This is a genomic window from Agathobaculum sp. NTUH-O15-33, assembly GCF_033193315.1.
Taxonomy (GTDB): Bacteria; Bacillota; Clostridia; order Oscillospirales; family Butyricicoccaceae; genus Agathobaculum; species Agathobaculum faecihominis_A.
Genome location: NZ_CP136187.1, coordinates 1,419,121 through 1,534,463 on the forward strand (window position 1 = coordinate 1,419,121; position 115,343 = coordinate 1,534,463).

The window sequence follows — 115,343 nt, forward strand, 5'->3', positions numbered from 1 at the left end:
CTCCACCACGAGCAGCGTGTTGCCCCGGTCGCGCAGGCGCAGCAGCAGGCGGCCCAGCCGCTTCACATCCGCCGGGTGCAGACCGGCGGAGGGCTCGTCAAAAATATAGGTCAGCCCGGTCAGGCTGCTGCCCAAATGGCGCACCATTTTCAGCCGCTGCGCTTCGCCGCCGGACAGCGTGCGGCAGGGGCGGTTCAGGCTCAGGTAGCCAAGGCCCATATCGGTTATGCTGTGCAGCACGCGGACCAGCCGCCGCGTAAGGGAAGCGCCCACCGGGTTTTCCAGCCCTTCCAGCACGGCGGAAAGGTCGCCGATCTCCATTTCGCCCAGCTCGTGGATGTTATAGCCCAAAAGGCGGCTTTCGAGCGCCGCCGCGTTCAGGCGCGCGCCGTGGCAGGCGGGGCAGTCGCATTCGGTGGTGAAATCGCGCAGGATGCGCTGCGCGGCCTTGCTGCCCGCGTTTACGTCCCGCTTGAGATATAACCGCTCGATGCGGTCGAGAAAGCCCTCGTAGGTGAGCGTGTAATCGTTCCAGACCTTGCCGGTCGTGTTGCGGATGGGTACGATCACGCCCGAGCCGTGCAAAAAGTCCTGCCATTCCCGCTCGCTCCACTGGACAAGGGGCTTGTCAGGGTCCAAAAGGCCCGAATTGGCGTAAAGCTGCCACTGATAGGCGCCCACCTGATGGCCGGGGAACAGGATCGCGCCCTCGCTTAGCGATTTCTCCGTATCCAGCAGCTTGGCGAAATCAAAGCGCACGGTCTTGCCGAGGCCGCTGCACGCCGGGCACATGCCCGAGGGATCGTTGAAGGAATAGGCGGAGGACGGCCCGGCGCTCGGCGTGCCGCAGCGGGAAAAGAGCAGGCGCAGCAGGGGGGCCAGATCGGTCATGGTCGCCACGGTTGAGCGGATATCGCCATGAAACGGCTTTTGGTCGATCACGATCGAGGTGGTCAGCCCGTCGATCATGTCCACGGCGGGCATTTCGTAGTGGGGCAGGCGGCTGCGCAGATAGAGCGGGTAGGTGTCGTTCAGCTGTCTGGCCGCCTCCACCGCGATTGTGTCGAACACCAGCGAGGACTTGCCCGAACCGGATACGCCGGTAAAGACCACCAGCTTGCCCTTTGGAATGGAAAGGCTTATGTGCTTTAAATTGTTTTCATGCGCGCCCGAAAGGACGATCGCGTCGCGTGCGCGGGGCATACCGCATTCCTCCTTATCTGTCGGCGTTTCATTAAAAATATTATAGCACGGCTCGAATGGTGCGTAAAGCGCTTGCTAACTATAATTTTTCTAAATATAAAAAATATTATTTTAAGCATTGACAAATTGAGCGAAACGGCTTATCCTGATAGTGGAGGGCGTTCCTCAGGCGCCTTCGATCTCTTTCGTTTTCCTGCCTTGCCCGCCGGTGGGCGCGCCAATGTTATTTTGTTAAGGGAAACGCATAGGAAAAAAACAAGGGATTCACAGAGCTAGTAGGGCGCGAGAAGGTGAATTGGCCGAAGGCCAAGAGAAGCTGGTCTGGACCACGCCCTCGACGCGCCGTCTCGAAGGGACGTAACACTTTCTGAGAAACCATGTCCCTTCGCTCGGCCGTACCGGCCTGTTTGATGCTCTCACTTATCCCGGTGCTTCGCTCTCGGCGCGCCGAGGGCGTCGCGCCCTACTTTTTCTGTGTTTGCGTTATCTTTTTTGTCTTGCCTGACCTTATATGAATGACATTGGTGGGCGCGCCTCTCCCTACATACATGCGGCGTTTCAGATCCGGCTGTCCTCCGGGTCGTTCGCCGGCCGGGCAAGGGAAACGCAGAGCCAAGCGGCCGCAGACATTCGCTGTCTGCGGCCGCTTGGTTTTATATCGGGGGACTGTTAAACGATAAAGGGGAACAGGGTGGAATCAAGCGTCAGCCGGATTAGGCCGAGCGCGTAGTTTTCAAACGTGTGGCCGTCGGTACGGAGCTCGGGCAGGTGCTGCGGGCCGAGCACCTTGCCGCACAGCGCGAGGATCTCCTCCGCGTCCGCGTCGCCAAGGCTATTGCTCAGCAAAACAACGCTCGCCGGGTTGATGGTGCAGCAGATGGTTGTGAGAATCTGGGAGGCGAACCGCAAAAACGCGGGCCGGTCGTTCAGCAGGCGCGCCTGCTCGTCCGGCGAAACGCCGAAGGCCTCCGCCACGTGCCAGACCGAGCCGGACAGCATGGTGGAGCCGGTCAAGGAGTGGCCGTTTACGATAAAGCCGCTGCCGACATAGCCGCTGGTCTCCGGGAAGTAGATGGCGGCGAAATCGCCGCGTCGCTCGGCCTGTTCGTGGTAAAGGTAATAGGTGATGATGTGCATATCGTTCTTGACGATCACCTGCACGCCGAACCGCTCGCTCAGCGAGCGGACAAAGTCGGCCTTTTCCAGCCCCTTGATGTCGCAAAACTCGATCACGCCGTCGCTCACCACGCCGGGAATGCCGATGCCCACCGTGCGGATGAGCGGGTCCGCCGCGATCCGCTCGGCGACCAGCTCCTCGATGGTCTGCTGGGACAGCTCGCCGGGCGTGAGCTGCCGCTGTTCGATCACGCCGCCAAGCGCGTCCGCCACGGCGAGGTCCAGCGAACCGTGGTCCGCGTGCGTGTATACGCAAATACTCAGCACGTGCAGATAGTCCCGGTTGTAGGAGAACAGATCGGAAGGGCGGCCAATGCCCGCGCCGACCTGATCGACCTTGAGGATTTCCTTTGCCTCAAGCATTTCATTCAGGGCGGTCGAGCAGGTGGCCATGCTCAGATCGGTCTCCTTGACGATGTCGGCCTTGGTGCAGGTCTCGTGCTTCTGGATGGCCTCGCGGATGCGTTCCTTGTTGCGCTGGCGGATTTCGATTGCGCTGGTAATCATTTGTTCTAACCTCGATTCAGCGGACGGCGCGCAAGCCAAGTTCGCGCCGCCCGCATTTCAATTTATTGTGCAGCAATGGGTATTAAAATATATCATATTATAATAATATAATATCCTAAATCTCCCTTCTTGTAAAGCCTTTTGAAAAAATTGCCCGCCGGATGAAAATAGATATTGCTTTATTTTGGTTGATAATATAAACTAAATAAAATACAAGAAAAGAATTGCGTGAAGCAAGGCATGGACAGGGGGAGAGCGACGTGCGCGCAAAGGTAAGAGAAATGACGAAGGGCAGGCCGATCAGCCTGATCTTCTTTTTTTCGCTGCCGCTGATGGTGGGCAGCGTGTTCCAGCAGCTCTATATGATCGTCGATTCGATCATCGTGGGCCGGGGCGTGGGCGTGCAGGCGCTGGCCTCGCTCGGCGCGGCGGATTGGATCAACTGGATGCTGCTCTGGGCAATTCATGGGTTCACACACGGTTTTTCCGTCTTGGTGGCCGAGGTGTTCGGCGCGGGCGACCATAAGCGCCTGCAAAAGGTCATCGGCCAGATCGTGCTGCTCAGCCTTGCGGTCGGCGTGGTGCTCACCGTGGTGGGGCTGCTCGCGATCGATCCGCTGCTTCGCCTGCTCCAAACGGAGCAATCGATCATCGGCGGTTCCCGGCAGTACTTACAGGTGTTGTTCGCGGGCACGATCATCGTGTTGGGGTACAACATGTCCGCCGCGATCCTCCGCTGCATGGGCGATAGCCGCACGCCGCTGGCCGCGATGGTGGTGGCGGCGGTCGTCAACATCGGGCTGGACCTTTTGTTCGTCCTGCAATTCCATATGGGCATTTTCGGCGCGGCGGTCGCAACGGTCATCGCCCAGCTCTGCTCGCTGCTCTATTGTCTGGCCGCCATGCGGCAGCTTCCGGCCTGCTGCCTGTCGCGCGAGGAGCTGCGGCCCGACAAGCCCCTGCTGCGCCGCCTGTTCAGCCTTGGCGCGCCCACGGCGCTGCAAAACGCCGTGATCGCGGTGGGCGGCATGGTCGTGCAGTTTGTGCTAAACGGCTTCGGCATTGTGTTTGTCGCGGGCTTCACGGCCACCAATAAGCTGTACGGCGTGCTGGAAAGCGCGGCCATCGCGTTCGGCTACGCCATGACCGCGTATATGGGGCAGAACCGGGGCGCGGGCCGCACCGACCGGATCGACGCCGGCATACGGGCCGTTGTCACGCTTTCGGCGGTGATCTCGGTCGTGATTTCGTTTTTCACCATTGCATTTGGCAAGGGGCTGCTCAGCCTTTTCGTTTCAGCGGAAGAAAAAAACGCGGCCGAGGTGATCGAGATCGCCTATCATTATCTGTTCATCATGAGCTGCCTTCTCATCATCCTATTTCTGCTGCACGCCTACCGTTCCTCGCTGCAAGGGCTGGGCAACATGCGGGTGCCGATGGCGTCCGGCGTGGTCGAACTGTTCATGCGCATCGGCGTGGCGCTGCTGCTGCCGCCGCTGATCGGCAGGGAAGGCATCTTCTACGCGGAGGTAGCCGCGTGGACGGGCGCGGCCGTGTTTTTGGTGGCGTATTATTACACGCATATCCGGCGGATCAAGGCTGGGATCGATGCGGAGCGTAAAATTATAAAGGAATAAAAATAATATTTGAAAAAATATGCCGCAACGCCTTGACACTGCCGCGCGGCGGTGATATCATGCAGTTAGACGGAAGGAAAGGAGCGCGGGAGACTGCTCTTCCGCAACATGCATGATGGGCAAGAACATACTGATCCTGACCGCCAGCGCGCGGCAGGGAGGAAACAGCAACCTTATGGCGCGGGCGTTTCGGGAGGAGGCCGAGCGCGCGGGACATACCGTGGAGGTGTTTGACACGGCGGCGCATCGCATTTTGCCCTGCCGCGCCTGTGACCAGTGCTTTTCGGCCGGGCGCGCCTGCGTCTTTGCGGACGATTTCGCGCTGCTCTCGCCCCTGCTGGAACGGGCGGACACGCTGGTTTTGGCCATGCCGCTTTACTGGTATACCTTCCCGGCTTCGATCAAGGCGGCGCTCGACAAGCTCTACGCGTTCATCGTCGGCGGCAAAACGCTGCCGATCAAGGAGGCCGTGCTGCTCATCTGCGGCGAGATCGCGGAGGAGCGGGTGTTTGAAGGCGCGGTGCGCTCGTACGAGCTTATTTTGGAGGATCGCGGCTGGAAGGACAGCGGCCGTCTGGTCGTGCCCGGCGTGAACAAGGCGGGCGAGATCAAGGAAACGGACGCGCTGGACCGCGCGCGGGCGCTGGCCCGTTCGCTGTAAGGGGGCGGGACAATGAAAAAGAATGTTTTGGTGCTGACCGGCAGCCCGCGTCCGCACGGCAACAGCGACCTCATGGCCGATGCGTTCATACAGGGCGCGCGTGAAGCCGGGCACGAGGTGACGAAGTTCGACTGCGCGCATCATCGCATGGCGGGCTGCATCGCCTGCGACGTTTGCTGGAGCCATGGCTCCGCCTGCGCGGTTCAGGATGATTTTCAGCAGCTGATCCCGCTGCTGGAAGCGGCGGATGTACTGGTTTTTGCTTTTCCGCTTTATTGGTCGTCCATGCCGTCGCAGATGAAAGCGCCAATCGACCGGCTATACGCCTATTGCGCGCCGAACTGCCGCACGCCGCTGAAAGCAAGCGAAAGCGTTCTGCTCGTCTGCGGCGAGGCGGAGGACGAATCCTACTTCCGCGATGCGGTACACATGTACAGCGATATGGCGGACTATTTCAAGTGGCGGCAGCGGGGCAATATTCTGGTGCCCGGCGTCCGCGAAAAGGGCGAGATCGAGCACACGGACGCGCTTGCCCGCGCGCGTGCGCTTGGGGCGGCGCTGTAATTCAAAAAACTAAGGAGCGCTGTAGCGAAAGCTGCGGCGCTCCTTATTTGGGCTTCCCCCGACGAGGGGAAGCTGGCACGGCGAAGCCGTGACTGAAGGGGGGCGTAAGGGTGGGCGGCCATGATGTGCGTGCATTCTTGGTGGCTCGCTTTGCTCGCAATGAAATGCGCGGCGGTAGCCGCGAGGGAACGTCGCGCCGCCCGGCGCGGGGGCCAAGGGGAAGGGAACACCTTACGGTTTTCCCTTCCCCTTGGAACTCCATTCTTTTCCCTTCTCCTGCATGGGGGCGGCACGAGCCGCCCTTTTGTTATATAAACAATTTGTCGCGGTGCCGGATCGGGTGCCGGGGGATTCAGTGGACGGGTTGCTTCGCTCGGCCGGACCGGCCTAGTTTCGCGCGCCCACATTTGCTGGCGCTCCGTTTGATCGGTGGCTCGCTTTGCTCGCGATTTGATGCGCGGCGGTAGCCGCGGGGACGATTGCGCCGCCCGGCGCGGGGGCAAAGGGGAAGGAACAACCATACGGTTTTTCCTTCCCCCTTGACCTCCATTCTTTTCCCTTCTCCTGTATGGGGTGGGCGAGCCGCCCTTTTGTTATATAAACAATTTGTCGCGGTGCCGGATCGGGTGCAGGGGGATTCAGTGGACGGGTTGCTTCGCTCGGCCGGACCGGCCAAGTTTCGCGCGCCCACATTTGCCGGCGCTCCGTTTAGTTGGTGGCTCGCTTTGCTCGCGATTTGATGCGCGGCGGTAGCCGCGTGCGGCGGCGTGAGTCACGCCGCCCTACGACAGCCTTGTGCAACCCGCTTGTAGGGCGGAGTGACCCACTCCGCCGCTCGGTATGCTGAACTACATTTGCTCCAATGCGCTGCGCACCATAGCGGTCACAATTTGAATTTGAACAGGCGTTGCGCTCTGCCATAGATCCGAAAGTACGCCAAAATCGCTTAGTTCGTTTTCTATCAGCACATCGGTAAGCAAGTAGGTTGGCGATACCTTGAGTTCGTCGCATAAGCTGATAAATACCGGCAGGCTGGGCGTCTTTCGCTCTGCTTCGATTTGGCGAAGATAAGTTGCATTGATGTGACATAATTCCGCTAATTGTTCGCCGGTCAGTCCACGGCTGATTCGCGCTTTTTTCAAACGTTGCCCCATCAATAGCTTCATGTTTTGCCCTCTTTTTTTGCTTTATTGTAGCTTCATTATAACCCGTCTTGTATCATTCATGTTTCGTGATAAGGAAACATTGGGCTGTCATGAGAAACCGAATATAAAAAACGCGGCCGTAGGGCGGGCTGACCCAGCCCGCCGAAAGCGAAGCGCCAAGACAAGTGGGCGCGCGAAACTAGGCCGGTCCGGCCGAGCGGAGCAACCCGTCCACTGAATCCCCCGGCATCCGGTACAGCACCGTCAAAAATTGTTTACATGACTAAAGCGCGGCTCACACCGCCCCCAAGCAGGAGAAGGGAAAAGAATGGAGTTCAAAGGGGAAGGAAAAACCGTATGGTTGTTCCTTCCCCTTTGCCCCCGCGCCGGGCGGCGCGTTCGTCCTTCGCGGCTACCGCCGCGCATTTCATCGCGAGCGCAGCGAGCCTCCCAAAATAGCGAACCGGCGAGCCACGCACCTCATGAACGTAATCCCTTACGCCCCCCATTCGTCACGCGCCTACGGCGCGCGCCACCTTCCCCTCGTGGGGGGAAGGCCAGATCGCGCGCGTTGCTTAAGTTTACGCATATGCCTCGCCGGGGGAAGCCCAAATAAGGAACGCCGCTCAGGTGTTCGTCCCCGCGCCGGGCGGCGCGTTCGTCCTTCGCGGCTACCGCCGCGTATTTGATTGCGAGCAAAGCGAGCCACCAAAAAAGGGCACGCCGCAAAAACGCGGCGCGCCCTTTTTCATACAGGTGCTTACATATCCTTCATCTGCTGCGCGACCTGCGCGCGGAAGTTGGAAAGGAAATCGCCCATGCCGTCGGCATGCTCGTACAGGCGCTCCTTGGGGGAAACGTCGCAGAAGCCGTAGGTCTTTAGGCGTGTGAACTCAGCGCAGGAGTAGCCCGCGCCCTCGTTGCCGATGCCGGTGCCCTTGCAGCCGCCGAACGGCTGGTCGTTATGGCGCAGCGCGCTGGAACCGTTGACCCATACCGCCGAGGATTCCACGTGCTCGGTGTAGTAGAAGGACTTCTTCAGGTCCTTGGTGATCACGCAGGCGGACAGGCCGTACTGGCTCTGGTTGGCGATCGCGACGGCCTCTTCGTCGGTCTCAAAGGTGATGATCGGAACGACGGGGCCGAATACCTCCATATCGCACGCGATATCCATATCCTTGGTCACGTTGTCCAGAATGGTCACGTCCATTTCGGGGCCGTTGCGCTTGCCGCCGTAAAGGAGCTTCGCGCCCTGATCGATGGTGTGCTGAATCTGCTTCTCGACGCGCTCGGCCGCCTTGGTGGAGACCAGACGGGTCAGCTGCGCCTCGGGATCGGTCGCGTGGCCGCGCTTGAGGGTGGAAACAAAGTTCACAAGGCACTTGACGAACACATCGTGCGCCTTCTTATGTACGATGGTGCGCTTGGGGGAGGCGCAGACCTGCCCGTTGTTCTCGTTGATGCGGCCCCAGCACAGGCACTCGATCGCCTTGGCGATCAGTTCGGGATCGTTCGCGGCTTCCTCGGTGATGATGAGGGGATCGTTGCCGCCCAGTTCCAGAATGACCTTCTTGATGGTGGGCGCGGCGTCGTGCATCATCTCTGCGCCGGCCTCGGTGCTGCCGGTCATGGCGATGCAGGCGACCTTTTTGTTGGTCAGCAGGTTTTCGGTGCAGTCCTCGCGGCTGCCGGTGACGAATTGCAGCACGTCCTGCGGCACGCCGGCTTCGATCGCCAGATCGATCAGCTTCTTGACGCAGCAGGGGGCCGTGGTGGATGCCTTGACGATCATGGTGTTGCCCATCAGAAGCGCCGGAACGACCTTTTGCAGGGTCAGCTCGACCGGGTAGTTGAAGGGGATGACCGCCGCGACGACGCCCAGCGCTTCGTGACGGACCATGACCACGTGATCCTCGTAGCCCTCGGAGCTGTCGCACAGCACCTCGCCGTACATGTGCTTGCCCACTTCGATGTTGGCGCGGCCGATCTCGGCGGCGTAGGTGGTCTCCGCGCGGGACTGAAGGATGGGCTTGCCCATTTCGCAGGACATGTAGTTTGCGATCTCCTCGCGGTTCTGGTCGATCAGGTCGCAGAACTTGTAAAGAATTTGGCCGCGCTCGAACAGCGGCACCTTTTCCCAGCGGGGCTGCGCCGCGTAAGCGACGTCTACCATTTCCGCGATCTCCTTGCCGTCGTAGTGCGGGACGCTGCCCACTACCTTACCGGTCGATTCATCGATGATTTCCATCATGCGCATGATTTTGTTCCTCCTATTTTGACGATGTTGTATGGTGGAGCGACGTTTGACCGCTGCTTTTTATTAGCTTTAATTTAACACATAAAATAAAGCCTGTCAATGAAAATTTATAGGTTATTTTAAAAATCGAAGAAAATGTGTTTTTTGTTATTCAATTATTTAAAATAAATATTGACAAAAGCCGGCGCAAGTGCTATAAAGAGAATATACGGAAAGACAATGTTATTCAGTTAAGGCATTTTCGTAAGTTTGTCATCCTGAGCGAAGCGAAGAATCTCGCGCGAACGCGCGGAATCTACGTTCCTCAGGATGACAATGGGGTAGCTTAACTTCATGACATCGGACGGAAATATCCTTCTATTCTAGTTTCGACCTATTCTTCCTTTTTTCTTCTTCTCTCGGGAAAGCGTCGCAGGCAACACGTCCTGCGGCGCTTTTCTGTTATTCAAAAATCTTCACGGGGATCTGTAGCTTGACCAAAATGTTGTTGTTGCAGTAATCAAAGATCGACATCTTGGCGATGACCTCGCCAAGGTATGGGCCGACGATCTGGTAGCGCTTATCCCGGATGAATTGCAGCAGCTTATCCAGCCCGATACATTCCGAGCGGCCGTCCATGGCGATATAGTTGCGGTAGATACAGGCATAGGTTCCGGCCTGCACGATCGTATGGGGAATGCTTGCCTGCATGGGGCCGTCGATCAAAAGCAGCGCGCCGCCGCACAGATAGTCTTCCTCCAAAAGCGCTTGCTGCGTGATGGTGCAGCAGGCCTGATTGAGCAGGGAAGCGGATAGGTTGTTTTCCTGAAGCGCCTCCTTGATCTGCACCAGCACCTTGGACCAAGGCGAGCCGTCGCAATAGCTTTGCCGCAGATCATACGGTTCGATCTCAAACGCCAATGCCGCCCGCTTGGGGATGAACTCGATGAACGCGGAATCCAAAACCGGGGGATTGCGCATGTGGGCGCAGCTATTGAGCTGCTTGATCAACAGGTCGCGCAGCGTGGTATCCGCCGTGATCTTTTCATTGAGCGTGTCGATCCGCTCGCTGAGCAGCGCTTCAAACACCGAAAGGTTCCGCTCGTCCAGCATGGATTTGATCTGCCGGAGCGACAGGCCCACGGATTTCATTTGAATGATCTTTTCCAGCCGCGCAAATTGGTTGCGCGAGTAATAGCGGTAGCCGTTATAGTCATCCACGTTTTGCGGTACCAGCAGGCCCATATCATGATAAAGGCGCAGGGTGCGCCGTGAAATGTTGAAAATCTCCGACATATCCCCGATGCTGTACCGGTCGTTTTCTCTTGAAAAGTACTGATCCACGGAGATGCCCTCCTTCACAAGAATGACGGTCGGAACGATCCCGCCGTATAGAAGGGATCGTTTAAAATGTGGGCTAAATATAGCCTAGTAATAGATTAGCATTATTTCCCGTTTCAGTCAAGCGCCGGACGAATCGTAAAACCTTGACGTTGCGGTAGGCCATAGGGAACCTTTGCTTCGATGGAATATTGGATATACCGCTGGAAACAGCGGTTTTTTTATGCTCTTTTCACAAAAAAAGCAGGGCTATATTTAGCTATTGACCCTATCGCAGGGGGAGTAGGTACAATGGCACTATAAGCAAAGCAGGGAAACGCCGATAACGGCGGCACGCTTTCTGCAATGCCGGTCAACAAGGATAAGGAGGCATACAAAATGAGAAACACCAAATTTGACGGGGTCATGACCGCGCTGATCACGCCGTATAACAAGGATGGCTCTGTAAACGCGGAAATGCTGAGGGCGCACACGGACTTTGTGATCGAGGGCGGCGTGGACGTCGTGATCGCGTCGGCCGGCAGCGGCCAATACGTCAACATGAACGCGGAGCAGCGCGCGTTTACCGTAAAAACGGTCGTGCAAGCGGCGGCGGGCCGCGTGCCGGTGATCGGCGGCGTTTTGGAGCCCGGCTTTGCCGAGGCGGTCATAAACGGCAGAAACGCGCTCGACGCGGGCGCGGAAGCTCTGCTGGTCCTGCCGCCCTATTATGTAAGCGTTACGCAGCAGGGTATTTACGATTATTTTCAGGCGCTGTATCAGGCGCTGCAAGCGCCCATGATCGTATATAACTATCCCGGCCGCATCGGCACAAACGTCATGCCGGAAACGCTCGCGCGCATGATGCGGGAGATTCCGGGCGTGATCGGCTGCAAGGAGTGTTCGGATTATACGCAGTTTTTAAACGCGGTGCGTCTGGCGGGCGACGACGGATCGATCTACAGCGGTTCCGATCTGGCGTTTGCCGATCAGGTCCTAGCGGGGGCGCGCGGCGGCGTGATCGCGGCATCCTGCGTGCTGCCCCGCGAATATGCCGAGATATACAAGCTGGCTCGGAGCGGGGAATCGCAAAAGGCGCACGCGCTCATCTTCCGGTATTTCGGTCTGGTAAAGGCGCTGTTCGGCAACGGCATGCACCCTTCGCCCCTAAAATACGCCATGCAGCTGATGGGGCAGGAGACCGGCGCATGGACCGTGCCCGTGAACGAACCGGACGAGGAGACAAAGGCGCTTTTACGTGCCGAGCTGGAAAAGCACGGCATGCTCGCGTGAAGGAGGAAAAATAGCATGAATCAGTTGCCTACCCTTGGTTTTGTCGGCACCGGCGCGATCACAACCGCGATGGTCACCGGTTTTTGCAGCCGCGCGGCCGATGTTCCGTACCCCATCGTCGTTTCGCCGCACTATGAAAAAAACGCCGCCAAGCTAAAGGCGGATTACCCCGACCGCGTCACCGTGGCCGACAGCATTCAGGCCGTGGTGGACGCGGCGGATTGGGTCATTCTGGCCGTGCTGCCCGAAGCGGGCGAGGAGGTTTGCCGTTCCCTGCGTTTCCGCCCGGCGCATAAGATCATCAACGTCATGTTCGATAAAACGGTGGAGCAGATCGCCGCTTGGATCAACTGCAAGGTGGATACCATGCTGCATATGGTGCCGTTAACGTTTAACGCTTTTACCGACGGCCCGATCGTACAGTGTCCGCCAACACCCGAGGCGGCGGAGATTTTCGGCCACATCGGCAAGATCATCTCGGTCGAAAAGCGGTACCAAGCCGCCGTGTTCGGCGCGATTACCGGCTGCGTGACCTCCATGTTCGCCGTCATGGATCAGCTGATCGGTTGGGCGCAGTCCGAAGGGCTGAGCGCCGAGCAGGCGACGGGCTATGTGACCAATTTCTTTGCCGCCGTCTGTCAGGAGGCGATTCGGCAGGATCGCACGGGCGTGCGTACGATGGCCACCGTCTCAACGCCCGGCGGCATCAATCTGCAAAATCTGGAGCTGATCGACGCGGCGGGCGGCATCAAGGCGTGGGCCGATGCGATCCGGCCGGTTTTCGCCCGCACCGTCGGCGATATCCCTAAGAACTGAGTTGGAAAGGCGAGGGAACACATGATGCATACCATCGTACTGATCGAGCCCACCATCCATCCGGCGGGCGTTCAGCTGCTAAAAGAAAAGGCCCGCGTGGTCATGGCGCCGGACGGCGGGGAGCAAACGCTGATCCGCGCCATTCAGGAAAGCGGCGCGCAGGGGCTGCTGCCCCGCATCGAACCGATCACCCGCCATATCATCGAAAGCTGCCCGACGCTTCAGGTTATCGCGGAGCCCGGCGTCGGACTGGACAATATCGACGTTGCGGCGGCGACCGAGCGCGGGGTGCGGGTCCTCCATGTGCCCGACGGAAACTATACCACGGTGAGCGAACACGCCATGCTGTTTATTCTCGCCTCGGCGCAAAACCTAATTCGCGCGGATGCGAATGTGCGCCGCGGCAACTGGCGGTACCGCGACACCAACCTGCCAAGCGACATTGCCGGAAAGACCCTGCTGGTCGCCGGTTTTGGACGGATCGGCCGCGAGGTCGCCAAAAAAGCGCAGACGTTCGGCATGCGGGTGCTCGCGTATGACGCGTTCGTGCCCGCCGGCCAAATGCTGGAAACGGGCGCGGAAAAGGTGGAGGTGCTGGAGGACGGCCTTCGGCGGGCGGACTTTGTCAGCATCCATCTGCCGCTGACGCCTGAGACGCGCGGCCTGTTTTCCACCGCCCAATTTGAAGCCATGAAGCAAAGCGCCTATCTCTGCAATCTGGGACGCGGCCCGGTCGTCGATGAGGCGGCGCTTTACCGGGCGCTCGTCGGCGGGATCATCGCGGGCGCGGCGCTCGATGTATTCGACCCCGAGCCGCCGTTTGCGGAAAACCCGCTGTTCCAGCTCGACAATGTGATCCTGACCCCGCACAGCGGCGGCGATACAAGGGAATCGCGCGAGCGCCTCGCGGTCAGGGCGGCGGGCGCGCTGCTCGCCGCGCTGGACGGAGAAACGCCGCTGGTCAACTGGGCGAACCGCCGCGACATGGAAGCACGCTGGAAGCCTTTCTTCACGTGCGGCCGACAAGGTTTCAACAACCATCAGGAAAAGGAGTATTCGCATGAAAAGATTTCTCTCTTTGCTTGCAGCCGCCGCACTCGTTTTCACCACGCTGTCCGGCTGCGGTCCACAAACGGGCGTGCCGTCCGGCGCGGGCGGCGCGGACACAGACGCGGCCGCGGCCCCGCAAAGCGAAACCACCGGCCCCGCGCAGCCGCTTGCCGGCGCGAGCGTGGTGCTCAAGCTGAGCCACGGCGATAATGATACCAGCATGCTCAAAAACACATGGAACTGTTACGCCCGCGTGTTCAAAAAGTCCATAGAGCTGTATTCCGGCGGCGAAATGACGCTTGAGATTTACCCGAACGATTCGCTCGGCAGCACGACCTCGTGCTTGGAGCAGTGCTCGCAGGGGACGATCGATATCGCGCTGTCCGCCTCGGTCGGCGCGCTGGCCGGTTGGGTGCCGAACGTGAGCGTGTTCGACATGCCCTACCTGATCGAGGACATCGATGTGTGTAATCTGGTGTGCGAGGGCGAGATCAAGGACGAACTGAGCGCCCAGCTGCAAAGCGCCGCAAATATGCGCCTGCTCAGCCTGATCCAGACCGATTTCCGCAACCTCGACACGTGGAAGGCGCCCGTGCGTTCGCTGGCCGACATGGCCGGCATGAAAATGCGCGTGCAGGAGATCGATCCGCACATCGCCATGGTGGAAAGCTGGGGCGCGGTCCCATCCTCGGTCGCCTTTACGGAGCTGTATTCCGCGGCCTCGACCGGCGTGATCGATTGCTATGAAAACTGCAATTACACCCTGTTCATGAACAACCTGTACGAAACGGTCAAATACATCACCGAGACCAAGCACGCCGCGAACGTTTGCATTTGCGCCATGAACGAAGGCTCTTGGAACAAGCTGACCCCGGAGCAGCAGGATATCATTCTGCGCGCCGAGATGGACGCGCGCCGCGCCACCAGCGGCGTGGTGGCCGCGAACAATGTGGATAACCTAAACGTTTTGGAAAGCAGCGGCATCGAGATCGTTTCGCTTACCGATGAAGAGCGCGCGGCCTTCCGGGACGCCTGCTTTGAAGCCGGCAAGGCGGCTGTGATGAACAAGGTGGACCCCGCGTTCTACGACCGCTTTACCAAGGCCTATGACGCCGCCGCCATGCTGATGGGACGCGCGTGAGCGGCCGCCGCTTTGTGAGGATTACGCTATGGATAAAATCAAAAGGGTGCAAAGCGCGATCGCCCGCTTCTCGCTGGCGATCGCCGCGGCGGGACTTTCCACCATCGCGGTATCGGTTTTTCTTTCGGTGCTGTGCCGCTATGTGCTGAAGATCAGCGCGATGTGGGTGGAGCAATATACCCGGTACATGCTGATCTGGGTCGTGTTTCTGGCGGCCAATGTGCTCATCTACAAAAACACGCTCATGCGGGTGGACTTTGCGGACAAGATCTGGCCGAAGGCGTTTCTCCGGGTGCGCGAAGGGCTTTATACCGTGCTGTTCGTCGTCATCCTGTGCACGCTGACGTGGCAGGGCTGGCTGCAGGCGCAAAGCTACTGGGGCGTTCCCGTGACCGGGCTGCCGGTGGATAAGTTCTGGGTCTATCTGTCCGTGCCCGTCGGCTCGTTTCTGATGCTGGTGCAGTATTTGCTGAATTTGGCGGCGCTTTTTTGCGCACAAAAAAGCGGAGGTGCGAACGAATGAGTATGCAACTGATTCTGGTGCTGGTGATCCTGTTCGGCCTGCTCCTTGTCGGCTCGCCGGTGGTCATGGCGATCGGCACCGCCGCGATGAGCTACTTTGTGTTCAAGCCGGACATGCTGGGCAACCTGATGATGTACGCCCACCGGCTGTTCACCGGCATGGATAGCTTTATTTACATCTGCATTCCGCTGTTTATGCTCTCCGGCGAGCTGATGGGCCTGACCGGCCTGATGGACCGCGTGGTGGACTTTTGCCGCATCTTTGTCGGCCGCCTGCGCGGCGGCGTGGCGTATGTCAACGTGCTGGCCAGTATGCTGTTCGGCGGTATTTCGGGCTCCGCGCTGGCCGATATCGCCGCGCTTGGGCCGATCGAAATCTCCATGATGGAGGCGGACGGCTACGAGCGGGATTTTGCCGCCGCGCTGACCGCGACCTCCGCCATACAGGGGCCTGTGATCCCACCGTCGATCCCGGCGGTCATGTTCGCCAGCCTGACGGCGGTTTCCGTGGGCGGCATGTTCATCGGCGGCGTGGTGCCCGGCATTATGCTGGGTCTGGGCCAGATCCTCGTGATCTTCTTTCTGGCGCGTAAGCTGCATTTTCCCAAGAGCAATGTCCGTTACAGCGCGAAAGAGGCGCTGCTTATCACGCTCAAATCCTTTTCCGCCATTTTTATGATCGTGATCGTGCTGGGCGGCATCATTTCGGGCGTTTTCACCGCGACGGAAGCCTCGGCGATCTCGGTGGTCTACGTGCTGCTGCTCGATCTGCTGTTCTACCATAAGCTGGAAGCCGCGCGATTTGTGGTCTTCCCTCAAAAACGCGGCGACCGGCTCGGCCTCGATCTTTCTGATCATCGGCTTTACCTCCATTATCAGCTGGATCTTGACCATGGAAAGCGTGCCGCTGATGATCAACAACTGGGTGGCCGCCGCCAATATTTCGCCCTATCTGCTGCTGTTTCTGGTCAACCTGTTTTTCCTGTTCAACGGCATGTGGATCTCGGATTCCGCGCAGCTCGTGCTCTTTGCGCCGATCTTTGCCCCGATCTTTCAGCAAATGGGCATTCATCCGATCCACTTTGGCGTTGTGATGGTCGTAAACGTCATGATCGGCCTGATCACGCCGCCCTTTGGCGTGGGCCTGTACACCGCCGCCAGCGTCAGCGGCTGCGAGCTCAAGGATATCGTAAAGGCTTCGCTGCCGTTTACCGCGTCCTGCATCGTGGTGCTCCTGCTGATCACCTACATCCCGAATCTTGTTTTGATGCTGCCGTGGCTGGCCGGGTACATTTGATCCTTCTACAAACAAGGGCTGCGACGAAACGAAAGGGAAAAAAACAAGGGATTCACCGGATCGTAGGGCGGGCTGTCCCAGCCTGACGAAAGCGAAGCGCCAGCAAAGCTGGGTGCACTGGACAGGCCGGTCCGGCCGAGCGAAGCAACTTGTCCGCTGAATCCCTCGGCACCCGGTACGGCACCATAGAAAATTGTTTGTATCACAAAAGGGCGGCAAGCGCCGCCCTCGGATAGGCGTAAGGGAAAAGAATAGCGGTCAAGGGGGAAGGAAAAACCGGAAGGTTGTTCCTTCCCCTTTGCCCCTGCGGCGGGAGCCGCACCGTCCTCGCGTCTACCGCAAACACCGAGGGCTACGACGTTTGTCGTTTCGTCGCAGCCCCTTTTTGTATCTGCGATTATTAATATGAATATATAGACATATTCAAATGAATGGATCAAGTTTTTGGAAACGGACCGATCAATTAATGGACAATATGCATAAAATAAAAGCAAAAACAATGAGATAATATACGAAAATGCGAAGGATGGGTTGACATAATTCATATTATAAAATACTATATAGGCACAACGTAACATTAATAAAACTTGAACGGAGGAATGTTTATGAAACCGCTATTTCAGAATGTCCGGTTCGGCGCGCACCCGATCTGCTGGTGCAATGACGACATGCTCGACCTTGGTGACGAGTACTCCTTTGAAAATATCATCGACGAGGCGGCGGAAGCGGGCTATACCGGCATAGAGCTGGGCCGCAAATTTCCCAAGGAACCCAAGGCGCTCCGGCAGGCGCTGGACGCGCGCGGCCTGCGGCTGACCTCCGGCTGGTGCGATACCATGTTCGCCTGCGCCGAGCTGCGCGACAAGTATTTCGACATGTTCCGCGAAAAGGCGAAATTCTTGCGGGATTGCGGCTGCGACGTCGTCGTCGCGGCGGAGGGCACGGGCTCGCGCTGCTGGGACCCGCGCGAATACCGCGCCAAAAAGGGCGTGGAAAAGCTGGACGACGAACAGTGGAAACTGTTTTTGGACGGCCTGAATGAAGCCGGGGATTTTGTAAACAGCCTTGGCATGAAGCTCGTCTACCACGTGCACACCGGCACCTGCTGCGAGACTTATGAGGAGACCCAGCGCCTCTGCGCCGGCACCGACCCGGACAAGCTGCACCTGCTGGCCGATACCGGGCACCTGCACTACTGCGGGGTCGACCTTGCGCGGTTCTTCCATGATTTCGCGGACCGCATCGCCTATGTGCACTTGAAGAACATCCGCGAGATCGTGCTCGACGTGGTGGAGGACTACGATATGGATTTCAACTCCTCGGTCAAATGCGGCATCTTCACCGTGCCGGGGGACGGCGGCATCGATTTCCGGCCCATCATGCAGATCTTGGCGGACAAGGGGTATGAGGGCTGGATGATGGTGGAGGCGGAACAGTACCTGCCGAGCCCCAAGACCCTGCACTTTATGAAAATGGCGCGCGAATACCTGCGCGAGATCACCGGCGTTTGACGAAAACAGAACCGATAAAAGGGAGGCTGCAAAAATGAATGTACTGGCAATCGGCGCGCACCCGGACGATATCGACATCTATGCGGGCGGCACCATGCTGCGCTATGCGGCGCGCGGCGACACGGTAAAATTCTGCGTCGTGACGAGCGGCAACATCGGCCATTACGACTATGACCGCGCGGAGCTGGCCGCGAAGCGCAAGGAGGAACAGCTGCACGCTGCGGCGGTCGTTGGCGCGGAGACCCTGTTTCTCGGCATGGACGAGCGCATCGTGGACGACAACCCGACGCGCGACGCGATCGTGAACGCGATACGCTGGGCCGATCCCGATGTGATCTTCACGCATTGGCCCGACGATTCCAGCGTGGATCACCATGTCATCGGCACGATCGTGAAGCAGGCGCTGCTGTGCCTGAAATGGAAAAACCAGAAGACCGAATACCCGCCGATCAGCAAACTGCCCAAGGTGTTTTTCTGGGAACCGAACGGCGGCTTCCACTACCAGCCCGAGCAATATGTCGATATCACGGACCAGATGGAGCGCAAGCGCGCTATGCTGGCCTGTCACAAATCGCAGGTGGAGCTGGAACAGGACTATATGCACGCGATCGAAGCGATGGGCATGTACCGCGGTTTGCAGGCGGGCTATGCCTACGCGGAGGGGTTCAAGGCGCATCTCTCGTTTGAGAATCCGCCTGATTATAAGCTGCTGCCCTAGGGCGGCGCGCCGGACCAAAAGAGGAAGCATGCAAACCGCGTGATCGAAGGAGGGAACCCACATGAAAAAAAGACTATTGGCATTGGGACTGAGCTTGGGACTGATTCTGGCGTGCGCCGGCTGCGGAAGCGGCGACGGCGCGGGCGACGCGCCGCAGGGCGAACCGCAGGCCGACGCGCCTAAGGCTGCGGAAAAGCTGCTGCTCGGCGTATCGCTGCAAAACACGGGCGACGTGTTCGACCGTATCCTGTACGAAGGCATGATGGCGTACGGCGAGGAGCATAAGGACGAGATCGACCTACAGATTCTAAACGCCCAAGGCGACGTCAACACCCAGTTGACCAACGTCGATCAGCTGATTAACTCCAAGGTCAAGGCGCTGGTGCTGTGGCCGCGCGACGTGGACGCGCTCACGCCCGCGGTGGAGGCGGCGAACGCGGCCGGCATTCCGGTGGTCTGCGTCAACACCCGCACCAACGGCGGCGCGTATACCTATGTCGGCTCGAACGATGAGGAGGCCGGGCGCATTCAGGGCGAGTGGCTGGCCGAAAAGCTGCCGGAAAACGCGAAGTACTGCTATCTGATGGGGCCGATCGGCCATTCCGGACAGATCGGCCGGAAAAAGGGTATGCAGGCGGTTTTGGCGGAAAAACGCCCCGATATCGAGCTTTTGGCCGAACAGACCGCCGAGTGGGATCGCGCGAAAGCGATGAATATCACGGACGACTGGCTCAAGAGCTTTCCCGAGGTGACCGCGATCGTCAGCCAGAACGACAACATGGCGCTCGGTGCGATCGAAGCCGTGCGCACGGCGGACAAGCTCGATTCCATCCTCGTCACCGGCACCGACGCGACCGAGGAAGCGTGCGCCAGCATCAAGGCGGGCGATCTGGCCATGTCGGTCTACCAGAACGCGCACGATCAAGGCTATTTCAGCGCCGACGTTGCGTTGAAGCTCGCGCGGGACGAATGGACGAAGGGCGATATGGATATTCCCTTTGAAGCGGTGGACGCGGAAAACGTCGACCAGTACATTGCGCAGTATGAGGCCACCGAGTAACGGCAGGCCCGGCGGCGCGCCATGGAGACGGCCTCGAATGGAGGGAACGGCATGACCGATCAAGCTGATGTGATACTCGAGCTGAAAAATATCGAAAAATCCTTTCCGGGCGTTCGCGTGCTCAAGCAGGTGTGCTTTACGCTGCGCAGGGGCACGGTGCACGCGATCGTCGGGGAAAACGGCGCGGGCAAATCGACGCTGATGAAGATTCTGAGCGGCATGTACCAGCCCGACGCCGGAGAGATCTGGCTGGAGGGCGAGCGGGTGCGCATCGCCAATGAAAGTCAGGGCATCGCGCGCGGCATTTCGATGATCTATCAGGAGCTCAATTCGGTGCTCGATATGACCGTGATGGAAAACGTGTTTCTGGGGCGCGAGATCACGCGCTTGGGGCTGACCGACAAGGCCGAAATGCGCCGCCGGACGCGCGAGGCCCTCGCGGGGCTGGACATGGCCATCGACCCCGATACGATGATGCGCAGCCTTTCGGTGGCCAGCCGCCAGATGATCGAGATCGCCAAGGCGGTCTCGCGCGAAGCCAAGATCATCGTCATGGACGAGCCGACCTCCTCCATCTCGCAGCGCGAGGTGAGCGAGCTGTTCCGGCTGGTGCGAAAAATGAAAGCGCGCGGCATCTCCGTCATTTACATCTCGCACCGGTTGGAGGAACTGCCCGAGATCGCGGACGAGATCACGATCATCCGCGACGGCGCGTGCGTTTTTGAGGGCGCGGCGAACGCGGTGACGGAAGGCGAGATCATCCGCCACATGGTCGGGCGCGAGCTAAACGACCTGTTTCCTAAGACCGAGGTGCCGATCGGCGAGGAGCTGCTGCGCGCCGAGAATTTTTCCAGCGCGGGCGTGTTCCGCCAAATCAGCTTTTCCGTGCGCCGCGGCGAGATACTCGGCTTTTCCGGGCTGATCGGCGCGGGCCGCACCGAGGTGATGCGCGCGATCTGCGGGCTGGACCCGTGCGATTCGGGCAGTGTGTTTCTGGCGGGCCGCCAAAAACGGATCAAAAACCCGACGGACGCGATCAAAAGCGGCATCGCCATGATCTCGGAGGATCGCCGCCGGTACGGTCTGGTGGTCATCCGCAGCATCCGCGAAAACATGATGCTCGCGCATATGAAGGCGTTTGCCGGCAAGCTCGGCCTGCTGAACAAGCATAGGGAGACCGGCGTGATCGGGGAGCAGATCGAGCGGCTGCACATCAAAACGAGCGATATCGAGCTGCCCGCCTCGACCATGTCGGGCGGCAACCAGCAAAAGGTGGTGCTCGCCAAGTGGATGGTCCGGCCGCCGCAGGTGCTGATTATGGACGAACCGACCAAGGGCATCGACGTGGGCGCCAAGTATGAGATCTACAAGCTGATGTGCGAGCTGGCCGGGGCGGGCATGGCGATTATCATGATCTCCTCCGAGCTGCCGGAAATTCTGGGCATGAGCGACCGCATCATCGTCATGGCGGATGGAGAAAAGCGCGGCGAACTGATGCGGCACGAGGCCACACAGGAAAAAATCATGGCTTTATCAGCGGGAGGGAGCAGGAAATGAAAGCGAAACTCGGTGGATTGAATTTCGGGCAAATGTTCCGAAAATGCGGTATTTACGTGATTCTGGCGCTGTTTATCATCATCAGCACCATCCTGCGGCCCGATGTGTTCCTGACCAAAGCAAACCTGATCTCTATTTTGGTGCAGATATCCATGACCACGATCTTGGCCTGCGGCGAATGCGCGCTGATCTTGGCCGGCAGCGTCGATCTGTCGGCGGGCTCGCTGGTCGCGCTCACCGGCACGGTCATGGTGGGCGTGTATGAAAGCACGGGCAGCATTCTGGCCGGCCTTGCGGCGGCGCTGGTCATCGGCGCCGCGATCGGTCTGGTCAACGGCTTTATCATCACCCGGTTCGCGCTGCCCGCCTTTATCGTCACGCTGGGCACGCAGATTCTCTCGCGCGGCCTTGCGCTGGTCTACGCCAACGGCATGCCGATCCCGGTCACGGGCGCCTCGTTCCGCGTGCTGGGGCAGGGCAAGCTGTTCGGCCAGATCCCGTACCCCATTTTAGTGTGCATCGCGGTGGTTCTCTTTTCGCTGGTGCTGGTCAACCGCACGGCCTATGGCCGCTCGCTCTACGCGATCGGCGGCAACGAGGAAGCCGCCAAGGCATCGGGCATTAAAACCGCGCGCGTGCTCACGGTGGCGCACGTTTTCATGGGCCTACTCGCGGCGATTACCGGCTATATCCTGATGAGCCGCACCAACGTCGGCCAGCCGTCCGCCGCGCTCAACTATGAGTTTGACGCGATCATCGGCGTGATTCTGGGCGGCACCAGCTTTTCCGGCGGCATCGGCACGGTCGGCGGCGCCGTGGTCGGCTGCGTGGTGATGGGCGTGCTCGCCAACATCATGAACCTGATCAATATCTCGCCCAACTGGCAGTATGTGGTCAAAGGCATCATCATTCTGTTCGCCGTGGTGCTCGATGCGACGACCAAAAAGCTGAGCCTTCGCGCCAAAGCCTGATTTTCCAAAGGAGTGTAAGCTATGAAAATGAAAGCGGTATATATGCACGGCCCGATGGACCTGCGGATCGGGGAGCGCGAGCTCGAACCGCTCCGCGAAAACGAGGTGCGCATCAAAATCGCGCGGTGCGGCATCTGCGGTTCCGATCTGGGCTGTTACAGCGGCAAAAGCAGCGAAGGGCGGTACGATATCGCGCCGTATATCCCGGGCCACGAATACGCGGGCACGGTGGTGGAGACCGGCCCCGCCGTGCGCGACCTTACGGTGGGCGACCGCGTGACCGGCGATTGCAGCATGGGCTGCAACGCGTGCGAAAACTGCAAAAACGGCAAAATGCCCTCCGCCTGCCTGCACGGGGACGAGGTCGGCTTCCGGCCCTATACGCCGGGCGCCATGGCCGAATACCTGACGCTGAAGGAAGGCAACGTGCATCGCCTGCCACCGGATTGGCCGTTTGAAATGGGCGCGTGGGTGGAAACCTTCTGCGTGGGTTATTTCAGCATTTGGGGCGGTAACGGCCATCTGGACGCCGCGGAGGACGTGCTGATTATCGGCGCGGGCTCGATCGGCCTGTGCGCCGCCATGACGGCCAAGGCATCGGGCGCGCATGTGATCGCGGCCGATCCGCTCGCCTTCCGCCGCGACGTCATCCTGCGCTACGGCGCGGATGAAGCGCTCGACCCGACCGCGCCCGACTTCGCCGAACAGCTTAAAGGGCTGACGGGCGGCACGGGCCCCAGCTATGTGGTGGAAGCCTCCGGCACGCCCGCCGGCGCGGAAAACGCGGTAAAGCTGGCGGCGGACGGCGCGCGGGTGCGGCTGGTCGGCATGTGCGAGCGGGACATCACCATCAAGCCCACCGATTTGATCTTTAAGAACCTGAGCGTCAGCGGCTTTAACGGCACCAAAAACGCCATGGTGCGCACGATCAAGTTCATGGACCGTATCCGGGACAGCTATGATTTCGCGGCGCTCAATACCAGCTTCTATCCCTATGAGCAGGCCAAGGCGGCGTTTGATTACGCCCTGCAAAACGCGGGGAGCGAGATCAAGGTGATGCTCACGTTCGACTAGGGCGACGGCCGAAGCCCTGTTCCGTACTGCGGCTCCAATCGCGTTACGAGCGGCGAATATGCCTGAAAACGCCCCGATTTGTGCAGAATATTGCGTGCCTTGCTTGAAAGTGCGCCGGTAAATCGGTATAATAAATGGGGACATCATGAATAAATGGAATAAAGTTTGAGGGTAACCGAAAGTGAAAAGAGTAACGCTGAAGGAGATCGCGGACAGGCTGAACGTGTCCGTCAATACGGTTTCGCTGGTGCTGCGCAACCAGCCGGGCATCAGCCGGGACACGCGGGAAGCTGTACTGAAAACAGCGGAGCAGCTCGGTTATCAGCCGCGCGCCGTGGCCGCGTGGAGGAATGTGCTGATCCTTTCCAACATCGAAAATACGGGCGACACCTATTTTTCCAACGAGTTTTTCAAGCAGATCAAGCTGGAACTGGAGCTGAACGGCTGTATCGCCGTTGCGCTGCACAATTTAAACGCGGTCAGCATCGAACGCATGCGCGAGGTGATCGACGAAAAGGGCGTCGAGGGCATCGTGGTGATCGACGAGATCGGTGAACAGCACGCGCTGCTGTTGCAGCAGCTTGGGCTGCCGGTCGTGTTGTACAGCTTTTATTTTCCCAAAATACCGTTTAGCAGCGTGATGGAGGACAATATCAGCGCCATGAGCCTGATCGTGTCGCATCTGCGCGCCAAGGGGTATGCGCGCATCGGCTTTATCGGCAGTTTGGACAGCAGCAAATCCTTTGCCGAGCGCTGGCTGGGCACCATGCTCGCGCTCAAGGCGGAAGGCATGGAGGTGGACATGCGGCGCATGTTTATCGACCATACCTACAGCGAATGCTGCGACGTCGGCTTTTTAACGCAGCTTTTTACCGCCAGCCCGCTGCCGGACGCGCTGCTTTGCGGCAACGATAAAATCGCCATGGCCAGCATCAAGGCGCTGGGGCGGCTCGGCTACGCCGTGCCGCGGGATATCGGCGTGGTCGGGTTCGACAATTCCGAGCTCGCGGGCCTGTGCATGCCGACGCTGACCACGGTCGATAACAATTCGCATTTGCAGGCGCGCACGGTCGTGCGCCGCCTGACCTATATGATGGACAGCGAGCGGCCGGTTCCGGTGGAACGCATCATCACCCCCGTCGCGCTGGTGCTGGGGGAATCCTGCTAAACTTCTCTTTTCCTTTTTCTCTTCTTTAGGGCGCGCGGCGCGGGGCCAAAAAAGCCCCACGCCGCGCGTCCCTGTATTTGCCTATGGAAAACTCCATACGGATTTCATAAAACCGTGCTATACTGGTCAAAGAGCGAGGAGGCGATCGCGTGAAGCGGATTTTGGTGGTAGAGGACGAACTGGAAATACAGGAGCTGCTGCTGGCGTACCTGCGCAGCGAGGGCTACGCGGTTACCCCGGCGGGGGACGGCATGCAGGCGGTGGACTTTTTTCGCCGGGAGCCGTTCGATCTGGTGCTGCTCGACGTGCTGTTGCCCAAGATAGACGGCTTCGGCGTGTGCGAGCTGATCCGGCGGGAATCCCGCGTGCCGGTGATCATGCTCACCGCGCTGGACGGCGAAGCCGAACAGCTGCGCGGCTTTGATCTGGAAATAGACGACTATGTGACAAAGCCCTTTTCCATGCCCGTGCTGCTGCGCAAGATCGCGGCGGTGCTGCGCCGCGCGGGCGGGCAGACGGAGAGCAACCTGCTGCGCTACCGCGACCTGCTGCTCGATCTGGACGCGCGCGAATGCACGTTTCAGGGCGCGCCGGTCGAGCTGACCCAGCGCGAGTTCGACCTGCTCTGCGAGCTGGTGGGAAAGCCGGGCCGGGTGCACACGCGCGAGGTGCTTTTGAGCCGCCTGTGGGGCTATGACTTTTTGGGCGACGAGCGCATCGTGGACAGCCATATCAAGAACCTGCGCAAAAAGCTGCCCGCGGATTATATCGAAACCATCAGGGGGGTGGGCTACCGTGCTGCGAAGGAAGCTTAGAGAAAGCCTTACGTTCCGCATTTTCAGCGTCACCTGCCTGCTGCTTCTGCTCGCGGGCGCGGTGACCTTCGGCTTCATCGTTTGGGCAACGCCCACCTCGTATCTGACCATCATGACCAGCGATCTGGATGAAAAGGCCGAGGTTTTGGCCGAGCGCCTGTCCGCCACCGCGTTTGACGACAGCGGCCCCCTGCTGGACGCTTTTGTGCGGGACGAGGCGGACGTGATGATCGTCGGCCCGGATGGAAAAATCGTGCAAACGCCGTCCAACCTCGCGGTCAGCCCGGTGTACGAGGATAAAGATGAGAATGTCGTGGTCGTTTCCATCGGCGGGGGAGAGGATACGCTCGCCGTTTCGTCTGATGTTTCCGGTGCGGTCGCGGAAACGGTCTCTGTGCTCACCTCGTCGGATGCATCGGGTGAAATGACCTACGCCTTTGAATATCCCGACCGGCAGGGGGAATACACCATGGTGGTGTCGCCCCGCGTGCGGGTGGCGACCAATCAGGCGGTATCGGCGCTCGGCAAGGTCGCGCCTTGGCTGCTGGCCGTTATGCTGGTCTTTTCCGTTTTGTGCGCGCTGTTTTATTCCCGCTATATCACGCGGCCCATCGTGCGGCTGAGCGGCATTTCCCAGCGCATGGCGGAGCTGGATTTTGACTGGAAATGCGGCGAAAAGCGGCTGGATGAGATCGGCGTTTTAGGCCGCAGTCTGGATGAGCTGTCCGGCCGCCTGTCCGCCGCGCTGGGCGACCTGCAAACCGCGAATGAAACGCTCAAAAGCGATATCGACCGCGAACGCGAGCTCGAACGGCAGCGGCTGCAATTTTTCTCCGCCGCCTCGCACGAGCTAAAAACCCCGGTGACCATCTTGAAGGGCCAGCTCACCGGCATGCTCGAAGGGGTGGACGTGTATCAGGACCGCGACGCCTATCTGGCAAAATCCCTGCGCGTGACCGCTCGCATGGAAGCGCTGGTGCAGGAGATACTCACCGTGTCGCGCATCGAATCGAACGGGTTCGCGCTGCGGGAGCAGCCGACGGACTTGGGCGAAGCGGTAAGCGCCCAGCTCGCTTTGGATGAGGATTTGATCGAGCTAAAGGGCCTAACGCTCACCGCCGAACTGCCCACGGGCACGATCGTTTCGGCCGACCCCGTTTTGCTGCGCAAGGTGCTGGATAACATATTGTCCAACGCGGTGTTTTACGCGCCGGAGGGGGCGAAGCTGCGCGTCGCCCTGCAAACGGAGCCGGAGGAGGCCGTGCTGACCGTGGAAAACAGCGGCTCGCACATACCGGAGGACGCGCTGGCCCATGTGTTCGAGGCCTTTTACCGGGCGGATAGCTCGCGCAACCGCCGCACCGGCGGCAGCGGGCTGGGTCTGTACATCGTCAAGATGATACTCGACCGCCACGGCGCCGGCTACGCCATACAAAACACGGCGGACGGCGTGCGGTTCACCATCCGCTGGCCGAAAAAACTACCCTAACAAAATAGGAAAGGCTGTTGCAACATGGGTTGCAACAGCCTTTTTTAGCTTATACAGTTTGATACACGGTGATGGCCATGGCCACATCCAGCACACAGGAGCCGACGCTTTCGTACAGGGTGATCTCGCCGTCGCTTTGGCGGCCGGGAATGTTTTTTACCAGCACGTCGCCCACGCTGCCGCGCACCTTGTCACGCGCGATCAGGCCCTGCGCAAGGGGAATCAGAATATCGCCCGCGGCGGCCCACAGCCCGTCCACATGCTCGGTGACGACAAAGCTTGCTTGCTCAACGGTTTGCGCGTCAATCTCCTGCATCGTGGGGGTGAACGAGCCAATGGCGTTCACATGCGTGCCGGGGCGGAGCGCCGCGCCGTCAAAAACGGGCGTGCGCGAGGGGGTGGCGGTACAGACGATATCGGAGCCTTCCACGCACTGTTCGCCGCTGCCGCACGGGATGATTTCGTACGGGCGGTTGCGGGCGGCGGCGATCCGTTTGGCAAAAGCGTTCATGCGCTCCGTGGAGCGGTCGAAAATGCGAAGCTCGGTAAGGGGGCGGACCTCCTGAATGGCCAATGCCTGCGTAAAGGCCTGCGTGCCGGTGCCGATGATGCCGAGCCTGCACGCGTCCCGCCGCGCCAAAAGCCCGGTGGCGACCCCGGCGCTCGCGCCGGTTTTCAGCGCGGTCAGGTAATTGGCGCCGATCAGGGCGAGCTGCTCGCCGTTTCGCGTGGAATACAGGCTGATGGTGGATTGGTCGCAGGGCAGCCCTGCTTTCACGTTGTCCGGAAACACGGCTGAAAATTTGGAGCCGAAGATCGGGATATTGGTACAAACGGCGGTGAGCCATTGCCCCATGTTTTTTTCGCTGCCCACCGGCATGACGATGCGGCCGCCGGGGTACATTTCCCCTTTGACGCAGGCGCGGTAGGCGTTTTCCACGGTTTGCAGCGCGGCTTTCATATCGAGCGCTGCGGCGGCCTGCTCTTCCGGGATGATCTTCAAGTTTTTCATTAAGAAACGCTCCTTTTTACGCCCAGATATCGCCGACCGTAAAACCGTTCGGGAAGGGGTCGGTCGGGTCGAGCACATAGGTGTTGTAGCCGTAGATCCACGATTGCCCGCCCACGGTGGGCACCACCGCGTCGTAATCGCCGATCTTGGTCTCTTCCACCAGCTCGCCGGTGTAGACGATGCCGAGTATGCCCTCGTGCCGGAACTTTTGGTGCAGGGGGAGCTGGCCCTTTGCGTGCAGCACCGCCATTTTCGCGCAGGTGCCGGTGCCGCAGGGGCAGCGGTCGAGCGCGGCGGTCCAAGTGGCGGGATTGTTCAGATCAACAAAGCCGCTGCCGACGCGAACGGAGTTTTTCCAGTCTGCCGCCGGGTTGTCGGTGGGGCCGGACAGCTCCACATTGGTGATGCCGATGCCGGGATAGTCCGGGTGGGCGACCGGAAGCTGCTCCTGCGCCGCGCCGAGGATGAGCGACGTGACACGGGCGATCTCCGCGCCGTGCGACGGGATCAGCTCCAGCCCCGGGAACTGCCGCACATCGGCGATCACGTAGAACATGCCGCCCCACGCCACGTCCACCGTCACCTTGCCCAGATGCGGCACCTCGATCTCCCGATCCAGATAGACCGCGAAGGCGGGCACGTTGCGGAAGGTGACCTGCGTGACCTTGCCGCCCTGACATTCGGCCTTGATGCGGATCAGCCCGGCGGGGGCTTCCAGCGTAAACTCTGTGACCGGCTCCTGCATGGGCAGCATACCGGTTTCCAGCAGCACGGTGGCGACGGAAATGGTGTTGCCGCCGGACATGACAGGGTATTCCACCTGCTCCATAATGATAAAGCCCGCGTCGGCCTCCGGGTGCTTGGGGGGCACCAGCAGGTTGACGCACATCGGCGGGTAGCCCCGCGGCTCGCGGCACATCAGCATGCGCACCTGATCGTCGTTTTGTTCCAGCCATTTCATTTGTTCGTATACGGTGGCCCCGGGAATATGCGGCACGCCGCCTGTGATTACGCGCATGGGTTCGCCGGAATGGGTCTCAACCGTGGTAAAAATCCTCTGAAAGCTCATGACGGTACCTCCTTTTTGATAGTTTTACAATAGTAGACCCGCGCGGGCAAAGCAAGCCGCACTTTGCACAAAACACGCCCTGCTGTTTTTCCACTTTGCACAGTGGCCCAAAGGATTTTGAACCTGTAACGCAAGTGGTCCTTTATTTCGCGTACCACTGGACGTTTCTGTTTTCCACAAATTTTTATAGAAAGTTTCGTGAAATATGCCCAAGGTGGGTGGGAAAACTTGCGGCCCCGCCCGGTACGCCTTATAATGAAAAATAACGGCAAGGGGGATTGTGAAAATGAAACACCAATGTATTGAGGAAGATATCCGGGGCCTGATTCTTTCCGGCGACGGGGTGGCGGCGGACGGGCAGCTTTGCAGCGAGCGCGATCTGGCCGCCCGGTTTCGGGTCAGCCGTTCCGCGGTTCGCAAAGCGATTGATTCCCTGTGCAGCCAAGGCTGGCTGATCCGCTTCCACGGCCGGGGAACCTATGTGAAGAATATGAAGGATTTTCACTGCTCCCAGTCGCTCTATTCGGTCACGCGGTGCGCCCAGCACTATGAGGAGCTGGGCATGCAGCCGCTCGTTACCGTGCTGGAACAGGCGGTGGTGCCCGCGAACCAAACCATTGCGTCCTATTTGAAAATCGCGGAAGGCGATCCGGTTCTAAAGCTGCAAAAGCTCTATCAGGCGAACCGCCTGATCCTCAATCTATCGGTCTCTTATCTGTCGCCGGCGGATTTTCCGGGTATCGAAAATCAGGATTTTTCCATACCGATCTGCGAGGTGCTCCGCGCCCGTTACGGCGCGTACCCCAGAAAAACGGAAAACACCATCGAAGCCGTGCTGCCCTCTGCGGAGATCGCCAAAAACCTAAAGATCACGGAAACAACGCCCATTTTGCTGTTTGAATCGCTCACGACCGGCATCATGAACGGGCGTTATTTGCCGCTGGAATATTATAAGACCTATCACCGCACGGATCACCTGCGTTTTCGCTTCGATCAGGAACACGAAGCGGTGGACTGAAACCGCCGTTTCTCCACACAAAACACAAATAGTCTTCAAGGGCGGTTCAAAGTCCGGCGGTATCCTTATCTCGTACTCCAAACGAGAAAGGATGCCTGAACCTTATGGAAATCACGATCGATCACCTGAATATGACCTACCCGAACGGCAAGCGGGCGCTGCGCGATATCTCGCTCCAACTGGCAAGCCCCAATCTCATCGGCCTGCTCGGGCCAAACGGCGCGGGCAAAAGTACGCTGATGAAGCTGCTGGTGGCGGGCCTTATGCCGACGGAGGGCGAAATCCGCGTGGACGGCGCGCCGCTGCGGAAGCATGAAAAGGAACTGAAAAACCGGCTGGGCTATCTGCCCCAGTCCTTCGGCCTGTATGACGAACTGACGGTGTGGCAGTTTTTAGACTATATGGCCGCCCTCAAGAACATACCGGACGCTAAACGCGCGATTGACAGGGTCATCGAAGCGGTCAACCTATCGGAAAAGCGAAAGGCGCGTATCCGCACGCTGTCGGGCGGGCAGCGGCAGCGCGTGGGCGTGGCGCAGGCCCTGCTGGGCGACCCGCAGTTTTTGATCTTTGACGAGCCGACCGTCGGCCTCGACCCGGAGGAACGCATCCACTTCCGCAACCTGTTTTCCCGCGCCGCGCAGGACAAGATCGTCGTCCTTTCCACCCATATTATCGAGGACGTGCAGTCCGTCTGCAACCGGCTGATCGTGATGGACCGGGGCCGCGTCCGGTTTGACGGCACGCCCTCGGCGCTCATCCAGCGCGCCGAGGGGCACGTGGGCGTTTTTGAACAGGCGGAGGTGCAGGCGACGGAAGGGCTGCACATCACCTCGCGCGTGAACACGGCGCGCGGCATCCGCTGCCGTGCGGTCGCGGAACTGCTGCCCCATTCTGTCGAGCCGGTCGAACCGACGCTGGAGGATGCGTACCTCTACTGCATCGCCGGGGAGGAAGCGCAATGAAAACGCTGCATTTCCTTTGGGTAGAGTGGGGGCGGCTGCTGCGCCGCCCGGCGCTGCTCGCGGTATGCGTGCTGTCGCTTTTGTCGCCCATTTTGGGGCTTACGATCTACCGCCCGCTTTTTTCGGCCAACGCGGATACCTACGCGACCACCATGTCCGGCATGTACATCGCCAACCCCGCGCTGGCGGGCGGCCTGCTCGGCGCGTTCCTGTTCGCCGCGCTCACCGTTTTGGAACTGGACCGCACGCGGCGGCACCGCGTCGATCTGCTGGTGGACGCGGTGATCTCGCCGCTTACCGCCGCCATCGTGCGGCTGCTCGCGCTCATGGCCGCCGCGGTCACGGTGCAGGCGGTGGTGGCGCTCGTCTGGCTGCCCTTCACCATGCTCGCGGTGGGCGCGGTGTTTTCACTGAAAACCTATTTGCTCTGCTACTTTGTTTTTATGTTCGGCGCGCTGCCGCTCGCCATTCTGTTTGCCGCCGCCGCGTACCAGATCACCGCGCGGGCCGATCTGTCCATCGCGCTGTTTATCGCGTTTGCCGCGCTCAGCCTCACCGTATGGAGCGGTAATTGGCTTCTTCGCTGGCTGAACCCCTCGGTTTTCGCGGTGTCGGACGATTTTTCCAACAATCGGCTGTTTCTCACCATTGTCTATATGCGCCTGACTTGGCTGCTCGCGCTTTTGGGCGTGTGGATCGTGTCGTACCTGTGCGTGCGGCGGTACGGCAGGGGCGCGCTCGGCTCGCTCCGCGTCAACCTGCGCCGGGCGTACCGGCCCGCTCTCGCGGCGCTGCTGCTCTTTGCGAGCGGCGCGGCCTATGCCCGGCAGCCGTTTTTCGATCACAGCGCGCCCTATGACGAAAACAGCGCGTTTTACCAAATGGAAGCGGATGGCGCGGTCGCTTGCTCCGAGCGCTATGCCGATGTCCGCCCCAATGTGCGCACGGGCGAGCTTTTCGGAACCGCCACCTACAAGCTGCATAACCTAAGCGGGCAGCCGTGCACGGCCACGTTTGCGACCGATCCCGGCTACGCCATCGATTCCGTGACGGCAAACGGCGCGCCCGCGCCCTTTACCATGGGCGAACTGGAGGAGCAAAACGCGAAAACCTTTACCGTGGAGCTGCCCGCGGACGCGGACATAGAACTGCGGATCGACTACGGCGGTTACCCGCAGGATTGGAACATCGTCAGCGAAACGCCGGGCGACCCGGAGATCAGCGATACCTATATGCGGCTGGAAAACTGGGTGCTCGCGCCCACGCCGCGGGGTGTGGGGTACGCCGGGGAAGGGCCTGTGCCCGCTATTATGGATTTGACGCTGCCCGCCGGTATGCAGGCCGTGCAGTTCGGCGACGCAAAAACCGAGCGCCGCAGCGAGAACGCGGACGGCACGACCACTTGGCGCATCACGGACACCGGCTATAACATGATCGTTTACGCGGGCGATTACGTGACCGAGCAGATCGAGGCGGCGGGGCTGACCATCGACCTGTACATCGGCCGCAAGCACAAGGAGATCATGGAGCAGGTGGGCGCGAAGGAGTCCATCCGGCAGGTGATCGAATACTGTACAAAAAAATACGGCCCGCTAGAGTTCTACGCGGACGGCAGGTTCAAGCTGATCCAGACCCGCGTGGCGGGCGGCGGCTATGCCGGGCGCGGGGCCAGCTCGATGAACGAACTGGATTTTACCGCGAAAAACCTAAAGGATACCGGAAAGGGCGGCGTCGCGGGCGAAGTCGTCATTCACGAGCTGGTGCACCAGTGGTGGGGGCTTGGCAATATGTTCAGCGAAGACGATTTGTGGTCGTCCGAGGGACTGACCGTTTACACCACCTACCGCATCGCCAAGGAGCTTTACGGCGAAGCGTACGCCAAGTCGAACTATATCGACCGTTGGCAGACGCAAGCGGATGATTACTATAAGAATTTTTACGTGCGCCATCCAGAATATCTGGACGCGCTGCCCGAAGAATTTCAGCTGGCGATCACCGCGGGTCTCACCGGCACGCGCCGCTACGCCGAAATGCCGCTGAAAATATTAAAGGCGGAGCAGCTCGTCGGCGGCGAGCAAGCCATGGACAAGATCCTTTACGGCCTTTTCCGGCGCGAGATCGATTATACGAATCCGTACCTGACCTACCAGCAATTTTTAGACGCCTGCGGGCTGACGGAGGGGGATCTTGAACTTGGGTAAAATATATCGTTATGAGCTAAAACGCCTGCTTTTCAATAAGTTTTTCATCGGCATTCTCGCGGTGACGCTGTTTTACGGCTATCAGGTGTTAACGCTTGAAGTGGTGCGGGGCATATCCCACACGGCGCCGTTTTCGGCGTGGAGCTTTGGGTATTATCTGGCGCGGGTGCTGCCGCTCGTCTGCATCGGCGAATTGTTCTTTCTCACCTTTTTTGTTTCCAAAGCGGAAAAGCGCGTGGCGGTGCTGACGAACGCCACGCCCGTAAACGAGCGGCGCTATCTGCTCACGCGCAGCCTTGCCGCGCTTACGGGCACGGCGCTGCTCGCCGGGACCGTGCTGGTTCTGGGCGTGCTCTTTCTATACCGGCTGTTCGGGCCGCAGGCTTACGGCGCGCTCGTTCTTCCGGCTATTTTGGTGCTTTTGCCCGCCATTCTGTTCTGCTTGGGGCTGGGCTGGCTGCTGGGGCGCGCGCACCCGGCGGGGGTGTACGGGGCCATGGTGCTGGCGCTTTTGCTCAGTGTAGCGCCCCTGCCGATCGAAGCGGGGTTTTCCCTCAGCGCCTTTTTTTGCAAAAATGCCGCTCGGCACGTCCATGCTCGACCCGGCGTTCGCCGCGCCGCCCGCCATGCTGCTCATGCGGCTGTGCTATCTGCTCCTCGGCCTTGGCGCGCTGCTTTGGTGCTGCCGGGGCGCGGAGGTCGGTGGTTCGCTTCGCTCACAATGAAATGCGCGGCGGTAGCCGCGAGGTTGGAGGTTCGCTGCGCTCACGATATAATGCGCGGCGGTAGCCGCGGGGCAGGTGGTTCGCTTCGCTCACAATTTCATGCGCGGCAGTAGCCGCGAGCGGCCGCGTGAGGTCACGCGGCCCTACGTAGGGTGAAACGCTTGTCTATGCGTAGGGCGGGGTGACCTCACCAATGTCATTTAGTTAAGCGTAATGCAAAGGCAAAAGCCGCGAATGACCGAAATAGTAGGGCGCGACGCCCTCGGCGCGCCGAACTCGGGAGAGCGTTACACCATCAGAAACCATGCTTCTCCGCTTGGCCTATCGGCCTGTTTGGTGCTTTCGCATACCCCGCCGCTTCGCTCCCGGCGCGCCGAGGCGTGGTCCAGACCAGCTTCTCTTGGCCTTCGGCCAATTCACCTTCTCGCGCCTTACAATCTCAGTGAATCCCTTGTTTTTTCCTATGCGTTTCCCTTATCTGAATGACATTGGCGACTCACCCCGCCGTTGACCGAGGGTACGATTATCACATACAAAAACAGCTAGACTATGTTCCTTTGTAAGAACACGGCCTAGCTGTTTTTTCGTTGTAAAGTTATTCTTGCGCCTGCTCGTCTTCGGTGGTATCCGCGTCTTCGTCCTTACTGGCAAGTGCAATCCCCCAACAATAGCAATTAAACATTTTTGTAGCTATTTGCGCATGCTTGCCGGGAAGTCTGGATAAACGAGATTCAATAGATGTAACATCAGAAATTTCAATTTCATCTTTTATAAGAGCGTCGCATGGTACAAGAAGCACATCGCTTAATCTGCGCAGCACTGGTACAGACAAACCCACAATACCACGCTCGACACCTGAGATATATTGAGGAGTCATGCTAAGGCATTCTGCTAATTGTTCTTGTGTCAAACCTGCCGCCTCACGAGCGATCTTAACACGAAGGCCTGTTTTAATATCTTCCTCTTGTTTATTAGCCAATACTCTCACCTCAATTTATACTTGTAGTTTAGATGAGATTGGGAGTATAATACCAGATATACACAATATGAATTTAAATCATATTTAAAATTGATATGCATCATTTACTGTGCTGCAAGTCGGTGGATTAGGTTTAACAATAGTATCAAATCGTCATATGAGAGCGGACGCATGTCATCCAATGCTTTGCGTATAAGCTGCGGATATAAAGTGTCAGAATCGAAAAATTGCATAGGTGTAATGTCAAAGTATTCACAAATATTTAAAAATTGTGCCATGGATGGTAAAGACTTGCCGGAACTGATTCCTTGAATATAATTTCTACTCTGACCTAAGTCTAAGCTCATTTGATATTCGGAAATGTCTTTTTTCATACGAAGCTCAGTAATTCTATTGCGGATATATGTCGTGTAGTCAGTATTCATTTTGTTTTCACCTCTACACAATCATACGGTTTTTTTTTACCCTAATAGCCAACTTAGAATATGCATATATAGTGAATATATTCGGTATACGCAAAGTTTAAAAGTGAAATTCATATTTGTATAAGTTTTTATTGCTCGATTTAATATTGAAATGATCAAATGGGGAAACAAGGGAGTGAATTGTAATGATAACAAAAATAACACAACAGGAATTGCACCAAATCCGGTATTATGACATGACCGATAAGCTGGTGGGAAAAAGCAATGCCACAGATTATAAAACACTGGTGTGTCAAATGATGGAGCAGTTTCAGGACCACTCGGTATTTCGTGCGGTCATCCGTCGCCTAGACGCTGAATTAAACGACTGGCTGGTGGAATCCAGCGAACAGAATATAAACGCTATATGGCCGGTAAGGGTACACTCAGAAATAAAGCTATGGAAAGTTACATTTTATGATGCTGGTGATAGGATCATCACGGATAAAACACAACCTTGGTGCCCGCATCCCAAAGAAAATCAGCGTGATCTAGTACGGTTTGGCGCTCTCTATTGTGTTTTATCAAACGCGATGGAAGGGGTGAGCCCGATTCTTGCTATACAAAGCAACGCGGCGCATGTACTTTATAACGGTAAAGCACATGTGTCGCACAAAAGGTCGGGAAAACTTTTTGAACAGGCCCTTGCCGAAGACTGGGCGGAAACCGAGAACCTTAAAATAGAGGCGGGGAGGGAAACTAGTGAAGCTGAAAAACAGGATTAACGAACAGTCCCTTGAGGAAGATACATTCTTTTTACCGGATTTCTTAGATTACTGCATGGCGCGATATTGGTATGTGTTCCTGCCCGGCACAGCTATGGGTATTCTTCTGGGATTGCAGATAGACCGCTTCGCTCAGTCACAACCGCTTATCGCTATTTTATATGCCTGTGGACAAATGGATACTTTCGGAGCGCTGGCTACTGGTTTTATTGCTGTTTATATTCCATTGTTCATTTTGTTCTATTTTGTGCTAAAGTTGAAGAAAAAATAAAAGAAAGGATGTTGCGTTTATACCGCAACATCCTTTCTTTCATATAAACGCTTATTTTTCCTCGCTCTGCATCTTTTTCACGATATCCTGAAAGCGGCCTGTGATGTAGCCGTAGTTGTTTCGCTGATGCGGCGCCATGCAGGCGCTGCAATCCTTAATGCCGTTTTCGGTATAGGTAAAGTTGCCGCCGCAGTCCCGGCCCAGCGCGTAGAGCGGGCAATAGCAGAACAGGCAGTTAAAATCCTCCGGCTTGTCGGTCTTGTGGCAGGGGAAGAACTCGCACGCGGTGTTTTGAAAAAAGGCGAAGCCCTTTCCGCGCCAATATTCGTTTTCATTTTCCGGACACATGGCTTGGCACCTCCAATAATTTTTTGCAATACTGCACAGTCATATTAGCACAGGCGGGGTAAAATTTCAAGGGGTAAAAATATTGCAAAACCGCGCTATTTTTGGCGATAAGCTATTTACATGCGGGTTATAAAAAGATATAATAAAAAGCGATCGGGAAGCTTCCGCCACTTTGTGGACGGAAGAGGAAGTCGGGTGAGAATCCCGCGCAGTCCCGCTGCCGTATTAGGCGAGCCCTCGCACAAAATGCCACTGGGGTGCTTTGCACCTTGGGAAGGCGTGCGCCGGGCGATGACCCTTGAGCCGGAATACGATCCGATCGATTGGTTTTCACACTCTACGGAAGATAGGGGGGTGTCATTTTTTATGACCAATTTGAACCGGCCCAGCGGATAAAACGGGCGCTCCGGGAGCGCAAACGGATTTTTTAAGACAAAAACTAACCGCTGACAAAGGAAGGTGCCAAATGAATAAAAAAATAAAAATGCTGTCGCTTTTCGCGGCAGTCGCCTGCGCGCTTACGTTCAGCGCACAGGCCATGCATATCGCGGAAGGGTATTTGCCCGTATCGTGGTGCATCGGCTGGTACGCCGTGTGCATCCCGTTTATCGCGGCGGGCCTGCATTCCATCCGCAAAAAGTTGCAGATCAGCCCCCGTTCGATCACCCTGCTGGCCATGTGCGGCGCGTTCGCGTTCGTGCTGTCCGCGCTCAAGATTCCCTCGGTCACCGGCTCGTGCTCGCATATGACGGGCGTCGGTCTGGGCGCGATCCTGTTCGGGCCCGCCGCCACCAGCGTGCTTGGCCTGATCGTTTTGCTGTTTCAGGCCATTCTGCTCGCGCACGGCGGCCTGACCACCCTTGGCGCGAATGTGTTTTCCATGGCGATCGTCGGCCCGTTCGTTTCCTACGGCATTTACCGCCTGATGCGGAAAACCAAGCTGCCCGCGGCTGTGGGCGTATTCTGCGCGGCGTTTCTAGGCGATTTGCTTACCTATGTGACCACCGCCTTTGAAATGGCCTTTGCGCACAACGCCATCGGCTTTTCCGAAAGTCTTGCTACCTTCCTCGGCATTTTCGCCGTCACGCAGATTCCGCTCGCCATTGCGGAGGGCCTGCTCACCGTCGTGGTGTTCAACGTGCTGGAAAAGTATACGGCAAACGAGCTGCGCGACCTGCGCGTGCTTTGAGGGAGGAACGAACTGATGAAAACAACTGCGATTTGGAAAAAGAACCTGCTGCTCATCCTGCTCGTTATCGTTTTGGCGGTGGCCCCGCTTTACCTGCGCCGCGGCGCCGAGTTTGGCGGCGCGGACGGCGAAGCGATGGACGCGGTGGAAACCATCCACCCCGGCTATGAAAGCTGGGCCGAGCCGCTGCTCGAGCCCGCCAGCGGCGAGATCGAATCCCTTTTGTTCGCCTTGCAGGCCGCGCTGGGCGCGGGCGTAGTGGGCTTTGTGCTGGGCCGCGTGACCGCGCGCGGCAAAAAAGAATGATTGGAACCGACCGCTATTCCTACCGATCGCGCTTAAAGGACGTCGACCCGACGGCCAAGCTCACCGCCAGCTTTGTCAGCGTCGTGCTGTGTCTGGGCACCGGCGGCATGCTGGCAAGCGTTACGGCGATTCTGGTCTTTGCCGCCCTTCTTCGCTGGAAGGGCGGCACGCCCGCCGGCGACTTCTTTCGGCTGCTCCGCGTGCCGTTCTGGTTCCTCGTGGTCGGCGCGGTTACGGTGGTGCTCGCCCGGTTCCCGGATCATACGGGGGTCTTGTGGGGCGCAGCGATCGGCGGCAGCGTGTACGGCGTGTCGGCCGCGTCGCTCCTCGCGGGCGCGCGGCTGGTCGTCCGCGCGCTGGGCTGTGTGGCGAGCGTTTACTTTACCGTGCTGTCCACACCGGTGACCGATCTGCTGCTCGCCCTGAAGCGCCTGCACGTGCCGAAGCTGCTGCTCACGCTGATGGAGCTGATTTACCGCTTCATCTTCGTTTTGACCGAAACGGCGGAGCGCATGCGCGTGGCGCAGCAGGCGCGTCTGGGCTACGGCACCCTGCGGCAGAGCTTTCACTCGTTCGGCACGCTCTTGGCCATGGTGTTCATGCGCGCCTACCGCCGGGCCGACCGCATCTACGTTTCGCTTGAAGCGCGCGGCTATGAGGGCGAGGTGCAAACGCTGCCGCCCCATTACCAAAGCGGGCGCACGGTTTATCTGTGGTGCGTGGGGCTGACCTGTGCGCAGCTTGCCGCGTACCTGCTGGAAAGGGGGCTTACGCCTGTATGAACGCGATAGAAGCGGAAAGCCTTACCTATGTGTATGAGGATGGAACAAAGGCCCTTTCGGACCTGCGCCTCGCTGCGGCCGAGGGCGAGATCACCGGCATTCTGGGCGCGAACGGCGCGGGCAAATCCACGCTGTTTTTGTGCCTGAACGGGGTGCTGCGTCCCACGGGCGGCACGGTGCGCGTCGGCGGTTCGCCGGTGTCGTACGACCGCAAGGGGCTGCAAAATCTGCGCCAGCAGGTCGGCATTGTGTTTCAGGACCCGGACGATCAGCTTTTCTCGGCCGACGTGTACCGCGATATTTCGTTTGGCGCGGTCAATCTGGGCCTGCCGGAAAGCGAGGTGCGCGCGCGCGTCGAACGCGCGATGGAGCGCACCGGCGTGATGGCCCTAAAGGACAAGCCGACGCACGCCCTGTCCTTTGGGCAGAAAAAGCGCGTGGCGATCGCGGGCGTGCTCGTCATGCGGCCCAAGGTGCTCATTCTGGACGAGCCCACCGCTGGTCTGGACCCGGAGGGCGTTGCCGATATTTTAAAGCTGTGCCGCGAATTTCAGCGCGATCTGGGCATGACCATTTTGCTCGCCACGCACGATATCGATCTGGTGCCGCTCTACTGCGACCGGGCGTATATCATGGCGGAAGGGCGCATGGCGGCCTGCGGCACGCCGGAAGAGCTGTTCCGCGATCCGGCGCTGCTGCGCGAAAACCATCTGCGCCTGCCCAGAATTTCGCACCTGATGGAGATCCTCCACAATGAGGACGGCTGCGCGGTGGACACCGCCGCCGCGACCATCGGCCGCGCCCGGCGCGAGATCAAGCGCCTGACCGGAATAGAATGATTGGAAAGGAATTTGCCGTGGAGCAGTATGTTGTAAAAAACCAAAAAAAGCTGCGCCGCGGCGTGACCACGGGCAGCTGTGCGGCGGCGGCGGCCGAAGCCGCCGCGCGCCTGCTGCTGACGGGGCGCGTGCCCTCGGCAATCCTTTTGCCCGTGCCCGCGGGCGAAACCCTTGCGCTGACGCCGGAGGAGGCTGCGCTTTTGGAGGGCGCGGCCTCTTGCGCCGTGCGCAAGGACGCGGGCGACGACCCGGACGTGACCGACGGCATCCGCATTTTCGCGCGGGTGGAAAAGCGGCCCCACGGCACCGCGATACGGGGCGGCGCGGGCGTGGGCCGCGTGACAAAGCCCGGCCTGTCGCTGCCCGTTGGCGAAAGCGCCATAAACCCCGGCCCGCGCGCGCAGATCGGGGCGGCCGTGCGCCGCGCGGCGGCGGAAAACGGGTACGGGGGCGGCTTTCTCGTCACCATTTCCGCGGAAAACGGCGCGGAGATCGCCCTGCGGACCTATAACCCGCACCTTGGCATTGTGGGCGGCATTTCGATTCTCGGCACGAGCGGCATCGTCGAACCGATGAGCGAAGCGGCCCTGATGGAGACCACGCATTTGGAGCTAAAAAGCGCCTATGAGCAGGGCGCGCGCGTGGCGCTCCTATGCCCCGGCAACTACGGGGCGGATTTCGCGCGGGAAGCGCTGGGGCTCGATCTGTCGCGCGCGGTCAAGTGCTCCAATTTCATCGGGGACGCGCTCGATCACGCGGCCTACTTGGGGTTCCCGGAAATTTTGCTCATCGGCCACGTGGGCAAGCTCGTAAAGCTCGCCGCCGGGGTGATGAACACGCATTCCGCCGTGGCGGACGGGCGGCGCGAGGTGTTCACCGCGAACGCCGCGCTGTGCGGCGCGCCCCTGCCGGTGCTGGAAGCGCTGATGGCGGCGGTATCGACCGACGCGTGCATAGAAATACTGGACGCGGCCGGCCTGCGGGAGCCGGTGCTGGCCCGCGTCGGCCTTGCGGTGGAAGAGCAATTATCGCGCCGCCTCGCCGGCAAGGCGCGGGGCGAATATATGATGTTTTCCAGCAGGCACGGCCTGCTCGCGCGGTCGCCCGGCGCGATGGCGCTCGTTCAAAAATTAAAGGAAACGGCAGGATAGAGCATGAAACAAGGCATTTTATACGGCGTGGGCGTCGGCCCCGGCGACCCGGAGCTATTGACCCTAAAGGCGGCGCGCATTTTGCGTCAGTGCGATGTGATCGCCGCCCCGCGCGCGGGCGCGGGCGCGCAGGCGGCGCTTACCATCGCCGCGCCCTACGCGGCGGACAAGCCGGTGCTGCACTGTGATACCCCGATGACGCGCGACGCGGAAACGCTCGCCCGCAGCCACGACAAGGCGGCAAACGATATCTGCGCCCTGCTGGGGCAGGGCAAGACCGTCGCCTTTTTAACGCTGGGCGACCCCTCGGTCTATTCGACCTATGCCTATGTGCACGACCGCGTGCGAGAGCGGGGCTTTGCGGCGGAGCTGGTGCCCGGCGTGCCTTCGTTCTGCGCGGCGGCGGCGGCGCTGGGCCGCCCCTTATGCGTGGGCGAGGAAATGCTGCATATTATCCCCGCGTCCCATGGGGCGACGGAGCAGGGGCTCGACCTGCCCGGCTCCAAGGTGCTGATGAAGGCGGGGCGCGAAATCCTATCCGTGCGCGACGAGCTTGCGCGCCGGGGCGAAATACAAAACGCGGCGCTCGTCGAGCGCGTCGGCATGGAGGGCGAGCGGATCGTGAACGATCTGTCCGCGCTCGCCGATCCGACCGGCTACTTTTCCATTATTTTGGTCAGGGGGGACAAGGCATGATCTACTTTGTCGGCGCGGGCTCGGGCGCGCCCGATCTCATCACCGTGCGCGGCGCAAAGCTGCTGTCGCAGGCGGATGTGATCGTTTACGCGGGCTCGCTTGTCAACCCCGCGCTGCTGGGCTATCAAAAAGAGGGCTGCAAAGTCTATGACAGCGCCAAAATGACGCTCGAGCAGGTGATCGAAGTCATGACGCCCGCCGCGAAAGCGGGGCAGACCGTCGTGCGCCTGCACACGGGCGACCCGTCGGTATACGGCGCGCACCGCGAGCAGATGGACGAGCTGGACCGGCTGGGGCTTGCATACGAAATTTGCCCCGGCGTTTCCTCCTTCTGCGGCGCGGCGGCGGCGCTGAAAGCCGAATACACGCTGCCCGGCGTGAGCCAGACCGTGATCCTGACGCGCATGGAGGGCCGCACGCCCGTGCCCGCGCGGGAATCGATCGAGGAATTGGCCGCGCACGGGGCCACCATGGTGATTTTCCTGTCCGCCGGGCAGGTGGACGCGCTGTCCCGGCGGCTGATCGCGGGCGGCTACGCGCCCGAAACCCCGGCGGCCATTGTCTACAAGGCCACGTGGCCGGATGAAAAGGTCATCCGCACGACCGTCGCGGGCCTGCCCGAGGCCGCGCGGGCGGAGGGCGTGACCAAAACGGCGCTCATCACGGTGGGCGGCTTTCTGGGCGACCATTACGACCGCTCCAAGCTGTACGACCCCGCGTTCACCACGGGTTACCGGAAGGCGGAAGCATGACGCATCTTAAGATTGTTTCGTTTACCGACCGGGGCGCCGCGCTGGGCAAGCGCCTTGCCGCGCTGCTGCCGGATGTGCTGACCGAGCGGTACGACCGCGCGGGCGACCCCTCTTTGCGGCAAACGTTTTTATCGCGCTTTGCGCAGCAGGCCATGGTCGATTCGGGCGGCATCGTTTTTATCGGCGCGGCGGGCATCGCGGTGCGCGCGGTCGCGCCCTATCTCGCGGGCAAGTCGCTCGACCCGGCGGTGCTCGTCGTCGACGAGGGCGGGCGGTTCGTCATCCCGCTGCTGTCCGGCCACCTTGGCGGGGCGAACGCGCTGGCGGAGCGCATCGCGGCCCTTCTGGGCGCGGTGCCCGTCGTCACCACCGCGACGGACGGGCGCGGCGCGTTCGCGGTCGATACATGGGCCAAGGAAAAGGGCCTTGCGGTCTATGACCCGGAAAATATCAAATGGATTTCAGCGGCGCTTTTGCGGGGCGAAACGGTCGGCCTTGCCTCGGCCTTCCCGGTGGAGGGGCGGCTGCCGCGCGGCGTCAGCCTTTCCGGCCCGGCGCAGTGCGGGTTTGCGATCGGGTTCGACCTTGCCGCAAAGCCGTTTTTGCACACGCTGCATCTGGTGCCGCGCATCGTCCATCTGGGCGTCGGCTGCCGTCGCGGCGTGGACCGGGCAAGGATAGAAGCGGTCTGCGCCGAAGCGCTGCGCGCGGCGGGCGCGCCGCTTTTGGCCGTCGCGGGCGTGTACTCGGTCGACCGTAAGCGCGACGAAGCGGGTTTGCTTCACTTTTGTGACGCGCAGGGGCTGCCGTTCACCGTCTATACGGCGGCGCAGCTCTCGGCGGTAAGCGGTACGTTTTCCGCGTCGGCGTTTGTGAAGGAAACCGTGGGCGCCGACAATGTGTGCGAACGCGCGGCGGTTAAGGGCGCGGGCGGCGGGGCGCTCATCTGCCGCAAAACGGCGCGGGACGGGGTCACCGCCGCCGTCGCCGTTTCGGATTGGAGGGTATCGTTTTGAATCTTTTGATGGTGGGCGTGGATTTTACGCGCGCGGATATCGCGCTGCGCGAGCCGCTCTCCTTTGTGCGCGGGCAGGTGCTGGCGCTGCTGCCGCGCATTGCGGAAAAGCCCGGCGTTTCGGGCTGCGCGCTGCTGGCCACCTGCAACCGCACCGAGCTGTACGTGCATCTTGTGGACGGGGCCGAGGCGGACGCGCTTTCCTTGCTTTGCGCCGCCGCGGGCGTGCCGCCGGAAAGCTACCGCGCCGCGGCGCAGGTGCTGCGCGGCAGCGCCGTCGCGCGCCATCTGGCCGAGGTCGCCGCGGGCGTGCAGAGCCAAATCTATGGGGACGACCAGATCGTTTCGCAGGTGCGGGACGCGGCCGCGCTCGCGCGGCAGGCGGGCGCGATGGACGCGGTGATGGACACCCTGTTCCGCCGCGCCGTGACCGCGGGCAAGCGCGTGCGCACCGAAACGCGGCTGCGCGGCGTGCCGCCCTCGGCGGCCCAGCGCGCGATCGAGCGCGCGGAAGTGTTTTTCGGCGGCCTTGCGGGCAAGCGGGCCGTGGTGATCGGCAACGGCGAAATGGGCCGCCTGTCCGCCGCGCTGCTACGGGACGCGGGCTGCGCGGTCACGATCACGCTGCGCACCTACCGGCACGGCGAAACCGTGGTGCCCGCAGGCTGCGCCACCCACCCGTACGACGACCGCGCCGCCCTGCTGGACGGGGCCGACCTCGCCGTTTCGGCGACGACCAGCCCGCACCTGACCATTGCGGCGGAGCAGGTGCGCGCCATGAAACACCCGCCGCGTTTGCTGATCGACCTTGCCATGCCGCGCGATATCGACGGGGCGGCGGCAGGCGGGGGGTGGCGGTTTGGAACCTCGACGATCTGGGCCGCGCGGCGGATGAAAACGCGGCGGACCGCGCCCGAGCCATGGAGATCGTCGGGGAGGAGCTCGCGGCGTTTGCCGAATGGCACGCCTACCGCCGGTCGCTCCCCGTGATCGACGAGGTAAAGGAAACCGCCCTGCGGCGCCTGCGGTTCGACCATGACTTTTCGGCGCTTTATGAGGAAAACGATGTGGACGGTCTGCTGGAGCTGGCGGTCGGTAAAACGGTCGATTTGCTTTTGGGCGGCATGAAGGAAGCGGTCAGCCCCGAGCGGCTGACCGACTGTCTGGCCCGTATGAGAAAGGGAATGAACGGATGATCTATGTAATCGGCCTAGGCCCGGGCGGCGCGGCGCAAATGACGGCGCGCGCGAAAAACGCCCTTGCCCGGTGCGACACCGTGGCGGGCTACGGCCTGTATCTGGACTTGATCGAAGAGCTGACGGCGGGAAAAACGCGCATCGCCACCGGCATGACGCGCGAGACCGACCGCTGCCGGCAGGCGCTGGACGCGGCGCGGGCGGGGCATACGGTGGCCGTTGTTTCCTCGGGCGACGCGGGCGTTTACGGCATGGCCGGGCTGGTTTTGGAGCTGGCGGGCGAGCGGCCGGACGTTGCGATCGAAGTCATCCCCGGCGTAACGGCGGCGCTTTCGGGCGGGGCCGTGCTCGGCGCGCCCATGACGAACGATTTCGCGTGCATCAGCCTGTCCGACCTGATGACGCCGTGGGCGGTTATCGAAAAGCGCCTGCGCGCCGCGGCGGAGGGCGATTTCTGCATCGCCCTGTACAACCCGATGAGCAAGAAACGGCGGGATCAGCTGCCCCGCGCCTGCGATATCCTGCTTGCCGCGCGCGCGCCGGAAACCGTGTGCGGGCTGACGCGAAACATCGGCCGCGAAGGAGAAACATATGATTTGTTAACGCTCCGCGAACTGCGGGACGCGGCGGTCGATATGCTGACCACCGTGTTCGTCGGCAATTCGCAGACCCGCGTGATCGCGGGCCGCATGGTGACGCCCCGGGGGTACCGGATCGAATGAGCGTTTTTGTTTTTGCGGGCACGAGCGAGGGGCGCGCGCTGCTGAAATTCCTTTCCGTGCGCGGCGTTTGCGCCACGGCCTTCGTGGCGACGGAGTACGGCGAGCAGGCGCTCGAACCCATGCCCGGCGTTACCGTGCGCGCGGGCAGGCTTTCGCAGCCGGAAATGGAGCGGGTGCTCGCGGTGGGCGCCGTCTGTATCGACGCGACGCACCCCTACGCGAGCGAGGTCAGCCGCCTGCTCGAAGCGGCGTGCGCGAATACGGGCGCGGAATATTTGCGCCTTGTCCGTCCCGCGCTTACGCGGCAAGGGGCCGATACCGTGCCCGATACCGAAAGCGCCGTTCGCTGGCTGAACGACCACCCCGGCCGCGTGCTGCTGACGACGGGCAGCAAGGAGCTTGCCGCCTACACGGCGGTAAAGGGCTTTGCGGAGCGGATATATCCGCGCGTGCTGCCCACGGCGGCGGTGATCGAAGCGTGCGTGGCGCTGGGCTTTCCGCCCGCGCATCTCATTGCCATGCAGGGCCCGTTTTCGCGGGAACTGAACGCCGCCTTGCTGCGGCAGGTCGGCGCGGAGATTCTTGTTACCAAGGATACGGGCCGCGCGGGCGGCTTTGCGGAAAAACTTAACGCCGCGCGGGACGCGGGCGCGCGGGTGCTGGTCGTTTCCCGTCCGCGGGAGGAAGCGGGCCGCACCCTTTCGGAGATGCGGGACTATTTGACCGCGCGCCTTGGTCTCGCCAAGGCATTGCCGGAAGCGCCGCGCTTTCCGCTATTTGTTTCGCTCGCGGGGCGGCTGTGCGTGATCTTCGGCGCGGGGAAAATAGCGGCGCGCCGCGCTTCTGTCCTTCGGCGCTTTGGGGCGGAAGTGCGCGTGATCGCGCCCGAAAGCCCCGCGGGGCTTGCCCTTTACGCGGCGCGCGGGTACGAGCCGGGCGATCTGACGGGCGCGTTTCTCGCGGTCGCGGCGACAAGCGACCGGGCGGTGAACGCCCGCGTCGCGGCGGACTGCCGGGCCGCGGGCGTGCCGTGCAGCGTGGCCGACCGCGCCGGGGAATCCACCTTCTTTTTCCCGGCCATCTGCGAGGGGAACGGCCTTGTCGCGGGCGTGGTGTCGGACGGCGCGCACCACGAAAAGACCGCCCTCATGGCAAAGCGCATCCGCGCCGTATTGGAGGAAACCGATGAAAACGATTAAAATCGGCAGCCGGGACAGCCGCCTTGCGGTGTGTCAGGCGCAGGAGGTGCTGAACCGCCTTGGCGGCGGCACGCTCACCACCATGAAAACGCTGGGCGATAAGATTCTGGACCGCACGCTCGACAAGGTGGGCGGCAAGGGCCTGTTCGTCAAGGAGCTGGATCAGGCGCTGCTCGACGGGCGCATCGACCTTGCCGTGCACAGCCTGAAGGACGTGCCGATGGAGCTGCCCGAGGGCCTTACGCTTATGGCCTTTCCGCCGCGCGCGGACGCGCGGGACGCGCTCGTTTTGCCGGAAAGCGGCGTTTGGGATCAAACGAAGCCCATCGGCTGCTCGGCGGCCCGGCGGCAGGCGCAGCTTGGCGCGCTGTTCCCCGAAATAGAGGTGCGGCCCGTGCGCGGCAACGTGCAAACAAGGCTTGCAAAGCTGGAAGCGGGGCAGTACGGCGCGCTGGTGCTCGCGGCGGCGGGGCTTACGCGCCTTGGCCTTTCGCACCGCATCAGCCGCGTGTTCACGCCGGAGGAGATGCTGCCCGCCGCCGGGCAGGGCATTCTGGCGGTGGAGGGCCGCGCGGGCGAGTGGGCGGAGGAGACGCGCCTTTTGGACGATGCGTCCGCGCGCGCCTGCGCCATGGCCGAGCGCGCCTTTGTCCGCACGCTGGACGGCGGCTGCTTTTCGCCCATCGCGGCCTATGCCGAAACCGGGGAAGGGCTGCTGCACCTGCGCGGCCTGTATGTAACGGGCGAGGGGCGCGCCGTGCGCGGCGCGCTGACCGGCGCGTGTGACAGCGCCGAAACGCTGGGCAGAACGCTTGCCCTACAACTCAAATGGGAAGCGGAGGGGCGCATATGACAGGGCTTGTCACACTCGTCGGCGCGGGGCCGGGCGATAAGGGCTTGCTGACGCTGGCGGGCGCGGAAGCGCTCCGCGCGGCGGAAGCGGTCGTATTCGACCGGCTGGTCGATCCTTCGATCCTCGCGCTCATCCCGGCGGGGGCCGAAACGGTCGACGTGGGCAAGCGGCAGGGCAGCCACCCCGTGCCGCAGGATGAGATCAACAGGGTTCTCGTCCGGCTCGCTGAAAGCGGCAAAAACACCGTGCGCCTTAAGGGAGGGGATTGCTATCTCTTTGGCCGCGGGGGCGAGGAATGCGAGTATTTGCGGGAACACGGCGTGCCGTTTCGCGTCATTCCGGGCGTTACCTCGGCGCTGGCCGCGCCCGCGTTCGCGGGTATCCCGGTCACGCACCGCGATTTTGCTTCCTCGGTGCATCTCATAACGGCGCACGCGCGGGCGGGCAAGCCGCTCGAAATCGATTTTGAGGCGCTCGTGCGCCTGCGCGGCACGCTGGTGTTTTTCATGGGTCTTGCGGCGCTTAGCGATGTGATGCGGGGCCTGATTGCCGCCGGTATAGACCCCGAAACGCCCGCCGCCGTCATTGAAAACGGCGCGCGCGCCCGCCAGCGCAAGGTTGTGGCGACGGCTTCGTCGCTCACGGAAGCGGTGCGCGCGGCGGCGGTGCAAAGCCCGGCGCTCATCGTCGTCGGCCCGGTTTGCGGCCTGTCGGACGCGCTCGATTGGTTTTCGGCGCTGCCACTTTTCGGCAAGACCGTGGCGGTGACAAGGCCGCGCGACCGGGCGGGCACGCTGTCGGACCGCCTGCGCGCGCTCGGCGCGGAGGTGGTCGAGTGCCCGGTGATCGAAACGCGCGAGATAGAGGACGGCGCGGCCCTTTCCTCAGCCCTGCGGGAAACTTGGAATTGGGTCGTGCTGACCAGCCCGGCGGGCGTGCCCGCGATGGTGCGCGCGCTCACGCGGCAGGGGCGCGATCTGCGCGCGCTTTACGGCTGCCGCTTCGCCGTGATCGGCAAGGGAACGGAAGCGGCGCTTGCAAAGCTCGGCGTTCGGGCCGACCTGTGCCCCGCGCGGTACGACGGCGCGCACCTTGCGCGCGCGCTTGTGGCGGCGGCCAAACCGGGCGACCGCGTGCTGCTGCTGCGCGCGAAGGAAGGTTCGCCCGCGCTGCCCGAGGCGCTCCGCGCGGCGGGCCTGCCGTTTGCCGATGTGCCGGTTTACGAGACCGTGTACCGGGAAGAGGGCGCGGAGGCGCTGCGCGCCATGATCGCCGCCGGAAGGCTCTATGCCGCGACCTTTACCAGCGCGTCCACGGTCACGGGCTTTGTCCGCGTGTGCGGCGGCGCGCCGCTTTCCGGCTTTACCGCCGTGTGCATCGGCGAACAGACAGCTAATGCCGCCCGCGCGCACGGTATGCGCGTGCAAACAGCGAAAAACGCGACGATCGACGACCTGATCGCCTGCTTGATGGAGGGAAACAAACATGTTTAACGATACGATCCGCCCGCGCCGCCTGCGCGCTTCGGACAGCCTGCGGCGCATGGCGCGCGAAACGCGCCTGTCGCCGGACAGCCTGATCTGGCCCATCTTCGTGCGCGAAGGCACGCATATCTATGAGGAGATCCCCTCGCTGCCCGGCCAGTATCACTATTCGCCGGACGAATTGGGGCGCGCGGTCGAGCGAGCGCGCGCGCACGGCGTTTCTCGCCTGATCCTGTTCGGCCTGCCCGAAGAGAAGGACGAGATCGGTTCGGGCGCGTGGGCCGAAAACGGGATTGTGCAGCAGGGCCTGCGCGCACTGCGCGCGCTCGATCCCTCGCTCTACCTCATCACCGATGTGTGCATGTGCGAATACACCTCGCACGGCCACTGCGGCATCCTGTGCGGGCACGACGTGGACAACGATCAAACGACCGAGCGGCTGGCGCAGATCGCGGTCAGCCATGTGCGGGCGGGCGCGGACATGGTCGCCCCCTCGGATATGATGGACGGCCGCGTGGCCGCCATCCGCCGCGCGCTCGATGAAAACGGCTTTGTAAACACGCCCATCATGTCCTACGCGGCCAAGTACGCTTCGTTTTTCTACGGCCCGTTCCGCGACGCGGCGGGCTCGGCCCCGTCCTTTGGCGACCGCCGCTCCTACCAAATGGACTGGCACAATGGCCGCGAGGCTATGCGCGAGTGCGCGCTCGACGTGCAGGAGGGCGCGGATATCCTGATGATCAAGCCCGCCATGTCCTATCTCGATCTGGTCTATCAGTGCAAACAGCGGTTTGAACTGCCGGTCGCGGCCTATTCGGTATCGGGCGAGTACGCCATGATCAAGGCGGCGGCAAAGGCCGGTCTCATCGACGAGTACGGCGTGATGTGCGAATCGGCCGTCGGCATGTTCCGCGCGGGCGCGGATATTTTGATCACTTACTTTGCTCCCGAACTGGCGGACGCGATGCGGAAAGGGGATATCGGCTGATGACAAACTCGGAACAGCTTTTTGAACGCGCCAAGCAGGTGCTGCCCGGCGGCGTCAATTCGCCGGTGCGCGCGTTCCGCGCGGTGGGCGGCAAGCCGCGCTTCATCGAAAAGGCCCTCGGCAGCCATGTTTTGGACGCGGACGGGCTGGAATACATCGATTACGTCGGCTCTTGGGGGCCGATGGTGCTGGGCCACAGCCACCCGGATATTCTCGCGGCCGTGCACGAGCGCATGCTCTCCGGCCTGTCCTTCGGCGCGCCGACGGCGCTTGAGGTCGAAATGGCCGAGCGCATGGTGGATATGGTGCCGCATATCGAAATGGTGCGCATGGTCAATTCCGGCACCGAGGCCGTGATGAGCGCCGTGCGTCTGGCGCGCGGCGCGACCGGACGGGACAAGCTCATCAAGTTCGACGGCTGCTACCACGGCCATTCGGACGCGATGCTGGTCGGCGCGGGCTCGGGCGCGCTCACGCAGGGCGTGCCGGATTCCAAGGGTGTGACGGGCGGCGCGGCGCGGGACACGCTGCTCGCGCAGTATAACGATCTGGATTCTGCCCGCGCTTTGTTTGACGCCAACCCCGGGGCGGTCGCCGCCGTCATCGTCGAGCCGGTCGCGGCCAACATGGGCGTGGTGCCGCCGAAGCCGGGCTTTCTAGAAGGGCTGCGCACGCTCTGCGACCAACACGGCGCGCTTTTGATCTTTGACGAGGTGATCACCGGCTTCCGGCTGGCAAAGGGCGGCGCGCAGGAGTATTTCGGCGTCAGAGCCGATCTTACTACCTTTGGCAAAATCATCGGCGGCGGCATGCCGGTCGGCGCGTACGCGGGCCCGCGTGAGCTGATGGAGCAGGTCGCGCCCTGCGGGCCGGTCTATCAGGCGGGCACGCTGTCGGGCAACCCGGTCGCCATGGCGGCGGGAATCAAGCAGCTGGAAATCTTAAACGAGCATCCGGACTGCTACGAGGTCATGGAGACCTCGGCCCTGTATTTGGCGAACCACCTGCGCGAAAGCGCCCAAAAGTTTGGCGTGCCCATGCAGGTCAATCAAGTCGGTTCTTTGCTTTGCGCCTACTTTACGGCGGAGCCGGTCGATTGCTTCGCGGCGGCGCGGCGCGCGGATACGGCCCAATACGCCGCGTACTTTAACGGCATGCTGGCGCGCGGGGTCTATCTCGCGCCCAGCCAGTTTGAGGCGATGTTTGTTTCGAGCGCGCACACGGTCAGTGATTTGGCGTTTACCGTAAAGGCGGCGGACGAAACGCTGGCCGAGATGCAGTAAAACTTTTGGAGGGCAACAAAATGGAGCGGCGGTTTTTCATCATAGGCGCGGGCATGGGCGCGCGGGACGGGCTGACGGGCGAGGCGAAGCGCGCGCTGGACGCGGCGGACGCGGTGTTTGCCACGGCGCGCTTTGCCGGCTTGCGCGCGGACGCGAAAATCTGTCCGCTTAGCGAGCTGGCCGAACGGGCCGTTTCATCCGGCGCGGCAAGCGCCGCGTTGCTCGTATCCGGCGATGTGGGCTTTTTTCAGCGCCGCGCCCCGGCTGCGGCAGGCGCTGCTGCCGCACGGCGCGGTAACGCTCTTTTGCGGCCTATCCAGCATGCAGGTGTTTTGCGCGAAGCTCGGCATCGCGTACGAGGATGCGTTCGCCGTCAGCCTGCACGGGCGGCGCGGCAGCCTGCTCGGCCCTGTCAGCTATCATGAAAAGGTGTTCGCGCTCACCGGCGGGGAAAACCGCGCGGACGCGCTGTGCGCGGGGCTGGCCGAAGCCGGGCTGGGGCGCCTGACGGCGCACCTTGGCGAAAACCTCGGCGCGGCGGACGAGCGCGTTACCACGGGCACGGCCGCGTCGCTCGCGGGCGCGGGCTGCGGCGACCTTGCCGTGCTGCTCGTGGAAAACCCGGCGGCGGCGGACGCTTCCGCGCCCATCCGCGATGCCATGCTCACGCGCGGCAAGGCGCCCATGACCAAAGAAGAGGTGCGCTGGGTCGCGCTCGCCAAGCTCGCGGTGCGGCCGCGCGATACCGTGTGGGATGTGGGCGCGGGCACGGGCGCGATGACGCTGGAGCTGGCCCGCCGCGCGCACTTGGGCCTGACCTACGCGGTCGAACGAAACCCCGAAGCGCTGGCGCTGCTGCGGGAAAACCGCGTAAAGCTCGGCGGATACAATGTTCTGCCTGTGCCGGGCCTTGCGCCGGAAGCGCTGCACGCGCTGCCCGCGCCGGACTGCGTGTTCGTCGGCGGCAGCGGCGGGGCGCTCGCCGGGATTTTGCGCGCGGCGCGGGAAAAGAACCCCAAGGTGCGCGTCGCGGTCACGGCGGTTTCGCTGGAAACCGTGGGCGAAGCGCTGGGCGCGCTGAGGGAAGCGGGCTTTGCTAATATCGAAACGGTGCAGCTTGCGGCGGCGCGCGGGCAGACCGCGGGCAGCCACACGCTGATGCGGGCGAACAACCCGGTCTATCTGTTTACAGGGGGCGGCGCGCATGGCGAATGACGCGGCGCGGCTGCTCCTTGGCGGCACGGGTTCGGGCTGCGGCAAAACCACGGTGACGAGCGCGGTTTTACGCGCGCTTGCCCGGCGCGGCGAAAAGCTGCACGCCTTCAAATGCGGGCCGGATTATATCGATCCCATGTTCCACACCGCGGCGATCGGCGTGCCCAGCCGCAACCTCGACCTGTTCTTTGTGGAGGGCAAAACGGCGAGAGCCATGCTGGCGGACTGCATCCCCGCCGGCGGCGTGGGCGTGGTAGAGGGCGCGATGGGTTTTTACGACGGCGTTTCGGGCGATACGGACGAGGCATCCGCCGCCCATCTCGCGCGGGAAACGGAAACGCCCGCCGTGCTGGTCGCCAGACCGCGCGGACAGTCGCTTTCGCTCGCGGCGGAGCTTTCCGGTTTTCGCACCTTTGGCGAAAACACGCTGGCGGGCGTTGTTTTAAACGACGTATCGCGGGCCATGTACCCCTATTATAAGAAAATAGCGGAAAAGGCGGGGCTGCGCGTATTCGGCCATCTGCCGCCCGTGGCCGAGGCCGCGATACCGGACCGGCACCTCGGCCTTGTCACGGCGGGCGAAATAGAGGATTTACAGCGAAAGCTCGACCTGCTGGCCGACGCGGCGGAGTCCTGCATCGATCTTGACGGGCTTGTGGCGCTCGCCCACCGCGCGCCGCCGCTTATGGACAAGCTTGAAACGCCGCCGCCTGTCACGGCGGGGACGGTGCGCATCGCGGTCGCGCGGGACGAGGCGTTTTGCTTTTATTACGAGGATAACTTCGATCTGCTGCGCGCGATGGGGGCCACGCTCGTTTTCTTTTCCCCCTTGCGCGACCGGGCGCTGCCCGCCGGGGCGGACGGCCTGTACCTCGGCGGCGGCTATCCGGAGCTGCACGCCGACGCGCTGCAAAAAAATAAAAGCATGCGGGAAAGCGTGCGGCGCGCGGTGGCGGGCGGTCTGCCCACGGTGGCGGAATGCGGCGGCTTTCTCTACCTGCACCAAACGCTGTGCGGCCGGGCTATGGCGGGCGCGCTATGCGGCGCGGCCGATATGACCGCGCGCCTACAGCCCTTCGGCTATGTGACGCTTTACGCCGCGCGGGACAATTTGCTTTGCCCCGCAGGCGGACAAATCCGCGCGCATGAATTTCATTACGCGGCGTCCGGCCTTGCCGGGTACGGCTTTACGGCGCGCAAGCCGAATGGGCGCGCGTGGCCCTCGGCGGTATCTTCGCCCACGCTGTACGCGGGCTTTCCGCATTTGTATTTTCGCTCGAATCCGCTTTTTGCGGAGAATTTTATCCGCCGGTGCGCGGGGATGGAGGCTAAACGATGAACATCAAAGAGTGCAGGGCGGCCATTCGCCCCCCTTGCGGGGAGAGCGAGCAGGCGGCCAGACGCCGCTTTTCCGATATCGCGATCCCGCTGGGCAGCTTGGGGCTGCTGGAGGACGCGGTCGTGCGGCTCGCGGGCATGCAGCGCACGGCGCGGCCAAAGCTCGCAAAGCGCGCGGCGGTGGTATTCTGCGCGGATAACGGCGTGGTCGCGCAGGGCGTGACGCAGTGCGGGCAGGAGATCACCGCCCTGGTCACCGAAAACCTCAGCAAAGGCAGCACCTCGGTCTGCTGCATGGCGCGCCGCGCCGGTCTGGACGTGGTGCCGGTCGATATCGGCGTGGCACAGCCCGTTTCGGGTGCGAAAATACGGCAGCGCTGTGTGCGGCGCGGCACGGCCGATATGACGCGGGGCCCCGCTATGACGCGGGACGAGTGCGTCCGCGCGGTCGAGACCGGCATCGCCGTCGCGGACGAGCTCGCGGGCGAGGGGTACGCCCTTTTCGCGGCGGGCGAAATGGGCATCGGCAATACGACGACGAGCGCGGCGATCGCCGCCGTGCTCACCGGCGCGCCGGCCTCCGAGATCACCGGGCGCGGCGCGGGCCTCTCCACCGAGGGGCTAAAGAAAAAGATAAGCGCCATCGAGACCGCGATCGCCCTCAGCCGGCCCGACGCCGCCGACCCGCTGGATGTGCTGCACAAGGTCGGCGGGCTGGATATCGCGGGGCTCGCGGGCCTGTATCTGGGCGCGGCGGCGCACGGCCTGCCCACCGTGCTGGACGGGCTGATCTCCTGCGTGGCGGCGCTCATCGCGGTGCGGCTGTGCCCGGCGGTTAAGGCGTATCTGATCGCTTCGCATGTATCCGCCGAACCGGCGGGCCGCCGGGTGCTGGAGGAGCTGGGGCTTTCGCCGCTCATCTGCGCCGGTATGCGCCTTGGCGAGGGCACGGGCGCGGTGGCGGGCGTGGCGCTCATCGATCTGGCCCTCGCGGCGTACGACAACATGCCGAGCTTTGCGGAGATCGGCATGCAAGCGTACCAGCCGCTCACCTGACCGCCATGCTGCTACTCATCACAGGGGGCGCGGCCTCGGGCAAGTCGGCGCACGCCGAGCGCCTGCTTTGCTCTGCCGCGCCGGGGGACAAGCTCTACCTTGCCACCATGGAGCCGTTCGGCGAAGCGGCCCGGAAGCGCATCGAACGCCACCGGGCGCTGCGCGCGGGCAAGGGCTTTCATACCGCCGAGCGCCCGTTGGGGCTGGAAGCCGTGGCTTTTGAAAAATCGTATGACGGCGTTTTGCTCGAGGACCTCGGCAATCTGCTGGCAAACGAGCTGTTCGCGCCGGATGGCGCGGGTGATCGGGCGGAAGCCGCGATTTTGCGCGGTATCGACCATGTGCGGGCGCACTGCGATACGCTTGCCGTTGTGACGGACGAGATATTTTCGGACGGCCTCGCGTATCCGGCGGAGACGATGCGGTATATGCACCTGCTGGCCCGGCTGAACGCCGCGCTGGCCCGGCGCGCGGACGCGGTGTACGAATCGGTTTGCGGCATTTTGCTGCCCATAAAGGAGGGGAAGGACACTTGAAAAGCGTGGTAAGCGGCTTTCTGGTCGCGTTTTCCCTCTATTCGGCCATTCCCGTGCCGCAGGTGAATTGGGAAAAGAAAACCATGCGCTGGGCGCTGAGCTTTTTGCCGCTGGTCGGCTTGCTGATCGGCGCGGCGCAGTGGCTTTGGTTTTGGTTCTGCGCCAAGCATGGCGCGGCGGGGCTTTTCTATGCCGTGGGCGCCATGCTGCTGCCGCTCGTCCTTTCGGGCGGCATCCATCTGGATGGCTTCACGGACACGTGCGACGCGCTCTGCTCGCACGCGGACCGTGAAAAAAAGCTGCAAATCATGAAGGACCCGCACGTCGGCGCGTTCGGGCCCCTGTGGCTGACGGCTTTTTTTGCTGGCCGAAACGGCCTGTTTTGCCCAGCTTTACCAGAAGCCCGCGCTCCTGCCGTTCGCCCTTACGGGCTTTGCGCTCTCGCGCGCGCTCGGCGGGCGGGAGATCGTCGCGCTTCCCTGCGCCAAGGAATCCGGCCTTGCCCATCTATTCGCGGAGGGGAGCGATAAAAAAGCCGTCGCGGCGACGCTGCTGCTCGAAACGGCGGTTCTTTTCGCCGCCGCCGTTCTTTGGCTGCGCGCTTCGCCCGGCGGCGTGGGCGCGGTTTGCGTGGGGGCGCTTGTTTTGCTGGCCGGGTATTGGCTGCACGGCAGGCTGTGCCGGGACGTATTCGGCGGAATCACGGGCGATTTGGCGGGCTTTTTCATTTCGCTGGCCGAGCTTTTTTGCCTATTTTTCGCCGCTGTGGGAGGACTTTCGTTATGACCGTACTGTTCATCGGGGGCGCTTATCAGGGCAAGGCGGCGCTGGCCAAGCGCCTGTATCCGGCCTTGCCGCTGGAAACGAATTTGCAGGACCGGGTCCGCGAGGAACTGGAAAACGGCCGCGACCCGATGGCGCTCAAAGCCCGCCTTTTGGGTAAGGCGGTCACCTGCGACGAGACCGGCTGCGGCGTGGTGCCGGTCGACCCGGCCATGGAGGGCTGGCGCGAAGCCGTGGGGCGGCTGTGCTGCGCGCTCGCCGCGGAGGCGGACGCCGTGGTTCGCGTGATCGCGGGCGTGCCTCAATGGATCAAGGGGGAAGCGCCGTGACCATTACCTTTGCCGTAATTCTCGGATTTTTGCTGGACGCCGCCTTGGGCGACCCAAAGGGCGCTTGGCACCCGGCCTGCCTGATCGGGCGGCTGATTTCGCTTTTGGAGCGGGCGCTGCGGCGGCTGTTCCCCAAAACGCCGCGCGGCGAAACCGCGGCGGGCGTTTTGCTGTGGCTTTTGACGTGTGGGGTAAGCTTTGCGCTTCCCTTTTTCGCGCTGCGTCTGCTGTCCCGCCGGCATTTTTGGCTGGCCTTTGCGCTGCAAACGGCGCTTTGCTGGCTGCTGTTCGCGCGCAAAAGTCTCATGCGCGCGGGCGAGCATGTGCGCCGGGCGCTCAGCGTTTCGCTTGAGGAGGGGAGAACGGCCGTTTCGTGGTACGTGGGCCGCGACACGGGCGAGCTGGACGAGGCGGGCGTGACCAAGGCGGCGGTTGAGACCGTGGCCGAAAACCTGACCGACGGCGTGGTTTCGCCCTTGGTGTTCATGCTGCTCGGCGGCGCGCCGCTCGGTATGCTGTACAAGGCGGTGAACACGCTCGATTCCATGGTCGGCTATCACAATGAAAAGTACGAGTACTTTGGCAAGTTTGCGGCCAAAATGGATGATATCTGCAACTTTATCCCCGCCAGATTGGCCGCCGTGTGTTTGATCGCCGCGGCGGGGCTTTTTACGGTTTGACAGCCGGAACGCGCTGCGCGTTTGCCGCCGCGACCGGTCAAAGCACAAAAGCCCGAACGCCGGACAGACCGAAGCCGCCTGCGCGGGCGCGCTGCATGTGCAGCTCGGCGGGGATGCGAAGTATTTCGGCAAGGTGGTCAAAAAACAGGCCTTCGGCGACCCGGACCGCCGCATCGCCCCGATCGATATCACCCGCGCGTGCGATCTGATGACCATGGCGAGCGTGCTGGCGCTCACGCTGTGCTGCGCGGTGCGGCAGCTGCTCACGTGGCCGATGTGACAGATTTCGATCGAAACCACGCTTTCGATTGAGTATTCCGGCTGCGGCGCGCGCCTTTCAGGCACACTTCTACGCCGGTTTGTTAGCTCGTAGGCCTCAATCCATTGACCGACGCTGTGCGTCGATCAAATGCAAAACCGTGATACATGCTCAATGTCATTTAGATAAGGGAAACGCATAGGAAAAAACAAGGGGTTCACCGAGCTAGTAGGGCGCGCCGCCCTCGGCGCGCCGTGCTCGAAGGGACGTAACACTTCCTGAGAAACCATGTGCCCTCGCTCGGCCGTACCGGCCTGTTTGATGCTCTCACTTATCCCGGTGCTTCGCTCTCGGCGCGCCGAGGGCGGCGCGCCCTACTTTTTATGTGATGGCGTTACCATTTTGCTTTGCCTGACCTTATCTTAATGACATTGGTCACTTCGCTCCGCCGGACCGGCGTGTTTTTCGCGCCCATGTGGGTCGGCGCTTCGTTATTTGATAGGAAAGGGGTAAACTACATGCAATATCAGCACGGGGGCGATGTGTATTCCTATGCCGAAGGGCACGGGGGCGCGCTGCCGACCGATCTTTCGGCGAATATCAACCCCTATGGGCCGCCCGAAAGCGTTTTAGCAGCGCTGCATGACGCGGTGGCGCTCTGCGGCCGGTACCCCGACCCCTATTGCCGCGCGGCGCGGCGCGCGGTCGGCGCGCGGGAGGGGATAGACCCCGCGTGGATCTACCCCGGCAACGGCGCGGCCGACGTGCTCGACCGGCTGGCGCTTGTTTTACGCCCGAAAACCGCGCTGCTGCTCGCGCCCACCTTCGCCGAATATGAGCGCGCGCTCGGCGCGTGCGAAACGCGCTTTCACGCCCTGCGCGAAGAGGAGGGCTTCGCCCTGACCGAGCGCATCCTGACCGACCTTGCGCCCGCGCCGGACGCGGTGTTCCTCTGCAACCCGAACAACCCGACCGGCCGCGCCGTCGACCCCGCGCTGATGCGTAAAATCGCGGCGGTTTGCGAAAAAAACGATATCTGGCTGATCGTGGACGAGTGCTTTTCGGATTTTTTGACCGATGAAGCGCGGCATACGCTGAAGGATTTGCTGCCGCGCCATCAAAAGCTGGTGCTGCTGCGCGCCTACACCAAAATGTACGCCGTGCCCGGCGTGCGCTTTGGCTGGTGCATGACGGCGAACCGTGATTTGATCGAAGCGCTGTATCAGGCGGGCCAGCCGTGGAACGTGTCGGTGTTCGCGCAGGCCTGCGCGGTCGCGGCGGCGGGCGAAGCGGCGTTCGCACGGGATTCCGCGCAGAGAATCGCGGCGGAACGGGCGTTTTTAAGAACCGAGCTGGGCGCGCGGGGGCTTTGGGTCTGTCCGGGCGAGGCAAACTACCTGCTTTTCCGCGCTCCGGACGAGTCGCTTGCCGAAAAGCTTGCGGCGCGGGGCGTAATGGTGCGGGACTGCTCCAATTACCGGGGTCTCGCGCGCGGCTATTACCGCGCCGCCGTGCGCGGTAGGGCGGAGAGCGCGGCGCTTCTAGCCGCGCTCGACACGCTGAACGAGGGAGGAATGGACTGATGGCAAGGGCGATCATGGTACAGGGCACGGCGTCCAACACGGGCAAAAGCCTGCTGACCGCCGCGCTTTGCCGTATTTTCCGGCAGGACGGCCTGCGCGCCGCGCCGTTCAAGGCGCAGAACATGGCGCTCAATTCCTTTATCACGGCGGATGGGTTCGAGATCGGCCGGGCGCAGGCCATGCAGGCCGAAGCCGCCGGTATCCCGCCCGATGTGCGCATGAATCCGGTGCTGCTCAAACCGTCGAGCGACGTCGGTTCGCAGGTGATCGTGAACGGCGTGGCGCGCGGGCACTACACGGCGCGGAAGTATTGGGGCCAAAAAAAGCGCTGATCCCGCAGGTGCGGCAGGCGTATGAAAGCCTAGCCGCCGAATACGACGTGATCGTGATCGAGGGCGCGGGCAGCCCGGCGGAGATCAACCTAAAGCAGGATGATTTCGTCAACATGGGCATGGCGCGGATTGCAAACGCGCCCGTGCTGCTCGTCGGCGATATCGACCGGGGCGGCGTGTTCGCCGCGCTGTACGGCACGGTCATGCTGCTGGACGAGGCGGAGCGCGCGCGCATTCGCGGGCTGATCATCAACAAGTTCCGGGGCGACCCGGAGATACTAAAGCCGGGGCTTGGGCAGCTCGAAGCGCTCACCGGCAAGCCGGTCGCGGGCGTGGTGCCGTGGACGCCGCTCGATCTCGACGAGGAGGATTCGCTGTCCGATACGCTGCGGCAGGACGGCGGGCGGGAGCCCTTATGCGTCGCGGTCGTGCGGCTGCCGCGCCTGTCGAATTTTACAGATTTTGCGGCGCTGGGCCATGTGCCGGGCGTTGGCGTGCGCTATGCCGCCCGCCCGCAAGAGCTTATGAACGCCGATCTGATCATCCTGCCCGGCACCAAGAGTACGCTGTCGGACCTAAAGTGGCTGCGCGAAAGCGGCATGGAAGCCGCGATTTTAAAGCGGCACGCGGCGGGCGCGCCGGTGTTCGGCGTGTGCGGCGGCTACCAGATGCTGGGCGAAACGATCAGCGACCCCGAAGGGGCCGAGGGCGGCGGCGAAATGCGCGGCCTTGGCCTATTGCCGGTCGATACCGTGTTCCGCCCGGAAAAAACGACCGTGCAGGCGGCGGGCGCGCTGCAAACCATAGCGGGCGCGCTCGCGCCCCTTTCCGGCATGGCGGTGCAGGGGTATGAGATTCACATGGGCGAAACGGTTCGCCGTCCGGGCGCGCGGCCGCTGGTCACGCTGCGGCGCGGCGAAACGGAAATAGAGGACGGCTGCCAGGCGGAAAACGCCTACGGCACCTATCTGCACGGCGTGTTCGACGGGGAGGGCGTCGCCCAGCGGCTGGCCGAAACGCTTGCCGAAAAACGCGGCGTTACGCTCGCCGCCGCGCCCGTCAGCGAGGCGCAGTATAAGCAAACGCAGTATGACAAGCTGGCGGATACCGTGCGCGCGTCGCTCGATATGGCGCTTGTGTACCGTATTTTGGAGGAAAACGCATGAACATGAATTTAACGCCCGCCGAGATCGAGCGGCGCAGCTTCGAGATCATCGCGGAGGAGCTGGGCGGCCGCACCTTCCCGGCGGGGGAGCGCGAGGTGGTGTGCCGCGTCATCCACACCAGTGCGGATTTTGACTATGCGGAAAACCTGCGCTTTTCGCCGGACGCGGTGGAGCGCGGCAAAGCCGCCCTGCTTGCGGGCGCGACGGTCGTGACCGATACCAACATGGCTTTCGCGGGCGTCAACAAGGCGGCGCTGCAAACGTGCGGCGCGGCGGCGCGCTGCTTCATGGCGGAGGAGGACGTTGCGCGCGAAGCGAAGGCGCGCGGCGTGACCCGCGCCGTGGTTTCGATGGAGCGGGCGGCGGCGCTCGAAGGGCCGGTGATCTTCGCCATCGGCAACGCGCCCACCGCGCTCATTCGCCTGCACGAGCTGATACGCGAGGGCGCGGCGTCGCCCGCGCTCGTGATCGGCGTGCCGGTCGGCTTTGTCAACGTGGTGGAAGCCAAGGAGTTGTTTGTAGGCGGCGCAACGCCGCATATCATCGCGCGCGGACGCAAGGGCGGCTCTAATGTGGCGGCCGCCATCGTCAACGCGCTGCTGTATCAGATCACCGAGCGGGAGGGATTCTAAAGTATGGGCAAAAAAGCATTGGCGGCGGTCAGCTTCGGCACCAGCTACCCGCAGGCGCGCGAGGCGATCAGCCGGATCGAGCGGGCGCTCGCCGCGGCCCGGCCGGATTATCAGCTGTTCCGCGCGTTTACCTCGGGCATGGTGGCGGACCGGATCGAACGGGAAGAGGGCGTGCGCATTCCAAGCCCCGCGGCGCTCTTGGAGCGGCTCGCGGCGGAAGGGTACGACGAGGTGCTCTGCCAGAGCCTGCACGTGATCCCCGGGTTTGAATACGAAAAGCTGCAAAAGGCGATCGAGCCGTATGCGGCGCGGTTTAAAAAGCTGACGCTCGGCAAGCCGCTTTTGTGGGACACGAAGGATTATTTGCGCCTTTCGCGCGCGCTGCTCGCGCATATGCCGAAGCTTGGCGCGGACGAAGCGTTCGTTTGGATGGGCCACGGCACCGACCACCCGGCGAACGCGGCTTACGCGCTGCTGGAAAACACCTTCCGCTTTGACGGGGCGGAGCGCGTGTACGTCGCCACGGTCGAAGGGTTCCCGAATTTCGATTATGTGCTGCGCCGCCTGCACCGGCAGGGCGTGAGCCGCGTGCGGCTGGCCCCGCTGATGGTCGTCGCGGGCGATCACGCGCAGAACGATCTGGCCGGGCCGGAGGAGGATAGCTGGAAGTCCGTTTTGGAGAGCGAGGGCTACCACGTCCAGTGCGATCTGCGCGGCCTTGGCGAATACGAAGAGGTGGCCGCGCTGTTCGCGGCGCATCTGCCCGCGTAAGAACGTAGCGCCCACGCCCGCGTCCCGGAATATTTCGACAAAAGCCGCGTAAAAATCCAAAAATACACTTGATTACTCCTTAAAAGAATGATAAACTTTTTTTAACAAGAAAAGGGTTCGTTAAAAACTGAAACCGTGAATAGTAAAACCGGGGAAATCCGGCGACACAAAGCTACAGGGCCTACCCTCCCGTTTGGGGAGCACGGCTGCCAGCTGCCGCACAAACAGGCGTCCCATGGGGCTGTTTTCTGTCATTGTGCAGAAAGCAGCCCTTTTTGTGACGCATAATCGGGAAAAAGAGAGATGGAGTGAGAGAGATGAAGGCACAAAAGCGAATGTTATCCGTTCTTTTGGCGGGCGCCATGCTCGTATCGCCGGTTCTGCCGGCGGCAAGGGCTGTGGACGAGCCGGCAGGGCGCGGCGAAACGAGCGTTCGAGGCGGCATCAGCGCGACGCTGCGGCTGGATTATGCGCAGAAGCTGGATGAGATCAAAGAGCGAAACGTCAGCGTCACCCTGATGAAAACGCAGGACGGCAAAGTAACGGAAACGCTGGGCACCGTCGCGCTGGGGGACGGCGCGCGGACAGGGGCGCTCGACGCGGTTGTTTCCGCCCGCAATGCCGATGGCGGCGAGCTGGGCGGCAGCGAATGGCCCGGCTATCTGGACGTGTCTTTCGGCGATCTGCCGCGGGGAACATACAGCCTGCGCTTTTCCGGCACGGGGTATACGACCCATGAGCAGCCGGTCGATATGGATACTTACGCGCAGTCCGTCGTGCTCGGCACCGGCGACGGCACCTTTGGCCTTGGCGATGTGAACGGCGACGATAAGGTGGACGGCGCGGATTGGGACGAGCTGTCCGGCGCGTTGGGCGCCGTGGACGAGGAGCAAATCCGGCAGTATGATCTGAACGGCGATGGCAAGATCGATATCATCGACCTTGCCTATATCAGCCGCCAGAGCCATGCCGTGGGCGAAGCCGAAACGTATAACACCGTGCTGCTCGCGCCGCCCGTGCAAGCGGAGGCGTTAAAAAACGAACTGGAACAAACGCTTGTTATAACGGGCGACGTTGCAAACCTGTTTCAGGAGAATACCGAACCGGTCAAGCTGACCCCTAAGGAGGACGGCAAGCTCGACATCCCGATCGAGCTGGACAAGTCTGTCGAGATGGAGGTGATCGAGATCGCAACGCCCGAACAGGACGGCGCGATACAAAAGGGCACCGTCATTGTCGAGGATGAAAACGGTAAAAAGACCGAACACCCCTTTGACAACACCCTGCCAGAGGGCGTGCACGCCATCGGCCGGTCGGCCGGGAGCAACGTGGTCACGATCAACCTTGGCGGTAAGGTGGCGGTCAAAAAGGTCACGATCTCGGTCACGCAGACCGCAAGCGGCAACTACGCCGTGGTCGATACCATTCGCTTTTTGCAGGATATCGTGCCGGAAAACCCCGTCGCGCCGAACAGCGTGGTCAAAACCGTGACCGCCGCGGAGGGGGACGCGCAGGTTACCCTGAAATGGGGCGAGCTGCCCAATGTAACGGGCTATAAGGTGCTGTACAGCCTTAAGGAGGGCGGCGAGCCCAAGGAGCTGCATGTGGACGTGCCCACCGCCGTGGTAACGGGGCTTAAAAACCTGCAAACCTACGCGTTTACCGTCACCCCCACAAATGGGGAGTGGGAGGGCAGGCCGTCTCAGGTCGTCGAAGCCACGCCGCAGCCCGCCAAAGCGCCGGACGCGCCCGACATGGTAAGCGTGCAGGCGCTCGACGGCGCGCTGAACGTTACATGGGGTAAATCCAAGAACGCGACCGCGTACGAGGTCTACTATACGGATAAACAAAATGCTTCGGTAAAGGATTATGTCCGCGCGGGCGGCGCGCTCTCCGCGACCCATACGTCTGTTACCGGGCTAACGAACGATACAACGTATTATCTCTACGTCGTGGCCGTGAACGACGCCGGAAAAAGCGGCCCCTCCAAGATCGTGACCGGCACGCCGGCGGCGGTCAAGTACGGCGAACCCGCGGGCCTGCCCACGCAGCTGACCCGTATCACGCGCGATCAGGTGCAAAGCATCGCGTTGAAGGATACCGGCAACGTCAGCACATCCAAGAGCACCAAACCCTTTACGACGGATTACCTGATGGATGGGGATTATCAAACCAACTGGACCTCGCAGTCTTGGGGCGACGGCAACTATACCCGCAGCAAGCAGCTCATTTACACCTTCAAAGACCCGGTGGATCTAAGCTATGTGATCTATGTGCCCCGGGCGGACGGCTATGAGAACTGTATGCGCCTGTACGGCGTTACGGTCTGGGGCGAGGGCGACGACCTTGCCGGGCCGGGTACCGTGCTGGTTACGATGAACGGCAAAAACCAAACGCCGGTAAACGGTAAAATGGGCTCCGCGAAGGACGGCTACTTCGTCGCGCTGCCGTTCCCCGCGACCAAGGGCATCAAAAAGCTGGCCGTTGATATCGAGCAGACGGGGTACGGCGCGGTCGGCCTGTCCGAGGTCCTCTTCTTTGCGTACGATGAAACCAAGGATCTGGACAAACAGATCGACGGCCTGTTTGAAGATCAGGCCCATACCAAGCTGCGCGCGGGCGTGACGGCGCAGCAGATCAGCGATCTTTCCGCGGCGCTTGCCGGGGACGAGGGCTACTATCTCTATCCGAATACCATGAAGGACGAGCTGAAGCTGGCGCAGGAGCTGCTCGCCGGCCAGAGCGCGGGCGTGGTGCTGCGCGGCGTCACGGCGCGCAGCAGCAGCGCGGATTCCGCGAAGTACGGGCAGGGCGGCAGCGATCTGCAGCCGCTGGGCGCGGCGGCAAAGGCCGGGCAGGAGATCACGGTCTATGCCGAGGGCATTCCCGCGGGCGAAAGCGTCGCCCTGTGGGCAACGCAGTTCCACGCCGAGGCCGCCGCATGGCAGGCCAAGGTGGGCGAGCTGCAAAATGGGCGCAATGTGCTCACGGTGCCGCAGATCGGCAGCCAGACCACGCCGCGCGGCGGCAGCCTGTACTTTACCTATCATGGCGCGAACGGCGGGCAGATCACGCTGCACACGCGCCGGGCGACCGACGTGCCTGTTTTGGAGCTGGGTAACTGGCATACGCTGGACGAAGCCGGGCGCAAGGCGGTGCTCACGGCTTATGTACAGGAGCTTACCGCGTACACCAAGACGATCGCCGATAACGGCAAGCAAAACAACTGCCTGAACGTGACCGAGCTTTCCCTCCCCACGGTGCTGCTTTCCCTGCCCGCCACGGCTGTGATGGATAATACCGCGAAGGGCGGCGCGGAAGAACAGGTGCGGATTCTGTACGACAATGTCCTTGCGTGGGAACAGCTGATGCATATCGCCAAGACGACGCAGGGTATCGACAATACCTATGAAAAGAATGATATGACCTCCCGCCAGAATATCCGCTATATGCAGATGTTCGCAGGCGCGTTCATGTATGCCGCGGGCAGCCATGTGGGTGTGGAGTACGGCTCGTGCGGCGGGCTGGTATGCGGCAAGCCAGTGGACGATGCGACGACAGAGAAAAACCGGCTGTTCGGCTGGGGCGTTGCCCATGAGATCGGCCACAATATGGACAAGCTGGGCAAGGCCGAATGCACGAACAATATCTACTCGCTCATGGTGCAGACCTTCGACGGTAAGGATAACACCCTGCCCTCCCGCTTGGAGGGCGGCAAGTACCCGCAGATCTTCACCAAGGTTGCGGAAGGCTACCCCGGCGCGTCGGGCGACGTCTTTGTGCAGCTCGGCATGTATTGGCAGCTGCATCTGGCCTATGACAATGGGCAAAACGATGCAAATGGCCCCATGGATTTCTACAACCGCTTCTTCAAGGCTTGGAAGGCGGGCACATACTTTGCGGGCGCTGTAAGCTACGACGATAAGGTGGCGCTGACCGCCGCCGGAACCGCAAACAAAGACCTGACCGAGTTCTTCACCCGCTGGGGTATGCAGCTAAGCGAAAGCACGAAAACCAAGCTTAAGACCTACGAGAAGGAGCCGCGCGCTATCTGGTATCTGGACGACAACAGCCGCCGCGACCGTTTAAACAGCGTGCCGCAGGGCGCCGGCAGCATCATTGCCACGGCGAAAAAAGAGGGCGATCATCAGGTGGTTCTCTCCATGCGCGCCGATATGACAGCGGGTAAGGTACAGGGCTATGAGATTCGGCGAAACGATACCGTGATCGGCTTTACGACCGAAGCTACCTATACCGATGTGATCGGTTCGGCCAACCACATGAACTTTGCCTACACCGTGCAGGCCTACGATTCGCTGGGCAACGCCATTGGCGACGCGGTGCATGCGGGGGATATCCGCGTGGCCTACGATAAAACGCTGCGCGCCGATCAGTACACGATCGACCGCGACGTAGACACCGTGACGGTCACCCTGACCAATGGGCCAACCGCCGTGTCCGGCGTCAAGCTGGTCAGCGAAAAGGCGCTCCCGCAAACCGGCGGCTACACCGTTACCGTGACAACGGAGCACGGCGATGTGGTGGCAAAGCAGGGGGATTACGGCAAGAATGAAGCGGTGGACGATGCGGACAGCTACCTTGCCTACTTTAACAAGCCCGGTACGGACTCCGCGGACAGCCGCATCTGGACGTATGATGCGACGAAGGTCGTCATGACGAATGTGCCGGAAAACGCGGCCGTACAGCTCATCAGCTACGCCGGGGACGACGTGGCCTTTACCGAGGGCGGCGCGGCAGGTATCCTCAGCGCGGATTATGTTTACGGCACGGAAACGGATGACGTGATCAAAGCGGGCACGCTTGTGATCACCGGCACCTATCGCGGCGACCCTGTTTACAACACCCTGCGCGTCAAGGGCGAATTTACCGACAGCGCGCTGGATGCGAACGGGGAACCGCAAGAGCAAACCACCTTTCGCTATCTGGACGGCTACGCGCTCTTCTTCGCGGAGATACCGGAGGATAAGGAAGTAAGCGATATCAGCGACGGCGTCTTTATTTTCGTACCCAATGTGCAGCGGGAAGCGGAACTGCAAGGCGGGCAGTCGCACTGCGAGGGCGGCAGCCTGCTGCCCAGCCGCATGATGGCGGAGCTGAGCCGCACGGACGATCCAAATAGCGCGGAAAACCAGTACCTAACGGCCAGCACTAGCTGGATCAGCGCGCCCGGCGGGGATAGCCTGCCCACCATAGAACTGAAGGGGGCGATGGAATAATGCGGAAACGGATTCTTTGCGCGCTGACCGCGTTGCTTCTTGCCTGCCCCCTGATGACGCACCCGGCCCTTGCGGCCGGGGCGCAGGGCGCGCTTACGCTGGACTGCGTCCGCGAGGACGACGGGATCGTTCTTTCCGTGGACGGGCTGGATGGCAAAACCAATATCTATGCCGTGCAGCTCGATCTTACGCTGGACGGGCTGCACCCGGACGCCAGACTGATACCGGCCAGCGCGGATGTGCAGACCCCGGAAAAGAGCGCTACAACAGAAAACGGCAAAACACACCTGACCGTCTATCTCGATTCGCAGGTGCCTATAAACGAGGGAAAAACGCTGCCCCTCGGTACGCTGACCGCGTCAGACAGCGTGCCGCTGCCTGAAAAGGCGGAGCTGATTTTACTGGATCTATCGCTGCGAAAGGTCGCGTTTGCCGGCGCGCCCGCAGTCAGTCTGCCCGGCGGGGAGGACTCCGGCAACACCGGCGGCGACAGCGGCAGCACCGGCGGGGATTCGGGCAATACCGGCGGTGATTCGGGCGACACAGGCGGCGACAGCGGCAGCACCGGCGGGGACTCGGGCAACACCGGCGGCGCAGGCGGTGGCGGCGGTTCGTCGGGCGGCGGAGGCGGCGCGGGCAGCGCCGCCGAAACAGCCGGTAGCAACGAAACCGTTTCCGCCGGTTCGCAGGGGCAGGCGATCCTGACCCAAAAACAGCTCGAAAAAGTAAAGACATTGACCGTACAAAGCGGGGAAGCCTCGGTTTTCCTGCCGGAGAGCGCAGTCAAGGCGCTGCGGCAGGCGGGGACGGACGTGACGCTGACCCTCACTGCCGACGGCGCGGAGGGGCAGAGCAAAACCACACGGGCGCAAACCGGCGGCGCGCCGGTATATGCCTTTTCCAACGAGGCGGGGGGCAAGTATGTTGCGCTCGGCGGCGGCGTACAGCTCACCGCGCCGTTTGCTGGGAAGGGAACGCCCGTGGCCTATTCGCTCGGCGCGAACGGGAACCTGTCCCGGATGGGCGCGCTGACCGCGCAAAACGGCAGCGTGACGCTTGAACTGCCATCCGCCACAGCGGTGGCTGTTCTGGATATACGGCACCGCTTTGCCGACGTCGGCGGCTGGTACGAGGGGTATGTCAACACAATGGCGGCCAAGGGCGTCATGTCCGGTCTGGACGAGAAAACCTTTGGGCCCCAAAAGAATATGACGCGGGCCGAGCTGGTCACCACGCTGGCGCGTATCAGCGGGGGCAGCCTGCCGGAAGGCGCGGCTGCGGGCTTTGCGGATGTACCGGCGAACGCTTGGTACGCCCCCTATGTGGCGTGGGCGCATGAAAACGGCGTGGCGAACGGCATGACCGAAACCACGTTTGCGCCCGGCGGCGCGCTCACCCGCGAGCAGCTCGCGGTCATGCTGGTGCGTTTTGCCGGTATGCAGGGAACGACGCTTTCGCAGGAACAGCAGGCGGCGGAATTTGCGGATGCCGCCACAGTATCCGGCTACGCGGCGGACGCGGTGCGGCTGATGCAGCGTTCGGGCATCATCAGCGGCCGGGGCGATGGACGCTTTGACCCCAAGGGCACGGCCACCCGCGCCGAATGCGCGAAAATGCTTGCGGTCCTGATGGAAGAGCTCTGATCAAATAAAACAGCGGAGGTAAAACGCCGGTTCACGGTGTTTTTCCTCCGCTGTTTCGTTTGTTAAAGCAGGCTTTGCAGCTCGCCCAGCATTTCCTCGTCCGTAAGGGGGCAGCCGTGCACGCCGAGCCGGATGGAGGGCTTGGTCTTGCCGTGGTAATCGCTGCCGCAGGTGACAAACAGGCCGGCGGCCCTTGCCTTGTCCGCGTAAAAGCGGCGCGCATCGTCCGTGTGGTAGCTGCTGTAGGCTTCCACGCCGTCAATACCGGTTTTGAGAAGCCCCTCCAGCAGTTCGTCGTGGCCTTTCAGGTTGACGCCGGGGTGGGCCAGCACGGCGCGGCCGCCGTTCCGGTGGATCAGCGCGACCGTGTCCGGCAGCGTCGGAAAGGCAATGGGCGCGTAACAGGGCTTGCCCTGCGAATAAAAGTCCCAATAGAAATTGACAAAGGGATTATCCGAACGCGCGCCGCCCGGCCGGTAGGGCATAAGCAGCGGGTGCTCCGCGTATTCCGGCTTGCCCAGCAGCACCTCGCCGAACATTTCGCCCGTCCATATGCTCTGGTGGAACATGCCCTCGGCCAGCTTGTTCAGATCGGCTTCCGTGATGGCAAAGCCGAGCCGCCTCGTCGCTTCCAGCATGATGTGGGACGCTTTTTCGCCCTGCGCTTCGATGTTCTGCTCGATCCCGGCGAAATCCTCCGACGCGGCGTCGATCCCATAGCCGAGCACATGGAAATTCACGCCCGCAAAGGTGCAGTCGATCTCGATCGAAGGGATATAGGTGATACCGGCCGCCGCCGCGGCAGCCGCGCCTTCCGCGTTCGCGCGCGCGCAGTTGTGGTCCGATATGGCCATGATTTTTATGCCGCGTTCCGCGCACTGCCGCACCAGCTCCGCCGGGGAAAACTCGCCGTCGTCGCTGTAATGGCTGTGCATGTGCAGGTCGATACATTCTCCGTGCATGGTAGGTGCCATCCTTTCTCGTTTCGTAAGCTTACCCTAAGCATAGCTTATTTTGCCGTTGAATGCAAGGTGGATGAAGCTGGAATCTCCCGTTTTTCGCTTTGCAATCGCCGCCGAATCCTGCTATACTGGTAATGCACGAAAATCCCACTGCGAAAGGAATAGGACAGCGATGAACATCACCAAACGAGACGTGCTGGAGCTGCGCCGCAGGCTGAAAAAGACCGAGTGCTCGATCACCCGGATCTGCGGCTGCTATGTAAACAGCGGCAAGCAGACCGTTCTGAAATTCGACGAGCCGTTTTTGGATCTGGACGACGAGGAGTTTTTTAAATACTTAGAGATCGCCAAGAAAACGCTTTCCGGCTCGCTCGGCGCGAACCTGCTGGAGCTGGAATTCGACCGCACGGACGAAGCCGTGGAGCGGCAGCAATATCTGCTCGCCTTAAAGCAAAGCAAGCTGAAAAACGAGGAGCTGATCGACCGGCTGTACGAGCAGATCATCGAGCATTACGCCTATGCGGGCAATTACCTCATTCTTATTTACCATGATGTGTACGACGTGATGACCAAAACCACGGATAACATCAAGGTGGACGAGTCCGAGGAGGTCTATGAGTACCTGATCTGCTCGATCTGCCCGGTCGAGCTGTCCAAGCCCGGCCTCGGCTACCGCGAGGAGGAAAACCGCATCGGCGCGCGCGAGCGCGACTGGGTGGTCGGCCTGCCCGACCTGGGCTTTGTCTATCCCGCGTTCAGCGACCGGGGCAGCGATGTCAACGCGGTGATGTACTATGTCAAGACCGGCAAGGAGTCCCATCCCGAACTGGTCGAGCAGGTGCTCGGCTGCATCAGCCAGCGCACGGCGGCGGAGGAAAAGAAGGTATTCCACGAGGTTATTCAAAACGCCTTTGAGGAAGACGAGGACGAGGCGGACACGGCCCTATTGAAGATACAAAAAACGATCAGCGGTTTGGTGCTCGAATCCGAAGAGGATGAAGAAAGCGCCCCCGTCAGCCTGACGCGCGAAACGGTTTCCGGCCTGCTGGCCGAAGCCGAGGTGCCGGACGAGGCGCGCGAGCGCATCGAGCGCTCCTATGTGGAGGCGTTTGGCGATATGCCGCCGGTGGCGCACAACATCGTCGATAAAAAGATGGCGGAGGAAGCCGCGCGCCGCGAGCAAACCATGGCGCTCCAGCAAAAGGTAGAGGTCTTGCAGCAGCGGCTGCAAGAGGCGACGGGCGACCGCGCGGACGGAGAAAATCCGCCGTGGGCGGACGGCCAGCACAAGGAGATCATTTTGCAGCTGCCGGAGGACAAGCTGGACGCGGTCGAGACCCGCGTGCTGGACGGCCAAAAATGCATCGTGATCCCGGTGGAGGAGGGCGAATCCGCCCGCATCAACGGCGTGGAAAAAGAAATATAATTTTTGCGTTGCCACATTGCGGATGCTTGTCCGCAATGTGGCAATTTCAATTCAAAAAAACTCTTGCTTTTTGACCAGTTATCCGGTACAATAAAGAAAATCTATGTTTTGTGTTTATTTAGAAGGAGTGAGACTTTGTGTCGGCTATTGTTATGGCGGCTTGTCCCTAAAACAGAATAGTAACGATCTTTCGTGAATACTGTCGCGTGGGTTATCCGCGTATTGCAGGGCACGTCTGGCGTGTCTTTTTTTGCGCCCATTTTGCGCAATCCGGCACAATAGATGAAATCCCGCGGAGACAGGCTGAAAGGTCTGTTTCCGCGGGATTTTAGGGATAAGCGACATTTTGGAAAGGAGAATACCCATGAAAATTATATGCTTAACGGGCTAGAGCGCCCGTGTCTCAGGAGGAGACCAAACATGAATATCAAAAAATACGGCTTTCCGTCATCACATATCAGCGGCCAGAACGGCACCCCGGCGCGTATCACGGCCGTGCACCGCGGCTTTTTTGAGATCGTCTGCGATTACGGCACGGGCCTTGCCGGCCTGAAAACCGGCGCATACCGCACGGGCGGGGAAAATTTGCCCACCACGGGCGATTTTGTTCTGATTGATTGGCAGGCAAACGGTGAAAGCCGCATTTTGAAGACCCTGCCGCGCAAAACCTATTTTGCCCGTCTCGACCCATCCTCGTCCGGCCATGGCGAGCAGGCGGTAGCGGCAAATTTTGACTATGTGTTCCTGCTGCAATCACTGGACCGCGATTTTAATCCGCGCAGGCTCGAACGGTATCTGACGCTTTCGTGGCAGTCCGGCGCTACGCCGGTCGTGCTGCTGACCAAGGCGGACGGCACGGCGGACGCGGCGTCGTATCTCCGCGCCGTGCAAACGTCCGCGATCGGCGTGGAGGTATACGCGGTGAGCGCGAAAACCGGGGAAGGGCTTGATCGGTTGCAGTCTTATTTGCAGCCCGGCAAGACCATTGTATTTCTCGGTTCGTCCGGCGTGGGCAAGTCCACGTTGGTAAACGCGCTCGCGGGCGAGGCTGTGATGGAGACCGGCGGCATCCGTGAAAAGGATGGGCGGGGCAGACACACGACCAGCCGCCGCCAGCTTCTTTTGCTGCAAAGCGGCGTGATGGTGATCGACACGCCGGGCATGCGTGAGCTAGGGCTGTGGAACGCGGAGGGCGGCGTGGAAAAAAGCTTTGCCGATGTGGAACAGTTTTTGGGAAGCTGCAAGTTCAGCGATTGCCGCCACCAGAGCGAGCCGGGCTGCGCGATAAAAAAAGCCCTGCGTGCGGGCGAACTGTCCTATGACCGCTGGGAGAGCTACCAGAAGCTGCACATTGAAGCGCAGTACGCGGATGATAAGATCGGCTATTTGCGCCAAAAGGAGCAGCGCTTTAAGGAGATCGCCAAGCTGCAAAAAACGATGCTTGCGCAGGACTACCGGCACGCGCCCTGCACGGATAGCTTTATTTGCAAGGTATGCGGCGCGCCGGTATCGCCGCAGGATATGGGCAGCCGCCACCGCAACCATTGCCCGCACTGCCTGTCGAGCGTGCATTTGGATAACCGGCCCGGCGACCGGGCTTCGCTCTGTAAAGGGATCATGGACCCCGTCGCCGTGTGGGCACGCGGGAACGAGGAATGGGCGCTGATTCACCGCTGCCGCACATGCGGCACACTGCATTCCAACCGCATCGCGGCGGACGACAACGAGGCGCTGCTGCTTGAAATTGCGAACAAACCGCTATCCGCCACGCCCTTTGCCGATCCGGATGAAACGGACGGCGCGTGGTAAGCGCGCGGAGAAGGAGGCTTGCCGCATGGACATTTGGATCAAAGCATAACAGCAAGGGGGAAACGCCTGTTATGCCGCCTTGCGGATCGGAATCGGAAAATCCTATTTTATGCGCGCTGCGGCGCGAAGGGGTTCTTTGACACGCTGTAAAAGCGGCGGCTCTTAGTGAGCCGCCGCTTTTTGACTTTTTTACACAAAGCTGAGACAATTTCTATTGATTATAGATTTTGAACACTGCCCGGCCGGATTCTTTGGCGTCATATAGCGCAGTATCGGCATGCTGGTATAATTCTTCAAAAGTAATGCCGTCATGCGGATAGAAGGAAACACCAAGGCTGCAAGATACATTTCCTTTCCCCGGGTACGGCCTGTTCAGTTCATTGCAGAGATCGCTGATTCTCGGCAGCATCGCTTCTATGGACGCGATATTGCTTAGAAAAACTACGAATTCATCGCCGCCCAATCTTCCGCACAAATCATTTTTGCGCAATGATCGCTTCACCAGAGCCGTGGTTTCACGAATCACCTGATCGCCAAATTGATGGCCATATGCGTCGTTATGTTCCTTAAAATGGTCAATATCTAAGATAATCAACGCATGGCGAACAACGTAATCATTTCTGGATAAAATCTCCGTAACTTTACGGATAAAGGTTTCCCGCTTCAACGTGCCTGTCATCTCATCTATTTCAACCAACCTGTGTAATTTGATTTCCTCGCGTTTTTCTAGATCGATATTCCGCGTCATTAAAAATAGTTTTACATGGTTGTTGTATGGATCGGCAACCATCCGCACACTGGCGCGCACCCAGTACAGGCCGTTTTTCCCGATCCTGCGATACTCGATGCTGGCATCATACTCATGCTGATCATAGAATAACGCCAGAAGGCGGTTACGGTCAAAGAACCAATAAAATGCTTCCCGGTCTTCCTCGCAGACAAAGTGCTCCGCTATGTACAGGACCGTCCCGGTGTAAGTCTTTAACGACTTTAGATACTCCGGCGGCGCATCCCCGACCCCTTCCATTTGCTGATCGACCGTCATATCATATTCATAGTAGCCGATGGTCTTGCCTTCCTGATCCTTAAAATACTGGCTCCATTTCTGGTAAGTCAGCTCTTTTTCGCGCTGCTGTGTAATATCCTCCCCAGATATGATCGCACGTCTTGGTTTGCCATTATGATCGTAGATTAGGGTATATTTTGCAAAATACCATCCGATTGACCCGTCTTTTCTTCTTTTCCGCGTTACCGCTTGCCCTTCCTGTATTCCCTGTATCATTGCATGATAAAAACGATTGAACTCATCTATACTGTCCTCGGCAATGATGCCGCTTGCGGCAATGCTTTCCGGCACATCATATGTGATCTGCGCTAGTCCAAAAGTATTTGCCACTTTTTCCGATAAGATAAGGCGGCGCTCCGCAATATCAAATACATACATCATCTTATCGGTGAGCTCAAATGCGATTTGGCTCTCTTTAATACTCATGCGAAGCCGGTCTTCGAGTTGCTTATGCGCGGCAATATTTAATACCACACACACGATGCTGTCGGGTTGCGCCGTATTATACGTGCAGCGTACCACAAGCCATAATGATTTACCTGAACTATGTACGCCCTGATACTCCAGTTCAAATAAGGTTTCCTTATTATGCACATGCTCCATTACGCGTTCGTGGATATCTCTAAACTCAATAGCAGGGAGAATGAACTTCACAGTTGTAAAGCCGGCTTCTTGCGCATTTTCGGGTGTATAACCATAAATGTGATAATAGAACGGATTTGCATACAGCAATGTAAACTCTTCATCCAACGCCACTCGGCAAATTCCACAGGGCAAAGTGCGGAACATATTCTGATATTGCTCAAGCGATGCCATGATCATTCCTCCTCATACATGGTCGACAGCCAGCACTGTCATCAGGCATTGCATAGATCCTTCCACACAGTAACCGGACAAGGGTAATTACTTTTATCACATGAAACCTATTGATCTTTATTTATATTATATCAATTAAAATGGCTATAGCAACAAAATATTAGGCAAAATATCTAAAAACAAGGGAGCAAAAGCTTTTCAGCATATTTTATTCAACTTATCTGTTAAAGAAATAAGCTTTCATGTGAAAGAAAATAAAAAAGCAAAAAAAAACAGCGAGGCTGAGCCCCGGCAAAAGGGTTGCTCAACCTCGCTGTTTGCGTTAGATTTAATTTGTGAATAAAAAACCCAAGATGCAAGACCCGTATCGCGCCTGTTCTCTCAAAGAGAGGAAATCGACAACCGATCCACGGGTGATGATTGCATGGTGACCTAGAACGGAATATTTTCCACAGTATCCCAGATGCTTTTGAATTGGGTGTGAGTTGCTATTTTCTTTTTCCATAACCGTTCCGCGGTTTTCCTTTATTTTATCAATTTTCTGTTCCTTTTGCGTTTGTGTTACGTTGGGCGCGTTGCTGGCGGTTCTGCAATGCGTCCATTTTTATGCATTGAGATTAGGCGCAAACGGCCTTACGCTTTCAAGGGGGAACATCGTGCGTTCGGCGACTTCTTCAGCCGATAGGCCCTGACGGAAAAAGCGTTTGATTACCGTATTCATATCCTCTGCAATCTCCACAATATGCATGTCCGGGTCATATATCCGAAAATCGCGCTGCCCCCATGGATATTCCTTGATTTCATGCACCCATTGCAAGCCGGATATGGCTTTCATTGCGGCGTACGCCTCGTCCAGATCGGCCACTTCAAAATAGATTTGAAAGCTGTGCGACCGCGCCTTCACGCTATCCGCCGCCAAGCCGACGAGTTCGGCATACTCCTGTTGCAGAGAAAAACCTTCAAAAGCGACATGCGCGCCCATGTCCATGAGGGCGGTTTGGTGTAGCGCTTTTTCATAAAAGCGCTTTGAGGCGGCGATATCCTTCACCGCTAAAAGACAACCCTGATACTTCATTTTTCAATCCTCCTTTGAGGATATTGTAGGGTATATCTCCGTTCCGTCATAGTAAAAATCGGACATGGTCTTATAATACTCTTGCGGCGTTACGCCGCTGATCGCCTTGAAATCCTTATCAAAATGGGCTTGGTCGAAATAACCGGCTTGCTGCGACAAGGCGGCAAAATAGCAAGGCGCGCTTTGCATATGCTTTAATACATAGTTAAAGCGGGTCAAGCGCGCATAGTGTTTCATGTTCATGCCGATTTGGGCAAGAAACAAGCGGTTGAGCTGCCGTTCGCTGTAACCGGATCGCCGCGCCACTTCATTCACCTGCGCTTGTCCATGGCTGTCGGCGATCATGGCGGCGGCCAATAACAAAGCGTCCGAAACGACTGGCCGCTCCATCCGTTCATATAATATTTTTTCGCATCTCTGTACCAGCTCCGCTGTGGTTTTCGCCCTGACAAAGGCCTGATGCAGCGAAGCGAAAAGCGCGCTGTCGATGTCGGCAAGCGAAAGGCGTTTGCCCGCGAGCGCCGCTTGGCTTTGACGCGTGATCTGGTACAGGCCATAGGGGGAAAGCGAAATGAGCAGCAGGACTTGGTAACGGTTGGGTTCCGCACCCAACAAAACAGGGGATATGGATGCGCCCCACAGCTCGGCGGCGACCGCGGTCCCATCGAAGGCGAGCGACAGGGTTCCGCAAGCATTCGGCATTAGCGTGTACCGCGCCGCAAACGTGTCGCTCTTTGGAAATACGACGTTATAATACTGGATATAATTCCGCAGCCCCACAGGAGAGGGGAATAGCTGAAATTGCCTGTCATTTGGAAAGATCAAATCGTTTCCCCTTCTTCCTTAAAAAGTAAAACGGCGCGTTGCAAAATAAAAGAGTTTCCGTATGTCATTCTGAGGAGCGAAGTGACGAAGAATGACATGTATTGGAACATTTCTTATTTTGCAACGCGCCGTTTTGGTTATCGTTTTAGATGCGGCAGCTTTCCAGAAGCTGATTTTTGACCTGCCAAAGGTTTTTGGAAAGGTCGACGAAATAGGTCTGCGGGTTCTCAAAGCGCTTGACCTGATCCCAAAGCGTTTCAAGCTCGGCGGCGCAATAGGCGCGGATATCGTCGATATCCGGGCATTTATACACGCAGCGACCCTTCTTGAAAAGCTGCACGCGCAGCGGCCGGGCGGTAAAGTCGGTCACGATCTTCTGCTTCCATGTGTGGATGGGGTGGAACAGGGTATAGGGACGCTTTTCATCGATCGTTTCGTCGTGAATGGTGATCACATCGCCCACGGCTTTACCGGTTTGGTTATCAAACAGGCGGTAAACGTGCTTAAAGTGCGGCGTGGTGATCTTTTCAACGTTTTCCGATACTTTGATCTTGGGTACGACATCGCCCTCGCCGTTTTCGACCGCGGCAAGCTTGTACACGCCGCCGAACACGGGCTCGGACTTAGAAGTGATGAGCCGCTCGCCGATGCCGAAGGAATCGATCCGCGCGCCCTGCGTGATTAAATCGCGCACCAGATACTCGTCGAGCGAGTTGGAAGCCATGATCTGCATATCGGGGAAGCCCGCCTCGTCCAGCATTTCGCGCGCGCGAATGGACAGATAGGCGATATCGCCCGAATCAAGGCGGATGCCGCGCGGGCGGACACCCGTTTTTTCGATCATCTCCCGCGCGACGCGGATCGCGTTCGGCACGCCGCTTTTCAGCACATTATAGGTATCGACCAAAAAGACGCAGTTATCCGGGTAAATATCGGCGTAAGCCTTGAAGGCGTCGTATTCGCAATCGAACATCTGCACCCAAGAATGCGCCATCGTGCCGCCCGCGGGGATCTTATAATCCCGGTCGGCCAGCACGCAGGCGGTACCCTGACAGCCGCCGATGTAGGCCGCGCGCGCACCGTAAATCGCGCCGTCGTAGCCCTGCGCGCGGCGGGAGCCGAATTCCAGCACCACGCGGCCCTGCGCGGCGCGGGTGATGCGGCTGGCCTTGGTGGCAATCAGCGTTTGGTGGTTGATGGTGAGCAGCACCATGGTCTCCACGAATTGGGCCTGAATCATCGGCCCCGCGACCGTAACGAGCGGTTCGCCGGGGAAAACGGGCGTGCCCTCGGGCACGGCCCATACGTCGCATTCAAACTTAAAATTGCGCAAATAATCGAGGAAGGCCTCGGAAAAGCAGTTTCGCCCGCGCAGATAGGCAAGGTCGTCCTCGGTGAAGTGCAGGTTTTTGAAGTATTCAATCAGCTGCTGCACGCCGGCCATGATCGCGTACCCGCCGCCATCCGGCACGCGGCGGAAAAACATATCGAAATAAGCGCGGCGATCGGCCATTCCTTTCTCAAAGTAGCCGTGCGCCATCGTAAATTCGTAAAAGTCGGTCAGCATCGTGAGATTTTTCTCGGTCATTACAGCAGTCCCCCTGCTATTTTTATTCATCCGGCGTATCTGTCTTGACATGCCATATTACTCTCATAATAGACCTTTTTGGACTAAAGTGCAAGACCAAGTTTGCGTAAAATACCCCGCTGTGGGTTCAATGTCGTTTCGTGCCGGACAAGCAAGCGAAAAAAAGGCGATAAACGCCTCGTAGGCTCCCCTCCGACGAGGGCATATGCGTAAACTTAAGCAACACGCGATCTGGCCTTCCCCCCACGAGGGGAAGGTGGCGCGCGCCGTAGGCGCGTGACGAATGGGGGGCGTAACGAATAGCGCATTGGAAGGTTACTGCGCACATCAATACCAATGGTTCTTACGCCCCCCATCAGACCCGCGCTTCGCGCGGCCCAGCTTCCCCTCGTCGGGGGAAGCCCAAATGCATACGCTGCTTAAGTTTACGCTTATGCCCCGACGAGGGGAAGGCTAAAGAGACAGCGCCGCGCCTTTGTCTATTTGCTATATATTGAGGGCGAAATTTTGAGCATATCATACAACGAATGCATAAATATGCATTATATAAAATAATTATAAATTTGTGTTGCCAAACGGAAAGAATAGCGGTATAATATATCTGCTTAACAAACAGCAAAGCAAATTACCGCGATAGCAGCGGTTGCCCACACATAAAACTTGAAAAGCGAAAAATGAAACATATTGGAGGAAAGCGACATGGAAAAGAAGTATAATAAGGTAGTACTGGCGTATTCAGGCGGACTGGACACCTCGGTGCTGATCCCGTGGCTGAAGGAGCATTACGGCTGCGAAGTCATCGCGGTATCGGGCAACGTGGGGCAGGGGACCGAGCTGGACGGGCTGGAGGAGAAGGCCCTGAAAACCGGCGCATCCAAGCTGTACATAGAGGACCTGACGCGTGAATTCGTGGACGATTATATCATTCCGACCATGAAGGCGGGCGCTACTTATGAGCAGTACCTGCTCGGCACCAGCTTCGCGCGGCCGATCATTGCCAAGCGCATCGTCGAGATCGCTTTAAAGGAAGGCGCTGACGCGATCTGCCACGGCTGTACCGGCAAGGGCAACGATCAGGTGCGTTTTGAACTGGCCATCCACGCTTTCGCGCCGCAGATGGATATCATCGCGCCGTGGCGTTTCTGGGAGCTCAATTCCCGCGAGAAGGAGATCGCTTACGCGGAAGCGCACAATATCCCGCTGAAGATCAATAAGGAGACCAACTACTCCAAGGATAAGAACCTGTGGCACCTCAGCCACGAAGGCCTCGATCTGGAACTGCCCTCCAATGAAGCGCCGCTGAATCGTCCCGGCTTCCTCGAGCTGGGCGTTTCGCCCGAGCAGGCGCCCGATCAGCCGACCTATGTCGACATTCACTTTGAAAAGGGCGTGCCGACCGCGGTGAACGGCGAAGAGATGGATTCGGTCAAAATCATCGAAACGCTAAACCGGCTTGGCGGCGAAAACGGCGTCGGCATTCTTGATATCGTGGAAAACCGCCTTGTCGGCATGAAGAGCCGCGGCGTGTACGAGACCCCCGGCGGCGCTGTGCTGTACGCGGCGCACCAGAAGCTCGAGGAGATCACCCTCGATAAGGAGACCGCGCACTACAAGGCGCAGGTCGCGATGAAGTTCGGCGATTTGGTTTACAACGGCCAGTGGTACACCCCGCTGCGCAAGGCGCTTTCCGCTTTTGTTGATTCTACACAGGAAACCGTTACCGGCGACGTCAAGCTCAAGCTGTACAAGGGCAACATCATGCCGGCTTCCGTCACCTCGCCCTTCAGCCTGTATTCCGAGGACATGGCCACCTTTAACGAGGATGATTGCTACGATCAGGCCGATTCCGCCGGCTTTATCAATCTGTTCGGCCTGCCGCTCAAGGTGCGCGCGCTGAACGATCAGATGCTCGAAAAGAAGACCGGCGAGCACTTCCCGAGCGTAGACTAAATCCCGGACGCTTTCGCGTTACGACACATTTGAGAGGGTACTGAAATATGGCAAAACTTTGGGCAGGGCGGTTTCAGAAGGAGACCGATCTGGTTGTAAACGATTTTAACTCGTCCATCCTGTTCGACTGCCGGCTATATAAAGAGGATATCGAAGGCTCGATCGCCCACGCGACCATGCTGGGCAAGCAGGGCGTTATCGAGCAGCACGAGGCCGACAAGATCGTAGAAGGCCTTACTGGCATCCTCAGCGACATCGAAGAGGGCAAGGTGGAGTTCTCGCTTGATTACGAGGATATCCACATGAACATCGAGCAGCTGCTGACCGAGCGCATCGGCGACGCGGGCAAGCGCCTGCACACCGCGCGCAGCCGCAACGATCAGGTCGCGCTCGACATGCGCCTTTACGTCAAAAAGGAGATCAGCGAGATCATCGACATGACCTGCGGGTTCATGAAGGCGCTTGCGAAAAAAAGCCGCGAAAATCTGGACGCCGTCATGCCCGGCTATACGCACCTGCAGCGCGCGCAGCCGACCACGTTCGCCCATTATATGATGGCATACGCCAATATGCTCAAGCGCGATGTGAGCCGCCTTCGGGATTGCCGGGAGCGTATGGATGAAATGCCGCTCGGCTCGGGCGCGCTGGCTTCGACCACTTACCCGATCGACCGCGATTTCGTCCGCGAGCAGCTCGGCTTTGCCCGCCTGACCGATAATTCGCTCGACGGCGTGTCCGACCGCGACTACTGCGTGGAGCTGCTTTCCGCGCTCTCTATACTGATGATGCATCTGTCCCGCCTGTCCGAGGAGATCATCTCTTGGTGCTCGTGGGAGTTCAAGTTCGTCGAGCTGGACGACGCTTACTCGACCGGCTCCTCGATCATGCCGCAGAAGAAAAACCCCGATGTGTGCGAGCTCATCCGCGGCAAAACCGGCCGCGTATACGGCAGCCTGACCACGATGCTGACCGTTTTAAAGGGCCTGCCGCTTGCCTACAACAAGGATATGCAGGAGGATAAGGAAGCCGTGTTCGGCGCGATCGACACCGTCAAGCAGTGCCTTGAGGTGTTCACGCCCATGTTCTCCACCATGTCGCTGCGGCGCGACAACATGCGCCGCGCGGCTTCCGGCGGCTTCATCAACGCGACCGACTGCGCCGACTACCTGACAAAGAAGGGCATGCCCTTCCGCGATGCGTATAAGACGGTGGGCCGTCTGGTCAACCAGTGCATCCGCGCGGATGAAACGCTCGAAACCATGACGCTTAAGGATTTCTCCGCGATTTCGGATAAGTTCAGCGACGATGTGTATGACGCGCTCGACCTGCGCACCTGCGTGGGCGAACGCAAGGTCATCGGCGGCCCCGCGCCGCAGGAGGTCGAACGCCAGATCGACAAGATCGAGAAGTTCATTGCGGAGGAAACCGGCGATGAAGCCTAAGATCTATATCGACGGTAAGGAAGGCACGACCGGCCTGCAAATTTACGAGCGCCTTGGCGCGCGGGACGACATTGAGCTGCTGCTGATCGACGAGGACAAACGCAAGGACGCCTTGGAGCGGCAAAAGTTTTTGAATGCCGCCGATATCGTGTTTCTGTGCCTGCCGGACGCGGCCGCGCGCGAAGCGGTCGCGCTGATCGAGAACGACGCGACGCGCGTGATCGACGCTTCGACCGCGCACCGCACCGATCCCGATTGGGATTACGGCTTTGCCGAGCTTTCGGCGGCGCACCGCGCGGCCATTGCCGCCTCGAAGCGCGTGGCAAACCCCGGCTGCCACGCGAGCGGCTTTATTGCCTCCGTTTATCCGCTGATCGCGCACGAGATCGTATCGGCGGATTTCGCGTTCACCTGCTCGTCGCTGACCGGCTATTCGGGCGGCGGCAAAAAGCTGATCGCGGAATACGAGGACGAGGGACGCGACCCGCGCCATGAATCCCACCGCATTTACGGCCTGAACCTACAGCATAAGCACCTGCCCGAAATGCAGGCCGTGTGCGGCCTGACAGCGCCGCCGGTGTTCGTGCCCATTCTGGGCGATTTCTACAAGGGCATGGCCACCACCGTGATGCTGCCCGGCTTTGCCGCCGCGCGCATCCACGAAGCGCTCTCCGGCCATTACGAGGGGCAGGCGCTTGTCTCGGTCGCGCCGCTTGGCGGGGACGAACCGGTCATCTACGCCTCCACGCTCGCCGGGCGCGACAGCCTGCGGCTGATCGTCACCGGAAACGAAGAGCAGGCCATCGTCACCGTGCTGTTCGACAACCTCGGCAAGGGCGCCTCGGGCGCCGCGGTGCAAAATATGAACATCATGCTCGGTCTGGACCAAACGACAGGATTAAACGTGTGAATAATTAGGAATTAGAAATTAGAAATTAGTAATTGCGGGTTCGGCCGCTGGCCGATGATAGAATTTGCGCGCTGTGCGCGCATCCCCAATTACTAACTACTCATTACTACTTACTAATTAAAGTGAAGGGGTTTTTAAATGAAGATCATCGAAGGCGGCGTGTGCGCCGCCGCGGGTTTTAAGGCGGGCAGCGTGCGCTGCGGCATTAAGGAAAGCCGCGCAAACGACGATACCGCAATCATCGTTAGCGACTGCGAATGCGCGGCCGCTGCCGTTTATACCATGAACCGCGTCAAGGCCGCGCCGCTCTATGTCACCATGGAGCATTTGGAAAACGGCGTGGCGCGCGCCATCGTGGCGAATGCGGGCAACGCGAACGCCTGCGCGCCGGACGGCATGGAAAACGCCCGCCGCATGGCAAAGGCCGCGGCTGATCTGCTGCAAATAGGCGAGGACGAGATCGTGGTCGCTTCCACCGGTGTGATCGGCCAGCGCCTGCCGGTCGAGTGCATCGAAGCGCACCTGCCGGAGCTTGTTCTGGAGGACGACGCGTCCGAGAAGGCGAACCGCGCGATCATGACCACCGACACGAAAACCAAGACCGCCGCGGTAGAATTCACGATCGGCGGCACGGTTTGCCGAATCGGCGGCATCTGCAAGGGCAGCGGCATGATCCATCCCAACATGGGCACCATGCTTTCCTTTGTGACGACCGACTGCGCCATCACGCACGAAATGCTGCAAGAAGCGTTGCAGGAAAACGTGCGCAAGACCTATAACCGCGTCACGGTGGATGGCGACACCTCGACCAACGACATGTGCGTCGTGCTGGCCAACGGCAAGGCGGGCAACGACCTGATTGAATGGCAGGATGAGGACTACCAGACCTTTGTCAAGGCGCTGAACGAGGTCAACACCCGTTTGGCGCGCCAGCTCGCGGCGGATGGCGAGGGCGCGACCAAGCTGGTCACCTGCACGGTGGCCCATTCCCGTACCGAGGAAGCGGCCGAACGGCTGGCCAAGGCGGTTGTCGGTTCCAATTTGGTCAAGGCGGCCATGTTCGGCGCGGACGCCAACTGGGGCCGCGTGCTGTGCGCCATGGGGTATTCCAAGGCCCCGTTCCGTCCGGAATACGTCACCGTTTCGTTCGTTTCAAACGCGGGCAGCGTGACGGTCTGTGAAAAGGGCGCGGCGCTTGATTTTGACGAGGATATCGCGAAAAAGGTGCTCTCCGAAAGCGAGGTCACCATTCTGGTTGACGTAAACGAAGGCGACGAGCAAGCGACCGCTTGGGGCTGCGACCTAACGTATGATTATGTGAAGATCAACGGGGACTACCGCACTTGATAATTAGGAATTAGAAATGAGTAATTAGTAATTATCTCTGATAACATACGTTGCGGACCTCCTCAATTCCTAATTAAAAGGGAGTTTTTGAATTGGATACACAACTTGACGCGGAGCTCAAGGCCAAAATATTGGTCGAGGCGCTGCCGCATATCCAGATGTATTACGGCCAGACGGTGGTCGTCAAATACGGCGGCAACGCGATGATCAATGATGAACTGAAAGACGCGGTGATTCACGACCTTGTGCTGCTCAATCTGGTCGGCATCAAGGTGGTCGTCGTGCACGGCGGCGGGCCGGAGATCAATGAAATGCTGGGCAAGATCGGCAAGGAATCCAAGTTTGTAAACGGCCTGCGCTATACCGACCGCGAAACGATGGATATCGTGCAGATGGTGCTGTGCGGCAAGGTCAACAAGGATTTGGTTACGCTTTTGGAAAAAGCGGGCGGGCGCGGCATCGGCCTTGGCGGCATGGACGGCGGCCTGTTTCAGGCGCGCCGCCTGACCGACCGCATCGGCACCGATTACGGCTATGTCGGCGAGATCGTCGACGTCGATCCCTCGCCGGTGATCGATGTGTTGCAGCAGGGGTATATCCCGGTCGTTTCCACCGTGGCGCAGGGCATCGACGACGAGACCAATTACAACATCAACGCCGATACGGCGGCATCCAAGCTGGCCGTCGCGCTGAAAGCGAAAAAGCTGATTTTGCTGACCGACGTGCGCGGCCTGATGCTCGATCCGAAGGATGAAAACACGCTGCTGCCGCTGCTGAAGGTGTCCGAAGTGCCCAAGCTGGTGCGCGACGGCGTGATCAAGGGCGGCATGATCCCCAAGGTGGATTGCTGCGTGGAAGCGGTGCGCAAGGGCGTGGGCGCCGCGAACATTCAGGACGGCCGCGTAGCGCACTCGATCCTGATCGAGCTGCTCTCCAAGGTCGGCGTGGGAACAATGTTTCAGTAATGAGCAATTAGGAATTAGTAATTAGGAATTGCGGTATCGGCCAAAGGCCGATCAATTAAAATAGCGCGCTGTGCGCGCATCCTTCATTACTAACTACTCATTACTAATTCCTAATTATAAAAGGGGCACATGAAATGAACTACGAACAGCTAAAAAGCGAAGAATCCCAGTACGTCATGAACACCTATGGCCGCTTTCCGATCGCTTTGGACCGTGGCGAGGGCGCGACGGTGTGGGATGTCGAGGGCAAACGGTACATCGATCTGGCTTCGGGCATCGGCGTCAACTGCATGGGCTACAACAACAAAAAGGTGATCGACGCGATCACCGAGCAGGCGCACAAGCTGATGCATGTGTCCAATCTCTTTACGACCGAGCCCATGGTAAAGGTCGCGAAGAAGTTGGTTACGGAAACCGGGATGGGCAAGGTGTTTTTTGCCAATTCCGGCGCGGAGGCAAACGAGGGCATGATCAAGCTTGCCCGTAAATATTCGTTCGACAAATACGGAACGGGCCGCGCGAAAATCGTAACGCTTCAAAACTCCTTCCATGGCCGCACGATCACCACGCTGAACGCGACCGGACAGGATAAGTTCCACAATTACTTTTTCCCCTTTACCGAAGGCTTTGATTACGCGGTCGCGGGTGATCTGGACAGCGTGAAGGCCAAGGCGGATGGCGAGACCTGCGCCGTTATGATGGAGCTGATTCAAGGCGAAGGCGGCGTTTTGCCGCTCGACCGGGAATTTGTGCGGGCCGTCGAGGCGTTTTGCCGCGAAAACGATCTGCTGCTTCTGATCGACGAGGTACAGACCGGCATCGGCCGCACGGGCAGCCTGTTCTGTTTCCAGCAGTATGGGATCATGCCCGATGTGGTATCCATGGCCAAGGGCCTTGGAGGCGGCGTGCCGGTCGGCGCGGTCATGGCGGCAAAGACCTGCTGCGACGTGCTCACCCCCGGCACCCATGCGACCACCTTCGGCGGCACGCCCATGGTGTGCGCGGCGGCAAACGCCGTGCTCGACACGGTGGCGGACCCCGCTTTTCTGGCGGAGGTGCGCGAAAAGGGCGAATACCTGAAAAACAAGATTATGGCGCTTGGCTCCGCGCATATCCAAGGCGTGCGCGGCATGGGCCTGATGCTCGGCATCATCGTAGAAGAGGGCCGGCATTCCGAATTTGCAAATCAGTTGATCGAAAAGGGCGTGCTCGCGATCACCGCGGGCAAAAACGCCGTCCGTCTGCTCCCGCCGCTCGTGATCAGCAAGGAAGAGATGGACGAGGCGCTCGCCGTTATGAAAGAGGTATTTTAAACATGAAGCATTTGCTAAAGCTGCTGGATTGCTCGTCCGAGGAGATCATCGGCCTGCTCGATCTGGCGGATCAGCTCAAGTATGAAAAGAAGCACAACATCTCCCACCGGCATCTGGAAGGCAAAAGCCTCGGCATGATCTTCCAGAAATCCTCGACCCGCACCCGCGTTTCGTTTGAGACCGGCATGTACCAGCTCGGCGGACAGGCGCTGTTCCTCTCGAACCGCGATCTGCAGATCGGCCGGGGCGAGCCGGTGCAGGATACCGCGCGCGTGCTTTCCCGCTATCTGGACGGCATCATGATTCGCACCTTCGAGCAGAAGGAGGTTGAGGATCTCGCGGGTTACGGCGAGATCCCGATCATCAACGGCCTAACCGACTTCTGCCATCCCTGTCAGGTGCTGGCCGACCTGATGACCATCCGCGAGAAGTTCGCGGTGCTGGAAGGCCTGAAAATGTGCTACATCGGCGATGGCAACAACATGGCAAACTCGCTGATCGTCGGCGGCCTCAAGACCGGCATGAAGGTTTCCATCGCCACGCCGGAAGGCTACCGCCCGCACGCGGACGTGCTCGCCTTTGCGCAGGGCAACCCGGATTTCACCCTGACCGATTCGCCCATGGCGGCCGCCGAAAACGCGGATGTCGTCATCACGGATACTTGGGCGTCCATGGGGCAGGAAGCGGAAAAGGAAGCGCGCGTCAAGGCGTTTCAGGGCTATCAGGTGAACGACGAGCTGCTCGCCGCCGCCAAACCCGGCTGCATGGTGCAGCACTGCTTGCCTGCTTACCGTGAGCAGGAGATTACCACCAAGGTGTTTGAGGAACACGCCTCGGAAATTTTTGAGGAAGCCGAAAACCGTCTGCACGCACAGAAGGCGGTCATGGTTACACTCATGAGCGATAAACAGGGCTAAAAAGAATGAAAAGGCCTCCGCGCGAAAGCGCGGAGGCCTTTTCAGCGTGTCAAAGAACCCTTCGCGCCGCAGCGCGTATAAAATAGGATTTTGTTTTAAGAAACAAAATCCATAAAAACCGGGAGCAGTAGGTGAATTGGCCGTAGGCCAAGAGAGGCCGGCCTGGGCCGTGTATCTCGGTTTGCTCTCATTTAATCGCCGCACGGCGGCGGTCAGTGGATAGAGGCCTACGGGCTATACAAACCGACTTCAAGTGTGCCTAAAAGGCGCGCGCAGAAGCCGGAATCTCGATCGAAATGGGGCTTTGTTTCGATCGACAGACTGTCAAAAATAGCTTTTTTACAGTCTGAGGCGCGGCCCGCGGGCCATGTCTGTTTTTTTGCGGTTTGAGCGAAGAGGGGGGCCTATTCGCGGCAACGGCTGGTCGATTGGCGCTCGATCAGCGCGGGCGGCAAGAAGGTTTTCGCCTGTATGGTTTTTTTCTTCGGCGCGTTGGAGATCTCAAGCAGCTTGGCCACTGAAAAATGAGCGAGCTCCTGAAAGGGCTGCGCCACGCTGGTCAGCTCCGGGCGGCAGAGCTGGCCGATATCGAGGCCGTCGTATCCGATCACGGAAATATCCTCCGGTATACGGAAACCGTGGTCCTTCAGCGCGTTTAAAGCCCCCAGAGCAAGCACGTCGCACATCCCGTAAACCGCCGTGGCCTGTTCAAACAACGCGAGGTTTTCCGTCACAACGCGGTACCCTTCCTCGTACCTGCAATCGTCGCAGGTCAGAATGTAGGAGGGCTCAAACGGAGCCTGATACTCGTTAAGCGCTTTTTGATAGCCTGCAAGCCGGTCGTGGAATTCGTCCCAAGGGGCGGAAAGCGCCACAATATGGCGGTGTCCAAGCTCCAGAAGATGCTTGCTGGCGATATACCCGCCCAGATAATTATCGGTATCGACCAAACTGACTTGCTCCGAAGAATTGCGTCCAAAAAAGATCAGATACACATGGGGAATGCCGATTTGGTTAAAGTATTCGTCCACCTTGGCGTCGTATTCACGATTGACGATGATAAAGCCTTCCACCAATTCCAGCTTGATCAAATCCTTCAGCTGTTGGATGCCCTGCTCGCCGCAAAAGTCCAGCAAGGGGATCGCGTAATAGTTTTCCTGTTCGATCGTTTTGTAAAGGATGCTGAGCAGCTGCTTGATAAAGTGATCGTCAAACGCGTGGTGCGACATTTGCAGCACGCCGATCGCCTTGCGCTTATTGGTGCAGATCGTCCTCTTGTTCTTATTTCGCACGACATAGCCGTGCTGCTTGGCCAGCGTGCGGACCAGTTCTTTGGTTTCGGCTGATATGCCGGGGCGGTCGTTCAGACAGCGCGATACCGTGGCTTGACTGACGCCGGCCAGTTTCGCCAATTCGCGGGTGGAAATCATCGGTCGATACTCCTTTCGTTAACGCAGCAGGTATGCCGCGCGCTTCGTTGACGCCGCAATAACCAAGATGCTGCAAGCCCAATATTGTCTCATTTCATTATATCGTAGGCTAACGGAATGTCAATGCAAAACACATTATTTTTACGTAATGATACCGCATCAATAAAAACGGAATATCAGCGAGATTTACAACATATAAGAGGCGATACATGATAAAGGAGCGGATGAAATGCTGCAAATCGCCGTATAAAAATCAAAAAACCGCAGGAATACGCGTTAAGATACAACGCGTATTTTTTTGTGCATAACCACCAGATTTGCAAGGGATCATAAAAATAATGCAGGCTATATATAGCTTATCATGGTATTGAATCAAGGAATAAAACGCTGTTGTTTCGATAATAGGGCTGATAAATATACGAATATTGAAATTGGTCAAAATTATTTTGATACATAAGTGATACGCAAATAGTAGCGCAAAAGGCATTGCATTTAAAAGCCGAATTACTATAATGAGACTTAAGAAAACGAACTGATACGCAAATGGCAAAGGGTTCTGGAGCGGATTATGTGATCAACGCGGCGAGCACCACCGCGAAGGACCGGAAAATCTATATCAAGAAGCTGACGCACGGGCGGGGCGCCGATCAATGCTCACTATATCTGCGGCAACGGCATCGTGTGACCGAACCGGTCGCCGCTCCGACGCGGACCGGTACGCCCATTTGCTTCTTCTCCTCTTCTTCCTCTGATAGGGATGCGCTGCAAGAAAGCGGACTTCCCTAAAAAACAAAGCCGGACCGTACTGCAAAACGCTGTACGGTCCGGCTTTGTTTTTCACGGATGCGGATGGTCCATGTCAGGCATAAACGCGGCCGCGGCTTGCCCGCAGCATCCGAAAAACCGCAGTTCGGGTGAAACGGCCCTGCCGTGGCCCGTATCGACCAACGGAATAAGGCCGCCCGCTGCAAATCAAGGCGATGTGGCGAGTCGTTGCTCCAAAGGGCCTCTCTAGTAAATGCGATCGCCCAGCAACTTATCATGCGGCATGATCAGGCAGCGATTGAGCTGCTTCTCATACTTTTGATAAAGGTTTTGCAGAGCCTTGCCGTAATCCTCTTTGGTCGCAAACTCCCAAATCAAAATATACTTTACGCATTTGACGATTTTGGTAAGCCTGTGGGGCGGTAGTCCCTCCTTGATCTGTTCGTAATCAATGTTATATCCCCGCTTGACATATTTCAGATCAATTAGCCCCGGCTGCTCCTTTTGGGTCTCGACGACCTCGCCGAGCAGGCCTTCAAACTCCTCGATTTTGGTTGGCTTTACCTGATAAATTGCGATTTCTACAAAATTCTCCATCACTTGCCTGCCTCCTGCTTCTCATAGGGTGGCCTGATACCCACGGGTTATCAATCAAACAGACGGTCCGTTCGCGCTTGTCATGTCCCACGCAAAGTGATCGGCGTGAAGCAGTTCTTCCGCCTTTTCAGAGAGCGGCGCGTCGAGATATTCGCTGTAAAGCGTTTGGATGACCGGGTTTTCGTGCGAGAAGCGGAGCGTGTCGTTCTCGTCCAGCGAATAGAGCACGTTTGCGCGCGCGGTCGCCTTTTTCGCGGTCGCTCCCGTCGATCGGCTGGCCGCCGCCGCCCGCGCAGCCGCCGGGGCAGGCCATCACCTCGACAAACTCATACTTTACCTCGCCGCGCGCCATCGCGCGCAGCAGGTGGCGCGCGTTTGCCAGACCGTTCACCACCGCGCACCGCACGGGGATACCGGAAAGCTCGAACGTGGCTTCGCGCCAGCCATGCCGTCCGGCGGCATAGCCGCGCACCTCGCGGAACGCGTCCGCGGGCGGGTTCTTGCCCGCCGTCAGGTAATAAGCGGTGCGAAGCGCCGCTTCCATTACGCCGCCGGTCGAACCGAAAATCACGCCCGCGCCCGAACCGACGCCGAGCGGAGAATCGAAATCCTCCTCCGGCAGCGCGGAGGCGTCCAAATGCTCGGCGCGCACCATGCGGACGAGCTCGCGCGTGGTCAGCACCAGATCGACGTCCGGCCCATTTTCGGACTGCATGCCGGGCAGGTCGCACTCGGCCTTTTTGGCCAGACAGGGCATGATGGACACGCTGAAGATCTTGGACGGGTCCACGCCGATGCGCTCGGCAAACCAGGTTTTGGCCACCGCGCCGAACATCTGCTGCGGCGATTTTGCGGTAGAGAGCCGCCCGGTCAGCTCCGGGTACTCGCTTTTCAAGAAACGCACCCAGCCCGGGCAGCACGAGGTGAACATCGGCTTTTCCGCAAGGTCGCCCGCGCGCAGGCGGCGCAGCAGCTCGCTGCCTTCCTCCATAATGGTCAAATCGGCGGAAAAGGTGGTGTCGAACACGTATTCCGCGCCCATTTTGCGCAGCGCGGCCACGAGCTGCCCGGCGGATATCCCGCCGGTCTGCTCGCCAAGGGTCTCGCCCCAAGCGGCGCGCACGGCGGGCGCGATCTGGACAACGGTAATCCTGTCCGGATCGGCCAGCGCGGAAAAAGCTCTTGCGGTGTCGTCCCGCTCCCGCAGCGCGCCGGTCGGGCAGTGGGTGATGCACTGGCCGCAGAGCGAGCAGCCCGCCTCCTTGATAAAGCGGTTGCCGGATACGTCTATCGTGGTGCGCGAGCCCGAACCGTTCACATCCCAAATGGAGAGCGCCTGCACCTTGTCGCAGACCTGCACGCAGCGCATGCACTTGATGCACTTGTTGATCTCGCGGTACAGGGGGAAGGTGCGCGTCCATTCCACCTTTTTGCCCTGCGCCAAATCGAGCGGATAGGGCACGCTCAGCACGCCCAGATCGGTGGCAATCTTTTGCAGCTTGCAGGTGCCCGAGCGCACACAGGTGGCGCAGGTGCAATCATGCTGGGATAAAATAAGCTCCACATTGGTGCGGCGGGCCTGACGCACGCGGGGCGAATTGGTGTGAATGACCATACCCTCGCGCACAACGTTGTTGCACGAGGGGACGAGCTTGCCCTCGCCCTCGATCTCGACGCAGCATACGCGGCACGAACCGATCTCGTTTACGCCCTTGAGGTAGCAGAGCTTTGGTATTTCAATACCGACGGAGGCCGCGGCCTCTAAGATCGTAAGCCCGGCGGGCACGGAGACCGGCGTATCGTTGATTGTGACGTTTACCATTTCGATGTGCGCCCTCCTTTGAATATACCGTAGCCGAAGTGATCGCACCGCAGGCAGCGCGAGGTCTCCTGACGGGCCTCCTCATCGGTCATGCCGCAGGTGACCAGCTCGAAATTGTCCTTGCACTCCGCGAGTGGGCGGCTTTTCAGCTCGACCCGGCCGCAGGCGGGCGAATTGGTCAGGTGCGCGGGGGGTATATCCACATCGGTGGTGATGATGTGTCGGTAGCCTAGGTGGGCGTCGATATTCGCGGCCGCCACCTTGCCCGCCGCGACCGCGCGGATGACGGTGGCGGGGCCGGTCACCGCGTCGCCGCCCGCGAACACGTGCGGCGTGTTGGGTACAAAAGCGTCGTCCCCGGCAAAGATTTTGCCGCGGCCCACCGATACCACCTGCTCGAACGGCTTGGCGTCAATCGCTTGGCCGATCGCGACGATGACCGCGTCGCACGGAATGCGGAAGGCGGGGGCCTCCGCCGCGCGGGGACGCGGGCGGTCGTCCGGTCCGTATTCGCCGATGATCTGCGGGCGGGTCCATAACGCGGTCACGCGGCCGCTTGCATCGGTCTCGATGCGCTCGGGCGCTTGCAGGGGCAGGATCTGGCAGCCCTCGCCCATGGCTTCTTCGATCTCCTCGCTGAGCGCGGTCATATCCGCGACGCGGCGGCGGTATACACAGGTGACCGACTGCGCGCCCAGACGAATGGCCGTGCGCGTCGCGTCCATCGATACGTTGCCGCCGCCGATGATGCACACGCGGCGGCCCTGAAAGTCGGGCGCGGCGCCCTCGCCGATGTCGCGCAGCAGCTGCACGGCGGAGTACACATCCGGGCTGTCCTCGCCCTCGATGCCGAGCTTTTTGTCGTTATGCGCGCCGATGGCGAGATAGACCGCGTCGTACTGCTGCTCGATCTCGGAAAAGGGAATGTCGCGGCCGATCGCGGTGTCCAGATGCACCTTGATGCCGGTAGAAAGGATAAAGGAGATATCCGCGTTCAGCTTGTCCGGCGGCAGGCGGTAATCCGGGATGCCGTAGCGCAGCATGCCGCCGAGCTGGGGCCGCTGGTCGTATACCTCCACCGTGTGGCCCATCAGCGATAGAAAGTAAGCGGCGGACAGCCCGCCCGGACCGCCGCCGATCACGCCGATGCGCTTGCCGGTGGGCGGGGCGCACGGGGGCGGGGCGGCGTTTGGAGAAGCGTGGTCGCACGCATAGCGCTTGATGCCGCAGATGTTCACCGCGTCGTCCACCATGCGGCGGCGGCAGCGCGCCTCGCAGGGGTGCTCGCACACATAGCCGCATACGGTGGGGAAGGGGTTATCCTTGCGGATCAGACGCACCGCGTCGTCGTTCCGGCCCGCGCGCACCAGCGCGATGTAGCCCGGAATGTCCACCCCGGCGGGGCACAGCGCGACGCAGGGCACGGGCTGGCTCAGGCCGCAAAGGCAGCGGCCCTTCGTGACATGCGATATGTAATCGTCCCGGAAGCCAAGCACGCCGCCGAGCACCATGCGCGCGGCTTCGTAGCCGATCGCGCAGTCCGCCGTGTCCTGAATGACGCGCGCGGTCTTTTCGATCAATTCGATCGTTTCGGTTGTGCCGGTGGAATCAAGAACGCTTTCCAACAGCTTGGTCAGTTGGCCCAAGCCGATGCGGCAGGGCACGCACTTGCCGCAGGTCTGCGCATGGCACAGGCGCAGAAAGGAAAGCGCCATATCGACCGGGCACAGGCCCGGCGGGCTGGCGCTGATGCGGCGTTCCACATCGCGGTAAAGCCCCTCGATCACCGCCTGCGAGCGGCTGGGCGTTTCGATGGATAATCTGCTCAACGGGTCCCCTCCTTCAAATACACAGCAATTATTCTATAGGTTAAAAAAGGTAGTCTTTATATATATACTACCGATGCGCTGGAAAGTCAACCCATAGACGCGCTTTGGTATCAAAAAGTGACGGATTGAGCCTGATTTGCGTTTTTCAGCTGACCCATCCCATGAAATATGGGTCGGGTGAGCGCGCCGATGACCAGCATGATCAGCGCCGCCAGATAAAACGGCAGATAGGTGCGGTTCCGGTCGGCAAGGATGCCGCCAATCGGGAATAAGATCAGCATGTTTCCTTATCAATAAAAATAAAGCCAAAAAGGGCCGCTCTATGGGAAGAGCGGCCCGCAGACTGTAGACAAAGGTCTCTCGCCGCAGCGCGCATAGAAAGGAAAATGGAGCGAAGCGACGTAAAATCCGTTTCTTCGGGGGCGTGTACCTCGAAAAAACACCTCGACCCGCGCCACCGGGCGCGTAACCCGGGGGTATCGAGACCGGTTTCTCCGGAACTGGTCGAGTATCTAGGGGCACTGGGTGCCCCACTAGACGCGGAAAAGAAGCGGCCTTAACAGTTGATGCCGGCCTTCTTGGCCTGACTGCAAAGCTGTCTCACGGGAATCGTGTATTCCTTTCCATCCCTTATAAAATGCGTGCCGCATTGCCGGAATTCAAAATGCGTATGGGTGTTTACGCATTGCTGCCGCACCGCGAGCACCCAGTCGTAATGCAGCGCGCGGGCGTCTGGATCGGATTCTCCGCCGAGCACCACCAGTTCGACGTCGTCCAGATATTTTTCAATATCGATCTGTTCCAGCAGCGGCTGACAGATGATGTTTTTGTGCTTAATGGGGGCGCTTTGAAAAATGGGCAGCCGGTGATCGGCCGTTTGCTGATTTTCCACCGTACAGCCAACCGTTACGTTATCATAGCCGTCGCCCCAATCACTGGGAACACAGTCCATAAAACGATTGATCCGCTTGGTCAGAAAAAGAAAATGCAGGTCGCCGCGTTCTTTCATCATGTTCCAGCAATCCGCGCGCCAAACGTCCGCGTCCGGCAGCAAAAAATCCGAAGAAAAGCAAAGGTATACGGTTTGCCCCGCTTTGATCTTGTATTCGCCCTTCTTATTCTTTTCCACGGGCGCGGTGAACCGATCGGTCTTGACGATCAGATCGGTATCGACGCCGCGCTTGCAGTCGCCCTTATGGATATAGCAAAACCGGCAGCCCTCGCTGTATTTGTGGCAGCCGCGCCAGGGGTTCCACATTGCCATAGCTTGTTCCTTGACCTTTCCTCATCGGGGGGAGCATATCGGCGCCCCACACGGATGCGTTTCCTAATTAACACCTATTATCTTACCGCGTGGCTTTCATTTCAGCAATATATAAAATAGTGTTAATTTTCGCGTTACAGGCTGTTTGACATTTGGATGGGGGGATATTAGAATAAGAGCAGTATACCGGCGCGTCGAGCGTGGAATAAAAAGACCAAGAAAAAAGCTTGGGTATCGGCGGAAAGGGGCTGCGTATTGAAAAAAGGGAAGATGATACTTTGCGTTGCCCTGTTGAGGATTGCGCGGATAGGATCATGCAAATCGCAACCTGTCCCAATCGGTGGTTCGCATTTGCGAAACTGTGCGGGCAGGCGTTTCTTGCCAATGGCGGGGGCGTTTGAAACATGAGTAGACGAATACTGATCGACGCGGACGGCTGTCCGGTGGTGGATGAAACGATCACCATGGCAAGGCGATACGGCGTCGAGTGCCTGATCCTATGCGACACTTCCCACGTATTTGAAAAGTCCGGGGCGCGGACGCTCACCTTTTCCAAGGGCGCGGACAGCGTGGACTTCGCGCTGGTGGGGCTGGTAAAGCCCGGCGACGTGGTCGTGACGCAGGACTATGGCCTTGCCGCGATGTGTCTGGCGAGGAACGCACGGGTGCTCAGTCAGGACGGCATGGAATATACGGCGGACAATATCGACGGCTTGCTGCTGGCCCGTCACACCGCAAAGAAAATCCGGAGCGGCGGCGGGCGGCTCAAGGGCCCGAAGAAGCGGACCAAGGCGCAGGACGAAGCCTATGCGGCCGCGTTAAACAAGCTGCTGCAAGACGGATCGACCGGATAAAGGAGCATGCAACATGGCAAAGCCAAGAAAAATGCTGGGCGCGGCGGATTCGCCCTACATTGTCAGCCTGATGCGGCTGATCGAAACCCAGAGCAAGGCCACCATTGCAAAGTGGTGCCTTGATTATACCGAGACCAACATCCTGCCCATTTTTGAGAAATACTGTCCGACCGACGGGCGGCCCCGCATGGCGCTCACCGCGTCGCGGGAGTGGTTCGAGGGGCGACGGAAACTGCCTGAGGTAAAGAAGATTATCCTAAACGAGTGCCACGCCGCCGCGCGGGAATTGAAACGAACCCTGCGGCGCAGGCCGCCGCGCGCGCGTGCGGGCAGGCCGCGGCCTGCTTTCATACGCCGACCCACTCGCTGGGGCTGGCCTTTTACGGCGCGGCGGCCCTTGCCTACGACCGCGTGGGAACCGGCGAAAGCGCGGCAGTCTATGAACGCATCGCCGCGGAGGAATGCGCGAAGATGGAGGCGGCCCTTCGCGCCGTGGCCGTAGAAAACGAACCGAATCCGGCGAAGATCAACTGGCGCTGCTGATGAACCCGGCGGGCGGGCGCAGGCCGGCAATGCGGTTGGATGAGAGAGGATTACCTTATGTGTGAAAAAATAAGATGCGCTTGGGCGGGGGACAGCCCCATATACATTGCCTACCACGACAAGGAGTGGGGACGGCCGGTGCACGACGATATCCGGCTGTTTGAAATGCTGGTTTTAGAAGGAATGCAGGCGGGGCTCAACTGGCTCACCGTGCTCAAAAAAAGAGAGAATTTTCGGGAAGCGTTCGACGGATTCGATCCGGCCAAGGTGGCGCTTTACGACGAAACAAAAATACAGGAGCTGCTGGCAAACGAAGGCATCATCAGAAATCGTCTCAAAGTGAACGCTGCGGTGACGAACGCCAAAGCCTTTCTGGAAGTGCAAGAAAAGTACGGAAGCTTTGATCAATACATATGGGCATACGTAAAGCATACGCCGATCAAAAACCATTGGGAGAGGATGGAGGAGATACCGGCCAAAACACCGCTTTCGGACCGAATTAGCAAGGATTTGAAAAAGATGGGGTTTAAATTTGTCGGTTCGACGATCGTTTATGCGTTCATGCAAGCGACGGGCATGGTGAACGACCATGTGACCGATTGCTTTGTTTATCAGGAGTGCAAGGCGTAGCTTTCGTCTTGGCGGGAGCTTGCTATAAGACCGAAACAGGGCACCGAAAGCCGGTGCGTGAGGAGCATATGACGTCGCCGCGGCAGTTCGGCCGCCCTCACCGCTGGACAATTTTTAGGCCCCGCGTTACAATAGGGAAAACGGAAAAGGAGGCGGCGTGCATGCGTGCGATCGTTTATGAAAAGCAAGGAGTACTATCGCTGGAAAGCAGGCCCAAGCCGTGCCTGAAAAACGAAAGGGACGCGATCGTTCGCGTTACGCTCGCTTCGATCTGCACAAGCGATCTGCACGTCAAACACGGCGCTGTGCCGCGCGCCGTGCCCGGCGTTACGGTCGGGCACGAAATGGTGGGCGTGGTGGAACAGGTCGGCACGTCCGTGCGCCGCGTGAAGCCCGGCGACCGCGTGAGCGTGTGTGTGGAGACCTTTTGCGGCGAATGCTTCTACTGCAAGCGCGGCTTTGTCAACAACTGCGCGGACCCGCTCGGCGGCTGGGCGCTCGGCTGCCGGATCGACGGCGGGCAGGCTGATTTTGTCCGCGTGCCGCATGCCGATCAGGGCTTGACCCGCATTCCCGAAACCGTGACGGACGAGCAGGCGCTGTTCGTCGGCGATATTCTGGCGACGGGTTATTGGGCAGCCCAGCTGGCGGAGATCAAGCAGGGCGACACGGTGGCGGTTTTGGGCGCGGGGCCCGCCGGGCTGTGCGCCATGATGTGCGCCGGCTTGTACGGAGCAAGCCATGTGGTCGCGGTCGATCCGCTGGCCGAACGGCTCGCGCTGGCGAAGGCGCAGGGCTGGGCCGATGAAACGGCCGACCCCACGCGGGACGATGTGGACGACCTAATCCGCCGCCTGACAAACGGGCGCGGAGCGGACGCTGTGATCGAGGCCGCCGGCGCGGCGGACACGTTTCAAACCGCTTGGCGTATCGCGCGGCCAAACGCCGTGGTCGTGGTGGCCGCGATGTATGAAACGGCGCAGCGTTTGCCGCTGCCCGAGATGTACGGTAAAAATCTAACGTTCAAAACCGGCGGCGTGGACGCGAACGCCTCCGCCCGTATCCTGCGTCTGATCGAAGAAGGGCGGCTGGATACCACGCGTCTGCTGACGCATATCTATCCGCTTTCCGCGGCGATGGACGCTTACGAGCTGTTTGAAAAGAAACAGGACGGCGTGATCAAGGTCGCGCTGCGCCCCTAAAACGCACGCAAAAGGGCGCGTTGCAAAGTAAAAGAAATTCCGTCTGTCATTCTGAACGAAGTGAAGAATCTCGCGCGAACGCGCGGGATTAACGTGGAAACCGCGCGTTCGCGCGAGATTCTTCGTCGTTTCGCTCCTCAGAATGACAAGAATATGGAACATCCTTTTATTTTGCAACGCGCCCTTTTTGCGTGTTTTGATGTATAGGGATAGGCGTTATTTGCAATACTTGGCCACGTGCGCCTTGGTCACCTCGGCGGACTTGCGTACGTTTTCTTCCTGCGTCATTTCGTAATACGCAGGGCGGAAGATCTCGATCGTGCAGCAGTCGCCTTCAAAGCCGATCCGGCGGAGCGTGTCCGCATAGCGCTGGTGGGGCAGGCAGTCGCCCTCGGCGTCCGGCCACAGGCGCTTTTCATCGTTGTTGTAGGGTGCGCCGCAGGGCATGTCCTCGGTGCCGTTCAGATGCCAAACGAAGATTTTTTTGCCGTCCGCTTTTTCTAGGGTCTCCCAACCGGAACCCATGGCGTAAAAATGGTACTGGTCCAGCGTCACGCCGACAAGCGGGGAATCAACCGCCTCCACAATCGCGTAGGCGTCCTCAAAGCGGTTGATGGTCATGGCGGGTTCGCCGCAGAACTCAAGCGACAGCTTGATGCCGTACGGCTCGCACTTCTTCACCATCTCGCGCAGCACCGTCACCGCGTCCTCGCGGATCTCCTTGCGGGTCGGCTGCAGGCCGCGCTCCTTCATATCCTTGCTCGGCACGACGACGATCATTTTGCAGCCTAGAATGTTGCAGCGGCGGATGATCTCATCCAGCTCGGCCATAACGGCGGCCTTTTCCTCGTCGGTCTGTTTCATGTTGAAAAAGCAAAGCGCGTTGTAGGAAAGCATTTTCAGGTGATGGCTCTGGAACCAAGCGCCCAGTTCATCCAGCGTGACAACGCCCTTTTCCAGATCGCGGTCCAGACACTCGGACTGGATATCGATAAAGTCGAAGCCGTATTTCTCGCACAGTTCTAAATCCATCATGACGGAATGGCCTTTGCAAAAGCGGTCGTTCGCCTCGTTAAAACCGATCTTCATTGAAAAAACTCCTTTATTATATTATATCAATACGGAAAAGCTTTGTTATGGATAATTTATCACAGCCGAGAACACGGCGCAAGGGGGACGCGGCATGATCATTTCGCCGTGCAAAACATCGTGAAACCACCCAAATTGTTTAGAAGCAAGTTGTTGATAATCGCTAATTTTGTGCCGGTTGAAAGGTGAAAAAAACAAGCGCGCTTGGTACAAAACCGTGCAGTGCTGGTGGGGGCCGGATCGGTATGCTATAATAGGAACAAGGCGCTGCAAATAAGCCGCAGCGCGGGAATGGGAGGGAAACCGATGGCGGTGACAATGCAGCAGATCGCGGAGGCGTGCGGCGTTTCGCGCGGCACCGTGGACCGCGCGCTGCGCGGACGGGAGGGCGTGCGGCCCGAGGTGGCGCGGCAAATCCGGCAAACGGCGCGGGAGCTGGGATATCTACCACGCCACGCCAGCCCGTTGAAGAAAGAAAAGCCGGTGCGCATCGGCGTGGTGCTGCACACGGGCGTATCCGTGTTTGTGCGGCAGCTGGCCGGGCTGCTCGCGGCCTATCCCGGCCAGACGCTTTTACCCATCGAAACGATCGTGCGCACGATGGACGGCACCGACGTGCCCCATCAGCTCGCGCTGATCGACGAACTGGCGGAGCGGGAGCGGGTAGACGGGCTGGCGATCATGCCGCTGGCCAGCGCGCTGCTGCGCGATAAAATCAACGAGCTGTCCGAGAAGCGCGGCCTGCCGGTGGTAACGATCAATACCGATATCGCGGACTGTGCGCGGCTGGCCTATGTTGGGCCGGATAATATCGCCTGCGGCCGCACGGCCGGCGCGCTGCTGGGCATGGCCATGGGCGGCAAAGGCCGCGTTTTGCCGATCTTGGGCCAGCGCAGCGGCCACTTCGCGGATACGCAGCGCCTGAGCGGCTTTTACGCGGAAATCAGCGAAGCCTTTCCTTCAATCGAAATGCTGCCGCCGGAGTATTGCTTCCTCGATCAGGGACTGGCCGAGCGCATCACCCTGCGCGCGCTTAGCGAAGTGGAAGGCCTTACCGGGATCTACCTGTCCTCCGTCGGGCGCAGCGGCGTGTACCGCGCGCTGGACCGCGCGGGGCAAGGGGGCCGCGTCCATGTCGTGGTGCACGATCTGACGCGGGATAATCTGCAAATGATCCGTGCGGGCGTGGTGGATTTTGCGATCGGTCAGGGCGTCAAAACGCAGGGCTCGCTGCCGCTGCTTCTGCTGTATCAATACCTGACGGGGCATGTTTCGCCGGAGAAACGACGGTATTCGACAGAAATAGAGGTCAAATTCCGCTGCAATCTGTTGCCGGAGGACGAAGCGTGTCAAACGCCGGAGCTTTAAAAAAGATAGAAATCCTTGCATCAGGGTATTGCATCCCCTAACGGCACGTGCTACTATATATAGTGTCACCGACAAAAGAAATGTACCAGATGTTAGAAAGGGTAAGAATACATGAAAATCGGAGAGAGTGCGCGCGCCGTATTGGAACGGCGGTATTTGGTAAAAGATGAACAGGGAAATAATATAGAATCCATTGAGCAGATGTTCAACCGCGTCGCCACGGCGATCGCGGCGGCGGACAAGCAGTATGATAAAAAGGCGGATGTGGAAAAAACCGCACAGCGCTTTTATGAAATGATGACGAATTTGGATTTCCTGCCCAATTCGCCCACGCTGATGAACGCAGGGCGCGAGCTTGGCCAGCTTTCGGCCTGTTTCGTGCTGCCGGTGGGCGATTCGATGGAGGAAATCTTTGAAACCATCAAGCAAGCCGCGCTGATTCATAAATCGGGCGGCGGCACGGGCTTTTCCTTTTCCCGCCTGCGCCCGGCGGGCGCGGTGGTCAAGACCACCGGCGGCGTTGCCAGCGGGCCGATCAGCTTTATGCGCGTGTTCAACATGGCGACGGAGGCCGTCAAGCAGGGCGGCACCCGGCGCGGCGCGAACATGGGCATCCTGCGCATCGATCATCCGGATATTTTGAACTTTATCGATTGCAAGAAGGACAACGCGGATATTACGAATTTCAATATCTCGGTCGGCATCACGGAAGAATTCATGCAGGCGGTCGAGCAGGGCGGTTCGTACAAGCTGATCGATCCCCGCTCCAAGGAAGAAGTGGGCGAATTGGACGCGCGCGAGGTGTTCGACAAGATCGTCGGCAGCGCGTGGCGCAACGGCGAGCCGGGCATCATCTTCCTAGACCGTTTGAACCGCGACAATGTCGTGCCGTCGCAGGGCGAAATTGAAAGCACCAACCCCTGCGGCGAACAGCCGCTGCTGCCCTATGAATCGTGCAACCTCGGCTCGATCAATCTGGTCAGCATGCTGGTCAAGAAAAGCGGCGCGTACGCGCTCGATTACGGCAAGCTGGCGGATACCGTGCGCGACGCGGTGCATTTCCTCGACAACGTGATCGACGTTAACAAGTACCCGCTGGAAAAGATCGATTTTACCACCAAGCAGACCCGCAAGGTCGGCCTTGGCGTGATGGGCTGGGCGGACACGCTCGCTCTGCTCGGCCTGCCCTATAACTCGGACGAGGCGGTCGCCCTCGCGGAAAAGGTGATGAAGTTTATCACCGATAACGGCCGCGCCGCTTCTGTGGAGCTGGCCAAGACGCGCGGCGCGTTCCCGCTGTTCGAGGAAAGCATTTACGCGGGCGGCGAGCCGCTGCGCAACGCGACCGTCACCACCATCGCGCCGACCGGCACGCTGTCCATCATCGGCGGCTGCTCTTCCGGCGTGGAGCCGGTGTTTGCGTATGTGTTCATTCGCAACATCATGGACGGCACCGAGCTGATCGAGGTCAACCCGATCCTCAAACAGGTGCTGATCGATCGGGGCCTGTATTCGGACGAGCTGATGAAGCGCATTGCCAAAGAGGGCACGCTGGCCCATATCGAGGCCATACCGGAGGATATCCGCCGCGTCTTCGTCTGCTCGCACGATGTTAGCCCCTTGTACCATGTCAAGATGCAGGCGGCTTTCCAGCAGTACACGGACAACGCCGTATCCAAAACGGTTAACTTTAAAAACGACGCCACCGTGGAGGATGTGCAGGAGGTTTACCAGCTCGCCTATCAGCTGGGCTGCAAGGGCGTCACGATTTACCGCGACGGCAGCCGCGACAGTCAGGTGCTGAATATCGGTTCGGTGAAAAAAGGCGCCGCGCCCGCTTGCCCGACCTGCGGCGAGGAAGAGGATATGGAGCCGCTGCACGATATCAAGCCCCGGCCCCGGCCCGAGGTCACCTGCGGCCTGACCGAGCGCATGAAGATCGGCTGCGGCAATCTGTACGTCACCGTCAATTACGATGAAAACGGGATCTGCGAGGTGTTCACCTCGACCGGCAAGGCGGGCGGTTGTCCGTCCCAGTCGGAGGCGACCGCGCGTCTGGTATCGATCGCGCTTCGCTCCGGCGTTTCCATGGACGAGATCTTGCAGCAGCTTCGCGGTATCCGCTGCCCGTCCACCATCCGGCACGCCGGGCTTAAGTGCACCTCCTGCCCGGACGCGATCGCGCGCGTCATCAAAAAGACGGATGATATGCTCAAGGCGCAAAAGGGCATTGTGAGCACCGCAGCGGTACAGCAGGCGGCGGCGACCGAAGTGGTCACCACCAAGCACTCCAAATTCTGTCCCGAGTGCGGCGCGGAAATGGAGCACGAGGGCGGCTGTGTAATCTGCCGTTCGTGCGGCTATTCCAAGTGCAACTGATTCAGTAATAGCGCCCCGGCCGGTCACTGACCCGGCCGGGGCGCGCGCTATAGAAGGGGGAGAAAAGATATGCGCCGCACGGTTTTGTGCTATGGCGATTCCAACACCTACGGCTATGATCCGCGTTCCTTTTTTGGGGGCCGTTACCCTGCGGATACACGCTGGACAGGGCTCATCGACGGAACCGACGGATGGACGGTGCTGGACTGCGGCGAAAACGGGCGCGCGATCCCACGCCGTCCGCAAGAGCTGCAAGAGGCGGAAGCGCTGGTGAGGGCGCACCCGGAAGCGGCGGTCGTCACCGTCATGCTGGGCAGTAACGATTTGCTCCAGTACCCATCGGACACGGCGGAGCATGTGACGGCGCGCATGGAAACGCTGCTAACGCATATGCGGGCGGCTCTTGCGGAGGCGCGGGGCGATTCTGCGCTGCTTTTGGTCGCCCCGCCGCCGATGGCGGCGGGCGCGTGGGTGACGGAGGAACGGCTCCTCACCGAATCGGCCCGCCTTGGCGCGTGCTACCGTGCGCTCGCGGCAAAGCTCTCCTTGCCCTTTGCCGATGCCGCCGCGTGGGACGTGGCCCTTGCGTTTGACGGCGTGCACTTTTCCGAGGCGGGTCACCGCGCGTTTGCCAAAGGGATCGAGCCTGTGCTCTCTTCGCTTGCGCGGGGAAACTAGAAGTTGAATTCGGCTTCCCAGTCAAAGTCGCCGCTTGTTTCCACATTGCCCGGCCAGTGCGCGCACCAATCCGGTATGCAGGGTGTTTCCACCCGGTCAAGGCTGGGCGTGTAGGGCTTCAGGTCCAGCACCGGGCTGCCGTCGTTCGCGTCGATATAGGCAAGGCCGAGCACGCCGTTATCCTCATCCATATAGGTTATATGCGCGCAGGAAAGCGCGATGGGGTTGGGCCGTGCGGGCGAGCGGGTGGCAAACGCGCCGAGCACCGCCGGCCCCTTGGTATACGGCGCGTCTACCGTTAACACGCCGCGCGCCGCGGCGTTATCGCAGCCTGAAAACCACCAAACCACCTGAATATCGCCAAAAGCGGCAAGGCCCTTTAATGCCGGTACGTATTCCGGAAGCAGCTCGATACGGAAATCCTCACCCTCGGCGCGAATAACGCCGATCTGTTTTACTGAAAATTCACTCATGACAATTACCTCTTCTGTTTTCGTATTACGGTACCGTGATTTCAGTATAACGGATGTTTTTTATACTTCAACCCCCATTTTCAGAATTTTTTAAAAGAAATTGTTCACACGCACAAAAAAACGCGGAGCAGGGATGACCCTGCTCCGCGTTTCAGCTTGTCAAAGAACCCTTCGCGCCGCAGCGCGTATAAAATAGGATTTTGCCGATTACGGCAAAATTCATAAAAACCGGGAGCATGTATCTCGGTTTTTATACAAACCGACTTCAAGTGTGCCTAAAAGGCGCGCGCAGAAGCCGGAATTCTCGATCGAAATGGGGCTTTGTTTCGATCGACAGACTGTCAAAAATTGTTTTTTGACAGTCTGAAACGCGGAGCAGGGATAACCCTGCTCCGCGTTTTTTGTGGTGCCGTTTATTGGCAGCTGAACTTCTGCTTAACAGTGCTGATCTTGTTCTGCTCCACCTGTTCGGTGGGGTACCAGCCCTTGGCGGTCATTTTGTCATAAATGACGTCCTGCATGCTCAGCGATTCGTTCAGCGCGCTGCTGAACGCCTGATGCACGTTGGCGGTGCCGGATTCGATGGTGCCGTGCATAAACAAATCGCAAACACCCTTTTCAAGCAAAAGGATGTTTTCCATCAGGTTCTTGTCGTCCATTCGTTTTTCCTCCTTACAGCAGGTCGTAGAAGCTCTGGAAGAGCTGCTGGTGTTTCTGCTGCATCAGCTCGACGCACGCCTTCAATTCCGGGTCTTGGATCTGGCTGGCGGTTTCCTTGCACTTGGTCTGAAAATACTGTTCGTGACCCAGCGCGTCCTCTACATACAAAAGTTCTTTTGTGGTCATCATCATCACCTCAAAATTATTTTGCCGAGGCTGAACCAAAGTATGCATGCTTAATCGGAGGCTTTAAAATTATACACCGGCTTTATCCGTTCAACGATATCCGCCGTCGGCCCGATCTGACTGATGATATCGTCCATGCGTTTGTAGGCCATGGGCGATTCGTCCAGCGTATCCGGAAGCACGCAGGTGGAATAAATACCCGCCATTTCCGCGCGGTAAACATCCATGTCGAGTTGCTGAAAGGCTTCTTTCCGGCTCATCAGGCGGCCTGCGCCGTGCGGGGCGGAGTAGTTCCATTCCTTGTTACCTAGGCCGGTACAAATCAGGCTGCCATCGCGCATGTTGATGGGAATAAGCAGCTTTTCACCCGCTTTGGCGGATACCGCGCCCTTGCGCAAGATCATGGCGTCGGTATCGATATAATTGTGGATGGTGGTAAAGGCTTCCGCGCAGGTAAGCCCCATGCCGGATAGCAAGGAATCGACCATCGCCTTGCGGTTGAGCGCGGCAAACCGCTGTATGATACGCATATCATCGATATATTCATGGAATAAACGGCCTTCAACGTAAGCCAGATCGCGCGGCAGGTCGACCGGATGCTCTTTTTTCAGCGTTCGTATGACTTTTTCGATTTCGTGTTCGCGCCCGGCGGCTTTCATTTGGGCAATGGTACTTTCGATTTGATGGCGCGCGCCGCCCCACAGTGCGCGGCGGCCCTCGTCCTGATAAAACTTTGCCACCTCGCTGCCAAGGTGGCGGCTGCCCGAATGGACGACCAGATAAAGCGCGCCGTCCTCACCGCGATCTATTTCGATAAAATGGTTGCCTCCGCCCAGCGTGCCGATACTGCGTTGCGCGCGCGCCAAATTGACGGCAGGCGCGCAGTGCAGCGCAGTCAAGTCGATCAAATCGGCGAACGCATGGGGCGTGGCGCGAATCTCGCGGCCGCAGGGGATCGCGGCGCGGATATGCGCATCCAACCGGTCAAGATCGATCTCGCGTTCCAAAAGGCGAACAGTCTCCATACCGCAGCCGATATCCACACCGACCATGCCGGGCACGATCTTATCGGAAATAGTCATGGTCGTACCGATTGTGCAACCCATCCCGGCGTGCACATCGGGCATGATGCGGATACGGCTGTCCGCAAAAGCGGGCTGGTCGCAAACCGCGCGGATCTGCTGCTCGGCGGTCTGGTCAAGCGCGGCGCAAAAGCACAGTGCGGTATTATAGGCGCCCTTGACAGGTATCATAAAAATCTCCTTTCTTTGGCGCGCGTCAGGCGGCGATCTCAGCATATCGCCCGCTTGCAGCACCGATAGCAGGTATGCGTAGGGCGACAGGTCGCCGCGGGTCAACGGAAAAAAGATGCGCGGGAGTGCAGACCGTAACCAGCGAATGCCCTGATTGTTATGCGTGACGGTCTGCTGTCGGCTTCGGCTGCTCACATTCCCAAGTACCACGAGCGGGAGATGATAACCATTTTGCGCAAAAAGCTATTTTGCATACGTGAAATTGGAAGGCCTTGCATCTGCCGTGCGGCGATCGAACTCCCAATCGGGAATGGTGTATAGGGAGCCGGAAAGTATCTCACGCGGTATGCGTTTTTTATCTGGATTTGCAAAAGCTGTATACAGAAAATTCCCGCATATAATCGCGGATGCGTTAAAATCGCTTAATCAGCTCACGGTACACAGTATGTTACTGCCTCCCATTTTATTTTTGGACAACCAGCAACCTATTTGTTCAAGTCGCCAGCATTTGAACAGGAATGACGGAGAAATCCTTGCCACGGCTTGCCCCTCTGATGGTCATCGTCAGGGGCAGAGATAGGTGATGAAACGGCCTGTTGTCACAAAATAAACGACAAAAGGCCTTACACAACTTGAGTCAATCCGCGCTCCCGCGGAGGGAGCGACAGAGACCGCAATGCCCTTGCCGATCGCATCGAGATTTCAATCCACGCTCCCGTGGAGGGAGCGACATCGGCCGCGATCTTAAAGGTCTTGTTGCTGCCGATTTCAATCCACGCTCCCGCGGAGGGAGCGACAAGGGCGGTACGTTGTGACCGCCGAAACATTGGCATTTCAATCCACGCTCCCGCGGAGGGAGCGACGCGCAACCTGCCGCACCACGATCCGGCGAAATGGATTTCAATCCACGCTTCCGCGGAGGGAGCGACTTGGGATTTGGATGACGTTCAAGAACTGAAAGGCATTTCAATCCACGCTCCCGCGGAGGGAGCGACATCGGCCGCGATCTTAAAGGTCTTGTTGCTGCCGATTTCAATCCACGCTCCCGCGGAGGGAGCGACAATGTAATCACAACAAAGGAACACGGACAAAACATTTCAATCCACGCTCCCGCGGAGGGAGCGACGGTGCGGGAATGGCAGATGAATGGGAATGGATGTGGGATTTCAATCCACGCTCCCGCGGAGGGAGCGACGAAAAGCGCAAGGCGTTAGAAGATGTATATGGCATTTCAATCCACGCTCCCGCGGAGGGAGCGACCGGAGAACAGGCTTGTTTTCATGGCAAAGTTTGATATTTCAATCCACGCTCCCGCGGAGGGAGCGACGGCGGGCGTTGCTCCCGCAAGACATGGGAAACCCAATTTCAATCCACGCTCCCGCGGAGGGAGCGACGCAATGGGTAGAAGGTTGGGAGGGAAAAGGTACATATTTCAATCCACGCTCCCGCGGGAGGGAGCGACGGGAAGGCGGTAATACTGGCATTTGGGACTGGTTGATTTCAATCCACGCTCCCGCGGAGGGAGCGACGCCGCCGATCTCGCGCAGATCGGATGAATTGGCAATTTCAATCCACGCTCCCGCGGAGGGAGCGACGCCTGTGCTACTGGGGCATGAACCAGACTACAAAAATTTCAATCCACGCTCCCGCGGAGGGAGCGACGGTGAACAGCCATGGCAAAAAAAACAAATAGAGGTAATTTCAATCCACGCTCCCGCGGAGGGAGCGACGTGATCGCAAACTTTCCGCTTGCGCTGCAGCCGATTTCCATCCACGCTCCCGCGGAGGGAGCGACATTTAAAACTTGGCGGTACATGGCTATGCGTAGGGATTTCAATCCACGCTCCCGCGGAGGGAGCGACGTTGCAACCCCGATACCGTCGATGCCGTCCCCCGGATTTCAATCCACGCTCCCGCGGAGGGAGCGACACGGGTTCATTATTCAATTTTGCTTGATGGAAAATATTTCAATCCACGCTCCCGCGGAGGGAGCGACCGCGGATGTGCTGCATAATAACGCCAATCTCTTATTTCAATCCACGCTCCTGCGGAGGGAGCGACTCGTGCACATCATTTCAGCCCAGTCCGCTGTATCATTTCAATCCACGCTCCCGCGGAGGGAGCGACGCCCGGACGCACTGACGGCTGCCAGCGCTGCATTATTTCAATCCACGCTCCTGCGGAGGGAGCGACATGCACGGCCTGCGCAAAGCAGCGGGCGAGACCAATTTCAATCCACGCTCCCGCGGAGGGAGCGACTGGACAAAGCGGCAGATCGAACGCATCATAGGCATTTCAATCCACGCTCCCGCGGAGGGAGCGACGTGTAATAATTACACACTATTTGCTATAATAAATCAAATTTCAATCCACGCTCCCGCGGAGGGAGCGACCGAGAATGCTACCGCCTCCGCGACGATGGACGGATTTCAATCCACGCTCCCGCGGAGGGAGCGACCGCCGCGAACGAGAGCGGGAAACAGTATTTAATCATTTCAATCCACGCTCCCGCGGAGGGAGCGACGCTTCATCGTCGCCAACAAGGACTATTGCGACTTGATTTCAATCCACGCTCCCGCGGAGGGAGCGACCACGGGTAAGATGGCAGACCTTATGGAAATGTCATTTCAATCCACGCTCCCGCGGAGGGAGCGACGCCGCCAGAGGGTTCCATCGTTTTTGTACAGAGTTATTTCAATCCACGCTCCCGCGGAGGGAGCGACGTTTCCTTATAAGCTAAACGAAACCAAAATCCACATTTCAATCCACGCTCCCGCGGAGGGAGCGACGATATTCGGACAAGACTTGCGCATCGTGTTCTGGATTTCAATCCACGCTCCCGCGGAGGGAGCGACCCAGCGGTCGCGCCAGTTTACCGGAAAATAGATATTTCAATCCACGCTCCCGCGGAGGGAGCGACTATTTCTATTGCCTTTTCAAGATGTTCCATAGAAATTTCAATCCACGCTCCCGCGGAGGGAGCGACTATGGGCACGGATTTTATGCGAAATACCGATCCGATTTCAATCCACGCTCCCGCGGAGGGAGCGACAGAATGCAGATGGGAAAACCAAGACACGATACGATTTCAATCCACGCTCCCGCGGAGGGAGCGACCCGAGATCATCCGAATTGCAATATGCAGCAACAATTTCAATCCACGCTCCCGCGGAGGGAGCGACGGTAATAAGATGTTTCAGCCAGCCAAGCCAAGTATATTTCAATCCACGCTCCCGCGGAGGGAGCGACGCGATATCGGATTTCATTTGTAATTTTACGATGATTTCAATCCACGCTCCCGCGGAGGGAGCGACTTTGCACCCTCCGTTGATGTAATTCTAGCATCATATTTCAATCCACGCTCCCGCGGAGGGAGCGACGCGGTGATCTAGTTTATCCATCTGACGATTATAATTTCAATCCACGCTCCCGCGGAGGGAGCGACGGGGGCCTATGCCCTACCCTGCAAGCACAAAAAAATTTCAATCCACGCTCCCGCGGAGGGAGCGACTGATTGGTGCAGGTATTACTTTCGGGGCTGTTGATTTCAATCCACGCTCCCGCGGAGGGAGCGACAGGAGCGCCGCAAGCGGCACGAATCCAAGGAGGGAATTTCAATCCACGCTCCCGCGGAGGGAGCGACTGGGGTGATATATGTCGCACGAAGATGCTTCGGATTTCAATCCACGCTCCCGCGGAGGGAGCGACCCTATTCCGCGCGATCGTGTGCAGTTGCGCAAAGACATTTCAATCCACGCTCCCGCGGAGGGAGCGACATAAACTTGTTAGGAATAATGACGTGTTGGGTAATTTCAATCCACGCTCCCGCGGAGGGAGCGACTTTGTGCGCTTCGATCGGATTGCTATCCGTATGATTTCAATCCACGCTCCCGCGGAGGGAGCGACTCATTCCCCGGATTATCAACAACTTTATTTAGCAAATTTCAATCCACGCTCCCGCGGAGGGAGCGACGTTTTACACCTCCCTGCCCTCACCATCCCTTAAAAATTTCAATCCACGCTCCCGCGGAGGGAGCGACCTTGGTTGGCGATTATCAAGCGGACGATGGGGTTCATTTCAATCCACGCTCCCGCGGAGGGAGCGACAGAAAGTAAAGTGTAACGGATAACTGGATTTAATAATTTCAATCCACGCTCCCGCGGAGGGAGCGACATCTTATCTTGATCGCAAAAAGCGTAAAAAAATAATTTCAATCCACGCTCCCGCGGAGGGAGCGACTGTGGCATCCGCTGGCGACGGCGCAGACACACAAATTTCAATCCACGCTCCCGCGGAGGGAGCGACACAATCGAACTGGCTCAACGACGACGGCTGTAAATTTCAATCCACGCTCCCGCGGAGGGAGCGACGGTGTCGTCACACTCAATATAGGCGACCCGGGGATTTCAATCCACGCTCCCGCGGAGGGAGCGACGGGCATTCTGCCCGACCAAATTGACAACGCAGGCAATTTCAATCCACGCTCCCGCGGAGGGAGCGACCACGGACGGTTACCGGCGGATATTGGACCACTTTATTTCAATCCACGCTCCCGCGGAGGGAGCGACCCGATGATCCCGCCGACCTGCACGCATCAGGAAATTTCAATCCACGCTCCCGCGGAGGGAGCGACGGCAAAAACGTACAAAATTATCTGCCGTTTTTGTCATAAATGCTGTTATTGACTTCCCGGAGCAAAAACTTTGCTACAAAAACAGCGGTGGGAAGAGGGGGAAACCTCTGTGCAGGGGCTTGAAACGGTGCGAACCCACCGGATAATTCGTGTGCACTACCGCTTCGCACCACTATAGCAGGAGTGTATCTTCTGGCAGATAGGTTTCCTTGCAGCCAAAGTGTTCTATTTTGTTTTCATACCGTTTGCCTAGATAATAGAAGCGGAGACTGTCCTTTTCCGGATCCATAATACTGCACAGCTTTGCCTGTAAACTGCGGCACTGCGCGGGGTCCAGCAGACACTCGAAAACAGAGCACTGTACCCGCTGCCCGTAATTCACGCACTGCTTTGCAATCTGCCGCAGGCGTTTTCTGCCTGCGGCATCCTCCGTGTTGACGTCATACGTGATTAAAACCAGCATAGACCCTCACTTCCACAAAAACGGCGGATACGCATCCAGATCGCCGCGCAGATAGCGGGCGAGCAGCAGCGCCTGTATATAGGGCACGATGCCCCATTGCAGCTTTTCCTTCAAGTAGGGGTGTTTCAGCGTATCCTTTTTCTTTTCCTGCCAGCTTTTGAGGAACGTTCTTCTAGCGGCGTCTGTCAACATTACGGCGCCGCTTTCGCGCGTCTCAAAATCCTCCGGCCCCACCATGCGGTTATTGATCAGCGTGAGTACAAAGCGGTCGGCCATGCAGGGGCGCAGCTCCTCCATTAAGTCCAGCGCAAGGGAGGTTCTGCCCGGCCTATCTCGATGGAGAAATCCAACATATGCGTCTAGCCCAACGCTTTCCAGCGCCGAGGCACAGTCATGAGCAAGAAGGCTATACGCAAACGAAAGCATGGCGTTGACCGGATCGAGCGGCGGCCGGCGATTACGGCAGCGAAAATAAAAGGTTTGCTTATCCTGTAGGATCATATCGTCGAAAACACCGAAGTACGCGGTGGCGCCCGTTCCCTCCGAGCCGCGCAGACTGTCCAGAGAGATCTCATCAGCTACGAGAGGGAGCAGTTCTTTTATCCTTTCGGACGCGCCTTTCAGTTTGGCTTCGTCTAGCCGCAGGCCATGGTCGCGCCGGGTGCGTTCGATACTCCAACGCGTATTGTAAAGCTTGCCAAAGATCATCGTTCGTGCAATACGGCAGCTTTGCATAGGATCATCCGCCGCCCGATATTGCGCACGGCGCAGAAGCACATTGCCGCTGCTTTCTCCGCAGACTCGAGCCAGAAACCGCCCTCTGGGTGTGCAGAGCGCGAATCCGATCTCGCGTTCTGCACACGCGCCCATGAGGGCGGGGGACGCGCCGGCATAGGAAAATGATACGATATTGCATAGCGTATGAAGCGGATACCGTGCAACAATTTGTTTTTCACGGTTGGCCACCACATTTTCTCCGTCCAGAGAAAGATAGATATCCTCCGAAGTAACAAAAAGCGTGTTGAGTAAATGCTTCATGGCTCATCCTCCATCGCTTCGGCAAGGTAATCCGCGACAGGCTTTATACGGAGCAGCCCCGGCAGGCACAGCTCTTTCAGGGAGCAGGCGCCGCAGGCCTTTGTCGGTTTGACCTTGGGCGTGTAACCGCGCTGATACAGCTGGTGCATCTCTTCCAACTGACCGCGCACGGACTGGCGAAGCTCTTCCGTGAAAGAAACCGTAACGCGGCGCCGGGTTTCTCCAAAGTAGAGCGCACCCTCCGGGATGGAGCAGCACAGCATTTCCTCCAAACACATCGCCTGCCCGCAAAGCTGTAGTGAGTCGCCGCTGCGCTCGCTCGGCGCGCCGCGCTTATACTCCACGGGATACGGCTGCCAGAGACCGTCCCGCCCGTGCAGCGGAACGCCTTCGTCGCCGCGGTGAAATTCCACGACGTCGCACTCGCCGGATACGCCCAGCGTTGCGGAAAATACGTTCATACCGCGCGTGATCAACAGGTCGCCGCGGCTTTCGTGAAAGCCCTTATCGTGGGCGTTGCGGTGCATCAGCGAACCGTCCACGGTGCGGTAATTTTTCCGCCCACTGGTGCTCAATATGAATGAGCGCCCAGCGCCTGCGGCAAAACTTGAAATGCTGGAGCCCGGACAATAGGAGGAAATCCTCCTCTTTATAGTCCATCTATGATCTCGCAATGCAGACCGGGCAGCTCGTCCAGCCGGATATCGTAATCCTCTACGCGGGAGGGAACGGCCACGTCGGGCTTCAGGTCGGCGTGCACCAGTTCGTGCACCTTGGCCGAGGAATACTGGCCGGAGGGACAGTTGTGCTCCCACCAGTAGAGCTTCACGACCTCCATCGAGCCTTCGGGACGGGCGGAGGAAGCATCGTTTTCAAACAGGGTACGCAGGCATTCCTTGACGGTTTGCGCATCCTCCTCGCTAAAGCCGGTCTTTTCGGCGAGTTGTACATTGATCGCGCCCTTGATTTTGTACAGGCCGAAGCGGACGAAGTGCTTGGAACCCATGGTGTCGGAACTGCGCTTTTCGCCGGGTTCGCCGTTGACGCTCTTGGTGATCTGCAGCGACCGCACCTCGACAGGGGAGAAGCTGATTGCCTGATGGATGGACACCGGCCCGCGCACGCCGACGGAAACACCGCTTTTATCCGCCTTGAACGCGAACACTTGGCCAAAGCTTCTGACATCCAGCCACTTTTCACAGGCGATACGAGCGTATTCGTCCCGATCCTTGACTTTGCCGACTGCTGCGGAGGCGCGCTCGCTTAGGCTCTTATAAGTATCCTTGCATCGGTCGTCCGACTGGACGAAGATATCCTTGCCCAGATCCTGCATTCGGTTGCGGATCTTACGCTTGATGCATACGTCCGAAATTTCGCCGTAGCCCTCGTAATCCGAACGGGGGCGGTTGCCGTTCAGCGGGTCGCCGTTGGAGTTGGCCATGGTCACGCTGACCAGCGCTACAAAATCGATCTTATGCTGCAAATTGCTCATGTTACTCTTCCTCCGTCACAGATGTTTCTTTTTTCTGGTACAGCGCGGTGCGCTGCTGATAATAGCCGAGCAGATACACATCGTCTAGGCTTTTGTTCAAGTCGGGGTCACGCCGGTCGAGCTTGTCCGTAATCTCGCCGATAATGTTCTTGTAATACTCGCGCAGGCGAGGCTTCAACCGCGCGAAATAGGGGTTCAGCCGCTCGTCGATGAGGTGCCACGCATAAAGGGGACGCTGCGCAAAGACCGTTTGCATACGGATGGCGTTTGTCTCGCGGTCCTCCTCCTTGCCGTAGGTGCTGCGTTCGACCTTCTCCGCGACGGCTAAGAGGCGGCCAAACAAGTAGCTGCGGTCATTGCATGATGTGTCCAGTGCCAAGGTCCATTCCTCCTTCTTTTTGTCCTTCCGGAATTTTCTTATGATCGCGCACGCCGTTTCCAAAAGGGCTTCCCGGTTTGCGCGCTTGTAAGCCAGCGGCATGCCCGCCCGCGTGACCAGTGCGCGGAGAATATCCTCCGGCACGGGCTTGCAGTCGACGATGCAGGGGAGCAGTTGCTGCACGTGCTCGCGCAGCACGCGGTCATCCGCTTTAATAAACTGATCCTGCTCGGTACCGAACGCACAGTTGACGATCCGGCGGATGGACGGCGATTGGACGCCGTACCGGTAGGAGTCCCAGCAGCAGTCTGTGTACCAGCGTTCGATATGATTGAGAAAATCCGAGCCCTCCAGCTCGTTATAATAAGTAACGCTCAGGCGGCCGGTCGTTGCCGCGTCCAGCGCGGCGACGACGACATCCTGATCCGTTAGGCCCTGCCGGTAGCCGTCAAGGGTGTCTTGCAGGTTTTGCCGATAGCTGGGAAAGTCCGGCGTGCTGCTCTCCGGCAGACCGAGCAGCGCAAAGGATGGCACCGGGATGCCCTCCGGGTTCCAGCACAGGAAGGTGCGTTTACCTGCCATGACGCCATGGTTGGATACGATCCAGCGCAGCGCGCTGTGCGCCATCTGCGAGGACAGATAGCCGACGTTAAACGCTTCCTCCGCCTTGGTAAAGCGGCCGCGATAGGTGTAGCCGATCTTGTCGTTGGAAGAAATGAGCTTCGCGTTGCCGTGCGCTGCGATCACGCCCTTGAGATGCTTATCACAAAAAATGTCCTGCTGCCCGGAGAGCATGCAGATATCCTTGGGCAGCGTCTCACACTGCGCGGTGAAAAATTGGATAAAGCTATCGAAGAGCGAAGCGTCGCGCCAGCACTCCGCGGAAGCGTTCTCCGGCTTGGGGAGGATACGCCAGCGCACCAGCCAGCTTCCGAACTTATCCGCCTTATCTTCCGGCGCGACCAGACCGGCGGCGATCAAATCGGAGAGAATGCTGCCGCCTTTGATATAAGCCAGCACGGCCCGCACCTTGGGATGCGTAAACGCCGACTCCGCCCATGCGGTAAGCTGCGCAACGTAAGCCTCATACGCCTGTCCGCCGTCCGGCATAAGGTACTTGAGCTGGTCGCAGAGCGGGTGGGGACACGGGCCCGTCCGGTTGGCGGACTCGATCGTCGCGG

The 115,343-nt window shown here is 59.6% G+C and carries 99 protein-coding genes, 6 pseudogenes, 2 CRISPR repeat arrays and 2 riboswitches (2 of these 109 only partly in view); of the genes and pseudogenes, 74 read left to right on the plus strand and 31 right to left on the minus strand.

Annotation, left to right across the window (positions count from 1 at the left end; translation table 11 throughout):
• Together RWV98_RS07360 and RWV98_RS07365 are read right to left on the minus strand one after the other, a co-directional pair.
• Nucleotides 1-1,203, minus strand: the 5' portion of a protein-coding gene (locus RWV98_RS07360; RefSeq protein ID WP_317864889.1) for an excinuclease ABC subunit UvrA. It extends 408 nt beyond the left edge of the window; only the first 1,203 of its 1,611 coding nucleotides appear in the window; its start codon is at nt 1,201-1,203; its stop codon lies beyond the left edge, outside the window.
• Between the two features lie 669 nt (nt 1,204-1,872).
• Nucleotides 1,873-2,886, minus strand: coding sequence for an ROK family protein (locus RWV98_RS07365; RefSeq protein ID WP_317864891.1), 1,014 nt, complete (start codon nt 2,884-2,886; stop codon nt 1,873-1,875).
• Nucleotides 2,887-3,146: 260 nt separating this feature from the next.
• Between RWV98_RS07365 and RWV98_RS07370 the strand changes: the two genes are divergently transcribed.
• The 3 genes from RWV98_RS07370 to RWV98_RS07380 all read left to right on the plus strand — a co-directional run bounded on the left by RWV98_RS07370 (nt 3,147) and on the right by RWV98_RS07380 (nt 5,748).
• The gene (locus RWV98_RS07370; protein WP_317864892.1) at nt 3,147-4,523 is read left to right on the plus strand and encodes an MATE family efflux transporter; all 1,377 of its coding nucleotides are present in this window, start codon (nt 3,147-3,149) and stop codon (nt 4,521-4,523) included.
• A gap of 115 nt (nt 4,524-4,638) precedes the next feature.
• A complete protein-coding gene (locus RWV98_RS07375; RefSeq protein WP_317864894.1) occupies nt 4,639-5,184 on the plus strand; it encodes a flavodoxin family protein in 546 nt (181 codons plus the stop codon).
• Between the two features lie 12 nt (nt 5,185-5,196).
• A complete protein-coding gene (locus RWV98_RS07380; protein WP_317864896.1) occupies nt 5,197-5,748 on the plus strand; it encodes a flavodoxin family protein in 552 nt (183 codons plus the stop codon).
• Nucleotides 5,749-6,596: 848 nt separating this feature from the next.
• Here the strand turns inward: RWV98_RS07380 and RWV98_RS07385 are convergent.
• The 3 genes from RWV98_RS07385 to RWV98_RS07395 form a co-directional block, all read right to left on the minus strand.
• Nucleotides 6,597-6,914, minus strand: coding sequence for a helix-turn-helix domain-containing protein (locus tag RWV98_RS07385; protein ID WP_317864898.1), 318 nt, complete (start codon nt 6,912-6,914; stop codon nt 6,597-6,599).
• 739 nt (nt 6,915-7,653) lie between these two features.
• Complete coding sequence (locus RWV98_RS07390) at nt 7,654-9,150, minus strand: aldehyde dehydrogenase family protein (protein ID WP_280962854.1); 1,497 nt, start codon at nt 9,148-9,150, stop codon at nt 7,654-7,656.
• Between the two features lie 441 nt (nt 9,151-9,591).
• Nucleotides 9,592-10,473, minus strand: coding sequence for a MerR family transcriptional regulator (locus tag RWV98_RS07395; protein WP_280961881.1), 882 nt, complete (start codon nt 10,471-10,473; stop codon nt 9,592-9,594).
• Nucleotides 10,474-10,848: 375 nt separating this feature from the next.
• On the opposite strand from RWV98_RS07395, the gene RWV98_RS07400 reads away from it, so the two are divergent.
• The 16 genes and pseudogenes from RWV98_RS07400 (at nt 10,849) to RWV98_RS07470 (ending at nt 26,931) form a co-directional block, all read left to right on the plus strand.
• Nucleotides 10,849-11,742, plus strand: coding sequence for a dihydrodipicolinate synthase family protein (locus tag RWV98_RS07400; RefSeq protein ID WP_317864901.1), 894 nt, complete (start codon nt 10,849-10,851; stop codon nt 11,740-11,742).
• A 15-nt stretch (nt 11,743-11,757) separates the two neighbouring features.
• On the plus strand, nt 11,758-12,558 hold the full coding sequence (locus RWV98_RS07405; RefSeq protein ID WP_317864903.1) for an NAD(P)-binding domain-containing protein: 801 nt from the start codon (nt 11,758-11,760) through the stop codon (nt 12,556-12,558).
• 21 nt (nt 12,559-12,579) lie between these two features.
• The gene (locus RWV98_RS07410) at nt 12,580-13,818 is read left to right on the plus strand and encodes a hydroxyacid dehydrogenase (RefSeq protein WP_317864904.1); all 1,239 of its coding nucleotides are present in this window, start codon (nt 12,580-12,582) and stop codon (nt 13,816-13,818) included.
• Between the two features lie 10 nt (nt 13,819-13,828).
• Nucleotides 13,829-14,749 (plus strand): TRAP transporter substrate-binding protein, encoded by a 921-nt coding sequence (locus RWV98_RS07415; RefSeq protein ID WP_317865716.1) that lies wholly within the window; start codon nt 13,829-13,831, stop codon nt 14,747-14,749.
• A 28-nt stretch (nt 14,750-14,777) separates the two neighbouring features.
• A complete protein-coding gene (locus RWV98_RS07420; RefSeq protein WP_317864906.1) occupies nt 14,778-15,272 on the plus strand; it encodes a TRAP transporter small permease in 495 nt (164 codons plus the stop codon).
• Nucleotides 15,273-15,274: 2 nt separating this feature from the next.
• Nucleotides 15,275-16,045, plus strand: a pseudogene (locus tag RWV98_RS19405) (TRAP transporter large permease); the annotation flags it as partial.
• Nucleotides 16,046-16,073: 28 nt separating this feature from the next.
• Nucleotides 16,074-16,568, plus strand: coding sequence for a TRAP transporter large permease subunit (locus RWV98_RS19410; RefSeq protein ID WP_442872120.1), 495 nt, complete (start codon nt 16,074-16,076; stop codon nt 16,566-16,568).
• 605 nt (nt 16,569-17,173) lie between these two features.
• Nucleotides 17,174-18,079, plus strand: coding sequence for a myo-inosose-2 dehydratase (gene iolE / locus RWV98_RS07430; protein WP_317864910.1), 906 nt, complete (start codon nt 17,174-17,176; stop codon nt 18,077-18,079).
• 34 nt (nt 18,080-18,113) lie between these two features.
• The gene (locus RWV98_RS07435) at nt 18,114-18,797 is read left to right on the plus strand and encodes a PIG-L deacetylase family protein (protein WP_317864912.1); all 684 of its coding nucleotides are present in this window, start codon (nt 18,114-18,116) and stop codon (nt 18,795-18,797) included.
• 61 nt (nt 18,798-18,858) lie between these two features.
• Nucleotides 18,859-19,857, plus strand: coding sequence for a substrate-binding domain-containing protein (locus tag RWV98_RS07440; protein WP_317864913.1), 999 nt, complete (start codon nt 18,859-18,861; stop codon nt 19,855-19,857).
• A 51-nt stretch (nt 19,858-19,908) separates the two neighbouring features.
• Nucleotides 19,909-21,414 carry a sugar ABC transporter ATP-binding protein gene (locus RWV98_RS07445; RefSeq protein ID WP_317864914.1) on the plus strand — a complete coding sequence of 502 codons (1,506 nt, stop codon included), beginning with the start codon at nt 19,909-19,911 and terminating at the stop codon, nt 21,412-21,414.
• Complete coding sequence (locus RWV98_RS07450) at nt 21,411-22,385, plus strand: ABC transporter permease (RefSeq protein ID WP_317864916.1); 975 nt, start codon at nt 21,411-21,413, stop codon at nt 22,383-22,385. The genes RWV98_RS07445 and RWV98_RS07450 overlap by 4 nt, the downstream gene beginning before the upstream one ends.
• Before the next feature lie 21 nt (nt 22,386-22,406).
• Nucleotides 22,407-23,459: a zinc-dependent alcohol dehydrogenase gene (locus RWV98_RS07455; protein ID WP_317864918.1), complete on the plus strand. Its 1,053-nt coding sequence runs from the start codon at nt 22,407-22,409 to the stop codon at nt 23,457-23,459.
• Nucleotides 23,460-23,640: 181 nt separating this feature from the next.
• Complete coding sequence (locus RWV98_RS07460; RefSeq protein WP_280961894.1) at nt 23,641-24,627, plus strand: LacI family DNA-binding transcriptional regulator; 987 nt, start codon at nt 23,641-23,643, stop codon at nt 24,625-24,627.
• 149 nt (nt 24,628-24,776) lie between these two features.
• Nucleotides 24,777-25,442, plus strand: a complete 666-nt coding sequence (locus RWV98_RS07465; RefSeq protein ID WP_280961895.1) for a response regulator transcription factor — start codon at nt 24,777-24,779, stop codon at nt 25,440-25,442.
• A complete protein-coding gene (locus tag RWV98_RS07470) occupies nt 25,423-26,931 on the plus strand; it encodes a sensor histidine kinase (protein ID WP_317864923.1) in 1,509 nt (502 codons plus the stop codon). Before RWV98_RS07465 ends, RWV98_RS07470 begins: the two co-directional genes overlap by 20 nt.
• 49 nt (nt 26,932-26,980) lie before the next feature.
• Here the strand turns inward: RWV98_RS07470 and RWV98_RS07475 are convergent, their stop codons facing one another.
• Nucleotides 26,981-27,943 carry an ornithine cyclodeaminase family protein gene (locus RWV98_RS07475; RefSeq protein WP_317864924.1) on the minus strand — a complete coding sequence of 321 codons (963 nt, stop codon included), beginning with the start codon at nt 27,941-27,943 and terminating at the stop codon, nt 26,981-26,983.
• A 16-nt stretch (nt 27,944-27,959) separates the two neighbouring features.
• Nucleotides 27,960-29,012 (minus strand): proline racemase family protein, encoded by a 1,053-nt coding sequence (locus RWV98_RS07480; RefSeq protein WP_317864926.1) that lies wholly within the window; start codon nt 29,010-29,012, stop codon nt 27,960-27,962.
• 286 nt (nt 29,013-29,298) lie between these two features.
• On the opposite strand from RWV98_RS07480, the gene RWV98_RS07485 reads away from it, so the two are divergent.
• The 4 genes from RWV98_RS07485 to RWV98_RS07500 all read left to right on the plus strand — a co-directional run bounded on the left by RWV98_RS07485 (nt 29,299) and on the right by RWV98_RS07500 (nt 34,034).
• Nucleotides 29,299-30,030 (plus strand): GntR family transcriptional regulator, encoded by a 732-nt coding sequence (locus RWV98_RS07485; RefSeq protein ID WP_317864927.1) that lies wholly within the window; start codon nt 29,299-29,301, stop codon nt 30,028-30,030.
• Nucleotides 30,031-30,134: 104 nt separating this feature from the next.
• Entirely contained in the window at nt 30,135-30,995 is an 861-nt protein-coding gene (locus RWV98_RS07490) for an ABC transporter ATP-binding protein (RefSeq protein ID WP_317864929.1), read from the plus strand.
• Complete coding sequence (locus RWV98_RS07495) at nt 30,992-33,196, plus strand: M1 family aminopeptidase (RefSeq protein ID WP_317864931.1); 2,205 nt, start codon at nt 30,992-30,994, stop codon at nt 33,194-33,196. Before RWV98_RS07490 ends, RWV98_RS07495 begins: the two co-directional genes overlap by 4 nt.
• Nucleotides 33,189-34,034: a hypothetical protein gene (locus RWV98_RS07500; protein WP_317864933.1), complete on the plus strand. Its 846-nt coding sequence runs from the start codon at nt 33,189-33,191 to the stop codon at nt 34,032-34,034. Before RWV98_RS07495 ends, RWV98_RS07500 begins: the two co-directional genes overlap by 8 nt.
• A gap of 482 nt (nt 34,035-34,516) precedes the next feature.
• Here RWV98_RS07500 and RWV98_RS07505 read toward each other — a convergent pair whose 3' ends face one another.
• Together RWV98_RS07505 and RWV98_RS07510 are read right to left on the minus strand one after the other, a co-directional pair.
• Nucleotides 34,517-34,900 carry a helix-turn-helix domain-containing protein gene (locus RWV98_RS07505; RefSeq protein ID WP_280961903.1) on the minus strand — a complete coding sequence of 128 codons (384 nt, stop codon included), beginning with the start codon at nt 34,898-34,900 and terminating at the stop codon, nt 34,517-34,519.
• Between the two features lie 104 nt (nt 34,901-35,004).
• A complete protein-coding gene (locus tag RWV98_RS07510; protein ID WP_280961904.1) occupies nt 35,005-35,325 on the minus strand; it encodes a helix-turn-helix transcriptional regulator in 321 nt (106 codons plus the stop codon).
• Nucleotides 35,326-35,510: 185 nt separating this feature from the next.
• Here RWV98_RS07510 and RWV98_RS07515 point away from each other — a divergent pair, with 185 nt between their 5' ends.
• Together RWV98_RS07515 and RWV98_RS07520 are read left to right on the plus strand one after the other, a co-directional pair.
• Complete coding sequence (locus RWV98_RS07515; RefSeq protein ID WP_280961905.1) at nt 35,511-36,089, plus strand: hypothetical protein; 579 nt, start codon at nt 35,511-35,513, stop codon at nt 36,087-36,089.
• Nucleotides 36,067-36,360 (plus strand): hypothetical protein, encoded by a 294-nt coding sequence (locus RWV98_RS07520; RefSeq protein WP_280961906.1) that lies wholly within the window; start codon nt 36,067-36,069, stop codon nt 36,358-36,360. The genes RWV98_RS07515 and RWV98_RS07520 overlap by 23 nt, the downstream gene beginning before the upstream one ends.
• Before the next feature lie 51 nt (nt 36,361-36,411).
• Here the strand turns inward: RWV98_RS07520 and RWV98_RS07525 are convergent, their stop codons facing one another.
• A complete protein-coding gene (locus RWV98_RS07525; RefSeq protein ID WP_317864935.1) occupies nt 36,412-36,708 on the minus strand; it encodes a cysteine-rich small domain-containing protein in 297 nt (98 codons plus the stop codon).
• A 137-nt stretch (nt 36,709-36,845) separates the two neighbouring features.
• Nucleotides 36,846-37,042: riboswitch (cobalamin riboswitch) on the plus strand.
• A gap of 132 nt (nt 37,043-37,174) precedes the next feature.
• On the opposite strand from RWV98_RS07525, the gene RWV98_RS07530 reads away from it, so the two are divergent.
• From RWV98_RS07530 to RWV98_RS07680, 31 genes and pseudogenes are all read left to right on the plus strand, one after another.
• On the plus strand, nt 37,175-37,897 hold the full coding sequence (locus RWV98_RS07530; RefSeq protein WP_317864936.1) for an energy-coupling factor ABC transporter permease: 723 nt from the start codon (nt 37,175-37,177) through the stop codon (nt 37,895-37,897).
• A gap of 15 nt (nt 37,898-37,912) precedes the next feature.
• Nucleotides 37,913-38,203 (plus strand): energy-coupling factor ABC transporter substrate-binding protein, encoded by a 291-nt coding sequence (locus RWV98_RS07535; RefSeq protein ID WP_317864938.1) that lies wholly within the window; start codon nt 37,913-37,915, stop codon nt 38,201-38,203.
• Nucleotides 38,200-38,985 (plus strand): cobalt ECF transporter T component CbiQ, encoded by a 786-nt coding sequence (cbiQ, locus tag RWV98_RS07540; RefSeq protein ID WP_317864940.1) that lies wholly within the window; start codon nt 38,200-38,202, stop codon nt 38,983-38,985. Before RWV98_RS07535 ends, cbiQ begins: the two co-directional genes overlap by 4 nt.
• Complete coding sequence (locus RWV98_RS07545; RefSeq protein WP_317864941.1) at nt 38,982-39,824, plus strand: ATP-binding cassette domain-containing protein; 843 nt, start codon at nt 38,982-38,984, stop codon at nt 39,822-39,824. Before cbiQ ends, RWV98_RS07545 begins: the two co-directional genes overlap by 4 nt.
• 17 nt (nt 39,825-39,841) lie before the next feature.
• A complete protein-coding gene (gene cbiD / locus RWV98_RS07550; RefSeq protein ID WP_317864943.1) occupies nt 39,842-40,975 on the plus strand; it encodes a cobalt-precorrin-5B (C(1))-methyltransferase CbiD in 1,134 nt (377 codons plus the stop codon).
• A 3-nt stretch (nt 40,976-40,978) separates the two neighbouring features.
• Nucleotides 40,979-41,671, plus strand: a complete 693-nt coding sequence (gene cobI / locus RWV98_RS07555; RefSeq protein ID WP_317864945.1) for a precorrin-2 C(20)-methyltransferase — start codon at nt 40,979-40,981, stop codon at nt 41,669-41,671.
• Nucleotides 41,668-42,423, plus strand: a complete 756-nt coding sequence (gene cobM / locus RWV98_RS07560; RefSeq protein ID WP_317864947.1) for a precorrin-4 C(11)-methyltransferase — start codon at nt 41,668-41,670, stop codon at nt 42,421-42,423. The genes cobI and cobM overlap by 4 nt, the downstream gene beginning before the upstream one ends.
• A complete protein-coding gene (locus RWV98_RS07565) occupies nt 42,420-43,439 on the plus strand; it encodes a cobalt-precorrin 5A hydrolase (RefSeq protein WP_317864949.1) in 1,020 nt (339 codons plus the stop codon). Before cobM ends, RWV98_RS07565 begins: the two co-directional genes overlap by 4 nt.
• Nucleotides 43,436-44,428 carry a glutamyl-tRNA reductase gene (locus RWV98_RS07570; RefSeq protein ID WP_317864951.1) on the plus strand — a complete coding sequence of 331 codons (993 nt, stop codon included), beginning with the start codon at nt 43,436-43,438 and terminating at the stop codon, nt 44,426-44,428. The genes RWV98_RS07565 and RWV98_RS07570 overlap by 4 nt, the downstream gene beginning before the upstream one ends.
• Nucleotides 44,359-44,634, plus strand: a complete 276-nt coding sequence (locus RWV98_RS07575; protein ID WP_317864953.1) for a hypothetical protein — start codon at nt 44,359-44,361, stop codon at nt 44,632-44,634. Before RWV98_RS07570 ends, RWV98_RS07575 begins: the two co-directional genes overlap by 70 nt.
• Entirely contained in the window at nt 44,631-45,356 is a 726-nt protein-coding gene (cobJ, locus tag RWV98_RS07580; RefSeq protein ID WP_317864955.1) for a precorrin-3B C(17)-methyltransferase, read from the plus strand. Before RWV98_RS07575 ends, cobJ begins: the two co-directional genes overlap by 4 nt.
• Nucleotides 45,353-46,555 carry a precorrin-6A reductase gene (gene cobK, locus RWV98_RS07585; protein ID WP_317864957.1) on the plus strand — a complete coding sequence of 401 codons (1,203 nt, stop codon included), beginning with the start codon at nt 45,353-45,355 and terminating at the stop codon, nt 46,553-46,555. The genes cobJ and cobK overlap by 4 nt, the downstream gene beginning before the upstream one ends.
• Complete coding sequence (gene hemC, locus RWV98_RS07590) at nt 46,542-47,408, plus strand: hydroxymethylbilane synthase (protein WP_317864958.1); 867 nt, start codon at nt 46,542-46,544, stop codon at nt 47,406-47,408. Before cobK ends, hemC begins: the two co-directional genes overlap by 14 nt.
• On the plus strand, nt 47,405-48,901 hold the full coding sequence (cobA, locus tag RWV98_RS07595) for a uroporphyrinogen-III C-methyltransferase (protein ID WP_317864960.1): 1,497 nt from the start codon (nt 47,405-47,407) through the stop codon (nt 48,899-48,901). Before hemC ends, cobA begins: the two co-directional genes overlap by 4 nt.
• Nucleotides 48,894-49,880, plus strand: a complete 987-nt coding sequence (gene hemB / locus RWV98_RS07600; protein WP_280961921.1) for a porphobilinogen synthase — start codon at nt 48,894-48,896, stop codon at nt 49,878-49,880. The genes cobA and hemB overlap by 8 nt, the downstream gene beginning before the upstream one ends.
• Nucleotides 49,880-51,163, plus strand: coding sequence for a glutamate-1-semialdehyde 2,1-aminomutase (hemL, locus tag RWV98_RS07605; RefSeq protein WP_317864962.1), 1,284 nt, complete (start codon nt 49,880-49,882; stop codon nt 51,161-51,163). The genes hemB and hemL overlap by 1 nt, the downstream gene beginning before the upstream one ends.
• Before the next feature lie 234 nt (nt 51,164-51,397).
• Nucleotides 51,398-52,378 (plus strand): precorrin-6Y C5,15-methyltransferase (decarboxylating) subunit CbiT, encoded by a 981-nt coding sequence (cbiT, locus tag RWV98_RS07610; RefSeq protein ID WP_317864963.1) that lies wholly within the window; start codon nt 51,398-51,400, stop codon nt 52,376-52,378.
• On the plus strand, nt 52,368-53,717 hold the full coding sequence (locus RWV98_RS07615) for a cobyrinate a,c-diamide synthase (RefSeq protein WP_317864965.1): 1,350 nt from the start codon (nt 52,368-52,370) through the stop codon (nt 53,715-53,717). The genes cbiT and RWV98_RS07615 overlap by 11 nt, the downstream gene beginning before the upstream one ends.
• A complete protein-coding gene (cobT, locus tag RWV98_RS07620) occupies nt 53,714-54,772 on the plus strand; it encodes a nicotinate-nucleotide--dimethylbenzimidazole phosphoribosyltransferase (RefSeq protein WP_317864967.1) in 1,059 nt (352 codons plus the stop codon). The genes RWV98_RS07615 and cobT overlap by 4 nt, the downstream gene beginning before the upstream one ends.
• 5 nt (nt 54,773-54,777) lie before the next feature.
• A complete protein-coding gene (locus RWV98_RS07625) occupies nt 54,778-55,308 on the plus strand; it encodes a bifunctional adenosylcobinamide kinase/adenosylcobinamide-phosphate guanylyltransferase (RefSeq protein WP_317864969.1) in 531 nt (176 codons plus the stop codon).
• An 83-nt stretch (nt 55,309-55,391) separates the two neighbouring features.
• Nucleotides 55,392-55,601 (plus strand): annotated as a pseudogene (locus RWV98_RS19415) (adenosylcobinamide-GDP ribazoletransferase); the annotation flags it as partial.
• A 67-nt stretch (nt 55,602-55,668) separates the two neighbouring features.
• A complete protein-coding gene (locus tag RWV98_RS07635; protein ID WP_317864973.1) occupies nt 55,669-56,094 on the plus strand; it encodes an adenosylcobinamide-GDP ribazoletransferase in 426 nt (141 codons plus the stop codon).
• A complete protein-coding gene (locus tag RWV98_RS07640) occupies nt 56,091-56,420 on the plus strand; it encodes a bifunctional adenosylcobinamide kinase/adenosylcobinamide-phosphate guanylyltransferase (protein ID WP_317864975.1) in 330 nt (109 codons plus the stop codon). The genes RWV98_RS07635 and RWV98_RS07640 overlap by 4 nt, the downstream gene beginning before the upstream one ends.
• Complete coding sequence (cbiB, locus tag RWV98_RS07645) at nt 56,417-57,100, plus strand: adenosylcobinamide-phosphate synthase CbiB (protein WP_317864977.1); 684 nt, start codon at nt 56,417-56,419, stop codon at nt 57,098-57,100. Before RWV98_RS07640 ends, cbiB begins: the two co-directional genes overlap by 4 nt.
• A gap of 13 nt (nt 57,101-57,113) precedes the next feature.
• Complete coding sequence (locus tag RWV98_RS07650; RefSeq protein ID WP_317865717.1) at nt 57,114-57,380, plus strand: cobalamin biosynthesis protein; 267 nt, start codon at nt 57,114-57,116, stop codon at nt 57,378-57,380.
• Between the two features lie 497 nt (nt 57,381-57,877).
• Complete coding sequence (locus RWV98_RS07655; RefSeq protein WP_317864978.1) at nt 57,878-58,942, plus strand: pyridoxal phosphate-dependent aminotransferase; 1,065 nt, start codon at nt 57,878-57,880, stop codon at nt 58,940-58,942.
• Nucleotides 58,942-60,440 (plus strand): annotated as a pseudogene (locus RWV98_RS07660) (cobyric acid synthase). Before RWV98_RS07655 ends, RWV98_RS07660 begins: the two are co-directional and overlap by 1 nt.
• On the plus strand, nt 60,437-61,072 hold the full coding sequence (locus tag RWV98_RS07665) for a precorrin-8X methylmutase (RefSeq protein ID WP_317864979.1): 636 nt from the start codon (nt 60,437-60,439) through the stop codon (nt 61,070-61,072). The pseudogene RWV98_RS07660 and the gene RWV98_RS07665 overlap by 4 nt, the downstream one beginning before the upstream one ends.
• A gap of 3 nt (nt 61,073-61,075) precedes the next feature.
• On the plus strand, nt 61,076-61,843 hold the full coding sequence (locus RWV98_RS07670; RefSeq protein ID WP_317864981.1) for a sirohydrochlorin cobaltochelatase: 768 nt from the start codon (nt 61,076-61,078) through the stop codon (nt 61,841-61,843).
• A gap of 131 nt (nt 61,844-61,974) precedes the next feature.
• Nucleotides 61,975-62,064, plus strand: a riboswitch (cyclic di-GMP riboswitch).
• Nucleotides 62,065-62,160: 96 nt separating this feature from the next.
• Nucleotides 62,161-67,080, plus strand: coding sequence for a M60 family metallopeptidase (locus RWV98_RS07675; protein ID WP_317864983.1), 4,920 nt, complete (start codon nt 62,161-62,163; stop codon nt 67,078-67,080).
• Entirely contained in the window at nt 67,080-68,723 is a 1,644-nt protein-coding gene (locus tag RWV98_RS07680; RefSeq protein ID WP_317864985.1) for an S-layer homology domain-containing protein, read from the plus strand. Before RWV98_RS07675 ends, RWV98_RS07680 begins: the two co-directional genes overlap by 1 nt.
• Nucleotides 68,724-68,785: 62 nt before the next feature.
• On the opposite strand, the gene RWV98_RS07685 is transcribed toward RWV98_RS07680, so the two are convergent.
• A complete protein-coding gene (locus RWV98_RS07685; RefSeq protein ID WP_317864987.1) occupies nt 68,786-69,685 on the minus strand; it encodes a PHP domain-containing protein in 900 nt (299 codons plus the stop codon).
• A gap of 172 nt (nt 69,686-69,857) precedes the next feature.
• Between RWV98_RS07685 and RWV98_RS07690 the strand changes: the two genes are divergently transcribed.
• Complete coding sequence (locus tag RWV98_RS07690) at nt 69,858-71,111, plus strand: DUF4317 domain-containing protein (RefSeq protein WP_305147413.1); 1,254 nt, start codon at nt 69,858-69,860, stop codon at nt 71,109-71,111.
• A gap of 420 nt (nt 71,112-71,531) precedes the next feature.
• Nucleotides 71,532-72,920 (plus strand): ribosome small subunit-dependent GTPase A, encoded by a 1,389-nt coding sequence (gene rsgA / locus RWV98_RS07695; protein WP_317864989.1) that lies wholly within the window; start codon nt 71,532-71,534, stop codon nt 72,918-72,920.
• 211 nt (nt 72,921-73,131) lie between these two features.
• Here the strand turns inward: rsgA and RWV98_RS07700 are convergent, their stop codons facing one another.
• The 4 genes from RWV98_RS07700 to RWV98_RS07715 all read right to left on the minus strand — a co-directional run bounded on the left by RWV98_RS07700 (nt 73,132) and on the right by RWV98_RS07715 (nt 78,290).
• Entirely contained in the window at nt 73,132-74,802 is a 1,671-nt protein-coding gene (locus RWV98_RS07700) for a sensor domain-containing diguanylate cyclase (protein WP_317864991.1), read from the minus strand.
• A gap of 604 nt (nt 74,803-75,406) precedes the next feature.
• Nucleotides 75,407-75,877 carry a VOC family protein gene (locus RWV98_RS07705; protein ID WP_317864993.1) on the minus strand — a complete coding sequence of 157 codons (471 nt, stop codon included), beginning with the start codon at nt 75,875-75,877 and terminating at the stop codon, nt 75,407-75,409.
• A gap of 3 nt (nt 75,878-75,880) precedes the next feature.
• Complete coding sequence (locus RWV98_RS07710; RefSeq protein ID WP_317864995.1) at nt 75,881-76,702, minus strand: helix-turn-helix domain-containing protein; 822 nt, start codon at nt 76,700-76,702, stop codon at nt 75,881-75,883.
• 145 nt (nt 76,703-76,847) lie between these two features.
• Nucleotides 76,848-78,290, minus strand: a complete 1,443-nt coding sequence (locus RWV98_RS07715; RefSeq protein ID WP_317864997.1) for a nicotinate phosphoribosyltransferase — start codon at nt 78,288-78,290, stop codon at nt 76,848-76,850.
• Between the two features lie 699 nt (nt 78,291-78,989).
• Between RWV98_RS07715 and RWV98_RS07720 the strand changes: the two genes are divergently transcribed.
• The 7 genes from RWV98_RS07720 (at nt 78,990) to argF (ending at nt 87,134) form a co-directional block, all read left to right on the plus strand.
• A complete protein-coding gene (locus RWV98_RS07720) occupies nt 78,990-80,240 on the plus strand; it encodes an argininosuccinate synthase (protein WP_317864999.1) in 1,251 nt (416 codons plus the stop codon).
• Between the two features lie 47 nt (nt 80,241-80,287).
• Entirely contained in the window at nt 80,288-81,682 is a 1,395-nt protein-coding gene (argH, locus tag RWV98_RS07725; RefSeq protein WP_317865001.1) for an argininosuccinate lyase, read from the plus strand.
• Nucleotides 81,672-82,592, plus strand: coding sequence for an N-acetyl-gamma-glutamyl-phosphate reductase (argC, locus tag RWV98_RS07730; RefSeq protein ID WP_317865003.1), 921 nt, complete (start codon nt 81,672-81,674; stop codon nt 82,590-82,592). The genes argH and argC overlap by 11 nt, the downstream gene beginning before the upstream one ends.
• Nucleotides 82,593-82,730: 138 nt before the next feature.
• Nucleotides 82,731-83,939 carry a bifunctional glutamate N-acetyltransferase/amino-acid acetyltransferase ArgJ gene (gene argJ / locus RWV98_RS07735; RefSeq protein ID WP_317865005.1) on the plus strand — a complete coding sequence of 403 codons (1,209 nt, stop codon included), beginning with the start codon at nt 82,731-82,733 and terminating at the stop codon, nt 83,937-83,939.
• Nucleotides 83,940-84,097: 158 nt separating this feature from the next.
• Complete coding sequence (gene argB, locus RWV98_RS07740; RefSeq protein WP_317865719.1) at nt 84,098-84,904, plus strand: acetylglutamate kinase; 807 nt, start codon at nt 84,098-84,100, stop codon at nt 84,902-84,904.
• A gap of 134 nt (nt 84,905-85,038) precedes the next feature.
• Nucleotides 85,039-86,217 carry an aspartate aminotransferase family protein gene (locus RWV98_RS07745; protein WP_317865007.1) on the plus strand — a complete coding sequence of 393 codons (1,179 nt, stop codon included), beginning with the start codon at nt 85,039-85,041 and terminating at the stop codon, nt 86,215-86,217.
• A gap of 2 nt (nt 86,218-86,219) precedes the next feature.
• Nucleotides 86,220-87,134: an ornithine carbamoyltransferase gene (gene argF / locus RWV98_RS07750; RefSeq protein ID WP_317865009.1), complete on the plus strand. Its 915-nt coding sequence runs from the start codon at nt 86,220-86,222 to the stop codon at nt 87,132-87,134.
• A gap of 404 nt (nt 87,135-87,538) precedes the next feature.
• Here argF and RWV98_RS07755 read toward each other — a convergent pair whose 3' ends face one another.
• Nucleotides 87,539-88,564 carry a LacI family DNA-binding transcriptional regulator gene (locus tag RWV98_RS07755; protein WP_317865011.1) on the minus strand — a complete coding sequence of 342 codons (1,026 nt, stop codon included), beginning with the start codon at nt 88,562-88,564 and terminating at the stop codon, nt 87,539-87,541.
• A 543-nt stretch (nt 88,565-89,107) separates the two neighbouring features.
• Here RWV98_RS07755 and RWV98_RS07760 point away from each other — a divergent pair.
• Nucleotides 89,108-89,350 (plus strand): hypothetical protein, encoded by a 243-nt coding sequence (locus RWV98_RS07760; RefSeq protein WP_317865013.1) that lies wholly within the window; start codon nt 89,108-89,110, stop codon nt 89,348-89,350.
• Between the two features lie 225 nt (nt 89,351-89,575).
• Here RWV98_RS07760 and RWV98_RS07765 read toward each other — a convergent pair whose 3' ends face one another.
• From RWV98_RS07765 to RWV98_RS07785, 5 genes and pseudogenes are all read right to left on the minus strand, one after another.
• Nucleotides 89,576-89,926: a hypothetical protein gene (locus tag RWV98_RS07765; RefSeq protein WP_317865015.1), complete on the minus strand. Its 351-nt coding sequence runs from the start codon at nt 89,924-89,926 to the stop codon at nt 89,576-89,578.
• Between the two features lie 54 nt (nt 89,927-89,980).
• Nucleotides 89,981-91,748: pseudogene (locus RWV98_RS07770) on the minus strand ([FeFe] hydrogenase, group A).
• On the minus strand, nt 91,742-93,577 hold the full coding sequence (locus RWV98_RS07775; RefSeq protein ID WP_317865016.1) for an NAD(P)-binding protein: 1,836 nt from the start codon (nt 93,575-93,577) through the stop codon (nt 91,742-91,744). Before RWV98_RS07775 ends, RWV98_RS07770 begins: the two are co-directional and overlap by 7 nt.
• Before the next feature lie 110 nt (nt 93,578-93,687).
• A complete protein-coding gene (locus RWV98_RS07780) occupies nt 93,688-93,858 on the minus strand; it encodes a hypothetical protein (protein ID WP_317865017.1) in 171 nt (56 codons plus the stop codon).
• Between the two features lie 275 nt (nt 93,859-94,133).
• A complete protein-coding gene (locus tag RWV98_RS07785; RefSeq protein WP_317865019.1) occupies nt 94,134-94,841 on the minus strand; it encodes a DUF5131 family protein in 708 nt (235 codons plus the stop codon).
• Between the two features lie 404 nt (nt 94,842-95,245).
• Here RWV98_RS07785 and RWV98_RS07790 point away from each other — a divergent pair, with 404 nt between their 5' ends.
• The 5 genes and pseudogenes from RWV98_RS07790 (at nt 95,246) to RWV98_RS07805 (ending at nt 98,070) form a co-directional block, all read left to right on the plus strand.
• Nucleotides 95,246-95,695, plus strand: a complete 450-nt coding sequence (locus tag RWV98_RS07790; protein WP_317865021.1) for a YaiI/YqxD family protein — start codon at nt 95,246-95,248, stop codon at nt 95,693-95,695.
• 70 nt (nt 95,696-95,765) lie between these two features.
• Nucleotides 95,766-95,921, plus strand: a pseudogene (locus tag RWV98_RS19330) (putative immunity protein); the annotation flags it as partial.
• A 38-nt stretch (nt 95,922-95,959) separates the two neighbouring features.
• The gene (locus RWV98_RS07795; protein WP_317865023.1) at nt 95,960-96,238 is read left to right on the plus strand and encodes a putative immunity protein; all 279 of its coding nucleotides are present in this window, start codon (nt 95,960-95,962) and stop codon (nt 96,236-96,238) included.
• Between the two features lie 57 nt (nt 96,239-96,295).
• Nucleotides 96,296-96,868 carry a DNA-3-methyladenine glycosylase I gene (locus RWV98_RS07800; protein WP_317865025.1) on the plus strand — a complete coding sequence of 191 codons (573 nt, stop codon included), beginning with the start codon at nt 96,296-96,298 and terminating at the stop codon, nt 96,866-96,868.
• A gap of 161 nt (nt 96,869-97,029) precedes the next feature.
• On the plus strand, nt 97,030-98,070 hold the full coding sequence (locus tag RWV98_RS07805; protein WP_317865027.1) for an alcohol dehydrogenase: 1,041 nt from the start codon (nt 97,030-97,032) through the stop codon (nt 98,068-98,070).
• A 216-nt stretch (nt 98,071-98,286) separates the two neighbouring features.
• On the opposite strand, the gene RWV98_RS07810 is transcribed toward RWV98_RS07805, so the two are convergent.
• Complete coding sequence (locus RWV98_RS07810; RefSeq protein WP_317865029.1) at nt 98,287-99,159, minus strand: sugar phosphate isomerase/epimerase family protein; 873 nt, start codon at nt 99,157-99,159, stop codon at nt 98,287-98,289.
• Between the two features lie 306 nt (nt 99,160-99,465).
• Between RWV98_RS07810 and RWV98_RS07815 the strand changes: the two genes are divergently transcribed.
• From RWV98_RS07815 to RWV98_RS07825, 3 genes are all read left to right on the plus strand, one after another.
• Nucleotides 99,466-100,527 carry a LacI family DNA-binding transcriptional regulator gene (locus tag RWV98_RS07815; RefSeq protein WP_317865031.1) on the plus strand — a complete coding sequence of 354 codons (1,062 nt, stop codon included), beginning with the start codon at nt 99,466-99,468 and terminating at the stop codon, nt 100,525-100,527.
• A gap of 111 nt (nt 100,528-100,638) precedes the next feature.
• Nucleotides 100,639-102,906 carry a vitamin B12-dependent ribonucleotide reductase gene (locus RWV98_RS07820; RefSeq protein ID WP_317865033.1) on the plus strand — a complete coding sequence of 756 codons (2,268 nt, stop codon included), beginning with the start codon at nt 100,639-100,641 and terminating at the stop codon, nt 102,904-102,906.
• Between the two features lie 69 nt (nt 102,907-102,975).
• Nucleotides 102,976-103,584 carry a GDSL-type esterase/lipase family protein gene (locus RWV98_RS07825; protein ID WP_317865035.1) on the plus strand — a complete coding sequence of 203 codons (609 nt, stop codon included), beginning with the start codon at nt 102,976-102,978 and terminating at the stop codon, nt 103,582-103,584.
• Here the strand turns inward: RWV98_RS07825 and RWV98_RS07830 are convergent.
• The 9 genes and pseudogenes from RWV98_RS07830 to cas8c form a co-directional block, all read right to left on the minus strand.
• Complete coding sequence (locus RWV98_RS07830) at nt 103,581-104,057, minus strand: SAM-dependent methyltransferase (protein ID WP_317865037.1); 477 nt, start codon at nt 104,055-104,057, stop codon at nt 103,581-103,583. The genes RWV98_RS07825 and RWV98_RS07830 overlap by 4 nt on opposite strands.
• A 413-nt stretch (nt 104,058-104,470) precedes the next feature.
• A complete protein-coding gene (locus RWV98_RS07835) occupies nt 104,471-104,716 on the minus strand; it encodes a spore coat protein (protein ID WP_317865039.1) in 246 nt (81 codons plus the stop codon).
• 13 nt (nt 104,717-104,729) lie between these two features.
• Nucleotides 104,730-104,903, minus strand: a complete 174-nt coding sequence (locus RWV98_RS07840; protein ID WP_317865041.1) for a hypothetical protein — start codon at nt 104,901-104,903, stop codon at nt 104,730-104,732.
• Nucleotides 104,904-104,953: 50 nt separating this feature from the next.
• On the minus strand, nt 104,954-106,156 hold the full coding sequence (locus RWV98_RS07845; RefSeq protein WP_317865043.1) for an RtcB family protein: 1,203 nt from the start codon (nt 106,154-106,156) through the stop codon (nt 104,954-104,956).
• 634 nt (nt 106,157-106,790) lie between these two features.
• Nucleotides 106,791-107,551: a CRISPR direct-repeat array (repeat unit 32 nt; unit sequence ATTTCAATCCACGCTCCCGCGGAGGGAGCGAC).
• 102 nt (nt 107,552-107,653) lie between these two features.
• Nucleotides 107,654-110,790: a CRISPR direct-repeat array (repeat unit 32 nt; unit sequence ATTTCAATCCACGCTCCCGCGGAGGGAGCGAC).
• Nucleotides 110,791-110,962: 172 nt separating this feature from the next.
• Nucleotides 110,963-111,253 carry a CRISPR-associated endonuclease Cas2 gene (gene cas2, locus RWV98_RS07850; protein WP_317865045.1) on the minus strand — a complete coding sequence of 97 codons (291 nt, stop codon included), beginning with the start codon at nt 111,251-111,253 and terminating at the stop codon, nt 110,963-110,965.
• A gap of 6 nt (nt 111,254-111,259) precedes the next feature.
• Nucleotides 111,260-112,291, minus strand: a complete 1,032-nt coding sequence (gene cas1c / locus RWV98_RS07855; protein WP_317865047.1) for a type I-C CRISPR-associated endonuclease Cas1c — start codon at nt 112,289-112,291, stop codon at nt 111,260-111,262.
• Nucleotides 112,288-112,951: pseudogene (gene cas4 / locus RWV98_RS07860) on the minus strand (CRISPR-associated protein Cas4). Before cas4 ends, cas1c begins: the two are co-directional and overlap by 4 nt.
• A complete protein-coding gene (cas7c, locus tag RWV98_RS07865; RefSeq protein ID WP_317865049.1) occupies nt 112,941-113,783 on the minus strand; it encodes a type I-C CRISPR-associated protein Cas7/Csd2 in 843 nt (280 codons plus the stop codon). Before cas7c ends, cas4 begins: the two are co-directional and overlap by 11 nt.
• 1 nt (nt 113,784) lies before the next feature.
• Nucleotides 113,785-115,343, minus strand: the 3' portion of a protein-coding gene (gene cas8c, locus RWV98_RS07870; RefSeq protein WP_317865051.1) for a type I-C CRISPR-associated protein Cas8c/Csd1. Its footprint extends 199 nt past the window's final position; the window shows 1,559 of its 1,758 coding nt (coding positions 200-1,758); the start codon falls outside the window, past its right edge; it ends in the stop codon at nt 113,785-113,787.

Coding starts and splice junctions, on each gene's coding strand:
- RWV98_RS07365 (WP_317864891.1), bottom strand. CDS start 2,886: ATGATTACCAGCGCAATCGAAATCCGCCAGCGCAACAAGGAACGCATC.
- RWV98_RS07375 (WP_317864894.1), top strand. CDS start 4,639: ATGGGCAAGAACATACTGATCCTGACCGCCAGCGCGCGGCAGGGAGGA.
- RWV98_RS07380 (WP_317864896.1), top strand. CDS start 5,197: ATGAAAAAGAATGTTTTGGTGCTGACCGGCAGCCCGCGTCCGCACGGC.
- RWV98_RS07385 (WP_317864898.1), bottom strand. CDS start 6,914: ATGAAGCTATTGATGGGGCAACGTTTGAAAAAAGCGCGAATCAGCCGT.
- RWV98_RS07390 (WP_280962854.1), bottom strand. CDS start 9,150: ATGCGCATGATGGAAATCATCGATGAATCGACCGGTAAGGTAGTGGGC.
- RWV98_RS07400 (WP_317864901.1), top strand. CDS start 10,849: ATGAGAAACACCAAATTTGACGGGGTCATGACCGCGCTGATCACGCCG.
- RWV98_RS07405 (WP_317864903.1), top strand. CDS start 11,758: ATGAATCAGTTGCCTACCCTTGGTTTTGTCGGCACCGGCGCGATCACA.
- RWV98_RS07410 (WP_317864904.1), top strand. CDS start 12,580: ATGATGCATACCATCGTACTGATCGAGCCCACCATCCATCCGGCGGGC.
- RWV98_RS07415 (WP_317865716.1), top strand. CDS start 13,829: ATGCTCAAAAACACATGGAACTGTTACGCCCGCGTGTTCAAAAAGTCC.
- RWV98_RS07420 (WP_317864906.1), top strand. CDS start 14,778: ATGGATAAAATCAAAAGGGTGCAAAGCGCGATCGCCCGCTTCTCGCTG.
- iolE (WP_317864910.1), top strand. CDS start 17,174: ATGAAACCGCTATTTCAGAATGTCCGGTTCGGCGCGCACCCGATCTGC.
- RWV98_RS07435 (WP_317864912.1), top strand. CDS start 18,114: ATGAATGTACTGGCAATCGGCGCGCACCCGGACGATATCGACATCTAT.
- RWV98_RS07440 (WP_317864913.1), top strand. CDS start 18,859: ATGAAAAAAAGACTATTGGCATTGGGACTGAGCTTGGGACTGATTCTG.
- RWV98_RS07445 (WP_317864914.1), top strand. CDS start 19,909: ATGACCGATCAAGCTGATGTGATACTCGAGCTGAAAAATATCGAAAAA.
- RWV98_RS07450 (WP_317864916.1), top strand. CDS start 21,411: ATGAAAGCGAAACTCGGTGGATTGAATTTCGGGCAAATGTTCCGAAAA.
- RWV98_RS07455 (WP_317864918.1), top strand. CDS start 22,407: ATGAAAATGAAAGCGGTATATATGCACGGCCCGATGGACCTGCGGATC.
- RWV98_RS07475 (WP_317864924.1), bottom strand. CDS start 27,943: ATGAAAAACTTGAAGATCATCCCGGAAGAGCAGGCCGCCGCAGCGCTC.
- RWV98_RS07480 (WP_317864926.1), bottom strand. CDS start 29,012: ATGAGCTTTCAGAGGATTTTTACCACGGTTGAGACCCATTCCGGCGAA.
- RWV98_RS07485 (WP_317864927.1), top strand. CDS start 29,299: ATGAAACACCAATGTATTGAGGAAGATATCCGGGGCCTGATTCTTTCC.
- RWV98_RS07490 (WP_317864929.1), top strand. CDS start 30,135: ATGGAAATCACGATCGATCACCTGAATATGACCTACCCGAACGGCAAG.
- RWV98_RS07495 (WP_317864931.1), top strand. CDS start 30,992: ATGAAAACGCTGCATTTCCTTTGGGTAGAGTGGGGGCGGCTGCTGCGC.
- RWV98_RS07510 (WP_280961904.1), bottom strand. CDS start 35,325: ATGAATACTGACTACACGACATATATCCGCAATAGAATTACTGAGCTT.
- RWV98_RS07515 (WP_280961905.1), top strand. CDS start 35,511: ATGATAACAAAAATAACACAACAGGAATTGCACCAAATCCGGTATTAT.
- RWV98_RS07525 (WP_317864935.1), bottom strand. CDS start 36,708: ATGTGTCCGGAAAATGAAAACGAATATTGGCGCGGAAAGGGCTTCGCC.
- RWV98_RS07530 (WP_317864936.1), top strand. CDS start 37,175: ATGAATAAAAAAATAAAAATGCTGTCGCTTTTCGCGGCAGTCGCCTGC.
- RWV98_RS07535 (WP_317864938.1), top strand. CDS start 37,913: ATGAAAACAACTGCGATTTGGAAAAAGAACCTGCTGCTCATCCTGCTC.
- cbiQ (WP_317864940.1), top strand. CDS start 38,200: ATGATTGGAACCGACCGCTATTCCTACCGATCGCGCTTAAAGGACGTC.
- RWV98_RS07545 (WP_317864941.1), top strand. CDS start 38,982: ATGAACGCGATAGAAGCGGAAAGCCTTACCTATGTGTATGAGGATGGA.
- cobI (WP_317864945.1), top strand. CDS start 40,979: ATGAAACAAGGCATTTTATACGGCGTGGGCGTCGGCCCCGGCGACCCG.
- cobM (WP_317864947.1), top strand. CDS start 41,668: ATGATCTACTTTGTCGGCGCGGGCTCGGGCGCGCCCGATCTCATCACC.
- RWV98_RS07565 (WP_317864949.1), top strand. CDS start 42,420: ATGACGCATCTTAAGATTGTTTCGTTTACCGACCGGGGCGCCGCGCTG.
- RWV98_RS07575 (WP_317864953.1), top strand. CDS start 44,359: ATGGAGATCGTCGGGGAGGAGCTCGCGGCGTTTGCCGAATGGCACGCC.
- cobJ (WP_317864955.1), top strand. CDS start 44,631: ATGATCTATGTAATCGGCCTAGGCCCGGGCGGCGCGGCGCAAATGACG.
- cobK (WP_317864957.1), top strand. CDS start 45,353: ATGAGCGTTTTTGTTTTTGCGGGCACGAGCGAGGGGCGCGCGCTGCTG.
- hemC (WP_317864958.1), top strand. CDS start 46,542: ATGAAAACGATTAAAATCGGCAGCCGGGACAGCCGCCTTGCGGTGTGT.
- cobA (WP_317864960.1), top strand. CDS start 47,405: ATGACAGGGCTTGTCACACTCGTCGGCGCGGGGCCGGGCGATAAGGGC.
- hemB (WP_280961921.1), top strand. CDS start 48,894: ATGTTTAACGATACGATCCGCCCGCGCCGCCTGCGCGCTTCGGACAGC.
- hemL (WP_317864962.1), top strand. CDS start 49,880: ATGACAAACTCGGAACAGCTTTTTGAACGCGCCAAGCAGGTGCTGCCC.
- cbiT (WP_317864963.1), top strand. CDS start 51,398: ATGTGGGCTTTTTTCAGCGCCGCGCCCCGGCTGCGGCAGGCGCTGCTG.
- RWV98_RS07615 (WP_317864965.1), top strand. CDS start 52,368: ATGGCGAATGACGCGGCGCGGCTGCTCCTTGGCGGCACGGGTTCGGGC.
- cobT (WP_317864967.1), top strand. CDS start 53,714: ATGAACATCAAAGAGTGCAGGGCGGCCATTCGCCCCCCTTGCGGGGAG.
- RWV98_RS07625 (WP_317864969.1), top strand. CDS start 54,778: ATGCTGCTACTCATCACAGGGGGCGCGGCCTCGGGCAAGTCGGCGCAC.
- RWV98_RS07640 (WP_317864975.1), top strand. CDS start 56,091: ATGACCGTACTGTTCATCGGGGGCGCTTATCAGGGCAAGGCGGCGCTG.
- RWV98_RS07655 (WP_317864978.1), top strand. CDS start 57,878: ATGCAATATCAGCACGGGGGCGATGTGTATTCCTATGCCGAAGGGCAC.
- RWV98_RS07665 (WP_317864979.1), top strand. CDS start 60,437: ATGAACATGAATTTAACGCCCGCCGAGATCGAGCGGCGCAGCTTCGAG.
- RWV98_RS07670 (WP_317864981.1), top strand. CDS start 61,076: ATGGGCAAAAAAGCATTGGCGGCGGTCAGCTTCGGCACCAGCTACCCG.
- RWV98_RS07675 (WP_317864983.1), top strand. CDS start 62,161: ATGAAGGCACAAAAGCGAATGTTATCCGTTCTTTTGGCGGGCGCCATG.
- RWV98_RS07680 (WP_317864985.1), top strand. CDS start 67,080: ATGCGGAAACGGATTCTTTGCGCGCTGACCGCGTTGCTTCTTGCCTGC.
- RWV98_RS07685 (WP_317864987.1), bottom strand. CDS start 69,685: ATGCACGGAGAATGTATCGACCTGCACATGCACAGCCATTACAGCGAC.
- RWV98_RS07690 (WP_305147413.1), top strand. CDS start 69,858: ATGAACATCACCAAACGAGACGTGCTGGAGCTGCGCCGCAGGCTGAAA.
- rsgA (WP_317864989.1), top strand. CDS start 71,532: ATGAATATCAAAAAATACGGCTTTCCGTCATCACATATCAGCGGCCAG.
- RWV98_RS07700 (WP_317864991.1), bottom strand. CDS start 74,802: ATGGCATCGCTTGAGCAATATCAGAATATGTTCCGCACTTTGCCCTGT.
- RWV98_RS07705 (WP_317864993.1), bottom strand. CDS start 75,877: ATGAAGTATCAGGGTTGTCTTTTAGCGGTGAAGGATATCGCCGCCTCA.
- RWV98_RS07715 (WP_317864997.1), bottom strand. CDS start 78,290: ATGACCGAGAAAAATCTCACGATGCTGACCGACTTTTACGAATTTACG.
- RWV98_RS07720 (WP_317864999.1), top strand. CDS start 78,990: ATGGAAAAGAAGTATAATAAGGTAGTACTGGCGTATTCAGGCGGACTG.
- argH (WP_317865001.1), top strand. CDS start 80,288: ATGGCAAAACTTTGGGCAGGGCGGTTTCAGAAGGAGACCGATCTGGTT.
- argC (WP_317865003.1), top strand. CDS start 81,672: ATGAAGCCTAAGATCTATATCGACGGTAAGGAAGGCACGACCGGCCTG.
- argJ (WP_317865005.1), top strand. CDS start 82,731: ATGAAGATCATCGAAGGCGGCGTGTGCGCCGCCGCGGGTTTTAAGGCG.
- argB (WP_317865719.1), top strand. CDS start 84,098: ATGTATTACGGCCAGACGGTGGTCGTCAAATACGGCGGCAACGCGATG.
- RWV98_RS07745 (WP_317865007.1), top strand. CDS start 85,039: ATGAACTACGAACAGCTAAAAAGCGAAGAATCCCAGTACGTCATGAAC.
- argF (WP_317865009.1), top strand. CDS start 86,220: ATGAAGCATTTGCTAAAGCTGCTGGATTGCTCGTCCGAGGAGATCATC.
- RWV98_RS07755 (WP_317865011.1), bottom strand. CDS start 88,564: ATGATTTCCACCCGCGAATTGGCGAAACTGGCCGGCGTCAGTCAAGCC.
- RWV98_RS07760 (WP_317865013.1), top strand. CDS start 89,108: ATGGCAAAGGGTTCTGGAGCGGATTATGTGATCAACGCGGCGAGCACC.
- RWV98_RS07765 (WP_317865015.1), bottom strand. CDS start 89,926: ATGGAGAATTTTGTAGAAATCGCAATTTATCAGGTAAAGCCAACCAAA.
- RWV98_RS07780 (WP_317865017.1), bottom strand. CDS start 93,858: ATGCTGATCTTATTCCCGATTGGCGGCATCCTTGCCGACCGGAACCGC.
- RWV98_RS07785 (WP_317865019.1), bottom strand. CDS start 94,841: ATGGCAATGTGGAACCCCTGGCGCGGCTGCCACAAATACAGCGAGGGC.
- RWV98_RS07790 (WP_317865021.1), top strand. CDS start 95,246: ATGAGTAGACGAATACTGATCGACGCGGACGGCTGTCCGGTGGTGGAT.
- RWV98_RS07800 (WP_317865025.1), top strand. CDS start 96,296: ATGTGTGAAAAAATAAGATGCGCTTGGGCGGGGGACAGCCCCATATAC.
- RWV98_RS07805 (WP_317865027.1), top strand. CDS start 97,030: ATGCGTGCGATCGTTTATGAAAAGCAAGGAGTACTATCGCTGGAAAGC.
- RWV98_RS07810 (WP_317865029.1), bottom strand. CDS start 99,159: ATGAAGATCGGTTTTAACGAGGCGAACGACCGCTTTTGCAAAGGCCAT.
- RWV98_RS07815 (WP_317865031.1), top strand. CDS start 99,466: ATGGCGGTGACAATGCAGCAGATCGCGGAGGCGTGCGGCGTTTCGCGC.
- RWV98_RS07820 (WP_317865033.1), top strand. CDS start 100,639: ATGAAAATCGGAGAGAGTGCGCGCGCCGTATTGGAACGGCGGTATTTG.
- RWV98_RS07825 (WP_317865035.1), top strand. CDS start 102,976: ATGCGCCGCACGGTTTTGTGCTATGGCGATTCCAACACCTACGGCTAT.
- RWV98_RS07830 (WP_317865037.1), bottom strand. CDS start 104,057: ATGAGTGAATTTTCAGTAAAACAGATCGGCGTTATTCGCGCCGAGGGT.
- RWV98_RS07835 (WP_317865039.1), bottom strand. CDS start 104,716: ATGGACGACAAGAACCTGATGGAAAACATCCTTTTGCTTGAAAAGGGT.
- RWV98_RS07840 (WP_317865041.1), bottom strand. CDS start 104,903: ATGACCACAAAAGAACTTTTGTATGTAGAGGACGCGCTGGGTCACGAA.
- RWV98_RS07845 (WP_317865043.1), bottom strand. CDS start 106,156: ATGATACCTGTCAAGGGCGCCTATAATACCGCACTGTGCTTTTGCGCC.
- cas2 (WP_317865045.1), bottom strand. CDS start 111,253: ATGCTGGTTTTAATCACGTATGACGTCAACACGGAGGATGCCGCAGGC.
- cas1c (WP_317865047.1), bottom strand. CDS start 112,291: ATGAAGCATTTACTCAACACGCTTTTTGTTACTTCGGAGGATATCTAT.
- cas7c (WP_317865049.1), bottom strand. CDS start 113,783: ATGAGCAATTTGCAGCATAAGATCGATTTTGTAGCGCTGGTCAGCGTG.